The following is a 92,166-nucleotide window of genomic DNA, read 5'->3' as shown; positions in this document are numbered from 1 at the left end:
TCTCCAACGGCACCCCTCGGGCCCGGTGACACCACCCCCCAGGTCATCCCTTCGACAGGGGGGAACAGTCATGCCGGGCCCGGAGGCCAGCGGCCCTCTTGCAGGACCGCGAAGAAGATAACGGGGGCGAGGCTGGCGCACGAACTTCTGCTCTCTCAAGGGAGGTAGGCCAGGAATGCTCCACGTACCGGCCCGGCTGGTCACGAGGGGTGACCAGCCGGGCACGGGTGTCAGGCGGACGTGAACGCGGTCATGACGAGCAGGTGTTGAGCATGCTCTGCAGTGCCGATTTCTCGCTGGACTGAAGTTTCAGACCCCAGTGGTACTTGGACCGTATCCACATCTTGGAGTACGTGCAGTGGTAGGAGGAAACGGGCGGCTTCCAGGTGGAGGGGTCCTGGTCGCCCTTGGCGGAGTTGATGTTGTCGGTGACCGCGATCAGCTGCGGGTAGGCCAGGTCGTTGGCGAAGTCCTGGCGCTTGCTGGTCGTCCATGAGCTGGCTCCGGAGCGCCAGGCTTCGGCGAGGGCGACCACGTGGTCGATGTCGATGTCGGATGCGGCGTGCTCGGTGATGCCGTCATACGGGCTGTACCAGCTGCCCGAGTCCGGGTAGCAGTCGCTGCCGACGACCACGTTCGTCCCGTCCCGCTTGAGCACCTGTTCCCGGGTGTTGCAGGTGCCGGAGATGGTGATCCAGTGCGGGAACAAGTCCCGGGAGTAGCCGGTCATGCTGCCCTCGGCCGCGACGGTCAGGGCGTTGAGCTCGGACTGTGCGGTGGCCTTGCTGGGGATGTTGGGCGGGGTCGCGTACGCCGGGGCCGTCAGCGTCGTCGTCGACAGCGCGACGGCGGCCAGCGTCGCACCGGTCAGGCCGAACCAACGGCGCCGGGACAGGGCACGGGAACGGGACACAGATCCTCCTCGGGACAGGGGTGGGTGGATCCTGTGGTGGCCCCGGCGCAGGGGCCCGGAGCCACCACAGGGGCCTGATCTTCGGCTCAGCGCCGCGTGATCCGGGGGTCGTGGTCGGTGGGCCTGGTGGAGAACTCGCTGTTGGCGTGCACGGCGTCGAAGGCGTAGCCAGCGGTGACCAGGGCCGGGGAGATATGGCGAGTCCGGGTCGAGGTGTAGCCACAGGTGTCGGCTGATGCTGTAGCGGGGTCGAGGGCGACCAGGGACAGCGAGGCTGTCCCGAGCACAACAGCAGCTGCGAGACCGCACCGCCGGGAAGGATCTACGGGAATGATGAGACGTGCCGACACAGGTGTCCGCCTGTCCCGTACAGGACTATTCGTGGTGCGGGTTGTGGGTGTCGTGGCCGAGTGAGGCGGCGTCCGAGGATGCGGCCGTGGTCGGAGGCGGGCATCAGGAGCCTTGATGGCTTCGACAGACGGATCCCGGGGGGTACCGGTGGTGGGCACGGCTGGGTGAAATACGGCGTCGGCGTGGGGTGTGTCGCCTCGTGACCGGGCCGGGGGGTGGCGCGGGCCACGTGGAGTGAGGCGTGGCTCGCGCCACCCCGGTCACAGGGAGGCGGGTGGTTTCCGATGGGTCACAGGGAGGTGCGGAAGGGGCCGGTGACCTCGTAGGTGCCGAAGTCCTGCGAGGAGAAGTACAGTCGGTTGCCCGCGGGGTTGAACGCCGGTCCGGTGATCTCGGAGGAGGTCTGGTTGAGGACCCGCAGGAACGGAGCGATGATGTCGTCCGGGGTGATGATGCAGATCTCCATGTTGCCGCCGTCCTCGGCCACGTACAGGTCGCCGACGGCAGCGGATGCGGTGATGTTGTCCACGCCGGTCAGCGGGGCGCCGGGGACGTTGTCGTCGTACACGATCGCGATCGTGTTGGCGGCGGCGTTGTAGGCCCAGACGCGGTTGTCGCCCTTGGTGGTGAAGTAGCAGATGTCGTTGCGGTACCAGCAGCCCTCGCCGCCGTTGAAGATCTTGGCTCCCGAGACCTGGTCGCGGGTGGGGGTGGGGCTGCCGTCCGGGTCGGGCACGTTGGCCCAGGACAGTACGCCGGAGACCTCCTTGAGGACCTGCAGGGTGCCGGAGGACAGGTTGCCCCAGGTGGTGGGCACGAACCGGTAGAAGCAGCCGTCGGAGGCGTCCTCGGTCAGGTAGATGACCTTGCGGACCGGGTCGGAGGCGGCGGCCTCGTGGTTGAACCGGCCCATGGCGGGCCGTTGGACTGCCGGGTTCACACCCCACGGGTCGGTCTCGTAGACGAAGCCGGTGGGGACCTCTTCGCAGGACAGCCAGGTGTTCCACGGGGTGGAGCCGCCGGCGCAGTTGCGGTTGGTGCCGGACAGAATGCTGTACGCACCGGTGATCTGAGCGCTGCTGTTGAACTTGATGGCGCCGGCACCGCCGGCGCCGCTGCTGAGCTCGGCGTTGGATACGTAGATCCAGCCCGAGCCGTCGGCGAAGCACTCGCCGCCGTCAGGGGCGCCGTGCCAGGTGTAGTTGGTGCCGGCCACTTTCTGCCCGGAGCGGGCGACCAAGCGGCTGGTGAAGCCTGACGGGAGCATGATCCCGTTGGCGTCGGCCGACTGCAGAGCCCCATACGGGCTGGGACCAGGGAGAGCGGGGTAAGCGGCGGCCTGCCGCCACAGGGAACCGGAGAAGGCTGCCGCGCCGGCGCCGATGACGGCGGCACGAAGAAGACTACGGCGTTCCACATCTACTCCTTCGTCAAGAAGGGTGAGTAATTGGGTTGTTGAGCGCCGCCGACTGGTCACTGGGACCATAGAGCCGCTTATGAGGGCACGGTAAGGCTCCCTTGAACGAACTCCTTCCGGCTAACCGGTGAGTAGATACCGAGCAGAAACGGTCATGCGCGCCACCAAATGAACGAGCAGAGAATCCCGCGACATCTGATGGACACCCGTCGTTCGGGAAGGCAAGCCGAGGAGCCCTCGACCGACGGCCGTTGACGATTTCCGCTCACCGACACAGCAGCCTGAACTCGGACTGCTTCTGCGCCGCCATCGAAGGGTTTTCGTCATCCCGTACGGCCGCATTTGAGGGTCGGGGATGGTGCGATGTTTTCGGGGCAGTCGGACAGGTGTCGGAAGTGCCTAGGCGCCGGAGGAAGCGGTGGGGTGTTCGCCGGGGGAAGACTCTGAGCCCCTGTATGGGGCTGGCCCCGCAGATGGCCGAGCGGGCGCGGGAGGTCACGCGCGGGTTCTTGTCGGCGGTTGCGCCTGGTGGTGAGGCGAAGGATCGCCGGCTGTGCGAATTGACGGCCGAACCCGACGTTTCATTGTGTAGGGCCCGCGGTCGTCGCAATCAGGCACGTGATCCATGGGACGCTCTCACGATCTTGCGGCCCTCGCAGGGCATATCGACTTGCTTCGACCCCGGACGGCAACACACCACAAGGTGCAGGACACCCCCCGTGTCCTGCAGCTTCGTCTGTGTGGGGACCCACCGATGAGTTTCGGCGGCCGCGGCGGTCTAAGTGACGTCGGCCAGCGACCCCTGGCAGCGAGGAGAGCAGCCTCATGCAGAAGATCACGACGTTCCTGTGGTTCGGCAAACAGGCCGAAGAGGCGGCCGAGCACTGCACCTCCGTCTTCGACGACGCCCGGATCACCGGCGTGCAGCGGTACTGCAAGGCGGGCCCGGGGAGGAGGGGACGGTGATGACCGTCACCTTCGAGCTGGCGGGGCAGAAGTTCATCGCGCTGAACGGCGGGCCGGAGTTCAAGTTCAACGAGACGATCTCGCTCTACGTGGACTTCGCGGATCAGGAAGGTGAAGGACAAGTACGGGGTGTCGTGGCAGATCGTGCCGAGGACGCTGACCGATCTGCTGAGCGACCCCGACCCCGCCAAGTCCGAGCAGGTCATGAAGGCCATGTTTGGGATGAAGAAGATCGACACCCAGGGCCTGGTCGACGCCTACGAGAAGTGACCGCCGGCGCTGCCTCGCCCGTCCCTTCCGCTGCCCGGCCCAGCCGTGGAGCGGCCGACGGGCGAGTGTCAGTGGCCGGTGTCACGCTGAGTACACACAGGATCTGCGAAAGGAAATCGCGATGATCACCACTGAGTTCGTCCCCGGCTCCCCCTGTTGGCTCGACCTCGGCGCGCCCGACGTCCGGGCCGCTGCGGCCTTCTACGGCGCGGTGCTGGGGTGGGAGTACGAGTCCATGGGGGAGGGAGAGGACATGGAAGGCGGGATGTTCCGGAAGGACGGCAAAATCGTCGCCGGACTCGGCAAGCTCACCGAGGAGGGGGCCCGCTCGGCCTGGATGATCTACTACTGCACCGCCGACGCGGACGCCACGACCCAGGCCGTCGAGCGCGCGGGCGGCACGGTACGGGTGCCGCCGATGGACCTCGACGACTGGGGCCGGATGGCGCAGTACAGCGACCCGCTAGGCGGCCAGTTCGCCGTCTGGCAGCCGGGCAAGAACAAGGGCGTCGACATGGTGGACGAGCCGGGCTCGCTGTCCTGGACCGAGCTCTACACGAGCGACGCCGCGGCCGCGAGAGAGTTCTACGGCGGCCTCTTCGGCTGGCAGTTCCAGGACATGGAGCTGCCGGGCGGCGGTGGCACCTACACCCTCATCACCCCGTCGGGCCTCCCCGAGGAGCGCATGCACGGCGGCCTCATGGAGCTGCCCAAGGAGGACCTCGCCCTGGCGGGCGGCCGGCCGTACTGGCACCCGGTCTTCGCCGTCGCCGACTGCGACGCCGCGGTCGCGAAGGTCACCGAGAACGGCGGCAGCGTGCAGATGGGGCCGGAGGACGCGGAGGGCGTGGGGCGGCTGGCCGTCTGCCTCGACCCGTCGAACGCGGACTTCGTCGTGCTCACCCCGACTCAGAGCTGATCCCCGGAAGCCCCGGGACCTGGGGCCGGTGCCGATCTGACGGCCCGGCCCCAGCGGGCCCGCACCACCGGTCCAGATTCGTCTTGCTCCCCCTCCCCACCCGGCGGTAATGCCTGCTCCCGCGATCCGGACCGTGACGCCAGCTCCCACCACACTGCGCGGCGTCGCGTGTGGCGGGACCTGGACACGGACGGCGTTGTTTGGGTTAGGTCGCCGACGCGCCGACGTCCGGATCAGCCCTGCTCGCTGATGTTGACCATCCACGTGATACCGAACTTGTCAGTGCACATGCCGAACACGTCGCCCCACATCTGCTTCTCCAGGGGGACGGACACGGTGCCGCCATCGGACAGCTTGTCCCAGTAGCCGCGCAGTTCGTCCGAGTCGTCGCCGCTCAGGCTCACTGCGAAGTTGTTCCCGGGTTTGTGTTCCACCCCCGGTGGATTGTCGGCGCCCATCAGCGTGAATCCGCTGGCGGTCTCGAGCATGCTGTGCATGACCTTGTCGTCGTATCCGGGAGGCGCCTCGGAGCCGAAGTCGCCGTAGGTGTTCAGCCTCAGATTGCCGCCCAGGACGCTCTTGTAAAACTCCATGGCCTGCCGTGCATCGCCGGAGAAGCTGATGTACGGGTTGAGACGAGAGGTCACAATTCGCTCCTTTCGAGATGAATAGTTCGTACAGGCAGACTACGGGCGCCAGGGGTGAAATCGGACGACCTGAGGGCCCTGGTCGCTCGCCTGGTCGGCGAACTCAGCATTCGCGCAATCGACGTCCTGGCCGAACGCCGTCAACGGGCCGCTGGTCACGTGGTTCATGACCTGGGAGTTGTACAGGGAGGCACGGGTGGGCGGTCGACGTGCAGATGGAGTACGGCTGTCGCGGTGTCTGCCCGGAAAGGCGGATGGCCCACCAGCAGCTGGTAGAGCACACAGCTGAGGGAGTACACGTCGGAGGCGGGGCCTGCGGGGTGCCCCAGCGCACGCTCGGGCGCGAGGTACAGGCTCGTGCCGACGATCTGGCCGGCGCTGGTCAGCGCGGCGGAAGCGTCGTCGACGAACCGGGCGAGACCGAAGTCGCCGAGCTTGACCGCGTCGTCGGCGTCCAGCATGAGGTTGCCCGGCTTGATGTCTCGGTGGATCACGCCGCGGCGGTGGGCCGCCGCCAGGCCAGCGGCGGCCTGGGCGGCTATACCGGCGACCCGCCGCGCGGTGAACCCGGTGCCCGCGGCAAGCTCCTGGGCCAGACTGGTGTCGTCGACCAGCTCCATGACCAGGTAGAAGCGATCGTCCCAGGAGCCGAAGTCGAACATGGTCACCACGTGGGGGTGGTTGAGCCGTGCCGCGGTCTGGGCTTCGAGCCGGAACCGTGTGGTTGCCTGCTCGTCCGTCTCCCTGCCGATCAGCAGCTTGACCGCCACGGGGCGGCCGAGCACTTCGTCGCAAGCGCGCCAGACCTCGCCCATCCCGCCGCGGCCGATCGCCGCTTCCAGCAGGGCGCTGATGAGTCCGCACGTCCATGAGAGGTTCCTCATGGGAACTTCATGAACCGATCAACAGATAGCAAATCCGCGGCCTGTCCTTCGGCCGGGATGGTTCAACGCGCTCGCGTTGCCTGGGTGTTGTCCGCATCCCGCATGCCTGAGTGGAGGACGCACCCATGTCGTCGCACAGCTCACGTGCCACTGTCCCTGAGACCCATCCGGACGACCAGAGCCTGAACCGTTCCCGACATCCCCGATCACCGAAGTGGGGCGGTCTTCACCATCTCCGTCACGATCTGCCCGCCTCCATTGTCGTCTTCCTGGTCGCGATCCCGCTGTCGCTCGGGATCGCTCTGGCCTCCGGTGCCCCGATCACCGCGGGCCTGATCGCCGCAGCGGTCGGCGGCATCGTCGTCGGGGCCGCCGGCGGTTCCGCGCTCCAGGCCAGCGGACCGGCGGCCGGTTTGACCGTGGTCGTCGCGGGCTTCGTGCACGAGTACGGATGGGCGGCGACCTGCGCCATCACTGTGGCGGCCGGTCTCATCCAGATCGCGCTCGGGTGCCTCGGCGTGGCCCGCGCGGCGCTGGCCATCTCGCCCGCCATCGTGCACGGCATGCTGGCCGGTATCGGAATCACGATCACCCTGGCCCAGATCCACGTGGTACTCGGCGGAAAGTCGTCAAGCTCCGCCACCGAGAACCTGGTCGCCCTTCCCGGTCAGGTGCTGCACGCGAACCCGGCGGCCGCCGTGGCCGGCGTGATCGTGATCGCCGTACTGCTGGTGTGGCCGAAGCTGCCGAAGGTCCGCGCGGTGCCCGCCGCTCTGGTGGCGATCGTGCTGGCCACCGTGGCAGCGTCCACGCTGGGCCTGGACGCCGTACGGGTGGACCTGCCCGCGAATGTCCTGGACCTGGGCCTGGCCCCCGAGATGCCCCACGGCAGCTGGAGCGCCATCGCCCTGGCCGCGCTGACCATGGCGGTGATCGCGAGCATCGAGTCCCTGCTGTCCGCGGTCGCGGTGGACCGGATGCACGACGGCCCGCGCGCCCGTCTCAACCGCGAGTTGGTGGGCCAGGGCCTGGCGAACTCGGCATCCGGCCTGCTGGGCGGTCTGCCCGTCACGGGTGTGATCGTGCGCAGCTCCACCAACGTCGCGGCCGGTGCCAAGTCCCGTGCTTCGACCATTCTGCACGGCGTATGGGTCATCGTCTTCGTCGTACTCGCCGCCGGGCTGGTCGAGCAGATTCCTCTTGCCGCGCTGGCCGCGCTCCTGGTCGTGCTGGGCGTGCGGATGGTCAAGCCCGAGGAGATACGCGAGCTACGGCGCCACCGGGAACTGGCGATATACGTCGTCACCGCGTTCGGCGTGGTGGAGCTGAATCTGCTGGAGGGCGTGGCGCTGGGCATCGGCGTCGCCGTGCTGCAGGCGCTCTACCGGCTGACTCACACCAAGATCCGTACCGAGTACAAGGGCGACTTCTGGCACGTGGTGGTCGAGGGCTCGCTGACCTTCACCGCCGTCCCCCGGCTGAACCGGGCCCTGGCGCAGGTGCCGCCGGGCGTGTGCGTCGATGTCGACCTGAATGTGGACTACCTGGACCACGCCGCGTTCGAGGCTCTGCACAACTGGCGCGTTACACATGAGCGGCTCGGCGGCCGGGTGGACATCGATGAGGTGCACGAAAGCTGGTACGAGAACGCGGTGTCCGGCACTCCGGCGGGCCGGAAGTCTCCCACGACGGTGGCTACTTGGTTCTTCCCCTGGACGCACCGGCGGCCCGAGGTGGCGCCGAAGGCTCATCTGCTGCAGGGGGTCAGCGAGTTCCAGCGCGTCACCGCTCCGCTGGTGCGGCCTGTCCTCGCCGAGCTCGCGGAGCAGGGTCAGTCGCCTTCCCAGCTGTTCATCACCTGTTCCGACTCCCGTCTGGTCCCGCATCTGATGACGGCGAGCGGCCCCGGTGACCTGTTCACCGTGCGCAATGTGGGAAATCTCGTTCCGCGTCCCGTTGGGGGCGGCGCCTCAGGCGACGCCGACGTGTCTGTGGCTGCCGCGATCGAGTACGCCACCGAGGTTCTCGGGGTGAGCACGATCACCGTGTGCGGCCACTCCGGCTGCGGAGCCATGGGCGCGCTGCTCGACGGCGCCGGAGACGGCGATCGTCCGATAGACGCGTGGCTGGCACACGGTGCCCACACCATGGCCCGGTACCGCGTCGACTCCGCGACGGAGGAGGCCGAGGAGGTGGCCGGCTCGAAGCAGGACCAGCTGGGGCGGCTCAACGTCCTCCAGCAGTTGGACAACCTGCTCGCCTACCCGGGTGTCAGCGAGCGGGTCGAAGCTGGGACGCTGCACCTGACGGGCATGTTCTTCGACATCGGCTCGGCAGAGATGCACCTGCTGGACCCGGCCACCGGCACCTTCGCCCCCGTCGGCGCCATGGAGGTCTCCGCCGGGTCAGAGGCCGGGGCTCACAGCGACCCCTCCCGGGAGCACGTGCCCGCATGACCAGAGCCCGCCGCATTCGTACGGTCGTCGCCGCGCTCACCCTGTCACTCCTCACCGCGGCGCCGGTGATCAGTGCACAGCGGGCCCCGGCCCCACAACTCGGTAACCCGGTGGTGGTCGAGCGCGCGCCGCGATCGTCGGCCGCGAGACCGTCGGGGCGACCGTACGAGGACGGCGGGCGGCTGGAGACGTCCTCCCCGTCGGCCGGCTCGCCCCAGCAGACCGGGCAGCCGACCGGCACCGGGCCGTCGGAGGAAGACGTCGTGGACGGGTCCGAGCCGCCACCGACCCGGCCGCCGACCACGTCGGAGAACCGTTCATCCCCCGAGGCGGAGCCGGTGCTGCCCGTATCCCCGCCCCCTGCAAGCAGCGAGGATGCGGGAACACCGACACCGACCGTGACCCCAAGCTCGACCAGCGGAGACGGCGACGAGGACAGTGACGGAGATGACGGCGGCGGTGGCGACGACTGACGAGCCACAACCGCAAGAGCAGCCGCAGCAGGTGGAGACGGGCCCGAGCCTTTTCCGGCGCCGTGGGTTCCGCTCGATCCGACTGCGGCTGCTCTGGCGCATGCTGCTGCTCGTCGGTCTGACCCTCGGCCTCATCACCATCGTCGAGAGCTTCATCCTCTCGGCGCGCCTCAATGAGCGCGTCGACGCGGAACTCGCCCACGAGATCCGCGAGTTCCGGACCTTTGTGAAGGGCCACCGCCCGAGCGCGGACCAACCGCGGTCCGGCGTCCGCGAACTGTTCGTATCCGTTCTGCGAAACCAGGTTCCCGATCAGAACCAGACACTGCTGACGCTCGTCGACGGGGACCCCTTCCGGCGTACCGCCATCGAACCGCCCACCCGACTGGACACCGATTCCGCCCTGGTGACCGAGTTCGCGGCCGCGCCCCGGCCCGCCTACGGCGACGCGACCACTGCGGCCGGGCACATCCGGTACGTGACCGTACCCGTCACGGTCGAGGGGGATCCCGCTCACGGCGTCCTCGTTGTCGCCACATTCACCGAAACCGAGCGTGCCGAAATCAGCGACACCATCCGGATGGAAATGCTCCTCGGCCTCAGTGCGCTGTTCCTGGCCGCCGGCGTGGGCTGGGTCTTCGCCGGACGCCTCACCGCCCCGCTCCTGCTGCTCCGGGACGCCGCCCGGTCGATCAGCGAGACCGACCTCACCGCGCGTATCGCGGTCCACGACGAGGACGAGATATCCCAGTTGGCGACCACCTTCAACGCCATGCTCGACCGGCTCGAGGAGTCGTTCGCCACGAAGCGGCAGTTCATGGACGACACCGGTCACGAGTTGCGCACCCCGATCACGATCGTCCTCGGCCATCTGGAGCTGCTCGACGTCGACGATCCGGTCGCCCGCCGAAAAACCGTCGACGTGGCCATCGACGAGCTGCACAGGATGAACCGCATCGTGGAGGAGCTGCTGATGCTCGCCCAGGCACGTCGCCCCGAATCCCTGAAGCCCGGGGACGTCGTCCTGCCGGAGCTGATCGAGGAGGTGTACGTCAAGGCGTCGGCCCTGGCGCCGCGCCGGTGGATGCTCGAACTCGCCGACGACACGCCCCCTGGGATGCTGCACGGCGATCGCCAGCTTTTGACACAGGCGCTGATCCAGCTCGCGCAGAACGCGGCCCAGCACACGGAGGAACACGCGCGCATCTGGATCGGCGGCCGAGTACACGACGGTGTCGCCGAACTCTGGGTCCGGGACAGCGGCCCCGGCGTGCCACCGGCCGAGCAGAACCGTATCTTCGAGCGGTTCGCGCGCGGCGGCCGCGCTCGCGGATCCGGCGGCGCGGGCCTCGGTCTGGCGATCGTCAAGGCCATCGCCGAAGCGCACCACGGCAAGGTCACGTTGAACAACCGTCCCGGTCACGGGGCCACCTTCACCCTCGAGATCCCTCTTCACAAGGTGCCATGCGACCAGCAGAGAACCCTTCCGCCCACATCCTCATTGCCGAAGACGAAGCCGAAATCGCGTCCTTTGTGGGGAAGGGGCTCCGCTCCCACGGCTTCCTGACCACCGTCGTCACCAACGGCGCAGCTGCCCGGCACCGGGCCCTGTCCGGGGACTTCGACCTCCTCGTCCTCGATCTCGGCCTGCCGGACGAGGACGGATTCACGGTCCTGTCCCGTCTCCGCGCGGTGTCCTGTCCACTGCCGGTGATCATCCTCACCGCTCGGAGCGGTGTCGTCGACACGGTCAAGGGCCTCGAAGAAGGTGCGAACGACTACATGGCGAAGCCGTTCCGCTTCGAGGAACTGCTCGCGCGAATCCGCCTGCGGCTGCAGGACGGTGACAACTCGGCGCTGTACCGCGCCGGATTGGCTCTCGACAGCCGCACGCGCCAAGCCCGAGTGGACGGTCGGATCGTCGAGCTCAGTCCGCGGGAGTTCGCACTCCTGGAGGTCATGATGCGCAACGCCGGCCGCGTGCTGCTCCGCGAGCAGTTGCTCTCCACGGTGTGGGGATACGACGCCGACGAAGCCTCCAACATCGTCGATGTGTACGTCCGCTACCTCCGACGCAAACTCGGCACCGCCCTCATCACCACCGTCCGCGGCCGCGGCTACCGGCTGGATCTGCCGGACGCGACCTGACCGGCCTGGCCTGACCTGGCCCTTCAGGCGTGCGCGGGCGACGTTCGGATCCGGCCCACTCCCTTGAGATGCCGCGCCGGAGGAGATCCGGCGCCGAGGGAGACAAGGATGAGAAAGATGAGAACGCTGAGGTAAAAGTGAACTCTCCGCTTCTCCTCGGCTTTCTCTCGCATTCTCCTGCCGTGGTCAGGATGGGCGCCGCGCCGACGCCGTACGCGTCGGCCGATGTCCATTCGTACGGGAGATGAAATGCCGCTCAGCCGCAGGGAATTTCTCAACCGGTCCGCGATGGCGGGCGCCGGAGTCATGCTGGTCGGAAGTATGGAGGCGCTGTTCGCGGCGCCCGGCGCCATCGCCGACACGGCCGAGGCGGGCAGTGCCGTCGGCTACGGCCCGCTGGTCACGGACCCGAAGGGTGTGCTCTCCCTGCCGGAGGGCTTCTCCTACCGGATCCTCACCCGTACCGGTCTCACCACCCTGGAGTCCGGCCAGACCACCCCGAACCGTCACGACGGCACCGGCGCCTTCGCGGGCGGCGGTGATGACGATGACGACGTCACCCTGCTGGTGAACAACCACGAGATCGACGACCCGCTGAGCGAGGCCGACTACCCGGTGCCGCACCTGGACGGCCTGGTGTACGACGCGGCGGCGGCCGGTGGCTGCACCGTCGTCGAGGTGTCCGAGGATTCGGTGCGCGAGTGGGTCGGCATCGCCGGTACCTCCACCAACTGCGCCGGTGGAGTCACCCCATGGGGCACCTGGCTGACCTGCGAGGAGACCGAGGCCCTGGCCGGCGTCGACGGCATGACCAAGGACCACGGGTACGTCTTCGAGGTGGACCCCGCGCGGGGCGGCGCGGCGAACCTCGACCCCAAGCCCATCAAGGCCCTGGGCCGCTACGCGCACGAGGCGGTGGTGGTCGACAAGAGTCGCGGCCACCTGTACCTGACCGAGGACGCCTCCAAGCCCAACGGCCTGCTCTACCGCTGGACCCCGCCAGTCGGCTTCGCGCACGGGCCCGGCAAGTTGCGGGCCCTGGCCGACAACGCGGGCGTGCTGGAGGCGTTCAAGTGCTTCGACGCTGCGGGCCAGTACGTCGACGACCTCTCCCGCGCGACGCAGATCGGCACCGTGTACAGCGTGCAGTGGGTGAAGGTGCCGGACCGCGACGCCCGCACCACCTCTGTCCGCAAACAGTTCCTGGCCGGTGAGATCACCCGCTCCCGCAAGCTGGAGGGCATGTGGTGGGGTGACGGCGGCGTGTACTTCGTGTCCAGCTACGCCCGTTCCGAGAGCCCGGGCACCGCGCACGACGGCCAGGTGTGGTTCTACGACCCGCGCAGCGCCACCATCACGCTCAAGGTGCTGCTGGCCGTCAACCCGGACACGTCCAAGGACGGTGCCTACGACGGCCCGGACAACATCACCGTCTCGCCGTTCGGCGGCCTGGTGATCGCCGAGGACGGCGACGGCGTGTCGCACCTCTTCGGCGCCACGCTCGACGGCACCACCTACCCGATCGCCCGCAACGAGCTCAACGTCGGCACCGCGGAGGCGCCCGAGTACAGCGAGTTCGCCGGCGTCACCTTCTCTCCCGACGGCAAGACGCTGTTCGCCAACATCCAGGACCCCGGCATCCTCGTCGCCATCACTGGTCCGTGGGACGGCGATGACGACGGTGATGACGACTAGGGTTCGTCCTCGGAGCATCTTGCCCTGAGCGGGTACGAGGCCAGACAGACCGCCGCCTCGTAGGAGGTGGCGGTCTTGTCGATACGCCCGGCATGGGCGATTGCTTGGGGCCTTCGTCCCTTGGAATGGCACTCCGTTGCCCGCATCTTCAGCGCCCCTGCGCGTCGGGGCTGCTGCCTGGATCGATCTCTTCGAAAAGGCCGTTGATGGAGTTCTCGGCGCGGTTTTGATCTTGCCGGTTGTGCCTCGGTGCCGCCCGGTGCGGGCGGCTGGGGACTCCACCCTTGGAGGCCCGTGCCCTCCGGCGCGGTCGATGACGAAGCGGACGCCGGCCGGCGAAGGCCGACGTCGCAGCGGATCGTCTCTTCCCTATGATGCGAACCCGTTGGTGCGGTGATAGATCCCCGAAACGTCGGGGTCACCGTCAACGACCAGTTCGACGCTGTCGTCGGATGTGTGGGTGACACGTCCCTTGCTGAACGGCTCTCCGCCATGGACGTCGCACTCCATGTCGACAGGTCCGGGCGCCGTGTTCGAGACCGGGGTATCGGTCCAGCAGTCGTACCGCCATTCCCATGTACCGTCCTGGACGTACGTGAGGACGATGTTGCTCCACGTCCGGCCGTCCGAGTTCATAGGAAACTCGATCTGGAACTGCTCCTTGCCCCAGAAGCCTTCGACGCTGGGCAGTGACGTCTGGGACGGTGGCACGTGACCTGGGCCTTCCTCGGGCCGCGAGGAGGGGGCCGAGGGCTTCTCTTCGGAGGGTGGAGCCGAAGGGCCGAATCTGGAAGAGGGGGGAGAGGACGCGGTGGGCGTGAGGCCAGGCCTCTGACTGCCTGTCGGCTTCGGGGAGGAGGGCGGACGGGAGGTGACTGCCCGAGTCGGCTCGCCCGGCCGGTGCGGGAAAGTGGGGAACTCGATTGCACGGGGTTGTGCGGGAGAAGGATCCGGGCCGGGATCCGAGACGCTGGTGTAGCCGATGAACCCCATGAGTGTCGCGATCACCACGGCGATGCCGGCTCCAATGGCGCCCGGAGACAGCAGACACCCCTTGGCCCCTGAACCGACGGCCTTCGTGGCGGCGAGGTGCCGGCCGAAGATGAAGCCGCCGCCCGCGGCGACTCCGACCAGGCTTCCTATGCCCAGAGCCCTGCGCCGGGCGTTCTCCTCCCGGTCGAAATAGTCCACGGCATCGGTTGAACCCACCGCGTGCGCAGCCGCTTTCCCCAGAGCCAGCACCCGCCGCCACGCCCCCCACCTCAAAGTCCGGCACAGGGCAGGTGCGACGGTGCGGGCCAGCCTGACTGCAGTGGCGTGCGCCCCGCTTGCCACGGCGGTGTCCAGGACACGTACCACGACAGCGTTCGCGGCACCGACCGTCCGCGCCTCAGCGGTGGCTGCCCAGTCGGCCAGCGCCGCTGCGGCCTGCTCCACGTCGAGGCGCGCCCGGGATGGGGCCGGGGATTCGGCCACGAGCCTCGCGGCCGGGGCGAGCGCGCGGAGCCCCTCGGGGTCTTCGACGACGAGTCGTGCCCGGCACAGCCGGTCGACGATGCCGCTGATCTGTGCCGTTCCCGAGAGGATCTCGACCATCGTCCGCGGGACGGCGATGCCCTCCAAGCACAGCAGGAGTCCGAGGACGGCGTGGTCTTCCGGGTTGAGCCCGGTCGCCAGGGCCTGGGCGAGCTCTCGCTGGTCGCCGGGGGCGTCCTCCGCCGCGGCGGTGCCGATCGCGGCTGCTGCTTGGATCAGCGCGAGTGGATGACCATCCACCGCTTGCCGGAACTCTTCGGCTGCGCAGCGTTCGTCCCCGGTCAGCGGTCGGCCGAGCTCGTGCTCCAGGAGGGCAAGTGCCGGACCGGGCTGCAGCCCGGTGAGCTCGATTGCTCTCCCCTTGCTTCGCAGCGACCTCGTGGTGGAGGCGATGACCAGGACGCTGGAGGGCACGGTGTCCAGCAGTGTGCGGAGCTCGGCTGCGCTGCCGGTGAAGTCGTCGATGACAACCAGGGCCCGGATGGAGCGCATCAGCCGCCGCAGACGTGTCGGATCCGGGCGGTAGTTCTCGACGTCGTAACACGCCTGGAAGAGCTCCTGCAAGACATCCTCGGCGTCGAGTCCTGCCGCGTCGAGGAACACCACATCGCTCCCGGCTGCGGCGCAGCGGGCGGCGTACTGATGGAGCAGCGCGGTCTTGCCGATCCCCGGCGGACCCACGAGCTGGACCGGTATTCCCTCGTCGACCCACTCCCCGAGCTGCGCCAGCTCGTCGTCGCGTCCTGTCAACTCCGGGCCACTGCGCGGCAGTGGGTGACCGGTCGGCCGGCTGCGGGGGCGGACTTCGGGCGCCGCCCCGGTCCGCTTCTCCACCGCAATGTCGTTCCCGTTGAAGATGACGTTGTTGTTGCCCACTATCAGCTGGCCCGAGTTCCCGCCCGCAACGTGAACCCCGGGGGCCTGCTGGCTAGGGCCTCCCGTGTCTGGCATGGCCACTCCCCGTAGTTGCGCGATCGTCAGAGCGTTAAGCTCATCGCGCCAGCAGGATAGCCATACCGTGGTCACATGGCGGCTGAAGTCGCCATCTCAGTGCACACAGCGCAGATTTCCTGATATGCACGAACAGCGTGCGCCCTACTGGTGGGGAGGATGCCCATGACCGAACAGGACGCGGGAAGTTACCGCTTGCGGATGGAGGGTGACAACTCCGGGCAGATCGTGATCGGGGATGGTAATTCCGTCGTCGTGGGGCAGGCCGCGGAGTCGGTCGACGTTGCTCGGCTAGCGGAGTTCGCCCAAGCGGTCAGTCAGGCCATCCCAGTCCTCGGACTGCGCGAAGAGCGGCAGCGGACGGCTGAAGAGCTCACCCGCCAGATCCTGCAGGCGGCCGATGAGCCTGGTGCCGACCCTCGCAGACTGCGTGCGCTGGGTCAGAGTCTGCGCGCTGTCCTGGAGGGCGCGGTCGCAGGTGCGTTGAGCGCTGGCCTGCTCGCCATCTGGACTCCGTAACTGGGCCGCCGCTGTCCTCGGTGTTCCACGGGCGGCTTCAACTCTTGACGAGCAACTACTCTGCACTGCAGAGTAGTTGCTCTGCAGTGCAGAGTAATCTTCGTCCTAGAACCTCGAGATGGAGCCCGCGATGGAAGCCGCCGACACCAGCGAGGTGCTCGCTGAGACGGAGAAGCTACGGAGACGAGCGCGCGGAGATCGCCGCGCGTCCTCGGTTCCCCTCATCACTTTCGGGGCGATCATCCTGCTCAGCGCACCCTTCTACTACGTGCCATTCGGCCCGCTGTGGAGGAGTGACCAGCTGTACTGGGTGCTGGCGCTCCCTGTGGGGTTCGCCGCCATCGCTCTCTGGTACCGCTACAGGCGCACCAGGACCGGGATCGGCCCGGGCCGCGGCACCTACAGCGCGGCCGCATTCGGGACTGCATTGACCGCACTACCCGGCCTGGGGCTGATCTGGGTGTACGCCGGGCCGCTGACCACGATTGGCCTGGCGCTTCTCGCGCTGACCCTGCTCCAGCGCAACGGCTACCTCGCCGTCTGCGCGGCCGCGCTCGGGATCACAGGCTGGATGGTGAACTCCCATATGCTCATCGGCCGACTCAACGACACCGTGGAGCAGATCGTCGGTCGGCCATCCCACGATGGCTTCATCTACTGGGTGGAGCCTCTCTTCTACGTCCTGCTGGGCCTGGTGGTGCTGACAGCCGGCCTGGTGGCACTCCACCACGAGCGCGACGCCTGATGAGTCGTCCGGACGAAGAAACCGACCATCACCCCACCACGGGACTGGACGATGCGGTCCACCAACGAACACGGCTCGGCCTGCTCGCCGTCCTGCACGAAACCCAGCAAGCCGACTTCCGATACCTGAAGAGGCTGCTGCAGCTCACCGACGGCAATCTCGGACGTCATCTCGAAGTTCTGGCCCAGCAGGATCTGGTGCGCATCACGAAGGGCTACCACGGCAAACGCCCCCGCACCTGGGTGGAGATCACCGACCGCGGCCGCACAGCACTGACCGCCGAGATGTCCGCCCTGAAGGAACTCCTGCGCCGCTTCGAGAACTCCAGCCCCTCCGGCCAGAGGCGCGACGACTCCACATAACCCGGAGAAACCCCGTGATCTCACCTGCGGTTCCGCTGCCCTGGCGCTATTCCTCGATCAGCTCTTCGGCCAGCAGATCCATCAGCAGGCCGTCGTGCCAGGTGCCGTCGGGGCCGCGCTCGTAGCGGCGCATGACGCCGACCGGGCGGAAGCCCACCTTGCTGTAGGAGCGGATCGCGGCCGGGTTGTCGGTCGCCGGGTCGATGACGATGCGGTGGTGGCCGCGGTCGGTGATCAGATACCGAGCGAGGGTGCGGACCGCGTCCGTGCCGAGGCCGCGCCCGTGGACGGAGGGGTCGAGGTAGATGTCGATGTGGGCGTGCCGGTAGTCGGGTTCGGTCTCCTCGCCCCACTGGATCGCGCCGACCACGCGGCCCTCGTACTCGACCGCGAGGGTCGTGACCTCCGGGTCGCGCAGGTCCCCGGCCACCTCGGACGTCATGTCGTCCCCGCCGCGCCACCGCTCGTAGACCTCGGGCGTCGTACGGATGCGGGCCAGGGCGGGGATGTCGGCCTCGGCCGCCGGCCGCAGACTCACCAGGGCACCAGAGAGCGTCGCCTGCATGCCTGGAACGCTACCGGGGCCGGGCCGCATGCCGCTCACGTCAGCGTGATTGCGTACACCTCGACGCGCGGATCGTCGGGCAGCGTCACCGAGCGCAGTGTCTTCGAGGCGTCGAGCTCGGCCGTGTCGCCGAACAGGCGCACCGCCGGGCCGTCGACCCCCTGGCCGTCCTTGATCCGGTGCGGCATCTCGAGGGCGGTGGAGCTGCCGTCCGGTACCGACCCGGCCCAGTCGCCGACCGTGAGCGGCACCTCCGCGCTGCTCCCGTCCTCGTACCGCACCGTCAGCCGGGTCGTCACCGGTCCGTTGTGCGATGCGGCGACCAGGCGGAGCGAGGAGTGGGCGCGGTCGGGCAGCAGCAGGGTCTGGCCGCGGGCCTCGACGAAGTTCGCCGCCGTGCCGGAGGGGTCGGGCGCGTCGTAGGTCACCTCGCCCCAGGTGACCGGGCCCGCCTTCGGCAGCAGGTCGCCGTCGTAACTCCAGCCCAGGCCGTCGAAGTTGCCCTGGCCCGGCTGGGCTGTGGTGGCCGCGCCGTCGTGGCCCCGATCGCGGCGGAGATCGACCGCGCATTGCTCGCCCGCCGTCGTCGCGCACGTCGCCGGGGGACGGACCTCGACGGTGGCGGTGCGTGTCACCGCGTCCGTGCCCTTCGCCGCGACCGTGACGGAGACGGGGTACGAGCCGACGGCGGCACCGCCCGGCACGGTCACGGCAAGCGACACCGTCTTCTGTACCGGCAGGTACCGGGACCGCAGCACCAGCGACGAGGGCGTCGCCGCCACCTTCCAGCCGGAAGGCGCCTTCGGCGTCACGGTCACGCGCAGCTCGTCCGGCGCCTGGCCCAGAACGTCCAGGGTCAGGTGGGCGGTCAGGTCGTCGTCGCTCTCCGGCACGACGTCCGACGAGGTGCGCAGCGACGCGTCGAGATGCCTGCGGCTGTCGGCGCCTGCCCGGTTCACCGACGGCGGTTCGGTGCCCTCTCCCGTGCCCCAGGAGGACGGTTTCGTGCCGAGCTCGTGGTCCAGAGCGCCACCGTGCGCGATCGCGCCCCAGTTCAGCCACGACTTCCGCACGTCCTTGCCGCCCAGCGACACGCGCTGCACATACCGCTTCGCGTCGCTCGCGCCCGGCGCCTTGATGGTCAGCGTGCCGCCCTGCTTGCGGCCGTACTGCCCGATCCGTACGGTCGCCGACTCGAACTGCGGGCTGGAGAGCGCGAGGAAGTCGCCGCCGCTCATCGTCGGGTACAGACCGAGCGAGGAGAACACGTACCAGGCCGACATCGTGCCCAGGTCGTCGTTTCCGGTCATGCCGTCCGGGCCGTTGGTGAACAGGGTCATCGCCGCCCGCACGACCGTCGCCGTCTTCGCCGGTGCACCGGCCCAGTGGTAGACGTACGGGGCCAGCAGATCAGGCTCGTTGTTCGGGTTGTACGTCGGCTTGCCGTAGTAGTCGTACGGCTGGGAGATCCAGTCCTCGCGTGCCGTGCCCGCCGGGTCGGTGAGCAGCTTGTCGTGGACGAAGAACTCGTCGAGCCGCTTCTCGGTGGCGCGCCTGCCGCCCATCAGCTCGACAAGGCCGGCCGGGTCCTGCGGTACGAGCCACTGGTACTGGTACGCGCCGCCCTCGTGGAACTGGTGCCCTGCCCCGACCGGGTCGTACGGCGTCAGCCAGGTGCCGTGGGCGGTGCGCGGCCGGAACTGGCCGATCGAGGAGTCCCACAGGTTCCGGTACCACTGGCCGCGCGCGGCGAACATCTTCGCGTCCGCCTCGTGGCCGAGCCCGCGCGCCATCAGCGCGAGTGACGCGTCCGCCGCGGCGTACTCGAGCGTGGCGGAGGCCGGGTGGTCGCAGTCGTTGTCGCCGCCCTTGTCGGCGCAGTCCTCGCCGAGCTCCAGACCGGACGGGATGTAGCCGCGCTTCGCGTAATGGTCCACGCCCGAGCGGCCGTTGTAGGGCGAGCCGTCGGGCGGGGTGCTGGTCGCGTTCTTCTTCAGCAGCGCGTACGCCTCGTCCTCGTGCCCCGCCAGCAGGCCCTTCGACCACGCCTCGACGAGGAACGGGGTCACGGGGTCACCGGTCATGATGTTGGTCTCGCTGTTGGCGAGCGCCCACCGGGGCAGCCAGCCGCCGTCCCGGCCGATGGCGACGACGGACAGCGCGACGTCCCGTGCGACCTGCGGTTCCAGGAGCTCGAGGAGTTGGTTCTGCGGCCGGTAGGTGTCCCACAACGACAGGTTCTGATACGGCGTGAAGCCGGACGCCGTGTGGACTTTCTCGTCGAATCCGACGTACCGGCCGTCCACGTCGCCCGCGAGGTTCGGGTGCAGCTGCGCGTGGTAGAGGGCGGTGTAGAAGGCGCTCTGCCGGTCCCGCGTGCCCCCGCCGATCCGGATCGACTCGAGCTGCTTCTCCCATGTGGCCTGCAACTTCGCGCGCGTGGCGGCGAAGTCGTACGAGTCTCCCGTCTCCGCCGCGAGGTTCTTCCTGGCGCCCTCCATACCGGTGTAGGACAGGCCGGTCTTGACCACGACGTCCCGGTCGGAGACCGCGTCGAAGGTCACCCAGGCGCCGTTGTTCCCCTCGCCGGCCGCGTCCCGGCTGCCGGGCTCGGGCTTGGAACCGCGCCAGGTGCCGTGGGCCTTGAAGGGCCGGTCGAAGGTGGCCGTGAAGTAGACGGTGTGCCGGTCCTCGCCGGCGCAGAAGTTGCCCGCGCGCACCCGGCCCTCGACGGTGCGGTCGCCGACGACGTGCACCTCGGAGTCGAACACCTTCTGATTGGCCTTGCCGGTGTTGAACAGCACGTTCGCGGCACCGGAGTTGGGGAAGGTGTAGCGCTGCCAGCCGGTGCGCTCGGTGGCGGTGAGCTCGGCGTCGATGTCGTACGTGTTCAGGCCCACCCGGTAATAGCCGGGCTCGGCCTTCTCGTCGTCGTGCGAGTACTCCGAGCGGTACTCGTCGGGGTCCACGGTGTCGACCGCGCCTGTGGTCGGCATGATGGGCAGCTCGCCCATCACGCCGCACCCGACGCCGGAGAGGTGGGTCTGGCTGAACCCGTGGATCTTGTCCTGCTTGTAGTCGTAGCCGCCCTGGCCGCCGGTGTCCGGGCTGACCTGGACCATGCCGAAGGGCGCGCTCGCACCGGGGAAGGTGTTGCCGAAGTTCTGCGTGCCGACGAACGGGTTCACCAGCGCGGCGGGGTCGGCCGGGGCGGCGACGGCCCGCACCGGCCCGAGCGCGTCAAAGGTCAGCAGCGCGACGGCCAGCAGGGCCGCTGTCAGAGCGGCTGCCCACTTCGCCGCACCTGCACGTATCCGGATCGCCGGGAGTCGCATGGGTCCACCCCTTGTCGCGAAACGCGCTGACAACGTTGTCTGAGCTGAGTTCGCGAAACCGTGTCACGCGCTCATGGCCCTGTCAATGGACCTGTCGTGAACGGGTGGTGGCCAGTGTCGGATCAGTCGGACATAGGGTGCGACCGGGTGTGCGGTATGTCCGGCCGCAGCGACTCCGTACCGCCTCGGCTCTCCGTCATCGTCGCCGTCGTGTACGCAATGGGGCGCGCGGCCGCCCAGCGCAGGGTCACCCTGCCCACGCGCTGCGGGACGGCGGGCTGCACCTGCGGCTACTGGTCGTCGGACCAGGGGGAGGACCAGCGGGTCGAGGCTAATCCTCGTCCTCGGTGAGCTCGCTGCGGGCGGCGTGCAGGTTGGTCAGAGCCTCGGCGATGAAACCCTCGGCAGCGTCGAGGCTTTGGCGGACTTCGCGGTCGTCGCCGCTGCTGAGGTAGGCGCTGATCAGGTTCGCGGCCGCAACGGCGGCATTGCCCGCCGCCTCCATGGCCGACGGCTCCGGCTCGTCCTCGCTCTCCGCCTGCAGGACGTCGAGCGCGGTCCGCTGGAGGCGATTGCCGAGGATCGCGAGCCCCAGGCCGTCGTCGCCCACCATGGCGTTCCACCCGGCGATCAGCTCCGGGAGGCCCGCCGGCGGGTCATCGGTCGGATGGATCCGCGTCGCGATCTCGACCTCGACCGTGGCGAGGAGCGCGCCCAGCAGTTCCGGCAGATCCTCGGGCCTCGGCCCCGCGGGGCGCAGCTCGGGGTCCACGACGGGCTCCGCGCCCAGGGCGACCATAGCCTGCAGCACCTGATCGGCGGACGCTGGGTGTTCACTCTCGAAACTGGTCACGCCCCGTCAACGAGCCTCCCGCCGCCAGGTCATCCGCGGGCGGGCCGCCGTACGAGCGTGGCCGGCGGCGTCAAGATCTTCCGGCCTTGCTGTTCCGTGGAGGCTTCAGCGGCGATCAGCGGCGGACGAGGTGGCTGACGGTGGGAGACCGCCGGACCTCCATGCAGGGGTCACATCGGCCCGGGAGAACCGCCAGACCTGTGGGGTGCGGACCGCGCTCGGCGCGGTCCGCCGGTTCCTGGAGCCGGGTGAAGCCCCCGCCTGTGCACGCCGTTACTCCTCACAGCCCTTCTTGCTCGCCGTGGTAACGCTCGGCAAGCCTTGCCAGCGCGACTGCGCCGAGGAGCAGGCCGAAGTCACGCAGCGCGATGTCGTAGTGGCCCGGGATGGTCAGCAGGTTGATGATGATGCCGCCCAGCCAGCCGGCCACCAGCCAGCCACCGAAGCGCGGGGCCAGGGCGACAGCGACCCCTGCCACGATCTCGATCACACCCACCGCGTACATGGCCGCCTGAGCACTGCCCGGAACGAGGTCGTTGATCCACGGCGCGAGGTAGGTGGGCCAGTCCACGAGCAGGTTGGCGAACTTGTCCAGCCCGAACAGGATCGGCGCCACCGTGAATCCGGTGCGCAGGATCAGGAAGGCCTGGTAGCCGGGGTCGGTGAGCATCGCCCGCCGGGGGCCGACTGACGTGGTGCTTGTGGTTGCGGAGGGCATGGCCTCTCCTTCTATCGACAACTTTCATTAACGATAGAAGCGCTCGTTCGTTCTTTAGTCAAGAGCGGTGGGTTTTACACTGGTGTTCGTGGACCGCTCGAAGGAAGCACACGACGCCGACGTCTCCGCCATCGCCTCTCTCGACGAGCCGACCCGCAGGAGGCTGTACGACCACGTGGTGCGCCAGCCGGGCCCGGTCAGCCGAGATGAGGCGGCCGCGGCCCTGGGCCTGGCGCGGCAGACCGCGGCATTCCACCTGGACCGGCTGGCCGATGAATCACTGCTCGACGTGGTCTACGAGCGACGCAGCGGGCGCGCAGGGCCGGGCGCGGGCAGGCCGGCCAAGCTCTACCGGCGCTCGACGAAACAGGTCGCTGTCAGCCTGCCGGACCGGCGCTACGAGCTGGCCGGACGGCTGCTCGCCCAGGCCGTGGAGGAATCCGACGCCACCGGCGAGCCGGTGCGGGACGTGCTGCATCGCAAGGCCGAAGAACTGGGTACTCAACTGGGCGGACAGGAGAGCGCAGGCGCCTTCGACCTGCTGGAACGGTACGGGTTCGAGCCGCGGCGCGAGGGCGATGCCATCGTTTTGGCCAACTGTCCCTTCCATGCGCTCGCTCGTGAGCACACCCAGACGGTGTGCGGCATGAACCTCCATCTGCTGCGAGGTGTCCTTCACGGACTGGGCGAGGCCGGGCTTGATGCACGCCTGGCGCCTGCCCCCGGTCGATGCTGCGTCCGACTGGAGCCGGCCGCCTGATCACGTCAGGACGGGTACATCGCCGACGAGAAACCCGTCCCGGCCCGGTGGGAACACCGTGGCGCTCGGTCGGCCGACCCAGCGGGTCGGCACGGCTACGCCGTGCCCGTGAGCTTCTCGGTCAGGTCCGCCAGCCGCGCGCGTGCCGGCGCGTCGTACGCCTGGGCGTTGGCGCGGCTGTCCGTGAAGCGGTCGAAGTAGCGGCCGGTTACGGTCTCCAGGGACGGGTCGGTGATCAGACGGATCACGGGCCGTACGCCGTCCTCGATGGCCGACCGGGCGGGCCAGCCGGCCTGCCGCACCATGTTCGTGTCCATGAGGGAGGCGGGGTGCAGGGCGTTGACCGTGACCTCGCGGGGGTCGACCGTGGCGGCCAGGTCGAAGGTGGCCATGATCATGGCCAGTTTGCTGCGGCGGTACGCGTCCACGCCGTCGTACCGTCGCTCCAGCATGACGTCGTCGAAGTCGATCGGTGCCTGCCCCACGGAGGCGATGTTGACCACGCGCGCGGGCGCGGAGGCGGTCAGCAAGGGGAGGAGCTCCCGCGTGAGGACGTACGGCGCCAGGTGGTTGACCGCGAACCGCAGTTCGTAGCCCTGGCGGCTCACTTCCCGCTTCGCCGGGTCGGCTCCGAAGCCGACGCCCGCGTTGTTCACCAGCACGTCGAGGCGGGACTCGGCATCCCGGACGCGGGCGGCCATCGCGCGCACCTGGTCGAGGTCAGCGAGGTCGGCGACGTACATGCGCACGGTCGCGGCGGGCGCCTCCGCGCGGATCCCGGCGGCCTCCTCCTCCAGCCGCGCGCCGTCCCGCCCGTGCAGCAGCAGCGTCGCGCCGTCGGCGGCGAGCTCACGCGCGACGTGGTACCCCAGTCCCTGGGTGGCGCCGGTGATGAGGACTGTCTTGCCCTGCGCTGAGCCCGAGTTCGTGTCCATCGGTTCAGCCGTCGTCCTCGGACAGGTCCTCGATCGTACGGCCGCTGCGCACCGAGGCCGGCTCGGAATTCACCGGGTTGCGGCGGGCGTCCGCCGCGTCGTCGGACTTCTTCACCAGAATCCAGCGCTCCTTGTCGCCGTCGCGGCCGGTCCGCGTCAGTGAATAGCCCCCGCGCAGCTTCTCGCCTTCCAGCCATACGGAGACATGGCCGCCGTCGACCGCGTCGGCGACCGGGACCTCCTTGCCGCGGTGCTCGGTACGGTTCTCGTACGTGCCCGTGTCCCAGACGATGACCCTGCCCGCGCCGTACTCCCCGCCCGGGATGACGCCTTCGAAGTGAATGTAGTCGAGCGGGTGGTCCTCGGTGCGCATGGCCAGGCGCTTCTCCCGCGGGTCCGTGGAGGGCCCCTTGGGCACCGCCCACGACACCAGTACGTCGTCCGCCTCCAGGCGGAAGTCGTAGTGCAGGGACGTCGCGGAGTGCTTCTGGATCACGAAGCGCGGCTCGCCGCCCCGGGAGGGCTTGCCGCCCATGGGCTCGGGGGTGCGGTCCGCGTCCCGCATGGAGCGGTAGCGCTCCAGTCGATCCTTGTCCTTGCCGTCCTTGCTGTCCTTGGCGTTCTTACCGCTCTTACCGTCCTTGCCGGCCATGCGGCACGAGTCCCCGTGGGCCAGGTCTGCAAACCGGGACAAACGGCGCCGCCTATGGGGGGTGGCCTGACGTGACGGCGGGGTCACGGGCGGCACAGGCGTCACGGAGCTCACCCCGGGTCAGGGTCCAGGCGCTGGAGCAGGCCCCAGGTGAACTCCGCCACGTGGCGCGCGCGTTCACCCGTGTCGTCCTGCGCGGTGAAGGCGAGCCGCCAGCGCGTGGGTGCCGTGCCCTCCATCGGCGTGGCCGGGGCGAAGGCGCGCGCCACCTCGTCGACCGTGCAGCACCACGGGCGCAGGTCGCCGAGCGTGCGGAGGTCGGGGCCCGCCGCGACCGGAGCGCGTACCAGCCACTCGTTCCAGACCTGTCCTCCGGGACCGGCCAGCACTTCGAAGCGCAGATCCGGCCACAGCGGTACCGGCCAGCGCAGCGCCTCGCAGTCGAGATCGCCGATCCGGCGGAGCAGGACCTCCTCGGGCGGGCCGAGCACCGAACGGTAGCGCTGCAGCGGGGCGCGGGACCGAGGGGAGCGGATCATCGCCTGCCAGCGGCGGTTCGCCTCGCGCATCTCGGCTCTCCCGACGCCGAGTTCACGCAGAGCCTCCTCCACCAGCCCCGGCTGGTGGTCGGCCATCCGTCGCAGCAGTACCAGCTGGAACTGCAGCGGGCCGAACAGGGACGGCGACCGCTCAGGCTGCTGATTCCGCTCATTTCGCGGGTCCGGCGTGGAGCTCATGCGCGCCATCCTCGCGCAGCCACGCACCCGGCCGCCGGGGACCCGGCAGGAAGAGCACCGAGTTGACGTACCGGCGGTGCGGCGCCACGCTCCGCCGCAGCAGCCCCTGCTCGGCGACATGGCCCGTACGGTACTGGTGGCCCGCGAGGTCGAAGGCCGACAGCGGCACCCAGTCCCGCCCCGGCAGCACCCACCCGCGGTAGCCGTATCCGGCGAGCAGCGACAGGACGGGACCCAGCGGCTGGATGCGCACCTCCAGCTCCACGAACAGCGCCGGACGGTCGCGGCGCAGGATGCGCTCCGCGCCGCGCAGCACCGCCAGTTCGCTGCCGTCCACGTCGACCTTGATCAGGCCGACGTCCGTGAGCCGCAGGCCCTCCAGCAGCTCGTCGAGCGGGACGCACCGCACCTCGACCGCCGCGCGGTGGATCTCGCGCCGCACCAGCGAGGACACCCCTCGGTCACCGCGCCCGCCCGGCGGCAGCCACAGCCGCGCCCTGCCCGTGCGGTCGGCGGCCGCGGCCTGTACGACCCGTACGTTCGCGGGCGTGGTCGAGGCGAGCTGCCGGGCCAGATGCGGTACGGGCTCGACGGCGACGACCCGGTCCGCGCGCCGGGCCAGCCGCCGCGACCACGGCCCGTACCAGCCGCCCACGTCCACGGCCGTGCCGCCCCGCGGGCAGAAGTCGGCCAGCCGCCGGAGCTCCGGCTCGAACCGCGGATAGAGCAGCGCGGCGCCCGCGCCGACGAGGCGGGGAGGCAGCCGCGGCGCCAGCCGGGCCGCGAGGGTCACGGCCCGCTCCCTCCAGTGCGCCCGCTCTGTCCCGTCTGCTCGTGCTCCCGGGCGGAGCCGGCGTCGTCCACGGCCTCGAGCAGCCGCTCGTGCTCCGCGTCCGCGACCGGCTCGCCGGAGGAGGGAAGCAGCTGCGGGATCCCGTCGACGATCGGGTAGCGGCGGCGCAGCCGCGGGTTGTACAGCGCGTCCTCGTCCTCCAGCAGGGTCAGCGGGCCTTTGTCGAGTGGGCAGGCGAGGATCTTCAGCAGGGGATCGTCGGGTTTCATGAGCGAGCTCCTTGGGCGGCCGTGGGGGTGGTGGGGGTGGGAGCGGTGGTGCTGGTGGGAGTGGTACCGGCGAGGGTGGTGCCGGTTGGGGTGGTGTCGGCTGGGGCGGCCGGTCGGTCGTGGCGCGGCAGCATCAGCAGGACGGACACGGCCAGCGCCGTGCCGCCCAGCCGCAGGGCCAGCCGCAGCGGGTCGTCCGGCAGCGGTTCGCCGAACGCGAAGCTGCCGCTCGCCACCGTGAACACGCAGGTGACGGTCGTGCACACCGGCACGATCAGCGAGGCTCTGCAGCGCTGCAGCGCCGTCTGTGACAGCACGAGGCCCGTGGCCCCGGTAAAGACGAGGAGGTACGGGTACGGGGAGGCGATCAGGGCCAGTGCCGCGCCGCCGATGTTCTCGGTGGTGAGGAGCCCGGACACGCCCTTGATGGCGAGCGAGCTCACCCCGTACAGCAGGCCGACCGCGACCCCGTACTCCACGCCCGTGGTCGGCAGCCGGTGCCGGCGGCGCGTGCGGCGCTCGGCGGACCGGTACAGCAACAGGCCCGCCGCGAGCGACGGCAGGCACAGCGCGAGCAGCGTGCCGACGGGGGCGCTGCGGCTGATCGCCTCCGCGCTGCCGCGCAGCGAGACGACCACCATGACCAGCGCGAGCGTGATGGCCACGACGCCGCGCCGCTCCCGGCCGGTCGGCTGTTCGCCGAGGAAGAGCGAGGAGAGCAGGAGCAGCAGGACCAGCCCGGAGACGAAGATGCCCTGGGCGGCGGCGATGGGCAGCGTGCGGTAGACCGCGAGCTGGGCGGCGAAGCCGAGCGCGAGGGCGAGCGAGCCCCCGATCCACAGCGGGCTGCTGATCAGCAGCCGCAGGACCCGGGCGGGTTGTCCGGGCTCAAGTGGCGGCAGGCCCGTGAGCGCTCGCTTCTCCAGCACGAATCCGGTGGAGTAGAGGACATTGGCCATCAGCGCGGCGCCCACCCCCCACCACATCACGGCCCTGCACCCGTGCCTCCCGCGCCTCCTCCTGTGCCCGCACCCGCGCCCGCCGCGCGCCTCGCGTGGATCAGCAGGATCGACGCGATCGCCGGCCATTGGCAGGCGGCCCGGTCCAGCGGCCGGAGGGGGCGCGGTACGCCGTGGAAGGGGGCGCCGGTCACGCTGACGACCTCGAAGCCCGAGGCGGCGACGAACTCCTTGAGCGCGCGGGCCGTGTAAAGCCGCAGATGGCCGACGACCTGGCTGCCCGGGCGCCCATGGATCCGGCGCAGGCTCACCTCGGAGAAGACGGGCTGGACACCGGCGAGGACCAGCCCGCGGTTGTACCAGGCGGCGAGGTTGGGCGTGGAGAGCATCAGATGGCCGCCGGGGCGCAGGACGCGGCGCAGCTCGTCGAGCGCGGCGTCCGGGTCGACGAGGTGCTCGATCACCTCGCTGAAGAGGACCGCGTCCGCCGTTGCCGTGCCGAATGGCAGCCCACCGTCGGTGAGTTCACCGCGTACGACGTACGGGACGCGGGGCGCGGCCCGGCGCAGCGCGTCCTGCGACCAGTCCACGCCGACGATCCGGTGCCCGGCCAGCACGCGGGCAGCGGCGGCAGCGGCCGATCCGTCGCCGCAGCCGACATCGAGCACGGTCGCCGGCACCCCGCCCGGCTGCACGGGCCCCAGCGCCCGGCCGAGCAGCCGAGCCTGCCGCAGACTCCGCTCCTCGCCGGAGGCCACGGGGACGGCGGGGTCTTCGTAGAAGTCGCGCAAGCCGGGGGCGAATTCGGCGCGCGTGGGCGACGAGGCCCGGCCGCCGGTGCTCGGGGCGCCGGTGCTCGGCCCGTCGTTGTTCCGGCCGCCGGCGCTCCGGGCGCCCGGGCCCTCGGGACGGCCTTGCGCCGGGGCCGCAGCGCCTGCGCTTTTGCGTGCTCCGGGCCCCACGCGGCGGGCGTTCCCCGGATCGGTGGCCTGGGCACCGGCGACGGACGGGGCAGCGCGGTGGGAACCGGTCATGACGGGCTCTCCTGGTGGTCGGCCTGGGTGCCGGACGAGCGGCCGGGCTGCTGTCCCCTGAGACCGAGTTCGGTATCAGCACCCGGGGCGCGGGGCCCGTTCGCCCCAGGGGAGGGGCCGGGCTGCTGTGTCGTGGCGTCAGGTCCGGCAGAGGCGCCCCGGTCGTCGGACCTGCTTCGGCGGGGCCGGTCCGGCCGTACGGAACTGGGTCCGGCAGCAGGGATGCCGCCGTGGGGCGGAGCACCGTGGCCAAGGCCTACGTCCGGCGCCGCTGTTGCGGCCAGGGCGCGTTCGAAGACGTGGGCCAGGGCAGCCGCCGCGTCGTCGTCCAGCAGGGCCCGCGACCAGCGCAGGGCGAGGTGAATACGGCCGGACGTGCTCGCAGTCGTCACCGTCAGGCCGCGCGGCATCCGCGCCGGGGCCGAGAACCAGACGGCGCGGGCGCGCCCCGCGTCGCCGAAGTCCAGCGGGTACGGGACACGGCCGATGTTGCTCAGCAGCGTCGTCGACGTCCACGGAGCGGCCGCTCGCCGCAGCCCGCGCGTCATCGCGGCCCGGACCCCCACCGGCAGCACGGGCGCGGTGAGCAGCGCCACTCCCCGGCCGAGCGGAGGCCGTGGCGCGGCCTTCAGGGCACGGGTGCGCTCGGCGGTACGGCGCAGCAGGCGGGCGACGGCCTCCGGGTCCGGCCGCTCGGCGGTCAGCAGCTCCTCGTCGGCCGGGTCGCCCGGGCCGACGGGGACCTCGACGAGCCGGGTGCCGTTGCCGATCGGCATCTCGGTACCGCGGGGCCGGTCGTCCACCGGCATCGTGATGCGGATGGGTCCGGTGGCCCGGTCGTGGAGGTGGTTCCAGCGGGCCACCATCAGGGCGGTGGCGACGAGGAGTTGGTCGTTGACGGTGTACGGGGGCGGGCCCGCGCCGGGGGTGAGGGGTGCGCGGCGCGGCACGGGGAGATCGGCGATGAGCATGCCGTTGCCGGTGGCTCCGGCCTTCACGTCGGGGGCGATTCGCGCGGGCCGGGCCCACGGGGAGCCGCCGCGCGCGGTGGCCCGCGCCTCTGCGGCCTCCGCGCCGGAGGCCGCTCCTGAGGCCGCTCCGGACTGCCGTCCGGACTGCCGTACGGGCGGGGGCGCGGGGGAGTTGTCGGCGCCTCCGTACAGCTCGGCCGCCGTCGCCAGGACGCGCAGGCAGGCAGGGCCGTCCAGGGCGGTGTGGTTGATGGTGAGCAGCAGAACGCTGCCGCCGTGGCCCTCGTCTTCCCGGCCCGGCGTGATCACTTCGAGCCTGACGGGCGGCGAACTCGTCAGCGGCGGGCAGACGAAGAGAGCGCGGGCGCGGGCCTGGGCGAGGGTGTCGGGGCCGGGCGGGGGGAAGGTCACGGGGTCCGTGTCGGGGGCATCGGCGAGCTCCCACTCGTACCGCCGCCGGTACCAGCGGTTCCGCGCCTCCCGCATCAGGATCCGCGGATGCCGCAGAAGCGCTTGTGCGAACGCGGCGCGCAGCCGCTCGGGTTGGAGCCGCCCGGGCACGTGGACCTCGATGTGCACGGTCTCGGGTTCCTCGTCCTGCAGGCAGTGCCGGGAGACTTCGTCCACGGTGCCGAAGGGAATCCGCGGCACGGGTTGCCCTCCGGGCGGGTTGTGCCGCTGGGCGGGTTGGAGGGCGGTCATGCGTTGTCCTCTTCCGAGGGGCTTGAGTGGGCTGGGTCGCTGTTTGGCGGGTGGGTGTGCGGAATCTGTTGTGGGGGGTGTGGGTTGGGGTGTGCTTGCCCTCCGGACGGGGCGTGGTGGAGGGCGGTCATTGGTCGTCCTCTCGGGGGCGGATTGCGTCGGCGGACGGGCGGGGCGTGGGCGTGGCGGACCGCCGTCCCATCGGCAAGGTGGTTCCGGGCCGTCTCCGCGGGAGGGGTGTCTGACCTGCTGGGTCGTCTGGGGGCGGGGTGGGGCGGCTCGGCAGGGCGCCAGGTTCCTCTCCTGGAAGAGCAGTCGGACTCGCACCGCCTTCGGCCCGCCCCCGGGACCGCAGGCCATGGGTGCCGAGCCGTCGGCGCGGCGCCGGTGCCGTGAGCGGTGTGCTCCCGGGCCCACGCGCCGTGACCACCGGCCCCGCCGTGCGGCGCGGTTGGTTCGCCCAACCGGACCGCGGTCTGTCGGGCGGTGCCGCCGACGTGGCCGGGTCCGGAGCGTCCCGTAACGGAGTTACCGCCGTACTGGGCCCGCCCTGTCCGCCACCGCCAGTTGGGCCCAGGGGGATGGTGGCCGTCGTGCCCGAGCCGGAGGGGTTCGCGACATCGGGGAGGACCGGCACCGACGGGTGCGAGGACGTCCCCGCCGGCGCCCGGTTCGGGCGGTCCGCGGTCACCAGGGCCGCCACCAGAGCCAGGAGAGCCAGTGCCTGCGCGGGCGCGCCGAACGCGCCCTCGTCGACCGCGACCGGCTCACCCGCGCCCGTCGCCGCCGCGATGCCCGCGCCCGCCATCGCCACCAGGGCGATCGGGACCAGCAGACCCGGCCGCAGGCGGGCGACGACGGCCAGCGCGAGTACGACCAGCGCCATCGGCCCGGCGACGACGGCCACGACGGCCGTCAGTGCCACCGTGCCCAGGAACCAGCCAGGGGCCGGGGCCGGAGGCAGCAGCGGGAGGTTCACGTTGCGACCGCCCGCGCGGTGCGTCCCCGCACCCGCAAGCGCCGCACCCGACCTCGCACCCGACTCCGCACCCGCGGCCCCCCTGCGGCGGACCAAGGCCAGGCCCGCCAGCAGGACCACGCCCACCACGCCGCCGATGAGCCCGGCCTCGTACAGCCGCGCCGGTTCGTACTCGAGCCGCACCGTGCCGCCCTCCCCCGCGGGGATGAGCCAGGCCTGCTGCCAGCCGTCGAGCCGCAGCGGGGTCAGCTCCTCGCCGTTCAGGGTGGCCTTCCACCCGTCGTTGGCGTTCTCGTACGTCTGGAGGTACGAGGCCTGGCCCGCGCCGACCGTCACCGTGCGGCGGTCGCCGCCCCAGTCCGTCGCCTTGACGGTCCTGGCGGCCGCCGGGGACACAGCCGGCGCCTCGCCGCGCGACAGCGTGACGTCCGTCAGGGCGAGCGGACCCGCGTCACCGGCCTCCACCACATGGCGCCCCGCGCCCAGTTCGATGCTGCCGTCCTTCGCCGGCCCCGCACACAGCTCCACGTCCACCGGCCGACGCTCCGTCAGCTCCCGTACGAGCCCCGACGCCTTCGTCGCGTGCAGCGTCCCGTCGACGGCCAGCGGCGGGCCCTCCCCGCACGGCACGGAGAACTTCTCGTCCGGCCCCGGCGCGGGAACCCGCAGGTCGTCGAGCGCGGGCACGTACACCTCGCTCAGCCCGGCCGGCAGCTGCAACTGGCTGTCCGCGATCGGGTTGTGGAGCGTCAGCGGTGCGGTGCGGCTGATGGTGATGTCCAGCCGGTCCGTCGTGATGGGGTCGAAGCGGGCCTGGCCGTTCTTGTCCACACCCGCTGTCGCCGCGCCGTCGGGGGAGCTGATCAGTACCTCCTCGGGCCGTGTCGACACGCCGCCCGCGGCCGCGAAGACGATCTCGCCGATCTCCTTCTTGCCCGGCCAGCGCAGGTGGATGACGGGCCGGTCACCGGCGATCCACGCCGTCGTCAGGTCGCCGTCCACGAGGTTCCGCGGGCTCAGCGACAGGCCCGAGCGGCTCGTGGAGTCGGCGGTCGCGGTGATCCGGTCGCGCTTGCCGGGCGCGACACGGTCGAGGAGCCGGTCCAGCGCGTCGCCGGGAACGGGCAGAGCCTGGGCACGGATCCGGTACTCCGCGCCCGGTCCCGTACGGAACTGGCGGTGCAGGCCCACTTCCGCCGACGCCGGGGACAGGCCGCCCGGGTCGCTGCCGCGGTGCAGCGAATACACCTCGGACGCCGAGGCCGCCGAGGACACCGCGCCCGCACCCTCCGCGTCACGCGGCAGCGCCAGCAGCCGCGTGACCTGGACCTCCGGGATCGTCACCTCGGAGAACCCGGCGCCCGAAAGGCCGGCCCTGGCCTCCTGCGAGGCGAGAATCCGGATCCGCAGCCACTTCGCCTCGCCCTCCGGCGCCTTGACGCTCTGCGGTGCGCCGTTCGGCTGCAGCGGGCTGTCGGCGCGGCCCTTGTCGGTCTCCACCCGCACGAGCGTGGGCGCGGCCCGCATCCCATTGCCGGTCAGCGGGGTCACCTGGATCGAGGACGGGACGTCGACCGGTGAGGAGAAGGCGATACGGAGCCACTGGCCCGCCGGCTCTCCCGCGCTGCCCTCTGCCCACGCCGTGTCCGGATTGCCGTCGAAGGCGTTCACCGGGTCGTACTGGGGGAGGTGGAACAGCCAGTTGCCGCTGCTCGACGCGGTCACCGACTTCGCGCCGCGCAGCACGGCCGTCGTCTGGTGCCCGGTGCCCTGGGTGGGCAGGATCTGCTTCGGCTGCTCGCCCGGGTCCTGGAGGCTGTCCGGGTGGTTCCGCTCGGACGCCGTATACGTATAGGAGGTGTTGGAGTTGACGAGCCCGAAGCGGGTGTCGGCGCGGCGCAGGCCGTCCGCCACGGCCTTGAGCGGCGGGCTGCCGATGCCGGGGTGGTTGTCCCCGGTGAGCACGGCGGGCCGGTCCCGCATCGCCGGGTCGGCGGACAGCTGCAGCAGCGCCTCCGGACCGCCGCTGACGACGGCCGTGCCGTCGACCGGCTTCAGCGCCACCTGTTTCGGCCGCTCGGGACCGGTCTCACCGCCCTCGCCCGGCGCCGGCTCGTAGACCTCGACGGCCTGCAGGCGCGGAAAGATGCCCTGCACCTGGACCGGCGTGTCGTCGGGGATACGGCCGCCGGTGACCAGCGGGCCGAAGCCCGCGACCTTGCGGTAGCCGGAGGACTCCAGCGTCCGCTTGACGGTCTGCGGCGGCACGTAGCCGATCTGGTCGGGGTCGAGGTCGTTGCGCACCACCACGTCGTACAGCCCGGCGCGGCCCAGGAAGTCGCGCAGGCCCGGCACTTCGCCGCCGCTCGTCAGCGCCTGCTCGACCGCGTCCATGGCGCGGCGCGAGCCCGGGGTGCCGAACGGCACGTAGTCGCGCTGCGCCCAGCGGGACTCGGCGAGCACGTCGAGGGGCTGGTCGATGGGCGAGCCCCAGGTGTAGATGCCATGCGCGGTGGCGGGGACGACGAGCGCGCGGTTGTCGGGCGCGTGCGTCTCCAGCCAGTGCGCCGCGCTGCTCCAGTACGTGGGCAGCTTCTTGAACGGACCCGGCTGGAGGATGCTGCCGTTGACGTACGGCCAGGCCAGGCCGGGGAGGACGAGCAGCGCGGCGATGGCACAGATATATCGGCGCGCAGCGCCTCCGTTGAGGGTGGTGGTGGGCGACGGGTGGGAGTGGCGGCGGCCCGGCAGGGGGCGGGTGCCGCGCCACTCCGCGGCCACGGCCGTCAGGTGCGCGAGTCCGAAGGCCAGCGCGAGGGCGAGCCCCGGCTGGAACTTGTAGATGTTGCGGAAGGGCCTGAGCGTGCCGTCGAGCCAGGTCCGCACGGTCTCGTGGAACGGCGCGCCGAGCGCACCGCCGTATCCCGCGAGGGCGACGAGGACGACGGCCAGCACGGTCAGCAGCAGCCAGCGCCGCTCCGGCAGGTCGCGGCGGGCCAGGCCGCCGAGCCCGAGCGCGGCGGCGAAGGCGGAGCACAGCACGACGACGACCGCCGTGGCCACGGTCCAGCCCGCCGGCAGCCAGGCCTCGCCGAAGTTGAGATACCCCACCCAGTTGCCCGCCCCGCGCAGCAACTCGGTCGCCGACATGGTGCCGGTGGTGGTCTCCGCCTGCTCGACGTACGGCATGAAGTCCTCGCCGTAGACCCCGAGCAGCAGCAGGGGCACCACCCACCAGGCGGTGGCCAGTGCCACGCCCGGAATCCACCACGCCAGGAGGGCGCGTTTGCGTGGCCCGCGGGGGCGGCTGAGCAGATAGAGGCCGGCCGGCAGCAGGGATGCGAGCGTCGAGGCCGCGTTGACGCCGCCCATGAAGGGGATCAGCAGTGCGGAGCGCGCGGCCGCGACCCGCGGGCGCAACGAACCGCGGGTCAGCGGCAGCAGCACCCACGGCAGCAGCGCGCCGGGCAGCACGGCGGCCGAAGTGGAGCCGATGACGACGGTGAACGTCGGCCACAGGGCGTACGCGACCGCGGCCAGTAGCCGGGTCGCGGGCGAGCCCACCCGCAGCCGTTCGGCCAGCCGCAGCGCGCCCCAGAAGGCGGTGGTGACGATGAGCGAGAGCCACAGCCGCTCGGCGAGCCACACCGGGACGTGGGCGAGGTCCATGAGCGCGTAGTACGGCAGGACCGGGAAGGCGTAGCCGATGTACTGGTCGGCGATCACGCCGAAGTCCGCCCGGTCGTGCCACAGTTCGCCGAGGTCCCCGATGAACTTCAGCGGGTCGAGCGCCACACCCAGCTTGGTCTCGAAGGTCATCTTCCCCGGCGAGACGGCGAGGAAGGCGACGAGGACGAGCGCCCAGAATCCGAGGAGCCAGCGGCGGCTCCGCGGCCGGTCGGCGGGCGTGTAGGACGGTGCGGGTGCGGGCGCGGGTGTTTGCGGAGGCGCCTGAACGGTGCTGCTCATGGAGACCTCAGGGGGGTGGGGAGGAGATTCCGGGCGGCGGCCGGGTGCGGCCACGGAGCGGGATGGGCCGTGATTCCGCTGCTCATGGGCGCCTCCGCAGAATGAGAAGGAGGTTCCAGGTGGCGACTTCGCGCAGCCCCGGCACCCGCGTCACCGCGTCCGCGAGGAACGGCCAGTAGCGCGAGCGCGCCGAGACCACGCTTACGTCCTCGCGGCCGCGCACATGCCGGAGGGTCGGGCCGATGTGGATCCGGAAGAGGTTCTCGCCGACGGTGTGCTTGGCGCTGCGGCCGGTGCGCCGCCGGTAGCGCTCGCGGGCGCGCTCGGCACCCAGGTAGTGCCAGGGGGCGGTCTCGTGACCGCCCCACGGCGAGAGCCAGTTGGTGAACGACACGTAGATCAGCCCGCCGGGGCGGGTGACCCGCACCATCTCGCTGAGGAAGGTCTGCGGGTCGGCCACGTGCTCCAGCACATTGGAGGAGAAGCACACGTCCGCCGTTCCGTCGGCGAGCGGCAGCAGATAGCCGTCGGCGACCACGGCACCGTCCGGAGTCCGCCCGCGCGCGGCGAGTTCGCGCAGGTCCGGCTCGAAGAGGTAGCAGTGGGCGCCGTGGCGGCGGAACTCCTCGGTGAAGTGCCCGCTTCCGCCGCCGACGTCGACGACCACCCGGCCGGCCAGCGGTACGTACCGTGCGACCTGCGCGGCGGCGTCGCGCGCCAGCAGGTCGTAGCACCGCTCGGGTTCGGTCTGTTCGCTGAGAAAGGCCCGGAAGAGCGTGATGGATCTCCGTATGGAGGGGTCCTTGAGGGCGGGCTGACGCACGGCCGCTCACCTCCCGGCCGGTGCCGCGCCGCCTCTTCCCGTGCCCGCGCCGGTGCCCTTGCCGGTGCCGGTACGCAGGTCCGTGCCCGTAGGTGCGCTCGTACTCGCGTGGTACGCCTCGGCGGCCACGGCGCGGAACTGGCGGACCGTACCGCTCCAGCGGTACCGGGCCGCCCGCTGGGCCGCCGCGCGACCCAGCGCCTCGCGACGCTCGCCGCTGAGCCCGAGCGTGCACCAGGCGGCGGCGAACGAGCTCTCGCCGCGCGCCAGCAGGCCCGTCACGCCGTCCTCGACGGAGTCCCGCAGGCCCGGGATGTCGAAGCCGATGGCGGGTGTGGCGCGTGCTGCCGCCTCGGTGACCACCAGGCCCCAGCCCTCGACCAGGGACGGGTGCAGCAGCAGCCACGCCTCGCACAGCAGCCGGTGCTTCTCGGCCTCCGGGACCCGGCCGGTGAAGACGACACCGGGCCCTGCCATCGCCTCGAGCCGCTGCCGCTCGGGCCCGTCGCCGACGATGACCAGCCGCCCGCCGGTGACCGGGCGGACCCGCTCCCAGAGCCGCAGCAGCAGGTCGATCCGCTTGTACTCGACGAGCCGGCCCATGGCCAGGAACATCGGCTCCCGCGACTTCGGCAGCAGCGCGCCCGGCTGCTCGACGCCGTTGGGGACGATCCTGATCCGCTCGCGGGCGACGCCGATGCGGCGCAGCGCGGAGGCGGTCGAGCCGGAGACGGCGACCATCAGATTGCGGCGGTGCGCGCCCGCCAGGGCCCAGTGCTCCAGCTTGCGGCCGAGGCGGGCGGCGGGGCCGGGGTAGCGCAGGGACCACAGATCGGTGTGGACGTGGTTGACCAGGCACAGCGTGGGGCCGCGGTGCCACAGCGGGGCGAGGTACGGCATGCCGTTGCAGACCTCGACGAGCAGGTCGCAGTCGCCGACCTGGCGGGCGAACGCCCGCTTGGCGCGCAGGAAGTGGCCCGCGTCGCCGCCCGCGGACACCACCCGGTAGTCGCGGTACGCGGCGGGCCCGCCGCACAGCAGCGTGACCTGGTGGCCGTCCGCCGTGAGGCCTTCCGCGATGCGGTCGATGAGGAGTTCCGAGCCGCCGGCGGCGGGGTTGCCGAGGTCGCGGCGGGCGAGGAAGACGATCCGGCGGGGGAGCGGCGGAGGGCCGGAAGGGGTGGCCCTCGCGGGGGTGTGGGCGGTGGCGGGCAGGGCAGCCGGGACGGGCCTGGCCAGGGGCGGAGGGACGTGCTGGGGCATGGGTGCTCCAACTCGTTTTCAGGGTGCGGAACCGGTGTGGGGAGGGTTGGCACCTGTTGTGGGGGGTGGTCAGCCGCCCGCGAGCTGGGCATTTCCGGGGGACCACGGGCGGCGGGTTGCGCGTGGGGTGGATAGTTTTCGCCGGTGTGTTCGGTGCGGCTACTCACCGGGATGACAATTTCGCCTCCTCCAAAAGCTGATGACTCATCACATTGCTCAGCACTCCGGGAAGTCGGTGAACGGATCAGCCGCTCGGACGTACGGGTTCCGCGCCAGGCCGTACGGCACCGGGACCCGGCCCGGCGGATGCTGCGCCGGACCGTACGGGTCGCTGCCGCCCGCGTGCCACCAGCACCGCGCCCACCACGGCCAGCACCGCCCCCGCCGCGCCGCCGCCCGCCGGCAGGGTCTCCCCGACGAGTTCCAGCCTCCCGCTGTCGCCCGAGGCCAGCGCCACCTGCTCGCGCTGCGTGGCCGGGGTGAACTCGAGTCCGTCGCTCTGCAGGAGCGTGACCGCGTCGCGCCTGGCGCCGGGTGCGCGCAGCGTCTTCTTCGGGGCGATCTTGGCGTTGATGATCCGGCCGGTGCGCCGGTCGGCGACCAGCTCGATCCCGCCGTTGGCGTACCACTCCTCGGCGAGCACCTGGCCCTGCTCCGGCCGGCCGACGAGCGTGCCCGGCACCTGCCGGTTGCCGGTGCGGGTGGGCTTCACGGTCCCGGTGAAGCGGTAGCCCTCGTATCCCTGGATCTTCTTGGTGCCCGCGAAGCGGAGCGGGACGGTAGCGCCCAGTGTGTTGTCCCACCAGCGGTAGCCGCGCTTCTCCAGTCCGAAGGGGAACTTGAGGTACGCCTCGCCCTCGAAGGACGGGGTCTCGTCGCAGCAGTGCACGGGACGGTTGGTGCGGCGGTCGGTGACCCACCGCTCGGTGGTCCACTGCAGCGCCTTGCGCGGGTCCTTCAGCGGCAGGGTCTTGGGCGTGTCGATGGTCGTGGACACATCCCACACGGCGACACCGCCGCGCTCGCTGTCGGCGACATCGCCCAGCACCCGGCGGGTCACGGTGATGTCCTGGTCGTCCTGGACGGCCAGCGCATCGGTGTCGAAGTAGCTGCCCTTGCCGGTGAAGACGGTCGTGACGTTCACGTCGATGGGCGTCTGCTGGGCGCGCGGCTCGACGTACCAGGCCAGCAGCGGGGCGAGGGCCAGGAGGAAGACGCCGAGCCCCAGCAGGGTCAGGGAAAACGGAGAGGCTGAACGGCGCATGGGGGGCACCCCGTTCGTTACCGGTGAGTTACATGGTCTATGGGCCGGGAACCGTAGGACGCTCTTGACGGAGTGTCAATGGGCTTCCACACTGGGCCACTACCGGACCGGGCCGGTGCGCTGCTGGGTGCAACCCTCAACTCCTCGTCGGACAGAGAGGCTCGTCGCCCCATGCACAGACTGCTCGCCGCCATCTTGACCTGCGTGGCGGCCGCCGCGCTCGCCTTCGGCTCCGCCGTCGGGATCGTCGCCGCTCTGAGCGCCACGCCGGAGCAGCCCAACGTGCCGTTGGTGTCCTTCCCCCACGGGACCGCGGGCTCGTCGCAGCAGGACCAGCGGCAGCCGGACTCGCAGCAGCCGGACTCGCAGGGGCCGGACTCGCAGGGGCCGGACTCGCAGCAGCCGGAGCCGTGAGCCGTGGCCGCGCGCTCCGTCTGGCAGGACGTACCGCGCGTAAGGGTGCGCCAGTTCGCCGCCCTCGCCACGAATGAACTGCCCCAGCTGGCCCAGGACATCCTGAGCGAGATCCGCCGCGAGTTCCCCGGGCTGCCGGTGGTCCTCGACGAGTCGGGCGAGCCGATGGCCCTGATCGGCATACGGCGAGCGCTCGCGCACTTCGTCGAGCACCTGACCGCGGGGACGGAGTCGGCGAGCGTCCACCCCGAGGTCTTCCAGGACTTCGGGCGCGGCGAGGTCATCCAGGGCCGCAGCCTCGACTCGCTTCAGGCCATCTACCGGCTCGGGGTGCGGCTCGCCTGGCGCAGGCTCGCCGAGATCGGGCAGAAAGTCGAGATCCCGCCACCCGCGATGTACGAGCTCGTGGAGTCCGGCTTCGAGTATCTCGACGGTCTGGTGGCCCAGTCCGTACGCGGCTACGCCGAGGCCATCGCCCGGCAGGCCGGGGAACGGCTGCGGCTCCAGCGCAAGCTCATCGAGCTGCTGCTGTCCGAGCACCGCGGCGACCCCACGGACGCGCTCGCGGAGCACGCGGCCAGGATCGGCTGGCAGCTGCCCTCGCAGGTGGCGGTGGCGGTGCTGCTGCGCCCGGCGCGGGAGGCGGTCGCCCCCGCCGTCGGCCACGACGTACTCCTGGACATGGAGTGCGAACAGCCGCGCATGGTGGTTCCCGAGCCGGACGCGGCGGGGCGGGCGGAGCTGCTGCGCCGCGCGATGGCGGGCTGGTCGGGGGCGGTCGGGCCGCCGGTGCCGCTGGCCGAGGCCGCCAAGTCGCTGCGCTGGGCTGGGACCGCGGTACGGCTGATGGACCGCGGGCTGCTGCCCTCGGGCCAGGTGCTGTACTGCACCGAGCACACCGAGGCGCTCGTCCTGCTACCGCCGGAGGAACTGGTCGACGACCTGGCGCGGCGCCGTCTCGCACCGCTGGCCGAGTGCGGGCCCGCGCACGGGCGCCGGCTGGCCGAAACGCTGCTGGCCTGGCTGGAGACGCGCGGCGGCGCGCCAGAGGTCGCGGCCCGGCTGGGGGTCCACCCGCAGACGGTCCGCTACCGGCTGCGGCAGATCCGCGAGCTGTGGGGCGACGACGTGGACGATCCGGACCGCCGCTTCGAGCTGGAACTGGTGCTACGGGCGCAGCGGCTGCGCGGAGAACTGCAGGAGCCGTGGCGCTAGGCGGCGCGGGGCGAACGGCGCCCGTGTCCTCCGGTGGTGGTGCCCCACCCCGCAACTGTGGGGCTGCGCCCCCTGGCCCACGGGCTTCGGTCCTGCGCCGCAGCTGCCGCAGCCCCATCCCGTAACTCCGGGGGCTGTGCCCCTCGAATCCCCTCGGGTCCAGGGCGGAGCCCCGGTTTCGGGAAGGGGGGTGGGGGAGGAGCCTGCCGCAGGTGACGTGATCCGCAGCCATCCCGCGGGCAATCGGTCCCTTCTGTCTGTGTATTCGTCTGCTCGGCACGCGGTCCAACACGGAATCCTCACAGGACACCGATGTAATCGTTACCCGTGACCCCATAGCCTGCGTGCGCGATGGATTACTGCTCATTCTGCCGACGACACCTCAACGGGGCTCTGTCCTGCCCGGGGTGCGGAAGGCCCGTGGAGGACCTGGCGCCACTCCCCGAGTTCGCAGCGGCGGAAGAGGAGTCACCCGAGACCGGCCCCGACGTGCCTGCCGGAGGGCGTCGCGCCCACCGCCGCTCGTCCCGCGCCAAGCGGGCCGCGCCGCCCCGCGGGCGGCGTGCGCGCCGCGGCAGGCGTGGCCGCCGCGTCGTGGTGGTCACCAGCGCTGTGCTCGGCTTCGCGCTGGTCGGCATGACCGTCGCGGAAGTCGCCACGGAAGGAGCCCTCCCCACCCCCTTCTCGGAGGACGATGAGTCCTCGGCAGCCGTGTCCGAGGACCAGAACGGCACCAAGACCCCCAGCGCGTCCAGCAGTACGGGCCCCGGCTCCGAGAGCGGCGAACCGAGCGACAGCCCGTCGAGCAGCAAGAGCCCGGCGGACAAGGACAAGGAGGACAAAAAGAAGGCCGGCAAGTCACCGAGTCCCCGCGCCTCGTCCTCGTCTCCCCCCTCCACCGCCAAGGCTTCCGGAGCGGTCTCCACCCCGTCCCAGCCGCCACCCCCGCCTCCTCAGGACCCGGATCCCGCCCCCTCCAGTAAGCAGCCTGAGCCCGACCCGGAGCCGACGTGCACCCGGTTCCTGTGGTTCTGCACCTGAGGCACGCCGCTCACTGACTTCTGCGCCGGGACCCGGCCGTTGTCCGGTGCGCGGGGCCTGACCCACCACCCCGACGAAGCCCCCGGGCGCCGGGCCCGGGCACGCCCGCGCGCCCGCGCGTCAGGACCCCGGGGCGTCCTCGCCCAGCATCCTGCGCAGCAGGTCCCGCAGCATCGTGCGCTCGACGGTCGTCAGACCGCCCAGGGGCTCGCGCGCGAAGTCCAGCGCGTCCCGCAGCCGGGACGCGGTCTCCCGCCCCTCGTCCGTCGGAGCGGCGAGCTTCACGCGGCGGTCGGCCGGGTCGGGCCGGCGCTCGACGAGCCCGCGCGTCTCGAGCCGGTCGACGATGCCCGTGATGTTCGACGGTTCGCACTTGAGCTGCTGGGCTATCCGCCGCATGGGCATCGGCTCGTGAGCGAGAAGCCACAGCACCCGCGCCTGCGCGCCCGTGAGGGAGTGCTTGGCGGCAGCGCCCTCGTACTCCTCGTGGTAGCGGGCCACGACGGCGCCGATGAGCTCGACGACCTCGAAGGTCAGGGGGTCGGTGCGAGGGACCATGACTCTCAGGCTACCGGTTTGCTTGACAACCTGAAACATCCAGGCGCATGGTTGTTTCAGTTGCTGAAGCATTTGCTGCGGCGATCGGAAGCCGTGGCAGCAAGGAGGCACCCGCTCCATGTCCGAACTGCCGAAGACCGGCCGCGAATGGCACCTGGTGGCCCGCCCCCACGGCTGGCCGAAGCCCGAGGACTTCGCCCTGCGCGAGGCCGAGATCCCCGCGCCGGGACCCGGCCAGCTCCTGGTCCGTAACACCCACATGTCCGTGGACCCGTACATGCGCGGCCGGATGAACGACGTGAAGTCGTACGTGCCGCCGTTCCAGCTGGACGAGCCCATGCAGGGCGGTGCGGTGGGCCGGGTCATCGCCTCGGACGCCGAGGGCATCGCGGCCGGTGACCATGTCCTGCACCCCTTCGGCTGGCGCGAGTTCGCCGTCGTCGACGCCAAGCACGCGACGAAGGTGGACGCGGGGCTCGCCCCCCTCCCCGCCTACCTGGGCGTTCTCGGCATGCCGGGCTTGACCGCCTACGCAGGTCTGCTGGAGGTCGCCTCCTTCAAGGAGGGCGACGCCGTCTTCGTCTCCGGAGCGGCGGGCGCGGTCGGCAGCCAGGTCGGCCAGATCGCCAAGCTCAAGGGCGCCTCGCGGGTCATCGGCAGCGCGGGCTCCGACGAGAAGGTCAAGCTCCTGGTCGAGGAGTACGGCTTCGACGCCGCCTTCAACTACAAGCGCGGCCCGGTGGCCGAGCAGCTCAAGGAAGCCGCCCCCGACGGCATCGACGTCTACTTCGACAACGTCGGCGGTGAGCACCTGGAGGCGGCCATCAGCTCTCTCAACGTGCACGGCCGCGCCACGATCTGCGGAATGATCGCGCAGTACAACGAGACCGAGCCGACCCCCGCGCCGCGCAACCTCGCCCTCGTCATCGGCAAGCGGCTCCGGCTGCAGGGGTTGCTCGTCCGGGACCACGACGCGCTGCAGCCCCAGTTCGTACAGGAAGTGTCCGGCTGGATCCGCTCCGGCGAGCTGAAGTACCGCGAGACCGTCGTCGAGGGAATCGACCATGCGGTGGACGCGTTCCTCGGCATGCTCCGTGGCGAGAACGTCGGCAAGATGATCGTCTCCCTCGGCGACTGAACCGCTCAAGCTGCTCAAACCGCTGAACCGCTGAACCACCCCGGTGCCTAACGGGCCCCCTTGCGGGGGCCGTTAGGCTCCCCCCAGGCCGTCGCGACCGTGGGGGCGGGTCGCGGCGCCCGCACCCTTGTGTGCGAAACCAGAAGGATCTCCCCACATGTCCGTCCAGACCATAGACGTCCTCTACACCGCGGTCGCCACCGCCGAGAACGGCCGCGACGGCCGCGTCGCCTCGGACGACGGCAACCTCGACGTCGTCGTCAACCCGCCGAAGGAGCTGGGTGGCAGCGGTGCCGGTACCAATCCGGAGCAGCTCTTCGCCGCAGGCTACGGCGCCTGCTTCCAGGGCGCGCTCGGCGTCGTCGCCCGCAGGGAGAAGGCCGATATCTCGGGCTCGCGGGTGACCACCAAGGTCGGCCTCGGCAAGACCGAAGCGGGCGGCTTCGGCATCGAGGTCGCGATCGAGGTCTCGATCCCGAACGTGGACCGGGCCACCGCGGAGCAGCTCGTCGAGGCGGCGCACCAGGTGTGCCCGTACTCCAACGCCACCCGCGGCAACATCAGGGTGGACCTCAGCGTCATCTGACGTCACTGCCGCCCTGCCGAGGGCCGTTCCCCGTGCCCGGGTGCGCGGGGGGTGGCCCTCGGCGCGGACCCGCCGTGACGTGCGTCGGCACGTACGGCGAGGTGTGTGACCGGCGGGATCGCCGCCAGGACGACGGTCCCGGCCGACTCGACCGCGATCGTGGTCGTCACCCACGGGGCGTCGATGGACTCCGTGAAGCCGAAGAGGCCGGAGGTCAGGCTGAGCACCAGCGCGCCGAGAGTCCCCGCCGTGAACAGCGCCCCGAGCGCCGCCACGATCCCCAGCCGGCGAACGCCCGCGACCAGCAGCACCACGGCGAGCAGCCCGCCCACGACCCCGTTGACCAGGAACAGTTCGCCGATGGTGGCCACATTCCGGTAGCCCTCGTCCCACAGGTACACATGGATCGCGGCCATCGCCGCGGTCAGCCCGGCGCCCGCCAGCCGCAGGGCGATGAGGACGAGGAAAGCGATGCGACTGCGCATGGCGTTCGATCACCCTCCGTAGCCGGGTCTGTTGGTGGTGTTCTCGTCGGCGGGCCCGCCACCGACCGTGATCTGAGTTTTCATGCCGAGGTCATCGTGTGCGTCGACCGGGCAGTAGACCTTGTACGTGCCATCCCGCAGGGTCACGTCGAGGTTCGCCGACTCCCCAGGTGCCAGCGTCCTGGTCTTCTCCTCGCCGCCCAGACCCTCGATCTCCAGGGCGTGGTCCTGACTCCCGTTGTTCTTCGCGACGAAGGTGTAGTCACCCGCCGTGAACGTCTTCTTGGACAGCTGCAGCGTGAAGTCCTTCATGTCCACGTCCACCCTGGTCGCCGTCTTGTCGCCGCCCCCGGCGGGCGGGGACGTGGTCTCCGCGCCCCCGTTCCCGTTGCCGTCCCCGCCGCCCCCGCATGCCACCAGGACACCTGCCAGCACTCCCCCCGCGATCCCCAGCCCCGCGCTTCTCCTGATCATTGTCTTCTCAGCCCTGTCGTGGTTGCGCATGTAGTGGTTACGGACGAGCCGCGCCCCGGGATTGCCGAGCTGGGAGAATGGGCCGTGTGCGCGCACGCGGAGCGGCCCGGAGCAATCCCTCCGCCCGCCCCGGCCGTATCCAGGAACATGAGGATGGGCCTCCCTCTCGGCCGGGCCGCGGACGAGACGCTGCTCGCCGGGCTCACGACCGGCGACCCGGAGATCGCCGTCGCATTCGTACGCCGCTTCCAGCGCACCGTCTACGGCGTCGCCATCGCCGTCGTCGGCGACCCGCAGCTGGCCGAGGACATCGCCCAGCAGACCTTCGAACGGGCATGGCGGCACGCCCAGATGTACGACTCGCGGCGCGGCTCCGTGAAGACCTGGCTGACGGCCATCGCGCACAACCTGGCGATCGACGCCGTCCGCGCCCGCAGGTCCACCCCGGTCGCCCCCGAGGACCTCGACGCGCTTCTCGACATCGTGGTGACCGAGACCCCGGAGCAGCGGGCCGTCGCCGCCGAGTCGGCGCACCGCATCCGTACGGCGCTGGCGGCCCTGCCGCGCGAGCAGGCCCGGGCCCTGGCGATGGCCGGTATCTACGGGATGACCGCCCAGCAGGTCGCGGACTCGGAGAACATCCCGCTGGGCACCGCCAAGACACGGATCAGGACGGCCATGGGCAAACTGCGCACCGCTCTGGGAGCGGGGGACGAAGCGAGCCGGCCATGAATGACGACGACCGCAACCGCGACCGCTACCGCAACCGCAACCGCAACCGCGAGCGTAACCGCGACCGCGAGCGCGACCGTAACCGTGACTACGGCCACGACCGCGCCGCCCGCGACCGCGACCTGACGTGCGAGGAGCTGCGGGACGGCCTCGGTGCGGAGCTGGCGCTCGGCGTCCTCCCCGCCCAGGAGCGGGCCGCGGCCATCGCCCACCTCGACCGGTGCCCGGCGTGCCGGGAGCACATCGAGCAGCTCACGCTCGCCGTGGACGGCCTGCTGGGCCTGCTGCCCGGCAGCGAGCCGCCCGTCGGCTTCGAGAAGCGCGTCCTGAGCCGGATGCAGGTCTCCGGAGAGCTGCAGCGGCATCAGCGGCGCCGCCGCAGGCTCCGGCTCGCCGCGGCCGCCGCCGCCATCGCCGCGGCCTTCGGGTTCGGCGGCTGGGCGGTCGGCGCCGCCACCGACGGCTCGCGGCCCGCGTCCACGTCCGCTGCCCAACCGACCCTTCTCGCCGCCGACTTCACCACCGGAGGCCACCGGGTCGGGCAGGTCTTCGCCCACCCCGGCTCACCCGGCTGGATCTACATGTCGGTCGACCTGGAGGGCTACGGGCACCAGGATTATGGTGATTCGCCCGGCGGCAAGGTGCGGGACGGCAAGGTCAGCGGCAACGCCGGCGGCAAGGTCACCTGCGAGCTGGAGCGCACCGACGGCAGCACCGCGGCCGTCGGCTCGTACACCCTGAAGGACGGCCACGGCTACTGGGGCGGCCCGGCCTCCGTCGACCCGGACACCCTCTCGGCCGCCCGCCTGGTCGCCGCCGACGGCTCCGTGCTCGCCACCGCGCGCTTCGACGCAGTGAGCCGCTGACGACTAGGCTGCCTCCCATGCGCGATCTGGGGCTGGGCTTCGGCTACTTCATCAAGGGCCAGCGCTGGGTGGCCCGGCACGGTCGCTGGTGGGGCTTCGGGCTGCTGCCCGGCCTCATCACCCTCGTGCTCTACGGTGCGGCGCTCGTCGGCCTCGGCTTCTGGGCCGGCGACCTGACGGCCTGGGCGACGCCCTTCGCCGACGACTGGGGCTCGCCCTGGCAGGCCCTCTTCCGCGGCTTCCTCACCGCCCTGCTCTTCGCCTTCGGCCTGCTGCTCGCCGTCGTCTCCTTCACCGCGGTGACCCTGCTGATCGGCCAGCCCTTCTACGAGTCGCTGTCCGAGCAGGTCGACATCACCGAGGACGGCACCGCCCCCGAGTCCGGACTGCCGCCCTGGCGCGAGCTGTTGATCTCCGCCGTCGACAGCCTGTCCGTCGTGCTGCGGGTGGTCTGCTACGGGGTGCTGCTCTTCGCCCTCGGCTTCCTCCCCGTCATCGGCCAGACCGTGATCCCGGTGCTCGGCTTCTGCGTCTCCGGCTTCTTCCTCGCGGAGGAGCTCAGCGCTGTTGCCCTCCAGCGCCGCGGCGTCCGCCTCAAGCCGCGCCTCGCCCTGCTGCGCCGCCGCCGGACGCTGGCCCTCGGTTTCGGCGTGCCCCTGGTGCTGCTCTTCCTGCTGCCGCTCGTGGCCGTCTTCCTCATGCCCGGCGCGGTCGCGGGCGCGACGCTCCTGGCCCGCGACCTCCTGGGCGAAGGCGGGGATGGCGCCGGCGACGGGGACGACGGTGCGGGCGAGGACGACGCCACGCCCGACCCCCTGGCGAAGCCTGCCGCGCCGTCCCAGGGCTAGTACGCGATCCTGGTGCGGTCATGCGCATCCTCCTGGTCGTCGCGGTGCTCGCCGCCACGAACACACTCACCAACCGCCTTGCAGAGGTCTGGTACGTACCGCTGTGCCTGGTCGTGACGGCCCTGCTTCTGCTGATCGCCCGCTGGGACGGCCTCACCTGGTCCGATCTCGGGCTCGGCCGCGAAACGGCCCGCCGCGGCCTGCGCTGGGGCCTGGTGCTGGCCGGTGCCGTCCTCCTCGTCTACGGGATCGGGCTCGCCATTCCCTTCACGCGCGACGCCTTCCTGGACGAACGCGTCGAGAGCCTGTCCTCGGGCGAGCTGGTGGCGCGCGTACTGGTCCGCGTGCCGTTGGGCACCGTGCTGCTCGAGGAGATCGCGTTCCGCGGCGTCCTGTGGGCGATGCTGGTACGGCGGTGGGGTACCACGTGGGCCACGGCCGTCTCCTCGCTGCTGTTCGGGCTCTGGCACGTACTGCCGTCGCTCGGCCTTTCCCGGGCCAACGCGGCGGTCGGGTCAGTCTTCGGCACCGGCACGACCGGGATCGCGCTGTCCGTTGCGGCGGCGGTCGTCGGCACGGCCGTCGGCGGCGTCATCTTCTGCGAGCTGCGCCGCCGCTCCGGCAGCCTGATCGCCCCAGCGGCGCTGCACTTTGCCCTCAACGGCGAGGGCTATGTGCTCGCCTGGCTGGTGGGCACATAGCCCCTGCCGCCGCTAGGCCGGTCTGACGGTCCCTGCCCCCGCCCCGCCCCTCCCCGAATCCAGGGGACCCGCCCCCTGTACTCCCTCGGGAAACACCAAGGTTGTCAAGACCTCGTCAGACTGCTGGCGCCGTAGGCATGTTGTGTTGCAGGAGGAGGGGCGAACACCTCCGATCAGTCGGTGTCCGGGGAGTGAACCGGCGGCAGGGTGCCCGCGCCGACCCCGATGACCGCCCGCACCTGGGCGGTGATGGCCAGCCGGTTGCGGACGAAGTCGGGGTCGGTGACCTGACCCGTGGCGGGATCGGTGTTGCCCGCGCCGAACTGCAGGACGGGCGTGTGGAGATGCCCGCCCGGGACCTTTAGCCGCAGCGCGTCGCGCAGCAGGGTCGCGCGGTACGCGATCTCGTTGGACAGGTAGCTGCCGCCGCCGCCCGCGCGGGCCGTGGAGCCGGGGGTCGGCCCGTCCGGCCGGTTCACCGGCTCGCTGCCGCCCGCCGGGATCTCCGTGACGGCCGTGTTGTCGTACACCGGGAACTCGCCGGTGTCCGCGTCCACGATCGCCCGGTACGGCAGGCTGGTCGTCGTCCACTGCGGCTGCGGCTCGACGGTCGGGATCCCGTCCGGAATCGGCACGGTCTCGGTGCGCGACACATTCGCGTTGTCCGGGGAGCCGCCGCGCCAGGCCCCGTTGAAGCGCTCGACGTCGAACCGCCCGACCCGGCCCTGGCTGACGGTGGTGAACATGTCCACTTGCCGGGGACCGCTCCGGAAGTGCGGCAGCAGCGTCCGCTCGACCGTCCCGTCCGCGAAGTCGCCCCAACGGACGGGGAAGACAGCGGTCTCGATCCGGGTCGGCCCCGACGCCGTACGGATCGTGGTGCCGTCCAGCGCGAGTGCCGCCGCGCCCGACGGGTTGCTGCGGCGGATGTCCGCGTCCAGCTGGAACGGGTCGAAGCCGGTGACCACGATCCGCTTGACGTCGCTGCCCGCGGGCAGCTCGATGGAGTCCTGTCCGCGTGACGTGCGCTCGAGGCGGGCGATCAGCGCGGCGCGCCGCTCCTCGGACAGATCGAAGGCCGGGGCCCACTCCCGCAGCGCCCTGCTCATACCGAGCCGTGCCCAGTACAGCGGTCGGTCGTCGTCCCGGCTCAGATCCCCGCCCGCGGGACCGCCACCCTGCACCCGGTCGACGGCGCGCTCCCACAGCCGCTGCCCGGACCGGCCGGTGAGCCGCGCGGCCTCGCCGTACGACCGTACGCCGCCGAGTGCCCGCGCGAACTCCGGTGCCAACGCGTCGAATCCGCTGCGCCGCAGGATCTCCTGAGCCGCGGGCTTCGCCAGCCGCTGCTCCTCCACGGTGAGCGCTGGGGCATCGGGGGACGCGGCGGCGGAGGTGGCCGTGGCCACGGGTGCGCACAGAGCCAGCGCGGCGCCAAGTACGGCTATGCGGGCGGGGGTCGATCTCATGGGGGTCCTCCGGTCGCGTCGGAAGTCGATCACGTCACTGGAATGCGACGCAGTATTCCGCCCGGGCGGGCCGGACATCCAGACACACCGGCCTCATCGCTCACAGAACTCACAGAATTCACAGCTTCCGCAGGGTGGGCGCGACACTGGAACCAAGGAGAAGACCGCCATGAACACGAAGACCACGAAGACCACGAAGACCACGAAGGCCGCCGAGCACCCGCGCGAGGAATTCCGCCCCCCGCCGACTCCGGAGGAAGTCGTCGCGGCGGCGAGCGTGCTGTGGAAGGAGGAGGTCCTCAGGCTGGCGCAGACGCAGCAGCTCTCCCATCGGGCCTTCGAGGCGATCGGAACCCTCACGGATGCCGCACTCGACTGCGCGTACGCCACCGTGGTCGAGAGGAGGGCGAAGCAGCGCGCGCCGTCCGGCAGCGACCACCGGACGCGCCTCCGCCTCGCCGCCCACGGCGGCTACGCCCACGGCCGCTGAACCCCACCTGAGGCGATGTGCCGGACTCACCGCATCGGCCGGTCGGTCATCCGCGCCGATGCCGACGAGCCACATGCGTTGCGCCGCACTCCTTCCGCCCTAGGAGGTCCCCAGGGGGGCCTCGACCGCGAACGGGGCGGAGCCGGCACCGCAGTTGGCAGCCCCTCACCCGTGCGGCCGGTTGCCCGCGTCGCCTCAGCGGTCGGTTGCCGGGCCCTGATTCCCCTGCCGCAGCAGGGAGACGAGAGCACGGAAGGCCGCGGGCATGTCCACCGCCTCCGGGTCCAGCAGCCACTGGAACTGCATCCCATCCATCACCGCGATCAGCAGCGGCGCCGCCTGCTCCGGCGTGAGCCCTCCGGGCAGCCGCTCGCCGAACTCGCCGCGCAGCGCGGCAGCCGCATCGTCGCGCACCACCTCGTAGCGGTGCCGGAAGAACTCCTGTGCCGGGTGGCCCTCGGTCACGCTCTCGCCCAAGAGGGCGGAGAAGGTCTGGACGATGCCCTGCCGCGTCGCGTTGTACTCGACCAGCGAGGCGTAGAGGTCCAGCGGCCACGCCTCGCCGCCGGGCTTCGCGGCGCGCTGGGTGTCCCACTCGTCTCGTGCTTCGAGCACCGCAACGAGCAGCGCCGCCTTGGTGGGGAAGTAATGCAGCAACCCCTGTTGGGTGAGCCCGACTCGCTCGGCGACCGCGCTGAGGGAGGCCCCCCGGTACCCGCGCTCGGCGATGACGGCCATGGCCGCCCGCAGGATGTCCTCCCGCCGTTCCTCGCTGCGCGCCTCGCGCCCGCCGCCCCACCGTCCCGACTGCCGCTGCTCCGCCACGCGCCGAGCCTATCCACTCCCGATGGGTAACGAAACGATGACAACACCTACCGCTTGCACGGTACCGGGACCAGGATGCTCCCCATCCGGACCACTCAGAATCCGGGCCACTCCGAGGGGGTCGACGATGACCACGCAGGACGCACAACGGAATGCGGCTCGGTCCGCTGCTCGCAAAGCGGCAGCGCGTCAGGACGCCGTCCGCGAGGCTGTGGTGGAGAGCGCGCTCGGCAAGCTCGATCTGGACACGAAGGCCCGGCTGCTCGCCGGTCAGGACACCTGGTCGCTGCCCCCAATCCTCAGGATCGGCCTGCGGTCCCTGGTCATGTCCGACGGCCCGATCGGCGTACGCGGAGTGCGCTGGACCGCCGCCGACCCATCCGTCGCCCTGCCCAGCCCCACCGCGCTCGCCGCCACCTGGGACCCGGAACTCGCCCGTCGCGCCGGCCACCTCCTCGCCCAGGAGGCCCGCCGCAAGGGTGTCCACGTCCTCCTCGCACCGACCGTCAACCTGCACCGCTCGCCGCTCGGTGGCCGTCACTTCGAGTGCTACTCCGAGGACCCGTACCTCACCGGTGAGATCGGCACCGGCTACGTGCGGGGTGTCCAGGAGGGCGGCGTCGGCACCACCGTGAAGCACTTCGTCGCCAATGACGCCGAGACCGAGCGCTTCACCGTGAACAACAAGGTCTCGCCGCGCCCGCTGCGCGAGCTCTACCTCGCCCCCTTCGAGGCCATCGTGAAGAGCGCCCGCCCCTGGGGGATCATGTCCGCCTACAACTCGGTCAACGGCACCACGATGACGGCCCACCGCCGGCTCCAGCACGACGTCCTGCGGCGAGAGTGGGGCTTCGACGGCATCGTCGTCTCCGACTGGATGGCCGCCCGCGACACCACGGGAGCGATCAACGGCGGCCTGGACGTGGCCATGCCCGGGCCCACGACCGTCTACGGAGAGGCCCTTGCCGCCGCCGTACGGGACGGCCGGGTCGACGAGTCCGCCGTCGACCGTGCCGTACGGAACGTGCTCCGCCTCGCCGCCCGCGTCGGCGCCCTCGACGGCGCACCCGCCGCCGTCGCGCCCGGTGACTTCCCTGCGGCGGTCGACGGCGACGCACTCGCCCGCGAAATCGCCCGCTGCGCCTTCGTCCTCGTACGCAACGAGCAGCAGGTCCTGCCGATCGACACGGCCCGCGTCCGCACGGTCGCCCTCATCGGCGCCGCGGCCCGCGACGCCCGGATCCTCGGCGGCGGCTCCGCCGAGGTCTTCCCTCACCATGTCGTCTCCCCGCTCGACGGGCTCCGGGCCGCGCTCCCCGAGGGCATCGGGCTCAGCTACGCCGTGGGCGCCGACCCCAGCGACGAACTCGCCGTCGCGGACACGGGATTCGAGCTGCGCGCCGTTTGCCGGGACGCCGAAGGGCGCGAGCTCGGCGGCGAACCGCTGCGGAACGGCCAGGTGCAGTGGCTGGGCGACTTCCCCGAGGGCGTCCGCTACGAGGCGCTGCACACTCTCGAGATCGCCGGCACCTTCACCCCGCGCGAGAGCGGCGGCCATGCCTTCGGCACCAAGGGACTCGGCGGTTTCACCCTCACCGTCGGCGGCCGGGTCCTCTTCGAGGGCGTCCAGGAGCCCGGCCACGACGATCTTTTCGAGGCCTTCTCCGGCTCGCCGATCCCGCGCGGCGAACTGGAACTGACCGCGGGCGAGCCCGTCGAGATCTCCCTGACCTGCACGGTCGCCAAGCTCCCCGAAGCCCCGCTGCCCGCCGTCGGCTGCGCCCTGGTCCACGGCGACCCGGTGCGCGACCCCGACGAGCTGATGGAGGAGGCCGTGGCCACCGCGGCCGCCGCCGACACCGCGGTCGTGGTGGTCGCCACCACCGAGCGGGTGGAGAGCGAGGGCTTCGACCGCACGACCCTCGCACTGCCCGGCCGCCAGGACGAGCTCGTACGCCGGGTGGCCGCCGCCAATCAGCGCACCGTCGTCGTCGTCAACTCCGGCTCGCCGGTGGAGCTTCCGTGGCGCGAGAAGGTCTCGGCCGTGCTCCTCGGCTGGTTCCCCGGGCAGGAGGCGGGCGCGGCCCTCGCGGACGTCCTGCTCGGCGACCACGAACCGGGCGGCCGCCTGCCCACCACCTGGCCGGCCGCCCTCGCCGACGCGCCGGTGACCCGGGTCGTACCCGACGGCGGCGAACTGCCCTACGACGAGGGCGTTTTCATCGGCTACCGCGCCTGGGACAGGGCGGGCACCACGCCCGCGTACCCCTTCGGCCACGGCCTCGGCTACACCACCTGGGAGTACCAGGGCATCGAACTCTCCGGCGCCGAGCCCACTACGGTCACGGTCCACGTCCGCAATACGGGAACACGCCCAGGCCGCGAGGTCGTCCAGATCTACCTCGCGCCCACCGACGGAGCCCAGGTGGAAGGCGCCCCCGCCGGCAGCCAGGCCTCTGCCGACAGCCAAGCCCCCGCCGGCAGCCAGGCCTTCGCCGACGAATCGTCTGATCGCCCCACCCGCTGGCTCGCGGGCTTCGCCTCGGTCGAGGCCGCCCCCGGCGAGACCGTCCGGGCCGCCGTCCCGCTCCGGCGCCGGGCGTTCGAGGTCTGGGACGAGCAGACGGACACCTGGCGCTTCGTCCCCGGCACCTACGCGGTGGAGGCCGGGCGCTCGGTCGCCGACCGACGGCTGACCGCCCCCCTCGACGCGAAGGCGTGACGGAGCGGCAGGAACGGCGGCAGTGCTGGCAGTTCGGGCACTCGGGCCGCCGCGGGCGCCACAAGCGGTACTGGCGGCACGCGCCGCCCACGCCTCACGAGCCGCACTTTCGGTGCTGACGGTGACGGTCACGGTTGCTGCGTTGCGCATCTGAATCACTCCCCCGCTTCGGACGGTTCTGCTTCTGTTACACCGCAGACCGCCCGCGGGTTCCGTGAACAGCCCGCGGCTACAACACCTGCTCCATCTACTCCACCTGCTCCACCTACTCCCTCGCCGTGACCCTCCGGTACGCCATGTCCGCCAGCCGCTCCTGACCGTTCCTGCTCGGGTGGAACCAGTCCCACCTGCTCAGCTGCGCGCCGGTGAAGCGGTAACGGAAGACCTCCCCGCCGTCGTACCGGCACAGCGGGTCCTTGCCGCAGACCTCCCTCAGCGCGGAGTTGTACGCCACCACCCGGTCGTACACCTGCTGCCTGCGGACAGCCGACGCCTGGTCCGTCGCATCCGGCTCGCTCAGCATCGAGGCGCAGATGCCCAGCCTCCACACCTGCTTGCCGAAGGCGCTCTGCCGTCCCTCGGCCCACAGCCGCTTGAGATCCGGGATGCTCGCCACATACACCTGCGTCTTGGGCAGCGCGCGCCGGAGTCTCTTGAGCGCGGCCTCGAAGTCGGCGCGGAAGGCGGCGACCGGGGTCATCAGAGCGGTGCTGTCGCGGCACGCGTCATTCGCCCCGAGCATGACGGTCACCAGCTCCGGTCTTTCGGTGACGGCCGCCGCGACCTGCCCCGGCAGATCGGCCATCCGGGCCCCGTTCCTCGCGTGGTTCCAGCTGCTCCGCGCCGGATCCTTGAGCAGCCGCTGCGCCAGGCTCCCGACCTGCGGATCCGTCCCCGTCGACCAGGACACCTCGGGACAGTCGGTGAGTACGCCGCAGGCGTCGAAGCCCCGGGTGATGGAGTCACCCAGCGCAGCGATCGAGCCGGGACTCGTGTCCCACAGAGGGGTGGGTTTGGGGCGGGGGCGTTGGGTGGCCGCCGCGGACCGCCCGCCCGCCCGCTCGTCACCGTCGTCGTCACATCCGGTGAACGAGGCGGCCCCGACGAGCACCGCCGCCACCACGAGAGCTGCGGCGGCACGGCCCCGGCGCTCGCGCCGGAGTGCGCGCCGGTCTGCGCGCTCGTGGCCGTCCTGCATCCGCGTTCCCCCTTCCAGCGGCGGCAAGGGCTTCCTCCCGCTTTCCCACCAGGAGGACGTATTGGGCCGATCGGACGTTCCCCGATCGAAGGTTACGTGACGTCCCGGCGAGTGAAAGCTTCGTCGATATCTGCTCGGGACCGACGGTACGTCACACCTGGGCCTCTGCCGCACGGTAGCTTTTCCCCGTGGCGTCGGGCTGCTGCGCCTCGGGATCAGCGACCTGACGACCCGTCGACCCAGAGGAGAGAGTGCGTTCCCGGTAACCCGGTAAATTACATCACGTCACATGCTGTCCCTTTTGCAGAGATTTGCTCTCCGTAGTGTTTACTGCAAGTGACCTCGGGAGCTGGTACGGAAAAGACCCGTGGGGCAGGATGTCAGGTGCTGTCCCGGACGCGACCGGTACGGGCACGAGGCCGCTGGGGAAGGCGAACCTCGTCCCACACTGGAGGTCCCGGTGACGACACGTGGAGTTCTGTACGTGCACTCCGCACCGCGTGCGCTGTGCCCGCACGTCGAATGGGCCGTCGCGGGCGTCCTCGGCGTGCGCGTCAGCCTCGACTGGATCAGGCAGCCCGCCTCGCCAGGCACATGGCGAGCCGAGTTCTCCTGGCAGGGCGAGCCGGGCACCGCGTCCAAACTCGCGTCCGCCCTGCGCGGCTGGCACCTGCTCCGCTTCGAGGTGACCGCGGAGCCCTGCCCCACAGCCGAGGGCGAGCGCTACAGCTCCACGCCGGACCTCGGCATCTTCCACGCCGTCACCGGCATCCACGGCGACATTCTGATCCCCGAGGACCGGCTGCGCGCCGCCCTCGCCAGAGCAGGCCGCGGCGAGACCGACCTCGAGGCCGAGATCGCCAGACTCCTGGGCAAGCCGTGGGACGACGAGTTGGAGCCCTTCCGGTACGCGGGTGAGGGCGCGCCGGTCCGGTGGCTGCACCAGGTGGTGTGAGCGCCCCCGTTCCGTAAGCGCGCAGCACCGGGTGCGGCAGGATTCGCTCGGAGCGCAACTCAACCCCGTAGCGTGCCCTTATGCCTGACAGAACCTCAGTGGCCGTGCTGGGCACCGGCATCATGGGGGCGGCGATGGCCCGCAACCTGTGCCGTGCCGGGCTGGACGTCCGCGTCTGGAACCGCACCCGCGACAAGGCCGAACCGCTCGCCGCCGACGGTGCCCGTATCGCCGACGACCCCGCCGCGGCCGTCGAGGGCGCCCATGTCGTCCTGACCATGCTCTACGACGGTCCCGCCGCGCTCCGGACCATGCGCTCCGCCGCCACCGCCCTGGCTCCCGGGACCGTATGGGCCCAGTCCACCACCGCGGGCCTCGACGCCCTCGAACCGCTCGCCGCCTTCGCGGGCGAACACGACCTGCTCTTCGTCGACGCGCCGGTCCTCGGCACGCGCCAACCCGCGGAGGACGGTCAGCTGACCGTCCTCGCCGCAGGGCCCGAGGAGGCCCGCACCGCCCTGGCGCCGGTCTTCGAGGCCATCGGCAGCCGTACGGTCTGGATCGCCGACGACGGCGCCAGCGGCGCCGCCACGCGCCTCAAACTGGTCTGCAACAGCTGGGTGCTGGCCCTCAACAACAGCACCGCGGAGGCCCTCGCCCTCGCCGAGGGCCTGGGCGTCGAGCCGCAGGGCTTCCTCGACGCCATCGCGGGCGGGGCGCTGGACTGCGGCTACCTCCGCGCCAAGGCCGCGGCCATCATGACGGGCGACTACACGCCGAACTTCGCCGTCTCGACGGCCGGAAAGGACGCCCGACTGATCGTGGAGGCGGGCGAGGAGGCCGGCGTACGGCTGGACGTGGCCGCGGCGGGCCTGGAACGCCTGCGCCGCGCGGAGCGGCAGGGGCACGGCGATGAGGACATGGCGGCCAGCTACTTCGCGAGCTTCGCGGACTGATCCGCGGCCACGCGCGAAAAATCCCTGTGGGGGGCGGACCCGACGGGCCCGCCCCCCCACAGGGATTGAGGTGTGGAGGCTCAGACGGTCCTGAAGGCCAGGACGACGTTGTGGCCGCCGAAGCCGAAGGAGTCGTTGAGCGCCGCGATGGTGCCCTCCGGGAGCACACGGGCCTCACCGCGTACGACGTCCGCGTCGGCCTCGGGGTCGAGGTTCTCGACGTTGATCGTCGGCGGGGCGAGCCGGTGGTGCAGCGCGAGCACGGTGGCGACCGTCTCGATGCCGCCCGCGCCGCCGAGGAGGTGACCGGTCATCGACTTCGTGGCCGACAGGGCCATGTGGTCGACGTCCTCGCCGAAGACCTTGCGCAGCGCCTTGATCTCGGCCACGTCGCCCTGCGGGGTGGAGGTGGCGTGCGCGTTGATGTGCGCGATCTCGGACGGCTTGAGGTCGGTCCCGGCCAGCAGGTTCCGCAGGGCGTGCGCGATGCCGCTGCCGGACGGCTCGGGCTGCGTGATGTGGTGCGCGTCCGCGGAGATGCCCTGGCCGAGCGCCTCTGCGTACACGCTGGCGCCGCGCTTGGCCGCGTGCTCCGCCGACTCCAGCACGACCACACCCGCGCCCTCGCCGAGCACGAAGCCGTCACGGGCTTGGTCGTACGGCCGCGAGGCGCCTTCCGGGTCGTCGTTGTTCTTCGACATCGCCATCATGTTGCCGAACGCGGCGATCGGCAGCGGGTGGACGGCCGCCTCGGTGCCGCCCGCGACGACCACGTCGGCGCGGCCGGTACGGATCATCTCGATCGCGTAGCCGATGGCCTCGGCGCCCGAAGCGCAGGCGCTGACCGGGGTGTGCACGCCCGCGCGGGCGCCGACCTCGAGGCCGACGTTGGCCGCGGGGCTGTTCGGCATGAGCATGGGCACGGTGTGCGGGGAGACGCGCCGGACGCCCTTCTCCTTCAGCACGTCGTACTGGTCGAGCAGCGTGGTGACACCGCCGATGCCGGAAGCGATGACCGCGCCCAGGCGCTCCGGCTCGATGGCGGCGTCCTCGCCGGCCTTGGCGGTGAAGCCCGCGTCGGCCCAGGCCTCGCGGGCGGCGATCAGCGCGAACTGCGCCGAGCGGTCCAGCTTGCGCGCCTGCGGGCGGGCGATGATCTCGCCCGGCTCCACGGCGATCTGTGCGGCGATACGCACCGGGAGGTCCACGGCCCAGTCCTGCTTGAGCGCGCTGACGCCCGAGCGTCCGGCGATCAGGCCTTCCCAGGTCGATGCGCTGTCGCCACCCAGCGGTGTGGTTGCGCCGATACCGGTGACGACCACAGTGCGATTGGTCGCGTTCACAGGAATTCTTTCTCCACGTGTCGAGGGGTCCGAATCGACGGCGCCACCGCGGGGTGGCGACAAACGCTCGGCTGGATCAGGCCTGGTGCTTGAGGATGTAGTCGACAGCGTCGCCCACGGTCTTGAGGTTCTTGACGTCGTCGTCCGGGATCTTCACGTCGAAGCGCTCCTCGGCGGCGACGACGACCTCGACCATGGACAGCGAGTCGACGTCCAGGTCGTCGGTGAACGACTTGTCGCTCTGGACATCCTCGGTGGGGATACCGGCGATCTCGTTCACGATCTCCGCGAGACCCTCGACGATCTCTTCCTGGGTGGCGGCCATGGCGGCGCTCCTTCTGTGTTTTCGCTTTCGCTGAATGCGGGGGTGGATCTTGCCTAGGGGAGAGTAACGACCGTGGCGGCGTAGACGAGACCCGCCCCGAAGCCGATGACGAGCGCGGTGTCGCCGCTCTTCGCCTGCCCGGTCGCCAGCATCCGCTCCATCGCGAGCGGAATCGAGGCGGCCGAGGTGTTGCCGGTGGTCTCCACGTCGCGGGCGACCGTGACGTGCTCCGGCAGTTTGAGAGTCTTCACCATCGAGTCGATGATCCGCATGTTGGCCTGGTGCGGGATGAAGACATCCAGGTCGTCCGGGGTGACTCCGGCCGCGTCCAGCGCCTGCTGGGCGACCTTCGCCATCTCGAACACCGCCCAGCGGAAGACGGTTTGGCCTTCCTGGCGGATGGCCGGGAACTTCAGCTCGCCGTCCTCGCCGAGCGGAAGCTCCGCCACGTCGCCGACACGGAAGCCGTCCCAGGCGACGGTCTGCGTGATGACGTCCGCCTTGTCGCCCTCGGAGCCCCAGACGGTGGGGCCCATCGCGGGCTCCTGGGACGGGCCCACGACGACCGCGCCGGCGCCGTCGCCGAAGAGGAAGGCGGTGGAGCGGTCGGTCATGTCGGTGAGGTCGGAGAGGCGCTCGACACCCACCACGAGCACGTACTCCGCGCTGCCCTCGACGATGAGGCCCTTGGCGATCGTCAAGCCGTAGCCGAAGCCCGCGCAGGCCGCGGAGATGTCGAAGGCGGCGGCCTTGCCCGAACCGAGCCGGTGCGTGATCTCCGTGGCGATGGAGGGAGTCTGCTTGAAGTGCGAGACCGTCGAGATCACGACCGTGTCGATCTGCTCGGCCGTGATCCCCGCCGCCGCGATCGCCTTGCCCGCGGCCTCGACGGACATTTCGGCGACCGTCTCGTCAGGGCCCGCCCAGTGCCGGGTCGCGATGCCGGAGCGCGAACGGATCCACTCGTCGGACGAGTCGATGTGCTTCAGGATCTCCTCGTTCGGCACCACGCGCGTGGGGCGGTAGCCGCCGACGCCGAGGATCCGCGCATACGGGGCGCCCTTACTGGGTCTGATCTTCGCGGTCATGCTGTTCGCGGCTCCTATTCGGCGGTCGTGTCGGAAGGCGAGGCGCCCGGCGCGGCAGCGGCTGATGTCGCAGTGGCGATGAGCTCGCGGGCCGCGTCCAGTTGGTCCGGGGTCTTCAGCGCGACGGTCTTCACCCCGGGCAGGGCGCGCTTGGCGAGGCCGGTGAGCGTGCCGCCGGGGCACAGCTCGATCATCGCCGTCACGCCGAGCCGCTGGAACGTCTCCATGCACTGGTCCCAGCGGACCGGGTTGGACACCTGGTTGACCAGGCGCTGCACGACCTCGCCGCCGGTGGCGACGACTTCGCCGTCCTTGTTGGACACGTACGCCGTACTCGGGTCCTCGACCGCGAGATCGGGGACCAGGGCCTCCAGGGTCTCGACCGCGGGGGCCATGTGGCGGGTGTGGAACGCGCCTGCCACCTTCAGTGGGATGACGCGGGCCTTCTCCGGCCTGTTCTCGGCGAGGGCGGCGAGCTGTTCTGCGGTGCCCGCGGCGACGATCTGCCCGGCGCCGTTCATGTTCGCCGGGGTCAGGCCGAGGTCCTCCAGGTGCGCGACCACGGCGTCGGGGTCGCCTCCGAGGACCGCGGACATGCCGGTCTCGGTCACGGCCGCGGCCTTCGCCATCGCCAGGCCCCGTTGCCGTACGAGCGACATGGCGGCCTCGGGCTTCAGCACGCCGGTCGCGGCGGCCGCGGTGATCTCACCGACGCTGTGACCCGCGGCGGCTCCCGCGAGGCGGGCGACGTCGCCGGGCGTCGCGAACAGCTGCTGCGCCGAGATCAGACCGGCGGCGACCAGCAGGGGCTGCGCCACTGCGGTGTCGCGGATCTCCTCCGCGTCGGCCTTGGTGCCGTAGTGCACCAAGTCGAGTTCGGTGACGGCCGACCACTCCGCAAGGCGTTCTGTGACGCCGGGAAGGTCGAGCCAGGGGGTCAGGAAGCCGGGCGCCTGGGCGCCCTGGCCGGGAGCGACGAGTACGAGCACTCTCACACTCTCTCTTGTGGACGGTCAGTGCCGCCGGTGGGGACAGGGACCAAGAACCGTCAGGGGAATTGTGGGTGTCCAACAAAAGGCTAGAGCTTCGATTCCGCGTCGGCCAGACGCCCCAGAATCAGCGCAATACGCAGGGTGAACGCTGAACGTACATCGGAGGGCGACCATCCGGTGACATCGGTCACACGTCGGAGCCGGTAGCGCACGGTGTTGGGGTGCACGAACAGCATCCGCGCGGCGCCCTCCAGACTGCTCGCCTGCTCCAGATAAACGCTCAAGGTTTCCAGAAGTGCTGAGCCGGCTTCCTCGAGCGGTCTGTAGATCTCCTCCACCAGTTGCTCGCGCGCCGAGGCGTCGCCCGCCATCGCCCGCTCGGGGAGCAGATCGTCCGCGATGACCGGGCGGGGGGCGTCCGGCCAGGCACCGCAGGCCCGCAGGCCCGCGGCCGCCGCGTGCGCGGACCGGGTCGCGGACAGCAGATCGCCGACAACGGGACCGGCGACCACGGGACCCGCGGCGAACGGCCCGATCAGCGCCTTCGCCGTACGGATCGGGTCGTTGCTGCCGCCCGCGATCACCACGAGGCGGTCGCCGAGCACCCCGGTGAGGACCTGGAGCTTGGCGTGCCGGGCGGCGCGGCGGATCGCCTCGACCGTCAACTCGCTGTCGCCGTTGGGGGCTGTGCCAAGGACGACGATGACGTGCTCGGGGGAGTTCCAGCCGAGGGCGGCCGCGCGGGACAGGGCGCCCTCGTCCGCCTCGCCCGACAGCACGGCGTTGACGACCAGCGACTCGAGCCGGGCGTCCCAGGCGCCGCGGGCCTCGGCGGCCTGCGCGTACACCTGGGCGGTGGCGAAGGCGATCTCGCGCGCGTAGACCAGGAGGGCCTCGCGCAGCGCCGACTCGTCGCCGGGGGCCGCCACCTCGTCGATGGCCGACTCCATGACCTCGATCGTGGTGCGCACCATCTCGACGGTCTGGCGGAGCGTGATGGCGCGGGTCAGCTCGCGGGGCGCGGTCCCGAACACGTCGGTGCTGATGGCCTGCGGGGTCTCCGGGTGCCGGAACCACTCGGTGAAGGCCGCGATGCCGGCCTGGGCGACGAGACCGATCCAGGACCGGTTCTCGGGCGGCATGGCGCGATACCACGGCAGCGTCTCGTCCATGCGGGCGATGGCGTTCGCTGCGAGACGGCCGGAGGACTTCTCCAGCCGCCGCAGGGTCGCGGCGTGGGGGTGAGCGTCGGTGGATCCGGTTTCAGGCACGGGACAAGCCTGCCTCATGAGGGCGGGTGTGCGGGGCGGCGGGGGGGCGGGACGGGGCTACGGTGGTGGGATGACCGAGGTGTGGCGGGCCCGGGAGCGCTATCGGGGCGGGGACGCGGAGGCCGGGGTCGAGACGCTGCACGCGTTCTCCTTCGGACACCACTACGACCCGGACAACGTGCGCTTCGGCGCGCTGATGGCCTGCAACGAGGAGCGGCTGGCGCCGGGGGCGGGCTTCGAGGAACATCCGCACCGGGATGTGGAGCTGGTCACCTGGGTCGTCGAGGGTGAGCTCACTCACCGCGACTCCGCGGGCCACGCCACCGCCGTACGCGCCGGTGATGTGCAGCGGCTCAGCGCGGGCAGCGGGGTGCGGCACGTGGAGCGGAACGACGGGCGGGTAGCGCTCGTCTTCGTGCAGATGTGGCTGGAGCCCTCGCTGCGGCCGGGCGGAGAACCGGAGTACGAGGTGGTGCGGGGCATCGCCGACGGCACGCCGTACGCGCTGGAGCGGGCCGGCGCCGTGCTCCACGTACGGCGGCTCCGGGACGGGGAGCGCAGCGCCCTGCCGGACGCGCCGCGGGTGTACGTGCACGTGGTGCGCGGTGAGGTGCGGCTGGCCCCGGCCGTGCTGGGACCGGGCGACGCGGCGCGGATCTCCGGATGCCGGGACCGCGAGGTGACCGCGGAGGGTGCGGCCGAGTTCCTCGTGTGGGAGATGCGCTAGGCGGCGCGCAGTTCGGCCAGCACCGCGTCCGTGAACGGCGGCCAGGCGTCGACCGCCCACGGGCCGAACGGCCGGTCCGTCAGCGCGACGCAGGCGGCTCCCGCCTCCGGGTCGACCCACAGGAACGTGCCGGACTGGCCGAAGTGTCCGAAGGTGCGGGGCGAGGACGAAGAGCCCGTCCAGTGGGGGGACTTGGCATCGCGGATCTCGAAGCCCAGGCCCCAGTCGTTGGGCTTCTGGTGCCCATAGCCGGGAAGCACGCCTGAGAGGCCCGGGTGGACGACGGCGGTCGCCTCGGCGACGGTCCGCGGGTGCAGCAGCTGCGGCGCCTGCAGCTCGGCGGCGAAGCGGGCGAGGTCGGAGGCCGTCGAGACACCGTCCTTGGCGGGGGAGCCCGGCAGGTCTGTGGAGGCCATGCCGAGCGGCTCCAGGACCGCCTGCCTGAGGTACTCGGCGAAGGGGATGTCGGTGGCCTTGGCGATGTGGTCGCCGAGAACCTCGAAGCCCGCGTTGGAGTAGAGACGGCGGGTGCCGGGCGCGGCCGTGGTGCGGTGCTCGTCGAAGGCCAGACCCGAGGTGTGCGCGAGCAGGTGCCGCACCGTCGACCCCTCGGGCCCCGCGGGCTCGTCGAGCTCGACCGCGCCCTCCTCGTACGCGACGAGCACGGCGTAGGCGGCCAGCGGCTTGGTGACCGAGGCGAGCTCGAAACGGAGGTCGACCGGTCCGTACGATCCGGCGAGCGTGCCGTCCGCCCGTACGACGGCGGCTGCAGCGGTCGGGACCGGCCAGTTCTCGATCATGCGCAGGCTCTGCATGGGCCCGAGCCTAACGCGGTGCCCCGCGCCGCCTTCCTGGTGGCCGGAAATCACGGCGGATCTTCCATTCTCTCTGCTTGCTTGGAGTGCACTCCAGCTCTCTAGCGTTGAAGTCCTCGCGAGGGTTCCCGAGGGTTCCGGCCTGCGAAGGATGGTGACGGTATGACCGTGATGGAGAGCGTGCCCGAGCAGGCCGACCTGTGTGCCACGGCAACGGCCCGGCACCCGCGGCCGGAAGGGCAGGACAGGTACACGATCGGCGAGGTCGTGACCTGCACCGGCCTCACGGCGCACACCCTGCGCTGGTACGAGCGGATCGGGCTGATGCCGCATGTCGACCGGTCGCACACCGGCCAGCGCCGCTACAGCAACCGCGACCTCGACTGGCTGGCCTTCGTGGGGAGGCTGCGGAGAACCGGAATGCCGGTGGCGGACATGGTCCGCTACGCGCGGCTGCTGCGGGAGGGCGAGCACACGGTCCCGGAGCGGCAGCAGCTGCTGCACGCGCACCGCGAGGACGTGCGGCGGAAGATCGTCGAGCTGCGGGAGACCCTCGCGGTCCTCGACCACAAGATCGACTGTTATGGGGACGCCCAGCGGGCGTCGGAGAGGGCCTGACCGGATGAGCACGGTGAGCAACGAGAAGATCGAACAGGTGGAGCTCGGCACGGGCGGCCCCCGGGCGGGCGTGCAGGGACTCGGCTGCATGGGCATGAGCTTCGCCTACGGGCCGACGAACGCGACGGAGGCACAGGCCACCCTGGAGCGGGCGCTGGAACTCGGCGTCACGCTCTACGACACCGCCGACATGTACGGGATGGGGGAGAACGAGACGTTCCTCGCACCCTTCGTGCGGGCCAACCGCGAACGGATCGTGCTGGCCACGAAGTTCGCCATCGTCCTGGACCCGGACAACCCCGCGTACCGGGGCGTCAGGAACGACCGGCCGTACATCCGCCAGTCCATTGAGGGCAGCCTGCGGCGGCTCGGCGTCGACGAGATCGACCTCTACTACATGCACCGGCGGGACCTGAACGTCCCCATAGAGGAGACCGTCGGCGCGATGGCCGAACTGGTGCAGGAGGGCAAGGTCAGGCACCTGGGCCTGAGCGAGGTGACCGGAGACGAGCTGCGGGCCGCACACGCCGTGCACCCGATCGCCGCGGTCCAGTCGGAGTGGTCGATATTCAGCCGCGACGTGGAGCGGACCGCCGTCCCCGCGGCGGCCGAGCTCGGGGTGGCGTTCGTTCCCTACTCGCCGCTCGGACGCGGCTTCCTCACGGGGTCGTTCGTGAACGCCGGCACTGAGCTGGACGCGGACGACTTCCGGAGGATGATGCCCCGCTTCAACGGGGACAACGCGGCGGCGAACGCGGCGCTCCTGGAGCCCGTACGGTCGATCGCCGCGGCGCGCGGCGCGACGCTCGGGCAGGTCGCCCTGGCATGGGTGCACCAGCGGGCTCAGGTGCACGGTCTGCCGGTCGTGCCGATCCCCGGCACGCGCAAGCCGAGCCGGGTGGAGGAGAACACGGCCGCGACCCGGCTCGTGCTGACCGAGGAGGAACTGGCGCTGCTGGAGCCGGTCGCGGACAAGGTCGCGGGCGGGCGGTACGCCGACATGAGCTTCACGTCGGCGGGACGCGAGTGAGGACGTAGGAGGGAAGTACGAGACGGGGTGGGGCGGGTCCGGCCGGCCCGGGCTTACAACTCCGCCAGCAGCTCGGCCTTCTTCGCGCTGAACTCGTCGTCCGTCAGCAGCCCCGCGTCGTGCAGCGCGCCCAAGTGCCGGATGCGGTCCGCGATGTCGGCCGGGTCGGGGCGGGCCTTGTCGGCCCCTGTCAGGGCGGCCACGGTCCGGCCGGGCCCGCCCGGCATCGCGTCCTCGTCCGGCTCCGCGGCCCGTACGGCCTCCAGCACCGCGGCCGCGAACGGCAGCGACTCGTGCACCAGCCCGTATCCGAGCCCGAAGACGACCGCCGCCGGATCCTGGTCCGCGGCACCGGGCTGCTCGCCGCGGGGCGTACAGCCGGCGGCGTCCGCCCCGTCGCGCAGCACCAGCCGCAGATGCCCGTTGAAGACCTCGGGCGAACGCCACTCGACACCGGCCAGCTCGTCCACCGGGAAGTTCTGGTCTCCGGCCTTCCACTTGGCCGACGACGCGCCCGTCCAGAACCAGCGGAAGGCGACCGACTTCCCGTCGAAGGACGCCTTGCCGTCGTAGGCCTTGAAGCCCCGCGGCGGCGCGGGCGCCGTGACCAGGTAGCGGTCGGCGGGCTCAGCCCCCGAACTGCCCAGGGCAGCCCGCATCTCGTCCGCGTAGTACTCGGCGAGCACCTCCCGCTCGGCCGGGAGCACGAGCCGGTACGGGTCGCTGCCCTCCTTCAACTGCCCGTCCGCCGCGTCCATCAGCGGATCGGCGCCGGGCCGGGGCACCGCGCGCAGCGCCACCGTCCCCCGCTTGCCAGGAGCGAGTTCCACCGCTGCCAGCGCTTCGTAGGGGATGCGCCGCTCGCCGAGCACCTGGAACAGCTTCGGCGTGCGGATCCCCCGTTCGAAGCGGATGAGCACGGAGTCCGTGTCGAACTCCCAGACGGTGTGAAAACCGGCCAGCACATCACCCATGCGGCTCATCGTATGCGGCGGTCGCCCGCCCGTCCCCCTTCTGAACGCTACGCGCGTCAAACGTCTGCGGGTCCGTGGATCCCTGCCCGGCAGTCCGGCCCGCGCCCCACCGCGCAGTCCACGGAGCCCAGAGCCCCTACCCCGATCTCGGCGAAATTCTCCAGACTGTCGGTGCCTGGCTCGAAATAGCCGGCGTGACCGAAAGCCCGGTCCGCGGAGAGCACCCGCGCCCCGAAGCCCTGTGAGACCGGGTCGGCGCCGTGTCCCAGCGCCCCGAACTCCATGTACGGGACGTCCTGGATCCAGTCGTCGGCGTCCCGGGTGGCCCACACACGCGCCCGGGTGCCGAGCCCCGCGGCGTTCTCCACCCGCATGCCGGGGCTGCCGGCCACGGCGATGTCGGTCACCTTCGGTGACAGCTTGCTCGCGGCGACGCCGCAGACCACGGAGCCGTAGCTGTGGCAGAACAGCGAGACCCGGGAGGCATCGCTCAGCGACTCGACGAAGGAGTCCAGCCGTACGGCGCCCTCCTCGGCGAGTCGCCCGGTCGCGGCGTCCACCCCGAGACCCGCGGGCGAGGTGTAGTCGGCCCACGCCACCACGGCCGTACGGGCATCCGGGCGTTCGGCGCGCTGGGCCTCGTAGAGGGATTGGGCCATGCCGACGGGGGCGGTGTACGTCCGTTCGGTGCGCTCGAAGTTCACCAGATTGGTGTCCACTCCAGGGACGACGACCGACACTTGGCGAGCTTGTGAGAGGTCGCCGAAGACCTCGGCGGCGCGGCCGGGCCCCGTCGGGTCGAAGGCGAGGATCTGCCGCCCCTCGGTCAGCATCGACTCGAACCGGTGCATGAGACGACCTGCCTCCTGGCGGCCCACCTCGGTGAGCCGCTGGTCGTTCATGCGCTCCTTCGCCGTACGGCGGGCGTCGTCGAGGGCGATCCGGTTCGCGTGGTAGCGCAGCTCCACAGGCGCCCCGCCCAGGTTGCCCACGACCAGCGGAAACCGATCGGCCAGACGGCTTTTCTGAGCCGCCGTGAGCGAGCGGAAGAAGCGGGCCAGGGTGCTGGGCGCGGACTCCGGGTCGGGCAGGTCACGGCCGCCTATCGACGCGTTCCTCCAAGCCGCGACGGCGGCTTCGCGCGGTCCGCCGACGGGGTGGTGGTGCCGGATCGCGGTCCAGCCGGTAGTGGCCAGCAGCACGAACACGACAGCCAGGGCGAGCACCGCGCGCCAGACCGGGGAGTCGCCGGGCCAGGATGTTGGGGAGGAGCCGAGCTCAGGGAAAGAAGACACTGCGGGACACCCTAGGAGAAGGGCAGGGTGGCCCGTGCAGTGGGTGACGGAACTCACGTTTCATGACGGTGCAATTACCGTCACATCGGACGATGGGAACTTTAACTCCCGTGTACTGTTCCGTCCCCGCTGTGCCAGTCGTCCGCGAGGGCCGGGCCCAACTGGTCGAGGTAGGACTCGGTGATCTCGCGAATGGCGTCAGGGCTCCAGTCGTCCCCCTTGCCCCAGAGCCTGCCGCTCACCCGGATCACCCCGCCGAACGCCGCCACCAGCACACGGGGCCGCGGATCGGCGTCCACATCGAGCCCCTCGCGGCGGGCGATCTCCTGGGCGAGCCGATCCTCCAGCTCGGCCGAGCGGCGCAGGTGTACGGCGAGCAGCGCGGGCGTCGACTCGATCACCTGGTACATGCGCATGTGCAGTTCGGGCGGCACGGTCTCCTCGATGGCCTGGCCGATGGCGTCCCAGGCGAAGAGGACGGCGTGGCGCAGCACGGTCATCGGCGTTTCGTCGGCGGGCCGTTCGCATACGGCGGCGTAGAACAGGTCCTCCACCACGTCCTGGACGGCGAAGGCGACTTCCTCCTTGTTGGCGAAGTAGCGGAAGAACGTTCGTTGCGAGACCTCGACGGCATCGGTGATCTCGTCCACCGTCGTCCGCTCGTAGCCCTGGGTCGTGAAGAGCTCGAGGGCGGAGCGGACCAGGGCGTTGCGCGTGCGCTGCTTCTTCAGCTCCCTGAGCCCGACGGGCGCGGGCGGTGGTGCGGACGGAAGGCCGGCCGATGGCCTCGTTTCCGCTACGTGCTGAGCCATGTCTCCCGGCCCTCTCCTTGCCGCGTTTCCCTGCATTTTCCCTGATCAGGATACCTGTGAGCTACGTGACAGCTACCGACTCGTGAATCCATTTGTCAACTGTCAGCGGCTGTCATTAGCCTCCCGATTATGACGTCACAGACCACCGTCGCCGACGCGGCGCCGGAACTTCCCGTACCGGAGCCTCACCAAGGGCTTCGGGGACACCCTTGGCTGACTCTCATCGCCGTCGCGATCGGCGTGATGATGGTCGCGCTCGACGGCACGATCGTCGCCATCGCCAACCCCGCGATCCAGAAGGACCTCAAGGCATCCCTGGCCGATGTCCAGTGGATAACCAACGGCTATCTGCTCGCTCTCGCGGTCGCGCTCATCACGGCGGGCAAGCTCGGAGACCGCTTCGGCCACCGTCAGACCTTCCTCGTCGGCATCGCCGGCTTCGCCGCCGCATCGGGCGCCATCGGGCTGTCCGGCAGCGTGGCCACCGTCGTCGCCTTCCGCGTTCTCCAGGGCCTGTTCGGCGCCCTCCTGATGCCCGCGGCGCTGGGCCTGCTCCGAGCCACCTTCCCCGCGGAGAAGCTCAACATGGCGATCGGCATCTGGGGTGCGGTCATCGGCGCCTCCACGGCCGCGGGACCGATCATCGGCGGCCTGCTCGTCGAGCACGTCAACTGGCAGTCTGTGTTCTTCATCAACGTGCCGGTCGGCATCGTCGCCCTCGCCCTCGGCCTGGTCATCCTCAAGGACCACCGCGCAGAGAACGCGGCCAAGTCCTTCGACATCCCCGGCATCGTGCTGCTGTCGGGGGCGATGTTCTCGCTGATCTGGGCGCTCATCAAGGCCCCGGAGTGGGGTTGGGGCGACGGGATGACGCTGCTCTTCCTGGGACTCGCCCTGGTCGGCTTCATCGCCTTCGCGCTGTGGGAGTCCAGGGTGAGCGAGCCGCTGATACCGCTCGGGCTGTTCCGGTCCGTGCCGCTCTCCGCGGGCACGGTCCTCATGGTGCTCATGGCCTTCGCGTTCCTGGGCGGGCTGTTCTTCGTCACCTTCTACCTGCAGAACGTGCACGGCATGAGTCCGGTCGACAGCGGTCTGCGCCTGCTGCCGCTCACCGGCATGATGATCGTCGCCTCGCCGCTCGCGGGGGCGCTGATCACCAAGTTCGGCCCCCGGATCGTCCTGGTCGGCGGCATGGTGTGCACGGCCGTGGCGATGCTCGGCATGTCCGCGCTCGAGGTGGACACGGGAACGGGCGTGATGTCCGTGTGGTTCGCCCTCCTGGGCCTGGGCCTCGCCCCGGTCATGGTCGGCGCGACCGAGGTCATCGTCGGCAACGCCCCGCTCGAGCACGCGGGGGTCGCGGGCGGTCTCCAGCAGGCCGCGATGCAGGTCGGCGGCAGCCTCGGTACGGCCGTGCTGGGCGCCGTCATGGCCGCCAGGGTGGACAACGACCTGCCCGGGAACTGGGCCGGGGCCGGGCTGCCGCCGCTTCCGCCGGAGCAGATGGCGAAGGCGTCGGACGCGGTGTCGGTCGGCATGGCGCCGGTCGGCGAACAGACCCCGCCGGGCGTCGCAGCCAAGATCTCGGACGTCGCTCATGACACGTTCGTGTCGGGCATGGGCCTGTCGTTCACGGTGGCCGGCATCGTCGCGGTCCTCGCGGCCCTGGTGGCGACCCTCACCAAGCGCGGCGAGAACACGCAGCCTGGCGGGGGAGCGGGGCACATTTAGGCGAGCGGGGCACATCGAGCCGGGGGGCATCCGGCCGGCGCGCACGTCAACGCGGAGGGGGCTGGGCCGAGCGCCCGGCCCCCTCCGCCGCGTCTGCCCTATCAGGGTGGCGGTTTGATCAACTCCCTTGGCGGGACCGGGAACCGGAGGCGAGTCTGCGGTGTAACAGAAGCAGAACCGTCCGACACGGGGGAGTGATCCAGATGCGCAACGCCACCGCCTTCACCATCAAGTCCAGTGCGAGCACCAGCGCCGTAGCAATCGCCCTGGCCGCCGCTGCCATGGCTCTGAATCCGGGCGCGGCGGCTGCGGCCGCGACACCTGCCACGGCTGCGACACCGGCCGCTGCCGGCGCCCCGCGCCTCGGCAGTTGTGCCACCGGCCAGTTGTGTCTGTGGCAGAAGAGCGACTTCCGCGGCGCGAGCCGTACGTACGAGCTCTCGGACATCGACATCGAGAGCTGCGTGCCCCTGCCCCGCGGCACCACGGCCGCCTCGCTGGCGAACCGCACCGGCCGGCCCGTCACCACGTACCAGAGCGCCGAATGCGGCGAGACGGGCGAGTTCGAGACCTATCCGGGCGGAGGCACGTGGGTGCCCCAATCCCCTTACCAGGTACGGGCTTTCAAGGTCTGGGAGAGCTGAGCGGGCGCTGAAGCGGGGTACTGGCGGTCGCCGCGCAGGCATCCCTGCTCATGGCTGACCGCTGGTGCTCGCTGCCGGGGCGTCGGCAGACGGTGGGGGAACGGTGACGGCCTGCCGCAGTTCCGCCAGCTCGGCGCGCAGCGCCCGCACTTCGGCGGTCAGGGCCGCGATGGCCTCCGTCTGCCGTCGCTCCTCCGCGTCGTCGTGCTCGAAGCGCGCTATGAACCAGGCGGCGATGTTCGCCGTGACCACGCCGAGGAGAGCGATGCCCGACAGCATGAGACCGACAGCGAGGATCCGCCCGAGTCCGGTCGTCGGCGCGTGGTCGCCGTAGCCGACGGTCGTCATGGTCGTGAAGGACCACCAGACCGCGTCACCCAGGTTCTTGATGTTCCCGTCCGGAGAGCCCCGCTCCACCTCCAGGACGGCCAGCGAGCCGAACATCAGCAGACCGACGACCGACCCGGCGACGTACGTCGTCAGCCGCACCTGCGATGCCATCCGGGCCCGCTGCCCGACGAGCAGCAGGGTCGCCACCAGGCGCAGCAGCCGCAGCGGCTGGACCAGCGGCAGGGCTAGGGCCAGCAGCGCCAGCGGATTGCTGCGCACGAACACCAGGCGGTCGGGCGCCCGTACCAGCCGCACGGCGTAGTCGACGGCGAACGCACCCCACACCACCCACTCGACGACCAGACAGAGCTGCCGCACCTGTTCGCCCGCATCCGGCTTCACGACCGGCACGGCGTACGCCACGGCGAACAGCACCGCAAGTCCGAGCAGCGGTCCTTGCGTGTACCGCTCCCACCCCGTCTGTGCAGGTTCCCCCTTCATACCCGGCATCTAAGCACCCCGTCGGAACTCCTCGGCCCCGGCCGGGCGAGCCGGTCGGGGCCGAGGAGGTAGTGCTATGAAGTGCTGTGCTGTCCCGCGGTGTTCCCTGCGGCGCGCTGCCGCGGAGTTACGCGTCTCCGCCCGCGGCGCCCGGGTCGGCCGCCGCCACGTCGAGCAGCTGGTAGCGGTCGATCGCCTGCTTCAGCACCGAGCGGTCGATCTTGCCCTCCTTGGCGAGCTCAGTGAGCACCCCCAGGACGATCGACTGGGCGTCGATGTGGAAGAACCGGCGGGCCGCACCACGGGTGTCGGCGAAGCCGAAGCCGTCGGCGCCCAGCGACTGGTACGTGCCCGGCACCCAGCGCGCGATCTGGTCCGGGACGGCCCGCATCCAGTCGGACACGGCCACCTTCGGGCCCTCGGTGTCCTGCAGCTTCCGGGTCACGTACGGGACGCGCTGCTCCTCCTCCGGGTGGAGCAGGTTGTGCTCCTCGACCTCCACGGCGTCGCGCCGCAGCTCGTTCCAGGAGGTCGCCGACCAGACGTCCGCCTTGACGTTCCACTCGTCGGCGAGGATCCGCTGGGCCTCGATGGCCCACGGCACCGCGACACCCGAGGCGAGGATCTGCGCCGGCGTGGCGCCCTTCTCGCCCGCCTTGAAGCGGTAGAGGCCCTTGAGGATGCCCTCGGCGTCCACGTCCGCAGGCTCGGCCGGGTGCTGGATGGGCTCGTTGTAGACGGTGAGGTAGTAGAAGACGTTCTCGCCGTGCGGGTGCTCGTCCGACGAGCCGTACATCCGGCGCAGACCGTCCTTGACGATGTGGGCGATCTCGAAGCCGAACGCCGGGTCGTATGCGACGACGGCCGGGTTGGTCGAGGCGAGCAGCTGCGAGTGGCCGTCCGCGTGCTGCAGACCCTCGCCGGTCAGGGTCGTACGGCCCGCGGTCGCCCCCAGTACGAAGCCCCGCGCCAGCTGGTCGGCCATCTGCCAGAACTGGTCGCCGGTGCGCTGGAACCCGAACATCGAGTAGAAGACGTACACCGGGATCAGTGGTTCGCCGTGCGTGGCATAGGCGGAGCCCGCCGCGATCAGCGAAGCCGTACAGCCCGCCTCGGAGATGCCGTCGTGCAGCATCTGGCCGGTCGGCGACTCCTTGTAGGCGAGCAGCAGCTCGCGGTCCACGGACTCGTAGGTCTGGCCGAGCGGGTTGTAGATCTTCGCCGTCGGGAAGAGCGAGTCCATACCGAAGGTGCGGTACTCGTCCGGCGCGATCGGCACGAACCGCTTGCCGATCTCCTTGTCCCGCATGAGGTCCTTCAGCAGCCGCACGAACGCCATCGTCGTGGCGATCTGCTGGTTGCCGGAGCCCTTCTTGAGCGATGCGTAGGCCTTGTCGTCCGGGAGGTTCAGCGGCTTCGACCGCACGACGCGGGTCGGCACATAGCCGCCCAGCTGCTTGCGCCGGTCGTGCATGTACTGGATCTCGTCCGAGTCCGGACCCGGGTGGTAGTACGGCGGGACGCCGGACTCCAGCTCCTTGTCCGCGATCGGCAGGTGCAGCCGGTCCCGGAAGCGCTTGAGGTCATCGACCGTCAGCTTCTTCATCTGGTGGGTCGCGTTGCGCCCCTCGAAGTTCGGGCCGAGCGTCCAGCCTTTGACGGTCTGCGCGAGGATCACGGTCGGCTGGCCCTTGTGCTCCTTGGCCGCCGCGTAGGCCGCGTAGATCTTCTTGTGGTCGTGACCGCCGCGGCCCAGGTGCAGGATCTGGTCGTCGGTCATGCCCTCGACCATCTTGCGCAGGCGGTGGTCGTCACCGAAGAAGTGGTCGCGGATATAGGCACCGGTCTCGGTGGCGTACGTCTGGAACTGGCCGTCGGGGGTGGTGTTCAGCTTGTTGACCAGCACGCCGTCGCGGTCCTGGGCGAGCAGCGGGTCCCAGCTGCGATCCCAGACCAGCTTGATCACGTTCCAGCCGGCGCCGCGGAAGACCGACTCCAGCTCCTGGATGATCTTGCCATTGCCGCGCACCGGGCCGTCGAGGCGCTGCAGGTTGCAGTTGACGACGAAGGTCAGGTTGTCCAAGCCCTCACGCGCGGCCAGCGTCAGCTGGCCCAGCGACTCCGGCTCGTCCATCTCACCGTCGCCGAGGAAGGCCCACACGTGCGACTTGGAGGTGTCGGCGATATCGCGGGACTCCATATAGCGGTTCATGCGGGCCTGGAAGATCGCGCCGAGCGGGCCGAGACCCATGGAGACGGTCGGGAACTCCCAGAAGTCCGGCATGAGCCGCGGGTGCGGGTAGCTGGACAGCCCGTAGGGCGCCTTCGACTTCTCCTGCCGGAACGCGTCGAGCTGCAGCTCGTTCAGCCGGTCCAGGAGATACGCGCGGGCGTAGATGCCCGGGGAGGCATGCCCCTGGAAGAAGATCTGGTCGCCGCCGTCGCCCTCGTCCTTGCCGCGGAAGAAGTGGTTGAAGCCCACGTCGTAGAGCGACGCCGAGGAGGCGAAGGTGGCGATGTGGCCGCCGACGCCGATACCGGGGCGTTGCGCGCGGGAAACCATCACCGCCGCGTTCCAGCGGGTCGCGTTGAGGATCTTGCGCTCGATCTCCTCGTTGCCGGGGAAGAACGGCTCGTCCTTGGTCGCGATGGTGTTGACATAGTCCGTGCTGCGCATCTCGGGCACGGCCACGCGCTTCTCGCGGGCACGCTCGATCAGGCGGAGCATCAGGTAGCGGGCACGTTCGCGGCCTCGCTCGTCGACTGCCGCGTCGAGCGACTCGAGCCATTCCCGGGTCTCTTCGGGATCAAAGTCCGGGACCTGACTGGGAAGGCCGCCAATGATGATCGGGTTGCGATCGGATCCGGAAGCCACGCTGTTCCTTCGCTGTTCGGGGTCGTGCTCTGCACGCGGGTCAGATTCAGCTTCTGCTGGGTCGCGCCGCCTCCATCGTGTACCTCAGAAGGCGGAAACGTCATCTCTACCGGGCGGTAACCGCCACTGTGTGAGACGGGGCGTCGCGCGGCGTCGCCGATCGGTAGTCGGCCAAATCGCAACCTTACGCCCACGGCGGCGGCGCCCGGCGTACGGCCGTTCGTCGCCTGGCCTTTCCTCATTCGCGTCCGAACGGCGCAGCGGGGGACCATGACCTTACAAATCGGGCAGAATCGTGTGGTGTGAATCACCCCCGCCCGTTCCGTCATGATGGGAGTTGCGGCGACACGTCAACGTTTGGGCGGGATCGGCGGCTGGGTACTTGCGCGAACAGCCCGGCCCGTGTGGACTACGCCCAATGGCTCGCGCACGCGCGAGGCGACAGACATCCTCAGGACATGACAGCAGGAAATGACAGGAGGCAATCCGTGAGCGCGACCGCGGACCACGCGGAGGAGCGGACCAACCCTGCCGCAAGGCTGGGTTTCCAGCCCGGGCAGGTGGTCCAGGAGATCGGCTACGACGACGATGTCGAGCAGGAGCTCCGCGAGGGCATCGAGGCCGTCACCGGCCAGCAGCTCGTCGACGAGGACTACGACGACGTGGCCGACGCCGTTGTTCTGTGGTTCCGCGAGGACGACGGCGACCTGACGGACGCGCTGGTGGACGCCACCACGATGATCGATTCCGGATCCCCGGTCTGGCTGATGACGCCGAAGACCGGGCGCGACGGATACGTCGAGCCGAGCGACATCGGCGAGGCCGCGCAGACCGCCGGCCTGGCGCAGACCAGCAGTGTCAACGCGGGCAAGGACTGGACCGGCAGCCGTCTGGTCACGCCGAAGGCTGCCCGTACGGGCAAGCGATAGGCGTTCCGGGCCGACCCCGGACCCCAGGGCCGATTTTCGGACCCGGACCAGCCCCGGACCCGGGCCGACCCCGGACCCCCAGGACCAGCCCGGACCCCGAGCCAGCCCCGGGACCATCCGTCTCGGAGCAGCGGACGCCTGTTCAGGCCCCATCCGACCTCTTCAGCGCCCCCGGCGGCTCCGCCGCCGGGGGCGCTGTGTCCCGGTGTGCACTCGCGGTGACAGACTGGCCGCGCAAACCCGCAGGCGGCCGGGCGGACACGCGGTGTCCCCTGGCCGGGCTCTTCTCGAGAGAGGGACCAGGACTCATGGCGATCGAGGTCGGCGCGAAGGCTCCGGACATCGAGCTGAAGAACCAGCACGGCGAGACCGTGCGGCTCTCCGATTTCCGGGGCGAGAAGAACGTCGTGCTGCTCTTCTACCCCTTCGCCTTCACCGGCGTCTGCACCGGCGAGCTGTGCGCCCTGCGCGACGAGCTGCCGAAGTTCGTCAACGGCGACGTGCAGCTGCTCGCCGTCTCCAACGACTCCCCGTTCACGCTCCGGGTCTTCTCCGAGAAGGAGGGACTGGACTACCCCCTCCTCTCGGACTTCTGGCCGCATGGCGAGGCCTCTCGCGCATATGGGGTCTTCGACGAGGAGAAGGGCTGCGCGCTCCGCGGCACCTTCGTCATCGACAAGGAGGGAACCGTCCGCTGGACTGTCGTCAACGGCCTGCCCGACGCCCGTGATCTCAACGAGTACGTCAAGGCGCTGCAGAGCCTGTAGGTGGTACGGGGACAGACAGGGAACCGCTCACTAGGATCAGTTCGTTGATCCGATGCCAACGCACGACGGGGGCACGCAGTGCTCCTCGATCTCAATGGGAGGACTCGTGGGAGTCAGCCTCAGCAAGGGCGGCAACGTCTCGCTGACCAAGGAAGCCCCCAACCTGACCGCGGTGATCGTCGGTCTGGGCTGGGACGCCCGCACCACCACCGGAACCGACTTCGACCTCGACGCCAGCGCCCTGCTCGCGAACGCCGAGGGCAAGGTCGGGACCGACCAGAACTTCGTGTTCTTCAACAACCTCAAGAGCCCGGACGGCTCCGTCGAGCACACCGGCGACAACATCACCGGTGAGGGCGAGGGCGACGACGAGCAGATCAAGGTGAACCTGGCCGCCGTGCCGACCGATGTCCACAAGATCGTGTTCCCGGTGTCGATCTACGACGCCGAGACCCGCCAGCAGAGCTTCGGCCAGGTCCGCAACGCGTTCATCCGCGTGGTGAACCAGGCCGACAACTCGGAGCTGGCGCGGTACGACCTGAGCGAGGACGCATCGACCGAGACCGCCATGGTCTTCGGCGAGCTGTACCGCCACGGCGCGGAGTGGAAGTTCCGCGCGATCGGCCAGGGGTATGCCTCGGGCCTGCGCGGCATCGCGCAGGACTTCGGCGTCAACGTCTGATCCGCGGGCGACGCACGCGCCCGGTGCCGCACCCCTCTGCCGCGCGCGGGGGTGCGGCACCGGGCATCGAGGAGTACAGCACTCAGGGGAGGATGCAGGATCATGGGCGTCACGCTCGCCAAGGGAGGCAATGTCTCCCTCTCCAAGGCCGCGCCGAATCTCACGCAGGTGATGGTCGGTCTGGGCTGGGATGCACGCTCGACGACAGGCGCGCCGTTCGACCTCGACGCCAGCGCCCTGCTGCTGCAGTCGGGGCGCGTACTGGGCGACGAGTACTTCGTCTTCTACAACAACCTCAAGAGCCCGGACGGTTCTGTCGAGCACACCGGCGACAACCTCACCGGTGAGGGCGAGGGTGACGACGAGTCGATCCTGGTGGACCTCTCCAAGGTGCCCACGCAGGTCGACAAGATCGTCTTTCCGGTGTCGATTCACGAGGCGGACAACCGGGGCCAGACCTTCGGCCAGGTCAGCAATGCCTTTATCCGCGTGGTCAACCAGGCGGACGGCCAGGAGCTGGCGCGCTACGACCTGAGCGAGGACGCCTCGGGCGAGACGGCCATGATCTTCGGCGAGGTGTACCGGTACGGCGGCGAATGGAAGTTCCGTGCGGTGGGTCAGGGGTACGCGTCGGGGCTGCGCGGCATCGCTCTAGACTTCGGGGTCAATGTTTCGTAAAGCCGCGCACTGCGCGCGGGGGACCCCGCTAACACGATTGGGTAGCCAGTGCTTCTGAGAACCTTTGGCTGGTCGTTCGCCGTCACGGTGATCGGCCTCGCCGCCGCTGCGTGGGGCTGGGGGTGGGAGGCATTCGGGATCGTCCTGATCCTCTCCGTCCTCGAGATCTCGCTCTCCTTCGACAACGCCGTCGTCAACGCGGGCGTGCTGAAGAAGCTGAACGCCTTCTGGCAGAAGATCTTCCTCACCATCGGCATCCTCATCGCGGTCTTCGGAATGCGCCTGGTCTTCCCGGTCGTGATCGTCGCGATCAGCGCCAAGGTCGGTCCCATCGAGGCCGTCAATCTCGCGATCGACGACCCGAACCGCTACGAGGACCTGGTCACTGACGCCCACCCGGCAATCGCCGCCTTCGGTGGCATGTTCCTGCTGATGATCTTCCTCGACTTCATCTTCGAGGACCGGGACATCAAGTGGCTCGGGTGGATCGAGCGCCCGCTGGCCAAGCTGGGCAAGCTCGACATGCTGTCGGTCACCATCTCCCTGATCGTCCTGATGGCGACGGCGATGACGATCGCCACCAACGCCCATGTGAGCACCGGCCACGCCGACAAGTCGGCCACCGTCCTCCTCTCCGGAGTCGCGGGCCTGATCACATACCTCCTCGTGGGAGGCCTCTCCGGCCACTTCGAGAACAAGCTCGAGGAAGAGGAGGAGCGCGAGCACGAGGCCGAGGAGGAGGCCAGGAAGGCGGGCAGGCAGCCCACCATGGTCGGCCTCGCGGGCAAGGCCGCGTTCTTCATGTTCCTCTACCTCGAGGTGCTGGACGCGTCCTTCTCCTTCGACGGTGTCATCGGCGCCTTCGCCATCACCAACCACATCTTCTGGATGGCGCTCGGCCTCGGCATCGGCGCTATGTACGTCCGGTCCCTCACGGTCTACCTGGTCCGCCAGGGCACCCTCGACGACTACGTCTTCCTCGAGCATGGCGCGCACTACGCGATCGGCGCCCTCGCCGTCCTCCTGCTCGTCACCATTCAGTACCAGGTCAACGAGATCGTCACCGGCCTCATCGGTGTCACCCTCATCGCCTGGTCCTTCTGGTCCTCGCTGCGCCGCAACCGTGCCCTCGCGGGCGAGGGCGGCGACGCCTCCGAGGAGAAGTCCGAAGTCACCTCGGGAGTGTGACCACGGCGGGAATGAGGAACGCTCTCTGATGCGGGGCGGCTACGGGGCACGGGGCCTGGTGGCCGCCCCGATCGGTTGGGGCCCGGGATCGTCGACAAGTGGGGGTAGAGGGTGTCGTTCTGGAGCAACTGGCGGTGGGGCGACCGGCAGGGATTCGACAGCGGCAGCGCGTCGTCGAACGCGATCGAGCTGACGAAGCGACGGTCGACCGTCTCGCTCACCAAGCAGGGCGCCGCCACCGGCAACCTGCGCGTCAACCTGTCCTGGCGGATGCGGACTTCCGACATCGGCGGGCCCGGGCGGAGCGGCAGCCTGCTGCGCCATCCGCTGAAGCTCTTCAAGCCCGAGGTGGTGCAGGCCCAGGGGCCCGCGGTGGTGCAGATCGATCTCGACCTGGCCTGCCTGTACGAGCTCAAGGACGGCAGCAAGGGCGTCGTGCAGCCGCTCGGGAGCTTCTTCGGCGACCTCAACTCACCGCCGTATGTGAAGCTCAGCGGCGACGACCGGTTCGGTTCGGCGTCCGGCGAGACCATCTACATCAACATGGACCACCGGGACGACATCAAGCGGCTGCTGATCTTCGTTTACATCTACGACGGCACCCCGGCCTTCGACCGTACCCACGCCATCGTGACGCTCTTTCCGAGCAACGGCCCGCGGATCGAGATCGGGCTCGACGAGCGTGCCCCGCAGGCCCGCTCCTGCGCCGTCGTGCTGATCGAGAACAACAAGGGCGAGCTGACGGTCCGGCGCGAGGTGAAGTACGTCTACGGCTTCCAGGCGGAGCTCGACCGGCTTTACGGGTGGGGGCTCCAGTGGGGCCGCGGGTACAAGACCAAGGTCTGAGCCGCGCGGCCCCCGCACATCCCGTACCTCCACTGTCCTCGCTGCCTCCGGGATGTCACCGGTTCTTCTGGAACTGCGGTCCCTGGGGCGGCAGTACGAAGACGGGCGCCGGATGCTGCGGGTAGCCGTAGGCGGGCTGCTGGGGGTAGCCGTACGCGGGCTGCTGGGGCGGAGCGGGCGGGGGCAGTGGGTAGCCGTAGCCGGGCTGGACCGGCTCGGTGACGGCATCCGGGGCCTGGCGGCGAGGCTCGGGTTCCGGCTGAGGCTCGGGTTGCGCGCGGGGCTGGTGTGACTCGGGCGCGGAGACCTGCGACTGGGGCGACTGGGACGCCTGGGGCTCGGATTCCGGCCCGCCCGCGGTCGTCTCGCCCTCGTCCACGGATATGCCGAACTCCGTGGCCAGACCGACCAGTCCCGTCTCGTATCCCTGCCCGAGGGCCCGGAACTTCCAGGCGTCCCCGCGCCGGTAGAGCTCGCCGCAGATCAGCGCCGACTCATCGCCCGTCTCCGGCCGTACGTCGAACGTCGCGATCGGCTCGCCGCCGTCAGAGGCTCCCGCCCCCGCGTCGTACAGCAGCACGCGCAGGTCCCGTATGGGACCGAAAGCCCCGCCGTCCGCCGACGCCGCCAGCACCACCCGCTCGACCGAGGGCTCCAGCGCGGCCAGGTCCGCTTCCACCGTGTCCGTAAGGCCGTCCGCCAGCCGCTTCTTCGGCAGGTGCCGGACCAGCCCTGACGGGTGGCGCGGCTGGTTGTAGAAGACGAAGTCCTCGTCCGAGCGCACGCGGCCGTCGGAGGCCAGGAGCAGGGCCGACGCGTCCACGTCGGGCACGTCGGGACCCGGGGTCCAGCGCAGCACGACCCGTACGGCGGTGGCCTCGAGTGGGATGTTGGACCCCTTCAGCATCGCGTGCGTCATGCCCGCAATCCTGCCTTCCCGGTGATGGGCACGACAACGCGGGGCCGCCGAAAGCCCCGGGACGCCCGGCGGTTTCCTGCGCCCGGGCAACCGCACCGATGCACGCGAGTTACTTGATTTTCACGCGCTTGGGGAACTTTTGACCGCTGCCCGCACGTACGATAACCGGCCAGATCACGTCATGGCCGGGTCGGCAGCACGGGGAGATATATGCGTCATTTCGGGCACGTTCCGCCCGAGGTCCGGGAGGGCCTGTTCCACCGGCAGCCGGTGGAGTTCTCCGCGGACTCCCCGGCCCGCACGCTCGCCGTCGCCCTCGGCGCCACGCTCTACAGCCCCGCTACCCGCCCCCGGCTCGCCGACGACGTGCTCAAACAGGCCGCCCACGGTGTCGTGTCCATGGTGCTGTGCCTGGAGGACTCCATCGACGACGCCGACGTGCCGGCCGCCGAGGAGAACCTGATGCGGCAGTTCGCCGAGCTCGACCGGCGTGGCCGGGACCTGCCGCTGCTCTTCATCCGGGTCCGCGAGCCCGGCCAGATTCCCGACCTGGCCGCCAGGCTCGGCCCCGCCGCGAGACACCTGTCCGGATTCGTACTGCCGAAGTTCACCGAGGAGCGCGGCGTCCCCTTCCTCGAGGCGCTGGCAGCGGCCGAATCGGCGAGCGGCCAGCGGCTCTACGCGATGCCCGTCCTCGAATCGCCTGAACTGCTGCACCTGGAGAGCCGCGTCGATGCACTCGGCGGCATCAAGCGGACCGTCGACAAGTACCGCGACCGCGTCCTGGCCCTCCGGCTCGGGGTCACCGACTTCTGCTCGGCGTACGGGCTGCGCCGCGCCCCTGACATGACCGCGTACGACGTCCAGATCGTCGCCTCCGTCATCGCCGATGTCGTGAACACGCTGGGGCGTGCCGACGGCACCGGCTTCACCGTCACCGGCCCCGTCTGGGAGTACTTCCGCGTCCAGGAGCGGATGTTCAAGCCGCAGCTGCGGCGCAGCCCCTTCACCGGGCGCGCCGAGCACCTGCGCACCGCCCTCATCGAGCACGACATGGACGGCCTGCTGCGCGAGATCGAACTCGACCGGGCCAACGGCCTGCAGGGCAAGACCTGCATCCACCCCTCGCACGTCACGCCCGTGCATGCGCTGTCCGTGGTCAGCCATGAGGAGTTCACGGACGCGGCGGACATCCTCAAGCCGGAACGGCTCGGCGGCGGAGTGGTGCGCTCCGCGTACACCAACAAGATGAACGAGGTGAAACCGCACCGCGCGTGGGCGGAGCGCACGCTGCTGCGGGCCGAGGTCTTCGGCGTGGCCCGGGAGGACGTGAGCTTCGTCGAACTGCTCGCGGCCGGGCTGAAGTGAGCGTGTGACCAGGGGCATGACCGAGTGAAAGACGACATGGACGGCATGGGCGAGACGAGGGACGGGCACGGCATGGTGTGGTCGGGGCAGTGGGTCGCGGACCGGCTGGGCGTCGGGCTCGCGGGCGATCCGGAACTGACCGACATGCTCGGGCTGGCCCTGCGGCGCAACAAGAAGCGCGCCCATCTCCTCGTGTCGAACGTCCTCGGCAAGCACGTGCCGCAGCGGCCCGGAACCGTATACGGGGCGGGGCTGCGGCTGGGCGAGCGGGTGCGGGAGCTGCTGGGCGACGAGGCGGCGGCGCGCGCCGTGGTCCTCGGCTACGCGGAGACGGCGACCGGCCTCGGCCACAGCGTCGCGGACGGCCTGGCGCTCGCGCCCTATCTGCACTCGACGCGGCGTCCCGTGACCGGCGTCGACCCGGCGGGCGGCTTCGAGGAGTCCCACAGCCACGCGACCTCGCACCTGCTGCTGCCCGAGGACCGGGCGCTGCTGAGCGGCGACGGGCCGCTGGTGCTGGTCGACGACGAGTTCTCGACCGGCAACACCGTCCTCAACACGATCAGCGCGCTGCACGCGCGCTTCCCGCGGGAGCGGTACGTGATCGTGGCGCTCGTCGACATGCGCTCGGCCGAGGACCGGGGCCGCCTGGACGCGTTCGCGGGCGAACTGGGCGCCCGCGTCGACCTGATCGCCTCGGCGGCGGGCACGGTACGGCTCCCGGACGACGTCCTGGTGCGCGGCCAGGCCCTGGTCGAGCAGCACGAAGCCGCGGCGGCGCGAGCCGCCACCAAGGCCGGGGGGGCCTCTGCCACCGCGGCCGGGGGCACGACGGCCGTGGGTGCGGTCTCCGGCGGGCCGGACGACGGAGCCGCGGGCTCCGCCACGTTCGCTGCGGCCGGAGGCGCGGACTCGGGCGTGACCGGCCGCGCGGCGGTGGCGGCCGCCGCGGCGGAGGGTGCGCTTGGCGCGGGCGAGGGCGTCTTCGGTTTGGATGGGCCGCGGGGTGCGGCCACGTCGGCCGCCGCGGACCGCCGCGCGCCGGTGGCGGGGGCCGTCGCTCCTGCTGCCGCTGAGGGCCGCGGTTCAGCGCGTCCGGGCGCGACCGGCTCGGACGAGTCGGCGATGGCCCGTCCGATGGCCCGTCCGATGGCCCGCCCGCTGGCGCGCCCGCGGGCCGAGCGCGTCGATCTCTGCTGGCCCGACGGGCTGCCCGACGGCGGGCGGCACGGCTTCACGCCGGAGCACCGCGCCGCGTTGGAGGCGGCGCTGCCCGGCATGGCGCGTCGTATCGCCGACGCGCTGCGGGCCGGACCGGACGGTTCCGGCGGCGGCGCGGCGCGTCCGGGCGCGACCGCGTCAGGTGCGGCCACCGCCCGGCCCCAGCCCGCGCCGGAGGCCGCGCCGCGCGCGCTCGTTCTCGGCTTCGAGGAGCTGATGTACGCGCCCCTGCGGATCGCTCAAGCGCTGGAAGCCGAGCTCGGCGGCCGGGCCGAGGTGCGGTTCTCGACCACCACGCGGTCGCCCGTCCTGGCGGTCGACGATCCCGGCTACGCGATCCGTACGCGGCTGTCGTTCCCCGCGCACGACGACCCGGCGGACGGCCCCGGCGACCGCTACGCCTACAACGTCGCGGGCGCCGGCTTCGAGGCGATCGTCGCCGTCGTCGACTCCGCCGCCGACACGCCCGCACTCCACGCCCCCGGCGGCCTGCTCGACCGGCTCGCCGCGCACACCGGCCGCGTCCTGCTCGCCGTCGTGCCCAGCCATGTCCCGGAAGCACAACCGGAACCACAGGTGCCACCCATGCCCGCGCTCTCCGAGCCGCTCCGCGGCCCCACGCTCTCCGAGCCGCTCCGCGGCCCCACGCTCTCCGAGCCGCTCCGCGGCCCCGCCTTCTCCTCCTACGCCCCGGACGAAGTCGGCTGGCTGCTCCAGGACTTCTCCGGCGTCGAACTCGAAGCCCCGACCGAGGAGCGCGAGGAGGCCATCCAGCGCGGGGGTGCCCACTACGCCGAGTCGCTGCCCGTCGAGTACCAGCCCAGCGCCCAGTACCAGGAGCTGTTCCGGGCTGCGCTCGACACGTCCGCCGCCCGGATCGCGCGCGCCGTCGGCACCGTCACCGAGACCGTCCTGGCCGAGCGGTCCCCGAGCCCGGTCCTCGTTTCGCTGGCCCGCGCCGGTACGCCCGTCGGCGTCCTGATGCGCCGCTGGGCGCAGCACGCGCACGGCCTGGACCTCCCGCACTACGCCATCTCCATCGTCCGCGGCCGCGGCATCGACACCACCGCCCTGCGCTGGCTCGCCGACCGTCACGACCCGGCCGATGCCGTCTTCGTCGACGGCTGGACAGGCAAGGGCGCGATCACCCGCGAACTGGCCGAGGCCCTCGGGGACTTCCCCGGCTTCGACCCGGAGATCGCCGTCCTCGCCGACCCCGGCGGCTGCGTCCGCACGTACGGCACGCGCGAGGACTTCCTCATCCCCTCGGCCTGCCTCAACTCCACGGTCTCCGGCCTGATTTCGCGGACCGTGCTGCGCGCCGACCTCGTCGGCCCCGACCAGTTCCACGGCGCGAAGTTCTACCGCGAGCTGGCGGACGCCGATGTCTCCGGCTTCTTCCTCGACACCGTCGCGGCCCGCTTCGACGAGGTCGCGGACGACGTCGCCGTGGACGTCAAGGAGCTCCTGGCGGCGGACCGTACGCCCACGTGGGAGGGGTGGGCGGCTGTCGAGCGGATCAGCGGGGAGTACGGCATTCACGACGTCAACCTCGTCAAGCCCGGCGTCGGCGAGACGACGCGCGTGCTGCTGCGCCGCGTGCCGTGGCGGATCCTCGCGCGGCGCGGGGCGGGCGCCGACCTCGATCACGTACGGCTCCTCGCCGACCAGCGGGGCGTACCGGTCGATGAGGTCGACGGCCTGCCCTACACCTGCGTCGGCCTCATCCACCCGCGCTACACGCGCGGGGCGACCGGCACCGACGGCAAGGCGGTGAGCGCGCAGTGAGCACGGTGAACGCAGGGAACATGGTCCTTGCGAGCGACCTCGACCGCACGCTCATCTACTCCTCCGCCGCCCTCGCCCTCGACATGCCGGACGCACGGGCGCCCCGCCTGCTGTGCGTCGAGGTCTACGAGCGCAAGCCGCTGTCCTACATGACGGAGACGGCCGCGGCCCTCCTCGACCGGCTGGCCCGCGAGACCGTCTTCGTCCCGACGACGACCAGGACCCGCGAGCAGTACGGCCGCATCCACCTCCCCGGCCCCGCCCCGCGCTACGCGATCTGCGCGAACGGTGGGCACCTCCTCGTCGACGGCGAGTCCGACCCGGACTGGCTCGCCCGGGTCCGGGAGACCCTCGCCGCGGGCTGCGCGCCGCTCGCCGAGGTCCGCGAGCATCTCGTACGCGCCGCCGACCCGGCCTGGCTGCTCAAGGAGCGGGTCGCCGAGGACCTCTTCGCGTACCTCGTCGTCGACCGGGCCCTCCTCCCCGACACCTGGGTCAAGGACCTCACGGCCTGGGCGGACGAGCGCGGCTGGACGGTCTCGCTGCAGGGCCGCAAGGTCTACGCGGTCCCCAAACCGCTCACCAAGAGCGCGGCGGTCGCGGAGATCGCACGCCGCACCGGAGCCGCGGAGGTCCTCGCGGCCGGCGACTCGCTCCTGGACGCGGACCTGCTCCAGGCTGCGGACCGCGGCTGGCGGCCGGGCCACGGTGAGCTGGCCGAAACCGGCTGGACGGCACCCCATGTCACGGCCCTGGCCGAGCGCGGCGTCGCGGCGGGGGAGGAGATCGTCCGATCCATGCTGCGGGCGGCCGCAGGCTGAGCCAGGATGGCGGGCATGGCCAACCTTTCTTCCAGCTCCTCAGGTTCCTCGGACTCCTCCGGCACCGCGGTCCCGCACCACACCAAGAACACCCCGGTCACGCCCGAGTTGTATGAGTACGTCCTGGCGCACAACCCGCCGCTGGACGCGGTTCAGCAGGCGCTCATCACGACCACGCGTGAGCAACTGCCCGATGCCGCGGGCATGCAGGTCGCCGAGGAGCAGGCGCCGCTGCTGGCCTTCCTCGTACGACTGACAGGCGCGCGGCACGTCGTGGAGGTCGGCACCTTCACCGGCCTGTCGGCGCTGTCCATGGCGCAGGCGCTGCCCGCCGGCGGCAGGCTCGTCGCCTGCGACATCTCCGAGGAGTGGACGGCGTACGGGCGGGAGGCCTGGGCCAAGGCCGGGGTCGCGGACCGGATCGAGCTGCGGATCGGCCCGGCGCTGGAGACGCTGCGCGCGATGCCCGAGGAGCCGCACATCGACCTGGCGTTCGTGGACGCGGACAAGGAGAACTACGTCCCGTACTGGGAGCAGCTGGTACCGCGGATGCGGGAGGGCGGGCTGATCGTGGTGGACAACGTCTTCCTGGGCGGACGCGTGCTGGACCCGTCCGCGACCGGACGGGCCGGTGCGATCCGGGAGTTCAACGACCATGTCACCGCCGACGCGCGGATGGAGTCGGTGATGCTCACGGTCGCGGACGGCCTGACACTGGCCCGCAAGCGCTGATACGGCGGTCCGGCGCGGTGCACCCGCGCTGGTCAGCTCGCAGCAGCCCGCGCCGGTCAGCCGCAGCAGCCGCCTCCGCAGCACCCGCCGCCGCCCCCACCCCCGCCGCTGGGCGCCGGGGCGGCGGTTGCGCTGCCGCCCACGGCGACGGTGGACAGCAGCTTGACGGTGTCCTCGTGGCCGTCCGGGCACGTGGCGGGCGCGGAGGACTCGGCCATCGGGCGGCTCAGCTCGAAGGTGGTGCCGCAGGACCGGCAGCGGTACTCGTAACGGGGCATGGCGACAGATTAGCGGTGTCCCGTCGCGCGGTCGCCCCCGCGATCTTCCGGCGGCCGAAACGGCGGCCGAAGCGGCGGCCGCGGCGGCTCCCGCTCCTGCTGCTGCGCCTGGATGGCCAGCCGCTTCGCCCTGGCGCGCAGCGCCGCCTGCTCCTCATGGGCCACCTGGCCGGGGTGGCGGGCCCGCCAGTACGGATTGTCGTGCGGCAAGTGGCCGCTCACCCGCCCGTACATCCCGAAGGTCATCAGCAGCAGGCCGAAGACGAAGCTGAACAGGACGTTCTGGAGCCGGAACGCCAGGAAGTTGTAGTCGGTCTCCAGCAGCGCGAGGTTGAAGAACCCGCTCAGCAGGAACGCCACCCCGAACCACATGTTGAGCGATGAGGCGAAGTTGCCGCCGATCACCATCCCGCCGAACAGCACGCCCCCGACGACGATCGACAGCACACTCAGCGCGCCGTTCGTGTTCAGCCCGGCCACGGTGTCGCCGCCGGTGTCGAAGAACCCCACCTTGCCGATCAGCCCGAGGATGCCGAAGGCGAGCAGGACCAGGCCCATCAGGCCCGCACCGATGCGGTAGACGGTGCTGAGCCTGTGGTCCACGGGCAGGTGCTCGTCGAGCCGCGTCCGCCTGGCGAGCCGCTCGGGGAAGCGGCCCGCGGGGCCGCGGCCCGCCGGGAAGCGGCGCGTGCCTCGGCCGCCGCGGAGGGGGCGGCCGGCGTGGCTGCTGGCCATGTACCCAGGATCCGTCCGTACGGAGGCGAGCGCCAGCGGTCAGGCCCGGCCCGCGCCCCGGTCCTCGCGGATCTCGCTCACCACCCGCGCGACGGTCTGCCGGACGGCCTCCGTCTCGGTCAGGAAGCGCCAGTAGTCCGGGTGCCGGCCCTCCAGCCCCACCACGGCCCGCTCGAGCCGCAGCACGGACTCGTCCAGCGGACCCGCGTGCCGCGGGTCCGGGGTGCTGCGCCCGGCCATCGCCAGCCGCTGCGCGTCCCGGATCGCGAACCGGGTCCGCTCGATCTCCTTCGATGGGTCGTACGAGACCTCGTTGAGCCGCCGCAGCCGCTCGCCGGCCGCCGACACCGCCTCGTCCGTCGTGTTCAGCAGCGCCCGGACCGTACTGAGCAGCGCGGTCGCGTCCGGCCAGCGCTGCTCCTCACGTGCCTTCTGCGCCTCTTTCAGCTTCTCCTCCGCCTGCGTGACGGACCGCGCCGCCTGCTCGGGCACGGGCTGGAGGTCCTGCCAGCACGCGGCCGCATACCGGCGGCGCAGCTCGCTCAGGACGGGCTCGACCCCGGTCGCCCGGGTGGTCAGCGCCTGCGCGCGGGTGCGGAGCGAGACGAGCCGTTTGTCGGTCTCGGCGGCCCGCTCCGGCAGCCGCTCGGCCTCGCTGCGCACCGTCTCGGCCTCGCGCAGCACCTGGTCCGCGCGCCGGAGCGTCTCCTGCACGCCATGCCGGCCCGCGCCCTGGTTGAGCTTGGTCAGCTCGGGGGAGAGCGCGGCGAGCCGGGCGGCCAGCTCGTCCGCGCGCAGGCCCTTGGCCCGTACGGCGTCCAGCGCGTTCGTCGCCGCGAGCAGCGCCTGGCGGGCCCGCTCGACGGCCGGGGCGAGCCGGGCGAGCTGGGTCTCGGCCTGCTGCAGCAGCGGTCCGAGACCCTCCGCGAAGCGGTCGAGATCGCCCTTGACCCGCTCCAGCTCGTCCTTGGCCCGGGCCAGGTCCGTACGGGCGCGGGCGGCAGCGGAGGCCTCGAGGTCCACACGGTCCAGGTCGTGGGCGTCGACGGCGGTGATGTAGTCGTGGCTGGCCTGGTCGATGCGGCGGCCGAGCGCGTGGAAGTCCTCGGCGGCCTTCCGGGCACCGGGGGAGTTGTCGACCGCCGTGATCGTCTCGATGGAGATCCGCAGGTCGCGCTGCGCGGTGTCGAGCTCATAGAACGCCGCGGCCGCCGCGTCCTTCGCGGCCTGCGCATCCGCCCGCTGGCTCTCGCCCCGGCCCCACCAGCGGCGATTGGCCCCACCGGCGAACGACGCGGGCGCGGCGGCGGCGAGCAGCACCACCGGCAGGACGAGCAGCGCCAGCACATCACGCCCGGCACTTCCGGCCCGGCCGTTCCGCTCGGCGCGCCCACCCTGACCGGGCCCACGGTCGGTACGACGACGGCGGCGTGCCGGCCGCGTGTACGGCTGCGCGTCTCTCGCCGTCACATCCCTCTCCCGTGCCCTGATCCACCCCGTAAGGCCCGCAGTCATTCTCCCACCAGGTAATGACGAACACACGAGCCGGACAGTTGCCGGTTCCCCGTGCTCCCGACACGTACTGGTTTGCGGCCCGGGTGTGCGGGCCATGTAGTCTGTCAGCTCATCCCAGGGCGCATAGCTCAGTGGTAGAGCGCTGCTCTTACAAAGCAGATGTCGGCGGTTCAAATCCGTCTGTGCCCACCGGCACAAAGACCCCCAGCCGATCTTGGCGGGGGTCTTTGACATCCAGATCCGACATCAACGGCACGGGCAACCGGTGTCGGGGCGGCGCCTCAGCAGCCCGTCGGGATCGGGTGCATCCGGTGGACATCGGCCCTCCCGGTGCGAGCGGAACACACGGGCGGGATGACCGAGGGCGACGACGCCCGTACGGACCGAGCTCCACGATGTCCCGCAGTCCTCACCCGCGCATGGGCGGTGCTCCCGGACCAGCTCATTTTCAGCGTGGCGGGCTCACATACCGCCCCATAGGGGCCAAAATATTGACATAGCGCTGCATTCTTCCGGATCGAGTAAGCGCTCCATCCCATGGGAGGTCCAGGACGCCTCGGTCAGTCCTCGTTCCCTGACCGTGGCTTCCCCGCTGCTGCACCCGCTTCGTGCTTGGTCGTCAGTGTGCGACCGACTCGAGGAGGACGGAGTAAGGAGCCGATGAGCGGAGTATCAGTGACCAAGGAAGATGCCGTGCCGGGCATGGAGAGTGCCCTGGTCGTGATGAACAAGGTCAACAAGCACTTCGGCGCGCTGCATGTGCTCCAGGACATCGACCTGACCATCGCCCGTGGCGAGGTTGTCGTCGTCATCGGGCCCTCCGGGGGTGGAAAGTCCACGCTGTGCCGTGTCATCAACCGCTTGGAGACCATCGACTCGGGCGGGATCGCCATCGACGGCAGGCCGCTGCCCGCAGAGGGCCGTGAGCTGGCCAGTCTGCGGGCCGATGTGGGCATGGTCTTCCAGTCCTTCAACCTCTTCGCGCACAAGACCGTGCTGGAGAACGTGATGCTGGGCCAGGTCAAGGTTCGCAAGAAGGACAAGAAGGCGGCAGTGGGGCGGGCACGCTCGCTCCTCGAGCGGGTGGGTGTCGCCGATCAGGCGGACAAGTACCCCGCGCAGCTCTCCGGCGGCCAGCAGCAGCGCGTGGCGATCGCCAGAGCTCTGGCCATGGACCCGAAGATCATGCTCTTCGACGAGCCGACCTCGGCGCTCGACCCCGAGATGATCAATGAGGTGCTGGAGGTGATGCAGCAGCTCGCCCGTGACGGAATGACCATGGTCGTCGTCACACACGAGATGGGATTCGCCCGCTCGGCTGCGAACCGTGTCGTGTTCATGGCGGACGGACGGATCGTGGAGGAGACGACGCCCGACCAGTTCTTCAGCAACCCGAACAGCGACCGTGCCAAGGACTTCCTGTCGAAGATCCTTCACCACTGAGCCCGACGCCGTGAACCCGTCCCGCTCGGCAGATCAATCTCCACACGTCAATCCCTGGGGAAGTTCACCATGAAACTTCATAAGGTCTCCCTTGCGGCCGCCGCTGCGGTCGCGCTGTCCCTGACCGCCTCGGCCTGCGGCGATGACGGAGGCAACGGCGGTGCGGGCGACGGCGAGAAGATCACGGTCGGCATCAAGTTCGACCAGCCGGGCATCGGCTTGCAGACTCCGGACGGCAAGTACACCGGCTTCGACGTCGACGTTGCCACGTACGTTGCCAAGGAGCTCGGCTACCAGCCCGGCGACATCGAGTGGAAGGAAGCCAAGAGTGCCGACCGCGAGACGCTGCTCCAGCGTGGCGACGTCGACTTCATCGCGGCCTCCTATTCGATCACCCCGGAGCGTCAGGAGAAGGTCGACTTCGCCGGCCCCTACCTCCTGGCACACCAGGACATCCTGGTCCGGGCGGACGACAACTCCATCACCGAGCCCGCGGACCTGAACGACAAGAAGCTCTGCTCGGTCACCGGGTCGACCTCCGCGCAGAACGTCAAGACGGAGCTTGCGCCGCAGGCCCAGCTGCAGGAGTACGGCGGCTACTCAGAGTGCCTGACCGGCCTGGAAAACCAGGTCATCGACGCCGTGACCACCGACGACTCGATCCTGGCCGGCTATGCCGCGCAGGCGGAGTTCAAGGGCAAGTTCAAGCTGGGCGGCTTCAAGCTGAGCAACGAGAACTACGGCATCGGCGTCGAGAAGGGCAGCGAACTCAAGAACGAGATCAACACGGCACTGGAGAAGATGGTGGCGGACGGCACGTGGGACAAGGCCGTGAAGGCCAACTTCGGCCCGGCCAACTACAAGAACGAGCCCGCCCCGAAGATCGGCAACATCGTCAGCTGAAGCTCCGGCTGAAACAGAGCACTACCGGCGCGCCGCCCACGAAAGGCGGCGCGCCACGCCCTCCACACACGCGGAAGTGCGGGAGATCGTGTTCGACTTTCTTGAGGGTTACGACCTGCTGGGGGCCTTCTTGGTGACGGTACAGCTCACCGTCTACTCCGCCATCGGCTCCCTGATCTGGGGAACGCTCCTGGCTGCCATGAGGGTCAGCCCGGTGCCGCTGATGCGCGCCTTCGGCACCGGTTACGTCAACATCGTGAGGAACATTCCGCTGACGGTGATCATCGTCTTCACCTCGCTCGGCCTCTTCCAGACGCTCAGCGTCAGCCTCGGCGCCGACGACTTCGAGACCATCAACTTCAGGCTCGCCGTGCTCGGCCTGACCGTCTACACCTCCGCCTTCGTCTGCGAGGCAGTGAGGTCCGGCATCAACACGGTCCCCGTCGGTCAGACGGAGGCGGCGCGCGCCATCGGCCTGAACTTCACCCAGGTGCTGTGGCTGATCATCCTTCCGCAGGCCTTCCGCTCGGTGGTGGGTCCGCTGGCGAGCGTGCTGATCGCGCTGACCAAGAACACCACGGTGGCGGCCGCAATCGGTGTCGCCGAGGCCGCGCTGCTGATGCGGACAATGATCGAGAACGAGGCTCAGCTCTTTCTCATCTCCGCCATCTTCGCGTTCGGCTTCATCTGCCTGACCCTCCCGACCGGTCTGATCCTCGGCTGGGTGAGCAAGAAGGTGGCGGTGAAGCGATGACCTCCGTCCTGTACGACGCCCCGGGCCCGCGCGCCAAGCGGCGAAACGTCCTGTACACGGTGGTGTTCCTCGTCGCCCTCGCGGCGCTCATCTGGTGGGTGCTCCAGAGTCTCGCCGACAAGAACCAGCTCGAATGGGTCAAGTGGAAGCCGTTCTTCACCGACTCCCGCGCCTGGTCGACGTACCTCTGGCCAGGGCTCGAGAACACCCTGAAGAGCGCCTCCCTCGCCATGGTCATCGCGCTGCCTCTCGGAGCGCTCTTCGGTATCGCCCGGCTCTCCGACCACTGGTGGGTGCGCGGCGTGGCCGGCGGCGTCGTGGAGTTCTTCCGCGCCATCCCCGTGCTCATCCTGATGTTCTTCGCCAACGCGGCGTACGCCCGGTACACCGACATCAGCCCTGACACCCGGCCGCTGTACGCCGTGGTCACCGGTCTCGTCCTCTACAACGCTTCGGTGCTCGCCGAGGTGGTGCGGGCCGGCATCCTCTCCCTGCCCACAGGTCAGACCGACGCGGCCAAGGCGATCGGCATGCGCAAGGGGCAGACCATGCGGTACGTACTGCTGCCGCAGTCGGTAACCGCGATGCTGCCGGCGATCGTCAGCCAGATGGTGGTCATCGTGAAGGACACCGCCCTCGGCGGCGCGCTGCTCGGCTTCTCCGAACTGCTCGCATCGGTCCGCCCGATGAGCGCGAACTACGGTGCGAACACCATCGCCAGC

The 92,166-nt window shown here is 70.8% G+C and carries 83 protein-coding genes, 1 tRNA gene and 3 pseudogenes (1 of these 87 running past the window's edge); 44 read left to right on the top strand and 43 right to left on the bottom strand.

The genetic code is table 11. From position 1 onward, the window contains the following. Window positions 1-250: 250 nt before the first annotated feature. From ACTWQC_RS20880 to ACTWQC_RS20870, 3 genes are all read right to left on the bottom strand, one after another. Window positions 251-913 (bottom strand): HNH endonuclease family protein, encoded by a 663-nt coding sequence (locus ACTWQC_RS20880; RefSeq protein ID WP_443317265.1) that lies wholly within the window; start codon window positions 911-913, stop codon window positions 251-253. Between the two features lie 86 nt (window positions 914-999). Further along, on the bottom strand, window positions 1,000-1,200 hold the full coding sequence (locus ACTWQC_RS20875; protein WP_443317264.1) for a hypothetical protein: 201 nt from the start codon (window positions 1,198-1,200) through the stop codon (window positions 1,000-1,002). A 353-nt stretch (window positions 1,201-1,553) separates the two neighbouring features. Beyond that, window positions 1,554-2,681: an alkaline phosphatase PhoX gene (locus ACTWQC_RS20870; protein ID WP_443317263.1), complete on the bottom strand. Its 1,128-nt coding sequence runs from the start codon at window positions 2,679-2,681 to the stop codon at window positions 1,554-1,556. An 825-nt stretch (window positions 2,682-3,506) separates the two neighbouring features. On the opposite strand from ACTWQC_RS20870, the pseudogene ACTWQC_RS20865 reads away from it, so the two are divergent. Together ACTWQC_RS20865 and ACTWQC_RS20860 are read left to right on the top strand one after the other, a co-directional pair. Further along, a pseudogene (locus ACTWQC_RS20865) lies at window positions 3,507-3,917 on the top strand (VOC family protein). 121 nt (window positions 3,918-4,038) lie between these two features. Continuing rightward, window positions 4,039-4,836 (top strand): VOC family protein, encoded by a 798-nt coding sequence (locus tag ACTWQC_RS20860; protein ID WP_443317262.1) that lies wholly within the window; start codon window positions 4,039-4,041, stop codon window positions 4,834-4,836. 233 nt (window positions 4,837-5,069) lie between these two features. Here ACTWQC_RS20860 and ACTWQC_RS20855 read toward each other — a convergent pair whose 3' ends face one another. Beyond that, window positions 5,070-5,483 (bottom strand): VOC family protein, encoded by a 414-nt coding sequence (locus ACTWQC_RS20855; RefSeq protein WP_443317261.1) that lies wholly within the window; start codon window positions 5,481-5,483, stop codon window positions 5,070-5,072. A 188-nt stretch (window positions 5,484-5,671) separates the two neighbouring features. Then, window positions 5,672-6,367 (bottom strand): annotated as a pseudogene (locus ACTWQC_RS20850) (serine/threonine-protein kinase); the annotation flags it as partial. 125 nt (window positions 6,368-6,492) lie between these two features. Between ACTWQC_RS20850 and ACTWQC_RS20845 the strand changes: the two are divergent. The 5 genes from ACTWQC_RS20845 (at window position 6,493) to ACTWQC_RS20825 (ending at window position 13,139) form a co-directional block, all read left to right on the top strand. After that, on the top strand, window positions 6,493-8,823 hold the full coding sequence (locus ACTWQC_RS20845; protein WP_443317260.1) for a SulP family inorganic anion transporter: 2,331 nt from the start codon (window positions 6,493-6,495) through the stop codon (window positions 8,821-8,823). Further along, window positions 8,820-9,296, top strand: a complete 477-nt coding sequence (locus ACTWQC_RS20840) for a hypothetical protein (RefSeq protein WP_443317259.1) — start codon at window positions 8,820-8,822, stop codon at window positions 9,294-9,296. Before ACTWQC_RS20845 ends, ACTWQC_RS20840 begins: the two co-directional genes overlap by 4 nt. After that, a complete protein-coding gene (locus ACTWQC_RS20835) occupies window positions 9,271-10,863 on the top strand; it encodes a sensor histidine kinase (RefSeq protein ID WP_443317258.1) in 1,593 nt (530 codons plus the stop codon). The genes ACTWQC_RS20840 and ACTWQC_RS20835 overlap by 26 nt, the downstream gene beginning before the upstream one ends. Then, window positions 10,761-11,444 carry a response regulator transcription factor gene (locus ACTWQC_RS20830; RefSeq protein ID WP_443317257.1) on the top strand — a complete coding sequence of 228 codons (684 nt, stop codon included), beginning with the start codon at window positions 10,761-10,763 and terminating at the stop codon, window positions 11,442-11,444. The genes ACTWQC_RS20835 and ACTWQC_RS20830 overlap by 103 nt, the downstream gene beginning before the upstream one ends. A gap of 249 nt (window positions 11,445-11,693) precedes the next feature. Continuing rightward, complete coding sequence (locus ACTWQC_RS20825) at window positions 11,694-13,139, top strand: alkaline phosphatase PhoX (RefSeq protein WP_443317273.1); 1,446 nt, start codon at window positions 11,694-11,696, stop codon at window positions 13,137-13,139. A gap of 369 nt (window positions 13,140-13,508) precedes the next feature. Here ACTWQC_RS20825 and ACTWQC_RS20820 read toward each other — a convergent pair whose 3' ends face one another. Then, window positions 13,509-15,626 carry a hypothetical protein gene (locus tag ACTWQC_RS20820; RefSeq protein WP_443317256.1) on the bottom strand — a complete coding sequence of 706 codons (2,118 nt, stop codon included), beginning with the start codon at window positions 15,624-15,626 and terminating at the stop codon, window positions 13,509-13,511. Between the two features lie 165 nt (window positions 15,627-15,791). Here ACTWQC_RS20820 and ACTWQC_RS20815 point away from each other — a divergent pair, with 165 nt between their 5' ends. The 3 genes from ACTWQC_RS20815 to ACTWQC_RS20805 all read left to right on the top strand — a co-directional run bounded on the left by ACTWQC_RS20815 (window position 15,792) and on the right by ACTWQC_RS20805 (window position 17,252). Beyond that, a complete protein-coding gene (locus ACTWQC_RS20815) occupies window positions 15,792-16,145 on the top strand; it encodes a hypothetical protein (protein ID WP_443317255.1) in 354 nt (117 codons plus the stop codon). Window positions 16,146-16,275: 130 nt separating this feature from the next. Then, window positions 16,276-16,890, top strand: coding sequence for a hypothetical protein (locus tag ACTWQC_RS20810; RefSeq protein WP_443317254.1), 615 nt, complete (start codon window positions 16,276-16,278; stop codon window positions 16,888-16,890). Beyond that, window positions 16,890-17,252 carry a transcriptional regulator gene (locus ACTWQC_RS20805; RefSeq protein WP_443317253.1) on the top strand — a complete coding sequence of 121 codons (363 nt, stop codon included), beginning with the start codon at window positions 16,890-16,892 and terminating at the stop codon, window positions 17,250-17,252. Before ACTWQC_RS20810 ends, ACTWQC_RS20805 begins: the two co-directional genes overlap by 1 nt. 46 nt (window positions 17,253-17,298) lie before the next feature. Here ACTWQC_RS20805 and ACTWQC_RS20800 read toward each other — a convergent pair whose 3' ends face one another. From ACTWQC_RS20800 to ACTWQC_RS20785, 4 genes are all read right to left on the bottom strand, one after another. Further along, window positions 17,299-17,817, bottom strand: a complete 519-nt coding sequence (locus ACTWQC_RS20800) for a GNAT family N-acetyltransferase (protein WP_443317252.1) — start codon at window positions 17,815-17,817, stop codon at window positions 17,299-17,301. 35 nt (window positions 17,818-17,852) lie between these two features. Beyond that, window positions 17,853-21,152 carry a GH92 family glycosyl hydrolase gene (locus tag ACTWQC_RS20795; protein WP_443317251.1) on the bottom strand — a complete coding sequence of 1,100 codons (3,300 nt, stop codon included), beginning with the start codon at window positions 21,150-21,152 and terminating at the stop codon, window positions 17,853-17,855. Between the two features lie 331 nt (window positions 21,153-21,483). Continuing rightward, window positions 21,484-21,963, bottom strand: coding sequence for a hypothetical protein (locus ACTWQC_RS20790; protein ID WP_443317250.1), 480 nt, complete (start codon window positions 21,961-21,963; stop codon window positions 21,484-21,486). 322 nt (window positions 21,964-22,285) lie between these two features. Beyond that, window positions 22,286-22,723, bottom strand: coding sequence for a hypothetical protein (locus ACTWQC_RS20785; protein WP_443317249.1), 438 nt, complete (start codon window positions 22,721-22,723; stop codon window positions 22,286-22,288). Between the two features lie 82 nt (window positions 22,724-22,805). Between ACTWQC_RS20785 and ACTWQC_RS20780 the strand changes: the two genes are divergently transcribed. After that, window positions 22,806-23,483 (top strand): helix-turn-helix transcriptional regulator, encoded by a 678-nt coding sequence (locus ACTWQC_RS20780; protein ID WP_443317272.1) that lies wholly within the window; start codon window positions 22,806-22,808, stop codon window positions 23,481-23,483. 95 nt (window positions 23,484-23,578) lie between these two features. On the opposite strand, the gene ACTWQC_RS20775 is transcribed toward ACTWQC_RS20780, so the two are convergent. From ACTWQC_RS20775 to ACTWQC_RS20720, 12 genes and pseudogenes are all read right to left on the bottom strand, one after another. Then, complete coding sequence (locus ACTWQC_RS20775) at window positions 23,579-24,418, bottom strand: SDR family NAD(P)-dependent oxidoreductase (protein WP_443317248.1); 840 nt, start codon at window positions 24,416-24,418, stop codon at window positions 23,579-23,581. A gap of 4 nt (window positions 24,419-24,422) precedes the next feature. Further along, window positions 24,423-25,070, bottom strand: coding sequence for a DNA polymerase ligase N-terminal domain-containing protein (locus ACTWQC_RS20770; RefSeq protein WP_443317247.1), 648 nt, complete (start codon window positions 25,068-25,070; stop codon window positions 24,423-24,425). Window positions 25,071-25,180: 110 nt separating this feature from the next. Then, window positions 25,181-25,807, bottom strand: coding sequence for a hypothetical protein (locus ACTWQC_RS20765; protein ID WP_443317246.1), 627 nt, complete (start codon window positions 25,805-25,807; stop codon window positions 25,181-25,183). Further along, window positions 25,779-26,600 carry an FkbM family methyltransferase gene (locus ACTWQC_RS20760; protein ID WP_443317245.1) on the bottom strand — a complete coding sequence of 274 codons (822 nt, stop codon included), beginning with the start codon at window positions 26,598-26,600 and terminating at the stop codon, window positions 25,779-25,781. The genes ACTWQC_RS20765 and ACTWQC_RS20760 overlap by 29 nt, the downstream gene beginning before the upstream one ends. Then, window positions 26,597-26,869, bottom strand: coding sequence for a Trm112 family protein (locus ACTWQC_RS20755; protein ID WP_443317244.1), 273 nt, complete (start codon window positions 26,867-26,869; stop codon window positions 26,597-26,599). Before ACTWQC_RS20755 ends, ACTWQC_RS20760 begins: the two co-directional genes overlap by 4 nt. Continuing rightward, window positions 26,866-27,843, bottom strand: coding sequence for a hypothetical protein (locus ACTWQC_RS20750; protein WP_443317243.1), 978 nt, complete (start codon window positions 27,841-27,843; stop codon window positions 26,866-26,868). Before ACTWQC_RS20750 ends, ACTWQC_RS20755 begins: the two co-directional genes overlap by 4 nt. Before the next feature lie 11 nt (window positions 27,844-27,854). Beyond that, complete coding sequence (locus tag ACTWQC_RS20745; protein ID WP_443317271.1) at window positions 27,855-28,619, bottom strand: class I SAM-dependent methyltransferase; 765 nt, start codon at window positions 28,617-28,619, stop codon at window positions 27,855-27,857. A 515-nt stretch (window positions 28,620-29,134) separates the two neighbouring features. Next, window positions 29,135-30,535, bottom strand: a pseudogene (locus ACTWQC_RS20740) (condensation protein); the annotation flags it as partial. Window positions 30,536-30,662: 127 nt separating this feature from the next. Next, a complete protein-coding gene (locus ACTWQC_RS20735) occupies window positions 30,663-35,483 on the bottom strand; it encodes an alpha-(1->3)-arabinofuranosyltransferase domain-containing protein (protein WP_443317242.1) in 4,821 nt (1,606 codons plus the stop codon). A gap of 82 nt (window positions 35,484-35,565) precedes the next feature. After that, complete coding sequence (locus ACTWQC_RS20730; protein WP_443317241.1) at window positions 35,566-36,306, bottom strand: class I SAM-dependent methyltransferase; 741 nt, start codon at window positions 36,304-36,306, stop codon at window positions 35,566-35,568. Window positions 36,307-36,312: 6 nt separating this feature from the next. Beyond that, window positions 36,313-37,569 carry a glycosyltransferase family 4 protein gene (locus tag ACTWQC_RS20725; RefSeq protein WP_443317240.1) on the bottom strand — a complete coding sequence of 419 codons (1,257 nt, stop codon included), beginning with the start codon at window positions 37,567-37,569 and terminating at the stop codon, window positions 36,313-36,315. A 244-nt stretch (window positions 37,570-37,813) separates the two neighbouring features. Beyond that, window positions 37,814-38,833, bottom strand: coding sequence for a DUF3068 domain-containing protein (locus tag ACTWQC_RS20720; protein WP_443317239.1), 1,020 nt, complete (start codon window positions 38,831-38,833; stop codon window positions 37,814-37,816). Window positions 38,834-39,004: 171 nt separating this feature from the next. Here ACTWQC_RS20720 and ACTWQC_RS20715 point away from each other — a divergent pair, with 171 nt between their 5' ends. From ACTWQC_RS20715 to ACTWQC_RS20705, 3 genes are all read left to right on the top strand, one after another. Continuing rightward, window positions 39,005-39,247, top strand: coding sequence for a hypothetical protein (locus tag ACTWQC_RS20715; protein WP_443317238.1), 243 nt, complete (start codon window positions 39,005-39,007; stop codon window positions 39,245-39,247). 3 nt (window positions 39,248-39,250) lie between these two features. Continuing rightward, the gene (locus ACTWQC_RS20710; RefSeq protein ID WP_443317237.1) at window positions 39,251-40,462 is read left to right on the top strand and encodes a helix-turn-helix domain-containing protein; all 1,212 of its coding nucleotides are present in this window, start codon (window positions 39,251-39,253) and stop codon (window positions 40,460-40,462) included. A 351-nt stretch (window positions 40,463-40,813) separates the two neighbouring features. Beyond that, window positions 40,814-41,503, top strand: a complete 690-nt coding sequence (locus tag ACTWQC_RS20705; protein WP_443317236.1) for an SCO2400 family protein — start codon at window positions 40,814-40,816, stop codon at window positions 41,501-41,503. Between the two features lie 120 nt (window positions 41,504-41,623). Here the strand turns inward: ACTWQC_RS20705 and ACTWQC_RS20700 are convergent, their stop codons facing one another. Beyond that, window positions 41,624-42,061 carry a MarR family winged helix-turn-helix transcriptional regulator gene (locus tag ACTWQC_RS20700; RefSeq protein WP_443317235.1) on the bottom strand — a complete coding sequence of 146 codons (438 nt, stop codon included), beginning with the start codon at window positions 42,059-42,061 and terminating at the stop codon, window positions 41,624-41,626. Window positions 42,062-42,179: 118 nt separating this feature from the next. Between ACTWQC_RS20700 and ACTWQC_RS20695 the strand changes: the two genes are divergently transcribed. Together ACTWQC_RS20695 and ACTWQC_RS20690 are read left to right on the top strand one after the other, a co-directional pair. Next, window positions 42,180-43,199, top strand: a complete 1,020-nt coding sequence (locus tag ACTWQC_RS20695; protein ID WP_443317234.1) for an NADP-dependent oxidoreductase — start codon at window positions 42,180-42,182, stop codon at window positions 43,197-43,199. Window positions 43,200-43,356: 157 nt separating this feature from the next. Then, the gene (locus ACTWQC_RS20690; RefSeq protein WP_443317233.1) at window positions 43,357-43,785 is read left to right on the top strand and encodes an organic hydroperoxide resistance protein; all 429 of its coding nucleotides are present in this window, start codon (window positions 43,357-43,359) and stop codon (window positions 43,783-43,785) included. A 2-nt stretch (window positions 43,786-43,787) separates the two neighbouring features. Here ACTWQC_RS20690 and ACTWQC_RS20685 read toward each other — a convergent pair whose 3' ends face one another. Further along, a complete protein-coding gene (locus ACTWQC_RS20685; protein ID WP_443317232.1) occupies window positions 43,788-44,270 on the bottom strand; it encodes a hypothetical protein in 483 nt (160 codons plus the stop codon). Window positions 44,271-44,279: 9 nt separating this feature from the next. Further along, window positions 44,280-44,744 carry a cupredoxin domain-containing protein gene (locus ACTWQC_RS20680; RefSeq protein ID WP_443317231.1) on the bottom strand — a complete coding sequence of 155 codons (465 nt, stop codon included), beginning with the start codon at window positions 44,742-44,744 and terminating at the stop codon, window positions 44,280-44,282. 153 nt (window positions 44,745-44,897) lie between these two features. Between ACTWQC_RS20680 and ACTWQC_RS20675 the strand changes: the two genes are divergently transcribed. Genes ACTWQC_RS20675 through ACTWQC_RS20660 form a run of 4 tightly spaced genes read left to right on the top strand, consistent with a single transcriptional unit; the run spans window position 44,898 to window position 47,891 of the window. Then, window positions 44,898-45,476, top strand: coding sequence for an RNA polymerase sigma factor (locus ACTWQC_RS20675; RefSeq protein ID WP_443317230.1), 579 nt, complete (start codon window positions 44,898-44,900; stop codon window positions 45,474-45,476). Further along, a complete protein-coding gene (locus ACTWQC_RS20670) occupies window positions 45,473-46,342 on the top strand; it encodes a hypothetical protein (protein ID WP_443317229.1) in 870 nt (289 codons plus the stop codon). Before ACTWQC_RS20675 ends, ACTWQC_RS20670 begins: the two co-directional genes overlap by 4 nt. 17 nt (window positions 46,343-46,359) lie before the next feature. Beyond that, window positions 46,360-47,190: an EI24 domain-containing protein gene (locus ACTWQC_RS20665; protein WP_443317228.1), complete on the top strand. Its 831-nt coding sequence runs from the start codon at window positions 46,360-46,362 to the stop codon at window positions 47,188-47,190. Window positions 47,191-47,210: 20 nt separating this feature from the next. Next, on the top strand, window positions 47,211-47,891 hold the full coding sequence (locus ACTWQC_RS20660; protein WP_443317227.1) for a lysostaphin resistance A-like protein: 681 nt from the start codon (window positions 47,211-47,213) through the stop codon (window positions 47,889-47,891). A 173-nt stretch (window positions 47,892-48,064) separates the two neighbouring features. Here the strand turns inward: ACTWQC_RS20660 and ACTWQC_RS20655 are convergent, their stop codons facing one another. Continuing rightward, window positions 48,065-49,360, bottom strand: coding sequence for a pyroglutamyl peptidase (locus ACTWQC_RS20655; protein ID WP_443317226.1), 1,296 nt, complete (start codon window positions 49,358-49,360; stop codon window positions 48,065-48,067). 169 nt (window positions 49,361-49,529) lie between these two features. Here ACTWQC_RS20655 and ACTWQC_RS20650 point away from each other — a divergent pair, with 169 nt between their 5' ends. After that, window positions 49,530-49,850 (top strand): hypothetical protein, encoded by a 321-nt coding sequence (locus tag ACTWQC_RS20650; RefSeq protein ID WP_443317225.1) that lies wholly within the window; start codon window positions 49,530-49,532, stop codon window positions 49,848-49,850. 195 nt (window positions 49,851-50,045) lie between these two features. On the opposite strand, the gene ACTWQC_RS20645 is transcribed toward ACTWQC_RS20650, so the two are convergent. Further along, window positions 50,046-50,675, bottom strand: coding sequence for a TetR/AcrR family transcriptional regulator (locus tag ACTWQC_RS20645; RefSeq protein WP_443317224.1), 630 nt, complete (start codon window positions 50,673-50,675; stop codon window positions 50,046-50,048). A gap of 127 nt (window positions 50,676-50,802) precedes the next feature. On the opposite strand from ACTWQC_RS20645, the gene ACTWQC_RS20640 reads away from it, so the two are divergent. Then, complete coding sequence (locus ACTWQC_RS20640) at window positions 50,803-53,397, top strand: glycoside hydrolase family 3 protein (protein WP_443317223.1); 2,595 nt, start codon at window positions 50,803-50,805, stop codon at window positions 53,395-53,397. Between the two features lie 265 nt (window positions 53,398-53,662). On the opposite strand, the gene ACTWQC_RS20635 is transcribed toward ACTWQC_RS20640, so the two are convergent. After that, a complete protein-coding gene (locus tag ACTWQC_RS20635) occupies window positions 53,663-54,595 on the bottom strand; it encodes an SGNH/GDSL hydrolase family protein (protein WP_443317222.1) in 933 nt (310 codons plus the stop codon). A gap of 460 nt (window positions 54,596-55,055) precedes the next feature. Here ACTWQC_RS20635 and ACTWQC_RS20630 point away from each other — a divergent pair, with 460 nt between their 5' ends. Together ACTWQC_RS20630 and ACTWQC_RS20625 are read left to right on the top strand one after the other, a co-directional pair. After that, window positions 55,056-55,550, top strand: a complete 495-nt coding sequence (locus ACTWQC_RS20630; RefSeq protein ID WP_443317221.1) for a DUF3145 domain-containing protein — start codon at window positions 55,056-55,058, stop codon at window positions 55,548-55,550. Between the two features lie 80 nt (window positions 55,551-55,630). Beyond that, the gene (locus ACTWQC_RS20625) at window positions 55,631-56,506 is read left to right on the top strand and encodes an NAD(P)-dependent oxidoreductase (RefSeq protein WP_443317220.1); all 876 of its coding nucleotides are present in this window, start codon (window positions 55,631-55,633) and stop codon (window positions 56,504-56,506) included. 80 nt (window positions 56,507-56,586) lie between these two features. Here ACTWQC_RS20625 and fabF read toward each other — a convergent pair whose 3' ends face one another. The 5 genes from fabF to ACTWQC_RS20600 form a co-directional block, all read right to left on the bottom strand. After that, window positions 56,587-57,849 (bottom strand): beta-ketoacyl-ACP synthase II, encoded by a 1,263-nt coding sequence (gene fabF, locus ACTWQC_RS20620; protein WP_443317219.1) that lies wholly within the window; start codon window positions 57,847-57,849, stop codon window positions 56,587-56,589. 76 nt (window positions 57,850-57,925) lie between these two features. Continuing rightward, window positions 57,926-58,174, bottom strand: a complete 249-nt coding sequence (locus ACTWQC_RS20615) for an acyl carrier protein (protein ID WP_443317218.1) — start codon at window positions 58,172-58,174, stop codon at window positions 57,926-57,928. A 53-nt stretch (window positions 58,175-58,227) separates the two neighbouring features. Beyond that, the gene (locus ACTWQC_RS20610; RefSeq protein WP_443317217.1) at window positions 58,228-59,262 is read right to left on the bottom strand and encodes a ketoacyl-ACP synthase III; all 1,035 of its coding nucleotides are present in this window, start codon (window positions 59,260-59,262) and stop codon (window positions 58,228-58,230) included. A gap of 14 nt (window positions 59,263-59,276) precedes the next feature. After that, the gene (locus ACTWQC_RS20605; RefSeq protein WP_443317216.1) at window positions 59,277-60,251 is read right to left on the bottom strand and encodes an ACP S-malonyltransferase; all 975 of its coding nucleotides are present in this window, start codon (window positions 60,249-60,251) and stop codon (window positions 59,277-59,279) included. An 89-nt stretch (window positions 60,252-60,340) separates the two neighbouring features. Further along, window positions 60,341-61,543 (bottom strand): PucR family transcriptional regulator, encoded by a 1,203-nt coding sequence (locus ACTWQC_RS20600; RefSeq protein WP_443317215.1) that lies wholly within the window; start codon window positions 61,541-61,543, stop codon window positions 60,341-60,343. A gap of 52 nt (window positions 61,544-61,595) precedes the next feature. On the opposite strand from ACTWQC_RS20600, the gene ACTWQC_RS20595 reads away from it, so the two are divergent. Continuing rightward, window positions 61,596-62,252 (top strand): pirin family protein, encoded by a 657-nt coding sequence (locus ACTWQC_RS20595; RefSeq protein WP_443317214.1) that lies wholly within the window; start codon window positions 61,596-61,598, stop codon window positions 62,250-62,252. On the opposite strand, the gene ACTWQC_RS20590 is transcribed toward ACTWQC_RS20595, so the two are convergent. Next, the gene (locus ACTWQC_RS20590) at window positions 62,249-63,067 is read right to left on the bottom strand and encodes a serine hydrolase domain-containing protein (protein WP_443317213.1); all 819 of its coding nucleotides are present in this window, start codon (window positions 63,065-63,067) and stop codon (window positions 62,249-62,251) included. The genes ACTWQC_RS20595 and ACTWQC_RS20590 overlap by 4 nt on opposite strands. 162 nt (window positions 63,068-63,229) lie before the next feature. Here ACTWQC_RS20590 and ACTWQC_RS20585 point away from each other — a divergent pair, with 162 nt between their 5' ends. Both ACTWQC_RS20585 and ACTWQC_RS20580 read left to right on the top strand, forming a co-directional pair. Then, window positions 63,230-63,685, top strand: coding sequence for a MerR family transcriptional regulator (locus ACTWQC_RS20585; RefSeq protein WP_443317212.1), 456 nt, complete (start codon window positions 63,230-63,232; stop codon window positions 63,683-63,685). 4 nt (window positions 63,686-63,689) lie between these two features. Beyond that, window positions 63,690-64,715, top strand: coding sequence for an aldo/keto reductase (locus ACTWQC_RS20580; RefSeq protein WP_443317211.1), 1,026 nt, complete (start codon window positions 63,690-63,692; stop codon window positions 64,713-64,715). Window positions 64,716-64,768: 53 nt separating this feature from the next. On the opposite strand, the gene ACTWQC_RS20575 is transcribed toward ACTWQC_RS20580, so the two are convergent. From ACTWQC_RS20575 to ACTWQC_RS20565, 3 genes are all read right to left on the bottom strand, one after another. Then, entirely contained in the window at window positions 64,769-65,689 is a 921-nt protein-coding gene (locus ACTWQC_RS20575; RefSeq protein ID WP_443317210.1) for a DUF4429 domain-containing protein, read from the bottom strand. A gap of 56 nt (window positions 65,690-65,745) precedes the next feature. Beyond that, window positions 65,746-66,984, bottom strand: a complete 1,239-nt coding sequence (locus ACTWQC_RS20570) for an alpha/beta hydrolase (RefSeq protein ID WP_443317209.1) — start codon at window positions 66,982-66,984, stop codon at window positions 65,746-65,748. Between the two features lie 101 nt (window positions 66,985-67,085). Continuing rightward, the gene (locus ACTWQC_RS20565) at window positions 67,086-67,796 is read right to left on the bottom strand and encodes a TetR/AcrR family transcriptional regulator (protein ID WP_443317208.1); all 711 of its coding nucleotides are present in this window, start codon (window positions 67,794-67,796) and stop codon (window positions 67,086-67,088) included. 129 nt (window positions 67,797-67,925) lie between these two features. Here ACTWQC_RS20565 and ACTWQC_RS20560 point away from each other — a divergent pair, with 129 nt between their 5' ends. Beyond that, a complete protein-coding gene (locus tag ACTWQC_RS20560; RefSeq protein ID WP_443317207.1) occupies window positions 67,926-69,527 on the top strand; it encodes an MFS transporter in 1,602 nt (533 codons plus the stop codon). A gap of 203 nt (window positions 69,528-69,730) precedes the next feature. Then, on the top strand, window positions 69,731-70,171 hold the full coding sequence (locus ACTWQC_RS20555) for a peptidase inhibitor family I36 protein (protein ID WP_443317206.1): 441 nt from the start codon (window positions 69,731-69,733) through the stop codon (window positions 70,169-70,171). Between the two features lie 48 nt (window positions 70,172-70,219). Here the strand turns inward: ACTWQC_RS20555 and ACTWQC_RS20550 are convergent, their stop codons facing one another. Both ACTWQC_RS20550 and aceE read right to left on the bottom strand, forming a co-directional pair. Next, window positions 70,220-71,002 carry a potassium channel family protein gene (locus ACTWQC_RS20550; protein ID WP_443317205.1) on the bottom strand — a complete coding sequence of 261 codons (783 nt, stop codon included), beginning with the start codon at window positions 71,000-71,002 and terminating at the stop codon, window positions 70,220-70,222. 127 nt (window positions 71,003-71,129) lie between these two features. Continuing rightward, entirely contained in the window at window positions 71,130-73,877 is a 2,748-nt protein-coding gene (gene aceE, locus ACTWQC_RS20545) for a pyruvate dehydrogenase (acetyl-transferring), homodimeric type (protein ID WP_443317204.1), read from the bottom strand. 488 nt (window positions 73,878-74,365) lie between these two features. On the opposite strand from aceE, the gene ACTWQC_RS20540 reads away from it, so the two are divergent. The 6 genes from ACTWQC_RS20540 (at window position 74,366) to ACTWQC_RS20515 (ending at window position 78,967) form a co-directional block, all read left to right on the top strand. Next, a complete protein-coding gene (locus tag ACTWQC_RS20540) occupies window positions 74,366-74,806 on the top strand; it encodes a DUF3052 domain-containing protein (protein WP_443317203.1) in 441 nt (146 codons plus the stop codon). Between the two features lie 308 nt (window positions 74,807-75,114). Further along, on the top strand, window positions 75,115-75,573 hold the full coding sequence (locus tag ACTWQC_RS20535) for a peroxiredoxin (protein WP_443317202.1): 459 nt from the start codon (window positions 75,115-75,117) through the stop codon (window positions 75,571-75,573). A 106-nt stretch (window positions 75,574-75,679) separates the two neighbouring features. Continuing rightward, a complete protein-coding gene (locus ACTWQC_RS20530; protein WP_443317201.1) occupies window positions 75,680-76,255 on the top strand; it encodes a TerD family protein in 576 nt (191 codons plus the stop codon). A 102-nt stretch (window positions 76,256-76,357) separates the two neighbouring features. Continuing rightward, entirely contained in the window at window positions 76,358-76,933 is a 576-nt protein-coding gene (locus ACTWQC_RS20525) for a TerD family protein (protein WP_443317200.1), read from the top strand. 48 nt (window positions 76,934-76,981) lie between these two features. After that, window positions 76,982-78,121, top strand: a complete 1,140-nt coding sequence (locus ACTWQC_RS20520) for a DUF475 domain-containing protein (protein ID WP_443317199.1) — start codon at window positions 76,982-76,984, stop codon at window positions 78,119-78,121. A gap of 111 nt (window positions 78,122-78,232) precedes the next feature. Continuing rightward, entirely contained in the window at window positions 78,233-78,967 is a 735-nt protein-coding gene (locus ACTWQC_RS20515; protein ID WP_443317198.1) for a TerD family protein, read from the top strand. Between the two features lie 55 nt (window positions 78,968-79,022). Here the strand turns inward: ACTWQC_RS20515 and ACTWQC_RS20510 are convergent, their stop codons facing one another. Continuing rightward, on the bottom strand, window positions 79,023-79,886 hold the full coding sequence (locus tag ACTWQC_RS20510; protein ID WP_443317197.1) for a TerD family protein: 864 nt from the start codon (window positions 79,884-79,886) through the stop codon (window positions 79,023-79,025). A gap of 210 nt (window positions 79,887-80,096) precedes the next feature. Between ACTWQC_RS20510 and ACTWQC_RS20505 the strand changes: the two genes are divergently transcribed. The 4 genes from ACTWQC_RS20505 (at window position 80,097) to ACTWQC_RS20490 (ending at window position 85,816) form a co-directional block, all read left to right on the top strand. Beyond that, the gene (locus tag ACTWQC_RS20505) at window positions 80,097-81,254 is read left to right on the top strand and encodes an HpcH/HpaI aldolase/citrate lyase family protein (RefSeq protein WP_443317196.1); all 1,158 of its coding nucleotides are present in this window, start codon (window positions 80,097-80,099) and stop codon (window positions 81,252-81,254) included. 72 nt (window positions 81,255-81,326) lie between these two features. Beyond that, window positions 81,327-84,263, top strand: coding sequence for a phosphoribosyltransferase (locus ACTWQC_RS20500; protein WP_443317270.1), 2,937 nt, complete (start codon window positions 81,327-81,329; stop codon window positions 84,261-84,263). Window positions 84,264-84,283: 20 nt separating this feature from the next. Further along, window positions 84,284-85,084 (top strand): HAD family hydrolase, encoded by an 801-nt coding sequence (locus ACTWQC_RS20495; protein WP_443317269.1) that lies wholly within the window; start codon window positions 84,284-84,286, stop codon window positions 85,082-85,084. Window positions 85,085-85,099: 15 nt separating this feature from the next. Then, the gene (locus tag ACTWQC_RS20490; RefSeq protein WP_443317195.1) at window positions 85,100-85,816 is read left to right on the top strand and encodes an O-methyltransferase; all 717 of its coding nucleotides are present in this window, start codon (window positions 85,100-85,102) and stop codon (window positions 85,814-85,816) included. A gap of 56 nt (window positions 85,817-85,872) precedes the next feature. Here ACTWQC_RS20490 and ACTWQC_RS20485 read toward each other — a convergent pair whose 3' ends face one another. Genes ACTWQC_RS20485 through ACTWQC_RS20475 form a run of 3 tightly spaced genes read right to left on the bottom strand, consistent with a single transcriptional unit; the run spans window position 85,873 to window position 88,299 of the window. Next, the gene (locus tag ACTWQC_RS20485) at window positions 85,873-86,094 is read right to left on the bottom strand and encodes an FmdB family zinc ribbon protein (protein WP_443317194.1); all 222 of its coding nucleotides are present in this window, start codon (window positions 86,092-86,094) and stop codon (window positions 85,873-85,875) included. A 9-nt stretch (window positions 86,095-86,103) separates the two neighbouring features. Next, entirely contained in the window at window positions 86,104-86,829 is a 726-nt protein-coding gene (locus ACTWQC_RS20480) for a DUF4383 domain-containing protein (RefSeq protein WP_443317193.1), read from the bottom strand. 39 nt (window positions 86,830-86,868) lie between these two features. Next, window positions 86,869-88,299, bottom strand: coding sequence for a hypothetical protein (locus ACTWQC_RS20475; RefSeq protein ID WP_443317192.1), 1,431 nt, complete (start codon window positions 88,297-88,299; stop codon window positions 86,869-86,871). A gap of 162 nt (window positions 88,300-88,461) precedes the next feature. Here ACTWQC_RS20475 and ACTWQC_RS20470 point away from each other — a divergent pair. From ACTWQC_RS20470 to ACTWQC_RS20450, 5 genes are all read left to right on the top strand, one after another. Further along, window positions 88,462-88,533 (top strand) — tRNA-Val (locus ACTWQC_RS20470). A 471-nt stretch (window positions 88,534-89,004) separates the two neighbouring features. Beyond that, on the top strand, window positions 89,005-89,787 hold the full coding sequence (locus ACTWQC_RS20465) for an amino acid ABC transporter ATP-binding protein (RefSeq protein WP_443317191.1): 783 nt from the start codon (window positions 89,005-89,007) through the stop codon (window positions 89,785-89,787). A 69-nt stretch (window positions 89,788-89,856) separates the two neighbouring features. Next, window positions 89,857-90,690: a glutamate ABC transporter substrate-binding protein gene (locus ACTWQC_RS20460; RefSeq protein ID WP_443317190.1), complete on the top strand. Its 834-nt coding sequence runs from the start codon at window positions 89,857-89,859 to the stop codon at window positions 90,688-90,690. A gap of 88 nt (window positions 90,691-90,778) precedes the next feature. Then, the gene (locus ACTWQC_RS20455; RefSeq protein ID WP_443317268.1) at window positions 90,779-91,444 is read left to right on the top strand and encodes an amino acid ABC transporter permease; all 666 of its coding nucleotides are present in this window, start codon (window positions 90,779-90,781) and stop codon (window positions 91,442-91,444) included. Continuing rightward, on the top strand, window positions 91,441-92,166 hold the 5' portion of the coding sequence (locus ACTWQC_RS20450; RefSeq protein WP_443317189.1) for an amino acid ABC transporter permease. 180 nt of this gene lie beyond the right edge of the window; the window shows 726 of its 906 coding nt (coding positions 1-726); the start codon lies at window positions 91,441-91,443; the stop codon falls past the right edge of the window. Before ACTWQC_RS20455 ends, ACTWQC_RS20450 begins: the two co-directional genes overlap by 4 nt.

Origin of the sequence: Streptomyces sp. 8N616 (assembly GCF_052246385.1) — a bacterium.
Lineage (GTDB): Bacteria > Actinomycetota > Actinomycetes > Streptomycetales > Streptomycetaceae > Streptomyces.
This window is presented reverse-complemented; position numbering and strand designations above follow the sequence as displayed.

What these genes read in the sequence shown, in the direction of transcription:
- ACTWQC_RS20860 (WP_443317262.1), top strand. Translation starts at nt 4,039, where the DNA reads ATGATCACCACTGAGTTCGTCCCCGGCTCCCCCTGTTGGCTCGACCTC.
- ACTWQC_RS20845 (WP_443317260.1), top strand. Translation starts at nt 6,493, where the DNA reads ATGTCGTCGCACAGCTCACGTGCCACTGTCCCTGAGACCCATCCGGAC.
- ACTWQC_RS20840 (WP_443317259.1), top strand. Translation starts at nt 8,820, where the DNA reads ATGACCAGAGCCCGCCGCATTCGTACGGTCGTCGCCGCGCTCACCCTG.
- ACTWQC_RS20835 (WP_443317258.1), top strand. Translation starts at nt 9,271, where the DNA reads ATGACGGCGGCGGTGGCGACGACTGACGAGCCACAACCGCAAGAGCAG.
- ACTWQC_RS20830 (WP_443317257.1), top strand. Translation starts at nt 10,761, where the DNA reads ATGCGACCAGCAGAGAACCCTTCCGCCCACATCCTCATTGCCGAAGAC.
- ACTWQC_RS20825 (WP_443317273.1), top strand. Translation starts at nt 11,694, where the DNA reads ATGCCGCTCAGCCGCAGGGAATTTCTCAACCGGTCCGCGATGGCGGGC.
- ACTWQC_RS20820 (WP_443317256.1), bottom strand. Translation starts at nt 15,626, where the DNA reads ATGCCAGACACGGGAGGCCCTAGCCAGCAGGCCCCCGGGGTTCACGTT.
- ACTWQC_RS20815 (WP_443317255.1), top strand. Translation starts at nt 15,792, where the DNA reads ATGACCGAACAGGACGCGGGAAGTTACCGCTTGCGGATGGAGGGTGAC.
- ACTWQC_RS20810 (WP_443317254.1), top strand. Translation starts at nt 16,276, where the DNA reads ATGGAAGCCGCCGACACCAGCGAGGTGCTCGCTGAGACGGAGAAGCTA.
- ACTWQC_RS20805 (WP_443317253.1), top strand. Translation starts at nt 16,890, where the DNA reads ATGAGTCGTCCGGACGAAGAAACCGACCATCACCCCACCACGGGACTG.
- ACTWQC_RS20800 (WP_443317252.1), bottom strand. Translation starts at nt 17,817, where the DNA reads ATGCAGGCGACGCTCTCTGGTGCCCTGGTGAGTCTGCGGCCGGCGGCC.
- ACTWQC_RS20795 (WP_443317251.1), bottom strand. Translation starts at nt 21,152, where the DNA reads ATGCGACTCCCGGCGATCCGGATACGTGCAGGTGCGGCGAAGTGGGCA.
- ACTWQC_RS20785 (WP_443317249.1), bottom strand. Translation starts at nt 22,723, where the DNA reads ATGCCCTCCGCAACCACAAGCACCACGTCAGTCGGCCCCCGGCGGGCG.
- ACTWQC_RS20775 (WP_443317248.1), bottom strand. Translation starts at nt 24,418, where the DNA reads ATGGACACGAACTCGGGCTCAGCGCAGGGCAAGACAGTCCTCATCACC.
- ACTWQC_RS20770 (WP_443317247.1), bottom strand. Translation starts at nt 25,070, where the DNA reads ATGGCCGGCAAGGACGGTAAGAGCGGTAAGAACGCCAAGGACAGCAAG.
- ACTWQC_RS20765 (WP_443317246.1), bottom strand. Translation starts at nt 25,807, where the DNA reads ATGAGCTCCACGCCGGACCCGCGAAATGAGCGGAATCAGCAGCCTGAG.
- ACTWQC_RS20755 (WP_443317244.1), bottom strand. Translation starts at nt 26,869, where the DNA reads ATGAAACCCGACGATCCCCTGCTGAAGATCCTCGCCTGCCCACTCGAC.
- ACTWQC_RS20735 (WP_443317242.1), bottom strand. Translation starts at nt 35,483, where the DNA reads ATGAGCAGCACCGTTCAGGCGCCTCCGCAAACACCCGCGCCCGCACCC.
- ACTWQC_RS20725 (WP_443317240.1), bottom strand. Translation starts at nt 37,569, where the DNA reads ATGCCCCAGCACGTCCCTCCGCCCCTGGCCAGGCCCGTCCCGGCTGCC.
- ACTWQC_RS20720 (WP_443317239.1), bottom strand. Translation starts at nt 38,833, where the DNA reads ATGCGCCGTTCAGCCTCTCCGTTTTCCCTGACCCTGCTGGGGCTCGGC.
- ACTWQC_RS20715 (WP_443317238.1), top strand. Translation starts at nt 39,005, where the DNA reads ATGCACAGACTGCTCGCCGCCATCTTGACCTGCGTGGCGGCCGCCGCG.
- ACTWQC_RS20705 (WP_443317236.1), top strand. Translation starts at nt 40,814, where the DNA reads ATGGATTACTGCTCATTCTGCCGACGACACCTCAACGGGGCTCTGTCC.
- ACTWQC_RS20700 (WP_443317235.1), bottom strand. Translation starts at nt 42,061, where the DNA reads ATGGTCCCTCGCACCGACCCCCTGACCTTCGAGGTCGTCGAGCTCATC.
- ACTWQC_RS20695 (WP_443317234.1), top strand. Translation starts at nt 42,180, where the DNA reads ATGTCCGAACTGCCGAAGACCGGCCGCGAATGGCACCTGGTGGCCCGC.
- ACTWQC_RS20690 (WP_443317233.1), top strand. Translation starts at nt 43,357, where the DNA reads ATGTCCGTCCAGACCATAGACGTCCTCTACACCGCGGTCGCCACCGCC.
- ACTWQC_RS20685 (WP_443317232.1), bottom strand. Translation starts at nt 44,270, where the DNA reads ATGCGCAGTCGCATCGCTTTCCTCGTCCTCATCGCCCTGCGGCTGGCG.
- ACTWQC_RS20680 (WP_443317231.1), bottom strand. Translation starts at nt 44,744, where the DNA reads ATGATCAGGAGAAGCGCGGGGCTGGGGATCGCGGGGGGAGTGCTGGCA.
- ACTWQC_RS20675 (WP_443317230.1), top strand. Translation starts at nt 44,898, where the DNA reads ATGGGCCTCCCTCTCGGCCGGGCCGCGGACGAGACGCTGCTCGCCGGG.
- ACTWQC_RS20670 (WP_443317229.1), top strand. Translation starts at nt 45,473, where the DNA reads ATGAATGACGACGACCGCAACCGCGACCGCTACCGCAACCGCAACCGC.
- ACTWQC_RS20665 (WP_443317228.1), top strand. Translation starts at nt 46,360, where the DNA reads ATGCGCGATCTGGGGCTGGGCTTCGGCTACTTCATCAAGGGCCAGCGC.
- ACTWQC_RS20660 (WP_443317227.1), top strand. Translation starts at nt 47,211, where the DNA reads ATGCGCATCCTCCTGGTCGTCGCGGTGCTCGCCGCCACGAACACACTC.
- ACTWQC_RS20655 (WP_443317226.1), bottom strand. Translation starts at nt 49,360, where the DNA reads ATGAGATCGACCCCCGCCCGCATAGCCGTACTTGGCGCCGCGCTGGCT.
- ACTWQC_RS20650 (WP_443317225.1), top strand. Translation starts at nt 49,530, where the DNA reads ATGAACACGAAGACCACGAAGACCACGAAGACCACGAAGGCCGCCGAG.
- ACTWQC_RS20640 (WP_443317223.1), top strand. Translation starts at nt 50,803, where the DNA reads ATGACCACGCAGGACGCACAACGGAATGCGGCTCGGTCCGCTGCTCGC.
- ACTWQC_RS20635 (WP_443317222.1), bottom strand. Translation starts at nt 54,595, where the DNA reads ATGCAGGACGGCCACGAGCGCGCAGACCGGCGCGCACTCCGGCGCGAG.
- ACTWQC_RS20625 (WP_443317220.1), top strand. Translation starts at nt 55,631, where the DNA reads ATGCCTGACAGAACCTCAGTGGCCGTGCTGGGCACCGGCATCATGGGG.
- ACTWQC_RS20615 (WP_443317218.1), bottom strand. Translation starts at nt 58,174, where the DNA reads ATGGCCGCCACCCAGGAAGAGATCGTCGAGGGTCTCGCGGAGATCGTG.
- ACTWQC_RS20610 (WP_443317217.1), bottom strand. Translation starts at nt 59,262, where the DNA reads ATGACCGCGAAGATCAGACCCAGTAAGGGCGCCCCGTATGCGCGGATC.
- ACTWQC_RS20600 (WP_443317215.1), bottom strand. Translation starts at nt 61,543, where the DNA reads ATGAGGCAGGCTTGTCCCGTGCCTGAAACCGGATCCACCGACGCTCAC.
- ACTWQC_RS20595 (WP_443317214.1), top strand. Translation starts at nt 61,596, where the DNA reads ATGACCGAGGTGTGGCGGGCCCGGGAGCGCTATCGGGGCGGGGACGCG.
- ACTWQC_RS20590 (WP_443317213.1), bottom strand. Translation starts at nt 63,067, where the DNA reads ATGCAGAGCCTGCGCATGATCGAGAACTGGCCGGTCCCGACCGCTGCA.
- ACTWQC_RS20585 (WP_443317212.1), top strand. Translation starts at nt 63,230, where the DNA reads ATGACCGTGATGGAGAGCGTGCCCGAGCAGGCCGACCTGTGTGCCACG.
- ACTWQC_RS20580 (WP_443317211.1), top strand. Translation starts at nt 63,690, where the DNA reads ATGAGCACGGTGAGCAACGAGAAGATCGAACAGGTGGAGCTCGGCACG.
- ACTWQC_RS20575 (WP_443317210.1), bottom strand. Translation starts at nt 65,689, where the DNA reads ATGGGTGATGTGCTGGCCGGTTTTCACACCGTCTGGGAGTTCGACACG.
- ACTWQC_RS20565 (WP_443317208.1), bottom strand. Translation starts at nt 67,796, where the DNA reads ATGGCTCAGCACGTAGCGGAAACGAGGCCATCGGCCGGCCTTCCGTCC.
- ACTWQC_RS20560 (WP_443317207.1), top strand. Translation starts at nt 67,926, where the DNA reads ATGACGTCACAGACCACCGTCGCCGACGCGGCGCCGGAACTTCCCGTA.
- ACTWQC_RS20555 (WP_443317206.1), top strand. Translation starts at nt 69,731, where the DNA reads ATGCGCAACGCCACCGCCTTCACCATCAAGTCCAGTGCGAGCACCAGC.
- ACTWQC_RS20550 (WP_443317205.1), bottom strand. Translation starts at nt 71,002, where the DNA reads ATGAAGGGGGAACCTGCACAGACGGGGTGGGAGCGGTACACGCAAGGA.
- ACTWQC_RS20535 (WP_443317202.1), top strand. Translation starts at nt 75,115, where the DNA reads ATGGCGATCGAGGTCGGCGCGAAGGCTCCGGACATCGAGCTGAAGAAC.
- ACTWQC_RS20525 (WP_443317200.1), top strand. Translation starts at nt 76,358, where the DNA reads ATGGGCGTCACGCTCGCCAAGGGAGGCAATGTCTCCCTCTCCAAGGCC.
- ACTWQC_RS20510 (WP_443317197.1), bottom strand. Translation starts at nt 79,886, where the DNA reads ATGACGCACGCGATGCTGAAGGGGTCCAACATCCCACTCGAGGCCACC.
- ACTWQC_RS20505 (WP_443317196.1), top strand. Translation starts at nt 80,097, where the DNA reads ATGCGTCATTTCGGGCACGTTCCGCCCGAGGTCCGGGAGGGCCTGTTC.
- ACTWQC_RS20500 (WP_443317270.1), top strand. Translation starts at nt 81,327, where the DNA reads ATGGTGTGGTCGGGGCAGTGGGTCGCGGACCGGCTGGGCGTCGGGCTC.
- ACTWQC_RS20495 (WP_443317269.1), top strand. Translation starts at nt 84,284, where the DNA reads ATGGTCCTTGCGAGCGACCTCGACCGCACGCTCATCTACTCCTCCGCC.
- ACTWQC_RS20490 (WP_443317195.1), top strand. Translation starts at nt 85,100, where the DNA reads ATGGCCAACCTTTCTTCCAGCTCCTCAGGTTCCTCGGACTCCTCCGGC.
- ACTWQC_RS20485 (WP_443317194.1), bottom strand. Translation starts at nt 86,094, where the DNA reads ATGCCCCGTTACGAGTACCGCTGCCGGTCCTGCGGCACCACCTTCGAG.
- ACTWQC_RS20480 (WP_443317193.1), bottom strand. Translation starts at nt 86,829, where the DNA reads ATGGCCAGCAGCCACGCCGGCCGCCCCCTCCGCGGCGGCCGAGGCACG.
- ACTWQC_RS20465 (WP_443317191.1), top strand. Translation starts at nt 89,005, where the DNA reads ATGAGCGGAGTATCAGTGACCAAGGAAGATGCCGTGCCGGGCATGGAG.
- ACTWQC_RS20460 (WP_443317190.1), top strand. Translation starts at nt 89,857, where the DNA reads ATGAAACTTCATAAGGTCTCCCTTGCGGCCGCCGCTGCGGTCGCGCTG.